This window comes from Hoeflea algicola (assembly GCF_026619415.1).
GTDB lineage: Bacteria > Pseudomonadota > Alphaproteobacteria > Rhizobiales > Rhizobiaceae > Hoeflea > Hoeflea algicola.
The window spans coordinates 1-113,998 of record NZ_JAOVZR010000001.1 but is presented as its reverse complement, the minus strand read 5'-3'; the positions used below and the strand labels follow the sequence as shown (position 1 = coordinate 113,998).

110 protein-coding genes, 1 other RNA gene and 3 pseudogenes (1 of these 114 cut by a window edge) are annotated in these 113,998 nt (G+C 59.6%); 52 read left to right on the top strand and 62 right to left on the bottom strand.

All coding sequences use genetic code 11. The features are described 5' to 3' along the window. From OEG84_RS00565 to OEG84_RS00555, 4 genes are all read right to left on the bottom strand, one after another. Positions 1–14, bottom strand: partial view of a thymidylate synthase gene (locus OEG84_RS00565; protein ID WP_267651927.1) — the beginning only. 781 nt of this gene lie to the left of the window's left edge; the window shows 14 of its 795 coding nt (coding positions 1–14); the start codon lies at positions 12–14; its stop codon lies beyond the left edge, outside the window. A 72-nt stretch (positions 15–86) separates the two neighbouring features. Continuing rightward, positions 87–572 carry a WD40/YVTN/BNR-like repeat-containing protein gene (locus OEG84_RS25320; RefSeq protein ID WP_324288161.1) on the bottom strand — a complete coding sequence of 162 codons (486 nt, stop codon included), beginning with the start codon at positions 570–572 and terminating at the stop codon, positions 87–89. Positions 573–594: 22 nt separating this feature from the next. Then, positions 595–1,266 (bottom strand): WD40/YVTN/BNR-like repeat-containing protein, encoded by a 672-nt coding sequence (locus OEG84_RS25315; protein ID WP_324288160.1) that lies wholly within the window; start codon positions 1,264–1,266, stop codon positions 595–597. Between the two features lie 167 nt (positions 1,267–1,433). Beyond that, positions 1,434–1,742: a DUF2853 family protein gene (locus tag OEG84_RS00555; RefSeq protein ID WP_267651926.1), complete on the bottom strand. Its 309-nt coding sequence runs from the start codon at positions 1,740–1,742 to the stop codon at positions 1,434–1,436. Positions 1,743–1,855: 113 nt separating this feature from the next. On the opposite strand from OEG84_RS00555, the gene ssrA reads away from it, so the two are divergent. The 4 genes from ssrA (at position 1,856) to OEG84_RS00535 (ending at position 3,430) form a co-directional block, all read left to right on the top strand. Further along, positions 1,856–2,226, top strand: a transfer-messenger RNA (tmRNA) gene (gene ssrA, locus OEG84_RS00550). Positions 2,227–2,389: 163 nt separating this feature from the next. Further along, entirely contained in the window at positions 2,390–2,956 is a 567-nt protein-coding gene (locus tag OEG84_RS00545; RefSeq protein ID WP_267656040.1) for an SspB family protein, read from the top strand. Positions 2,957–2,968: 12 nt separating this feature from the next. After that, positions 2,969–3,163 (top strand): DUF4169 family protein, encoded by a 195-nt coding sequence (locus OEG84_RS00540; RefSeq protein WP_267651925.1) that lies wholly within the window; start codon positions 2,969–2,971, stop codon positions 3,161–3,163. Between the two features lie 3 nt (positions 3,164–3,166). Further along, a complete protein-coding gene (locus tag OEG84_RS00535; RefSeq protein WP_324288159.1) occupies positions 3,167–3,430 on the top strand; it encodes a ribbon-helix-helix domain-containing protein in 264 nt (87 codons plus the stop codon). On the opposite strand, the gene OEG84_RS00530 is transcribed toward OEG84_RS00535, so the two are convergent. Further along, on the bottom strand, positions 3,427–7,338 hold the full coding sequence (locus tag OEG84_RS00530; protein ID WP_324288248.1) for an AsmA family protein: 3,912 nt from the start codon (positions 7,336–7,338) through the stop codon (positions 3,427–3,429). The genes OEG84_RS00535 and OEG84_RS00530 overlap by 4 nt on opposite strands. 79 nt (positions 7,339–7,417) lie before the next feature. Continuing rightward, the gene (locus OEG84_RS00525; protein WP_267651924.1) at positions 7,418–8,833 is read right to left on the bottom strand and encodes an FAD-binding oxidoreductase; all 1,416 of its coding nucleotides are present in this window, start codon (positions 8,831–8,833) and stop codon (positions 7,418–7,420) included. 139 nt (positions 8,834–8,972) lie between these two features. Between OEG84_RS00525 and OEG84_RS00520 the strand changes: the two genes are divergently transcribed. Then, a complete protein-coding gene (locus OEG84_RS00520) occupies positions 8,973–9,509 on the top strand; it encodes a thioesterase family protein (RefSeq protein ID WP_267651923.1) in 537 nt (178 codons plus the stop codon). Continuing rightward, complete coding sequence (locus tag OEG84_RS00515) at positions 9,499–11,136, top strand: chloride channel protein (RefSeq protein WP_267651922.1); 1,638 nt, start codon at positions 9,499–9,501, stop codon at positions 11,134–11,136. The genes OEG84_RS00520 and OEG84_RS00515 overlap by 11 nt, the downstream gene beginning before the upstream one ends. Positions 11,137–11,401: 265 nt before the next feature. On the opposite strand, the gene OEG84_RS00510 is transcribed toward OEG84_RS00515, so the two are convergent. Then, positions 11,402–12,085: an outer membrane protein gene (locus OEG84_RS00510; RefSeq protein ID WP_267651921.1), complete on the bottom strand. Its 684-nt coding sequence runs from the start codon at positions 12,083–12,085 to the stop codon at positions 11,402–11,404. Between the two features lie 347 nt (positions 12,086–12,432). On the opposite strand from OEG84_RS00510, the gene OEG84_RS00505 reads away from it, so the two are divergent. Next, entirely contained in the window at positions 12,433–12,687 is a 255-nt protein-coding gene (locus tag OEG84_RS00505) for a DUF2164 domain-containing protein (protein WP_267651920.1), read from the top strand. 216 nt (positions 12,688–12,903) lie between these two features. Next, a complete protein-coding gene (locus tag OEG84_RS00500; protein WP_267651919.1) occupies positions 12,904–13,323 on the top strand; it encodes an MAPEG family protein in 420 nt (139 codons plus the stop codon). Between the two features lie 31 nt (positions 13,324–13,354). Here OEG84_RS00500 and OEG84_RS00495 read toward each other — a convergent pair whose 3' ends face one another. Beyond that, entirely contained in the window at positions 13,355–14,047 is a 693-nt protein-coding gene (locus OEG84_RS00495) for a Kazal-type serine protease inhibitor domain-containing protein (RefSeq protein WP_267651918.1), read from the bottom strand. Positions 14,048–14,625: 578 nt separating this feature from the next. On the opposite strand from OEG84_RS00495, the gene OEG84_RS00490 reads away from it, so the two are divergent. Further along, positions 14,626–14,946 (top strand): hypothetical protein, encoded by a 321-nt coding sequence (locus OEG84_RS00490; protein ID WP_267651917.1) that lies wholly within the window; start codon positions 14,626–14,628, stop codon positions 14,944–14,946. A gap of 222 nt (positions 14,947–15,168) precedes the next feature. Here OEG84_RS00490 and OEG84_RS00485 read toward each other — a convergent pair whose 3' ends face one another. Further along, positions 15,169–17,667, bottom strand: a complete 2,499-nt coding sequence (locus OEG84_RS00485; RefSeq protein WP_267651916.1) for an ATP-dependent helicase — start codon at positions 17,665–17,667, stop codon at positions 15,169–15,171. Positions 17,668–17,822: 155 nt separating this feature from the next. Between OEG84_RS00485 and OEG84_RS00480 the strand changes: the two genes are divergently transcribed. After that, the gene (locus OEG84_RS00480) at positions 17,823–18,734 is read left to right on the top strand and encodes a fatty acid desaturase family protein (protein ID WP_267651915.1); all 912 of its coding nucleotides are present in this window, start codon (positions 17,823–17,825) and stop codon (positions 18,732–18,734) included. 35 nt (positions 18,735–18,769) lie between these two features. Here OEG84_RS00480 and OEG84_RS00475 read toward each other — a convergent pair whose 3' ends face one another. The 4 genes from OEG84_RS00475 to OEG84_RS00460 all read right to left on the bottom strand — a co-directional run bounded on the left by OEG84_RS00475 (position 18,770) and on the right by OEG84_RS00460 (position 23,182). Beyond that, complete coding sequence (locus OEG84_RS00475; protein ID WP_267651914.1) at positions 18,770–19,648, bottom strand: polysaccharide deacetylase family protein; 879 nt, start codon at positions 19,646–19,648, stop codon at positions 18,770–18,772. A gap of 218 nt (positions 19,649–19,866) precedes the next feature. Further along, positions 19,867–20,352 carry a YchJ family protein gene (locus OEG84_RS00470; RefSeq protein WP_267651913.1) on the bottom strand — a complete coding sequence of 162 codons (486 nt, stop codon included), beginning with the start codon at positions 20,350–20,352 and terminating at the stop codon, positions 19,867–19,869. A gap of 156 nt (positions 20,353–20,508) precedes the next feature. Further along, positions 20,509–21,606 carry an aminomethyl transferase family protein gene (locus tag OEG84_RS00465; RefSeq protein ID WP_267651912.1) on the bottom strand — a complete coding sequence of 366 codons (1,098 nt, stop codon included), beginning with the start codon at positions 21,604–21,606 and terminating at the stop codon, positions 20,509–20,511. A gap of 19 nt (positions 21,607–21,625) precedes the next feature. Beyond that, positions 21,626–23,182, bottom strand: coding sequence for a trimethylamine methyltransferase family protein (locus OEG84_RS00460; protein WP_267651911.1), 1,557 nt, complete (start codon positions 23,180–23,182; stop codon positions 21,626–21,628). A 123-nt stretch (positions 23,183–23,305) separates the two neighbouring features. Here OEG84_RS00460 and OEG84_RS00455 point away from each other — a divergent pair, with 123 nt between their 5' ends. Beyond that, positions 23,306–24,172: a LysR substrate-binding domain-containing protein gene (locus OEG84_RS00455; protein WP_267651910.1), complete on the top strand. Its 867-nt coding sequence runs from the start codon at positions 23,306–23,308 to the stop codon at positions 24,170–24,172. Positions 24,173–24,203: 31 nt separating this feature from the next. Here OEG84_RS00455 and OEG84_RS00450 read toward each other — a convergent pair whose 3' ends face one another. After that, entirely contained in the window at positions 24,204–25,178 is a 975-nt protein-coding gene (locus OEG84_RS00450) for a magnesium transporter CorA family protein (RefSeq protein ID WP_267651909.1), read from the bottom strand. A 5-nt stretch (positions 25,179–25,183) separates the two neighbouring features. Continuing rightward, positions 25,184–25,597 carry a carboxymuconolactone decarboxylase family protein gene (locus tag OEG84_RS00445; RefSeq protein ID WP_267651908.1) on the bottom strand — a complete coding sequence of 138 codons (414 nt, stop codon included), beginning with the start codon at positions 25,595–25,597 and terminating at the stop codon, positions 25,184–25,186. Between the two features lie 301 nt (positions 25,598–25,898). Here OEG84_RS00445 and OEG84_RS00440 point away from each other — a divergent pair, with 301 nt between their 5' ends. Both OEG84_RS00440 and OEG84_RS00435 read left to right on the top strand, forming a co-directional pair. Next, positions 25,899–26,780: a dienelactone hydrolase family protein gene (locus tag OEG84_RS00440; protein WP_267651907.1), complete on the top strand. Its 882-nt coding sequence runs from the start codon at positions 25,899–25,901 to the stop codon at positions 26,778–26,780. 168 nt (positions 26,781–26,948) lie between these two features. Continuing rightward, positions 26,949–27,305, top strand: coding sequence for a DUF2267 domain-containing protein (locus OEG84_RS00435; RefSeq protein WP_267651906.1), 357 nt, complete (start codon positions 26,949–26,951; stop codon positions 27,303–27,305). A gap of 197 nt (positions 27,306–27,502) precedes the next feature. On the opposite strand, the gene OEG84_RS00430 is transcribed toward OEG84_RS00435, so the two are convergent. Then, entirely contained in the window at positions 27,503–29,011 is a 1,509-nt protein-coding gene (locus OEG84_RS00430) for a sensor domain-containing diguanylate cyclase (protein WP_267651905.1), read from the bottom strand. Positions 29,012–29,227: 216 nt separating this feature from the next. Here OEG84_RS00430 and OEG84_RS00425 point away from each other — a divergent pair, with 216 nt between their 5' ends. Beyond that, positions 29,228–30,604, top strand: coding sequence for a flavin monoamine oxidase family protein (locus tag OEG84_RS00425; RefSeq protein ID WP_267651904.1), 1,377 nt, complete (start codon positions 29,228–29,230; stop codon positions 30,602–30,604). Between the two features lie 197 nt (positions 30,605–30,801). Here the strand turns inward: OEG84_RS00425 and OEG84_RS00420 are convergent, their stop codons facing one another. Next, entirely contained in the window at positions 30,802–30,996 is a 195-nt protein-coding gene (locus OEG84_RS00420; RefSeq protein WP_267651903.1) for a hypothetical protein, read from the bottom strand. Positions 30,997–31,204: 208 nt separating this feature from the next. Here OEG84_RS00420 and OEG84_RS00415 point away from each other — a divergent pair, with 208 nt between their 5' ends. The 7 genes from OEG84_RS00415 to OEG84_RS00385 all read left to right on the top strand — a co-directional run bounded on the left by OEG84_RS00415 (position 31,205) and on the right by OEG84_RS00385 (position 37,607). After that, the gene (locus OEG84_RS00415; RefSeq protein ID WP_267651902.1) at positions 31,205–32,608 is read left to right on the top strand and encodes a TIGR03808 family TAT-translocated repetitive protein; all 1,404 of its coding nucleotides are present in this window, start codon (positions 31,205–31,207) and stop codon (positions 32,606–32,608) included. Between the two features lie 912 nt (positions 32,609–33,520). Beyond that, complete coding sequence (locus OEG84_RS00410; protein WP_267656308.1) at positions 33,521–33,643, top strand: hypothetical protein; 123 nt, start codon at positions 33,521–33,523, stop codon at positions 33,641–33,643. 387 nt (positions 33,644–34,030) lie between these two features. After that, on the top strand, positions 34,031–34,378 hold the full coding sequence (locus tag OEG84_RS00405; RefSeq protein WP_267651901.1) for a pentapeptide repeat-containing protein: 348 nt from the start codon (positions 34,031–34,033) through the stop codon (positions 34,376–34,378). Between the two features lie 233 nt (positions 34,379–34,611). Further along, on the top strand, positions 34,612–35,031 hold the full coding sequence (locus OEG84_RS00400) for a pentapeptide repeat-containing protein (RefSeq protein WP_052766509.1): 420 nt from the start codon (positions 34,612–34,614) through the stop codon (positions 35,029–35,031). 195 nt (positions 35,032–35,226) lie between these two features. Continuing rightward, positions 35,227–35,430: a hypothetical protein gene (locus OEG84_RS00395; RefSeq protein ID WP_267651900.1), complete on the top strand. Its 204-nt coding sequence runs from the start codon at positions 35,227–35,229 to the stop codon at positions 35,428–35,430. 58 nt (positions 35,431–35,488) lie between these two features. After that, the gene (locus tag OEG84_RS00390; protein ID WP_267656037.1) at positions 35,489–36,478 is read left to right on the top strand and encodes an IS1595 family transposase; all 990 of its coding nucleotides are present in this window, start codon (positions 35,489–35,491) and stop codon (positions 36,476–36,478) included. Between the two features lie 271 nt (positions 36,479–36,749). Next, positions 36,750–37,607 (top strand): hypothetical protein, encoded by an 858-nt coding sequence (locus tag OEG84_RS00385; RefSeq protein ID WP_267651899.1) that lies wholly within the window; start codon positions 36,750–36,752, stop codon positions 37,605–37,607. Here OEG84_RS00385 and OEG84_RS00380 read toward each other — a convergent pair. From OEG84_RS00380 to OEG84_RS00370, 3 genes and pseudogenes are all read right to left on the bottom strand, one after another. Then, the gene (locus OEG84_RS00380; RefSeq protein WP_267651898.1) at positions 37,561–37,740 is read right to left on the bottom strand and encodes a hypothetical protein; all 180 of its coding nucleotides are present in this window, start codon (positions 37,738–37,740) and stop codon (positions 37,561–37,563) included. The two genes, OEG84_RS00385 and OEG84_RS00380, sit on opposite strands and share 47 nt — an antisense overlap. A 570-nt stretch (positions 37,741–38,310) precedes the next feature. Beyond that, positions 38,311–38,415: pseudogene (locus tag OEG84_RS00375) on the bottom strand (transposase domain-containing protein); the annotation flags it as partial. Positions 38,416–38,447: 32 nt separating this feature from the next. Next, positions 38,448–38,534: pseudogene (locus OEG84_RS00370) on the bottom strand (transposase); the annotation flags it as partial. 206 nt (positions 38,535–38,740) lie between these two features. Here OEG84_RS00370 and OEG84_RS00365 point away from each other — a divergent pair. The 5 genes from OEG84_RS00365 (at position 38,741) to OEG84_RS00345 (ending at position 42,980) form a co-directional block, all read left to right on the top strand. Continuing rightward, positions 38,741–39,211 carry a pentapeptide repeat-containing protein gene (locus tag OEG84_RS00365; protein WP_267651897.1) on the top strand — a complete coding sequence of 157 codons (471 nt, stop codon included), beginning with the start codon at positions 38,741–38,743 and terminating at the stop codon, positions 39,209–39,211. Between the two features lie 157 nt (positions 39,212–39,368). Further along, positions 39,369–39,851, top strand: a complete 483-nt coding sequence (locus OEG84_RS00360) for a hypothetical protein (protein ID WP_267651896.1) — start codon at positions 39,369–39,371, stop codon at positions 39,849–39,851. An 892-nt stretch (positions 39,852–40,743) separates the two neighbouring features. Then, positions 40,744–41,346 carry a superoxide dismutase gene (locus tag OEG84_RS00355; RefSeq protein WP_267651895.1) on the top strand — a complete coding sequence of 201 codons (603 nt, stop codon included), beginning with the start codon at positions 40,744–40,746 and terminating at the stop codon, positions 41,344–41,346. Between the two features lie 214 nt (positions 41,347–41,560). Then, positions 41,561–42,007 (top strand): c-type cytochrome, encoded by a 447-nt coding sequence (locus OEG84_RS00350; RefSeq protein ID WP_267651894.1) that lies wholly within the window; start codon positions 41,561–41,563, stop codon positions 42,005–42,007. A gap of 43 nt (positions 42,008–42,050) precedes the next feature. Further along, a complete protein-coding gene (locus OEG84_RS00345) occupies positions 42,051–42,980 on the top strand; it encodes a cytochrome c (RefSeq protein WP_267651893.1) in 930 nt (309 codons plus the stop codon). Positions 42,981–43,026: 46 nt separating this feature from the next. Here OEG84_RS00345 and OEG84_RS00340 read toward each other — a convergent pair whose 3' ends face one another. After that, positions 43,027–43,836 carry a vWA domain-containing protein gene (locus tag OEG84_RS00340; RefSeq protein ID WP_267651892.1) on the bottom strand — a complete coding sequence of 270 codons (810 nt, stop codon included), beginning with the start codon at positions 43,834–43,836 and terminating at the stop codon, positions 43,027–43,029. A 28-nt stretch (positions 43,837–43,864) separates the two neighbouring features. On the opposite strand from OEG84_RS00340, the gene tnpC (OEG84_RS00335) reads away from it, so the two are divergent. Further along, a complete protein-coding gene (gene tnpC / locus OEG84_RS00335) occupies positions 43,865–45,142 on the top strand; it encodes an IS66 family transposase (protein WP_267651873.1) in 1,278 nt (425 codons plus the stop codon). Positions 45,143–45,162: 20 nt separating this feature from the next. Here the strand turns inward: tnpC (OEG84_RS00335) and OEG84_RS00330 are convergent, their stop codons facing one another. From OEG84_RS00330 to OEG84_RS00310, 5 genes are all read right to left on the bottom strand, one after another. Beyond that, positions 45,163–45,504: a TadE/TadG family type IV pilus assembly protein gene (locus OEG84_RS00330; RefSeq protein WP_267651891.1), complete on the bottom strand. Its 342-nt coding sequence runs from the start codon at positions 45,502–45,504 to the stop codon at positions 45,163–45,165. Between the two features lie 295 nt (positions 45,505–45,799). Then, complete coding sequence (locus OEG84_RS00325; protein ID WP_267651890.1) at positions 45,800–46,894, bottom strand: vWA domain-containing protein; 1,095 nt, start codon at positions 46,892–46,894, stop codon at positions 45,800–45,802. A 293-nt stretch (positions 46,895–47,187) separates the two neighbouring features. Then, entirely contained in the window at positions 47,188–48,282 is a 1,095-nt protein-coding gene (locus OEG84_RS00320) for a vWA domain-containing protein (RefSeq protein ID WP_267651889.1), read from the bottom strand. Positions 48,283–48,425: 143 nt separating this feature from the next. Beyond that, positions 48,426–50,519 carry a S9 family peptidase gene (locus OEG84_RS00315; RefSeq protein ID WP_267651888.1) on the bottom strand — a complete coding sequence of 698 codons (2,094 nt, stop codon included), beginning with the start codon at positions 50,517–50,519 and terminating at the stop codon, positions 48,426–48,428. A gap of 118 nt (positions 50,520–50,637) precedes the next feature. After that, complete coding sequence (locus OEG84_RS00310) at positions 50,638–51,642, bottom strand: asparaginase (RefSeq protein ID WP_267651887.1); 1,005 nt, start codon at positions 51,640–51,642, stop codon at positions 50,638–50,640. Between the two features lie 267 nt (positions 51,643–51,909). Here OEG84_RS00310 and OEG84_RS00305 point away from each other — a divergent pair, with 267 nt between their 5' ends. Continuing rightward, the gene (locus tag OEG84_RS00305; RefSeq protein ID WP_267651886.1) at positions 51,910–52,659 is read left to right on the top strand and encodes a CHAP domain-containing protein; all 750 of its coding nucleotides are present in this window, start codon (positions 51,910–51,912) and stop codon (positions 52,657–52,659) included. A gap of 62 nt (positions 52,660–52,721) precedes the next feature. Here OEG84_RS00305 and OEG84_RS00300 read toward each other — a convergent pair whose 3' ends face one another. Further along, entirely contained in the window at positions 52,722–53,246 is a 525-nt protein-coding gene (locus OEG84_RS00300) for a MarR family winged helix-turn-helix transcriptional regulator (protein WP_267651885.1), read from the bottom strand. Positions 53,247–53,338: 92 nt separating this feature from the next. Between OEG84_RS00300 and OEG84_RS00295 the strand changes: the two genes are divergently transcribed. Beyond that, entirely contained in the window at positions 53,339–54,229 is an 891-nt protein-coding gene (locus OEG84_RS00295) for a DMT family transporter (protein WP_267651884.1), read from the top strand. 45 nt (positions 54,230–54,274) lie between these two features. On the opposite strand, the gene OEG84_RS00290 is transcribed toward OEG84_RS00295, so the two are convergent. From OEG84_RS00290 to OEG84_RS00270, 5 genes are all read right to left on the bottom strand, one after another. Further along, a complete protein-coding gene (locus tag OEG84_RS00290) occupies positions 54,275–55,732 on the bottom strand; it encodes a pyridoxal phosphate-dependent decarboxylase family protein (RefSeq protein WP_267651883.1) in 1,458 nt (485 codons plus the stop codon). 217 nt (positions 55,733–55,949) lie between these two features. Continuing rightward, positions 55,950–56,705, bottom strand: a complete 756-nt coding sequence (locus OEG84_RS00285) for an SDR family NAD(P)-dependent oxidoreductase (protein WP_267651882.1) — start codon at positions 56,703–56,705, stop codon at positions 55,950–55,952. Further along, positions 56,702–57,868: an acetyl-CoA acetyltransferase gene (locus OEG84_RS00280; RefSeq protein ID WP_267651881.1), complete on the bottom strand. Its 1,167-nt coding sequence runs from the start codon at positions 57,866–57,868 to the stop codon at positions 56,702–56,704. Before OEG84_RS00280 ends, OEG84_RS00285 begins: the two co-directional genes overlap by 4 nt. Positions 57,869–58,062: 194 nt before the next feature. Beyond that, positions 58,063–58,485: a hypothetical protein gene (locus tag OEG84_RS00275; protein ID WP_267651880.1), complete on the bottom strand. Its 423-nt coding sequence runs from the start codon at positions 58,483–58,485 to the stop codon at positions 58,063–58,065. 354 nt (positions 58,486–58,839) lie between these two features. Beyond that, positions 58,840–59,448 carry a glutathione S-transferase family protein gene (locus OEG84_RS00270; RefSeq protein WP_267651879.1) on the bottom strand — a complete coding sequence of 203 codons (609 nt, stop codon included), beginning with the start codon at positions 59,446–59,448 and terminating at the stop codon, positions 58,840–58,842. Between the two features lie 613 nt (positions 59,449–60,061). On the opposite strand from OEG84_RS00270, the gene OEG84_RS00265 reads away from it, so the two are divergent. Then, the gene (locus OEG84_RS00265) at positions 60,062–60,751 is read left to right on the top strand and encodes a L,D-transpeptidase (protein ID WP_324288158.1); all 690 of its coding nucleotides are present in this window, start codon (positions 60,062–60,064) and stop codon (positions 60,749–60,751) included. Positions 60,752–60,845: 94 nt separating this feature from the next. Here OEG84_RS00265 and OEG84_RS00260 read toward each other — a convergent pair whose 3' ends face one another. Beyond that, positions 60,846–61,661 carry a class I SAM-dependent methyltransferase gene (locus OEG84_RS00260; protein ID WP_267651878.1) on the bottom strand — a complete coding sequence of 272 codons (816 nt, stop codon included), beginning with the start codon at positions 61,659–61,661 and terminating at the stop codon, positions 60,846–60,848. Beyond that, positions 61,658–63,046, bottom strand: a complete 1,389-nt coding sequence (locus OEG84_RS00255) for a cytochrome P450 (protein WP_267651877.1) — start codon at positions 63,044–63,046, stop codon at positions 61,658–61,660. Before OEG84_RS00255 ends, OEG84_RS00260 begins: the two co-directional genes overlap by 4 nt. A 217-nt stretch (positions 63,047–63,263) precedes the next feature. Between OEG84_RS00255 and betI the strand changes: the two genes are divergently transcribed. From betI to OEG84_RS00220, 7 genes are all read left to right on the top strand, one after another. Next, a complete protein-coding gene (betI, locus tag OEG84_RS00250; protein WP_267651876.1) occupies positions 63,264–63,857 on the top strand; it encodes a transcriptional regulator BetI in 594 nt (197 codons plus the stop codon). Further along, positions 63,854–65,392, top strand: coding sequence for a choline-sulfatase (gene betC, locus OEG84_RS00245; protein WP_267651875.1), 1,539 nt, complete (start codon positions 63,854–63,856; stop codon positions 65,390–65,392). The genes betI and betC overlap by 4 nt, the downstream gene beginning before the upstream one ends. Positions 65,393–65,422: 30 nt before the next feature. Continuing rightward, positions 65,423–66,886 carry a betaine-aldehyde dehydrogenase gene (gene betB, locus OEG84_RS00240; protein ID WP_267651874.1) on the top strand — a complete coding sequence of 488 codons (1,464 nt, stop codon included), beginning with the start codon at positions 65,423–65,425 and terminating at the stop codon, positions 66,884–66,886. Between the two features lie 22 nt (positions 66,887–66,908). After that, positions 66,909–68,585, top strand: a complete 1,677-nt coding sequence (betA, locus tag OEG84_RS00235; protein WP_425602804.1) for a choline dehydrogenase — start codon at positions 66,909–66,911, stop codon at positions 68,583–68,585. A 572-nt stretch (positions 68,586–69,157) separates the two neighbouring features. After that, on the top strand, positions 69,158–70,435 hold the full coding sequence (gene tnpC / locus OEG84_RS00230; RefSeq protein WP_267651873.1) for an IS66 family transposase: 1,278 nt from the start codon (positions 69,158–69,160) through the stop codon (positions 70,433–70,435). A 350-nt stretch (positions 70,436–70,785) separates the two neighbouring features. After that, positions 70,786–72,150, top strand: a complete 1,365-nt coding sequence (locus tag OEG84_RS00225; protein WP_267651872.1) for a hypothetical protein — start codon at positions 70,786–70,788, stop codon at positions 72,148–72,150. A gap of 374 nt (positions 72,151–72,524) precedes the next feature. Beyond that, entirely contained in the window at positions 72,525–72,929 is a 405-nt protein-coding gene (locus OEG84_RS00220; RefSeq protein ID WP_267651871.1) for a DUF930 domain-containing protein, read from the top strand. Positions 72,930–73,610: 681 nt separating this feature from the next. Here the strand turns inward: OEG84_RS00220 and cysQ are convergent. Then, positions 73,611–74,384, bottom strand: a complete 774-nt coding sequence (gene cysQ / locus OEG84_RS00215; RefSeq protein WP_425602883.1) for a 3'(2'),5'-bisphosphate nucleotidase CysQ — start codon at positions 74,382–74,384, stop codon at positions 73,611–73,613. 274 nt (positions 74,385–74,658) lie between these two features. Here cysQ and OEG84_RS00210 point away from each other — a divergent pair, with 274 nt between their 5' ends. The 3 genes from OEG84_RS00210 to cysN are packed head-to-tail and all read left to right on the top strand — an operon-like array spanning position 74,659 to position 77,909. After that, positions 74,659–75,489: a phosphoadenylyl-sulfate reductase gene (locus OEG84_RS00210; protein WP_267651869.1), complete on the top strand. Its 831-nt coding sequence runs from the start codon at positions 74,659–74,661 to the stop codon at positions 75,487–75,489. Positions 75,490–75,510: 21 nt separating this feature from the next. Further along, a complete protein-coding gene (cysD, locus tag OEG84_RS00205) occupies positions 75,511–76,443 on the top strand; it encodes a sulfate adenylyltransferase subunit CysD (RefSeq protein WP_267651868.1) in 933 nt (310 codons plus the stop codon). Next, a complete protein-coding gene (gene cysN / locus OEG84_RS00200) occupies positions 76,443–77,909 on the top strand; it encodes a sulfate adenylyltransferase subunit CysN (RefSeq protein ID WP_267651867.1) in 1,467 nt (488 codons plus the stop codon). Before cysD ends, cysN begins: the two co-directional genes overlap by 1 nt. 161 nt (positions 77,910–78,070) lie before the next feature. Here cysN and OEG84_RS00195 read toward each other — a convergent pair whose 3' ends face one another. The 5 genes from OEG84_RS00195 to OEG84_RS00175 form a co-directional block, all read right to left on the bottom strand. Further along, positions 78,071–79,504, bottom strand: coding sequence for a catalase (locus OEG84_RS00195; RefSeq protein ID WP_324288157.1), 1,434 nt, complete (start codon positions 79,502–79,504; stop codon positions 78,071–78,073). 375 nt (positions 79,505–79,879) lie between these two features. Then, positions 79,880–80,557, bottom strand: a complete 678-nt coding sequence (locus OEG84_RS00190) for a class I SAM-dependent methyltransferase (protein WP_267651866.1) — start codon at positions 80,555–80,557, stop codon at positions 79,880–79,882. A 93-nt stretch (positions 80,558–80,650) separates the two neighbouring features. Further along, positions 80,651–81,088 carry a Fur family transcriptional regulator gene (locus OEG84_RS00185; RefSeq protein WP_267651865.1) on the bottom strand — a complete coding sequence of 146 codons (438 nt, stop codon included), beginning with the start codon at positions 81,086–81,088 and terminating at the stop codon, positions 80,651–80,653. Then, entirely contained in the window at positions 81,085–81,930 is an 846-nt protein-coding gene (locus tag OEG84_RS00180; RefSeq protein WP_267651864.1) for a metal ABC transporter permease, read from the bottom strand. The genes OEG84_RS00185 and OEG84_RS00180 overlap by 4 nt, the downstream gene beginning before the upstream one ends. Next, on the bottom strand, positions 81,923–82,882 hold the full coding sequence (locus tag OEG84_RS00175; RefSeq protein ID WP_267651863.1) for an ATP-binding cassette domain-containing protein: 960 nt from the start codon (positions 82,880–82,882) through the stop codon (positions 81,923–81,925). The genes OEG84_RS00180 and OEG84_RS00175 overlap by 8 nt, the downstream gene beginning before the upstream one ends. A gap of 117 nt (positions 82,883–82,999) precedes the next feature. Here OEG84_RS00175 and OEG84_RS00170 point away from each other — a divergent pair, with 117 nt between their 5' ends. The 3 genes from OEG84_RS00170 (at position 83,000) to OEG84_RS00160 (ending at position 86,446) form a co-directional block, all read left to right on the top strand. Continuing rightward, on the top strand, positions 83,000–84,064 hold the full coding sequence (locus OEG84_RS00170; RefSeq protein ID WP_267651862.1) for a zinc ABC transporter substrate-binding protein: 1,065 nt from the start codon (positions 83,000–83,002) through the stop codon (positions 84,062–84,064). 175 nt (positions 84,065–84,239) lie between these two features. Next, the gene (locus OEG84_RS00165; RefSeq protein WP_267651861.1) at positions 84,240–85,187 is read left to right on the top strand and encodes a DUF808 domain-containing protein; all 948 of its coding nucleotides are present in this window, start codon (positions 84,240–84,242) and stop codon (positions 85,185–85,187) included. A gap of 335 nt (positions 85,188–85,522) precedes the next feature. Next, entirely contained in the window at positions 85,523–86,446 is a 924-nt protein-coding gene (locus OEG84_RS00160; RefSeq protein ID WP_267651860.1) for an NADP-dependent oxidoreductase, read from the top strand. 76 nt (positions 86,447–86,522) lie between these two features. On the opposite strand, the gene OEG84_RS00155 is transcribed toward OEG84_RS00160, so the two are convergent. From OEG84_RS00155 to OEG84_RS00145, 3 genes are all read right to left on the bottom strand, one after another. After that, positions 86,523–89,645: an efflux RND transporter permease subunit gene (locus tag OEG84_RS00155; protein WP_267656033.1), complete on the bottom strand. Its 3,123-nt coding sequence runs from the start codon at positions 89,643–89,645 to the stop codon at positions 86,523–86,525. 104 nt (positions 89,646–89,749) lie between these two features. After that, the gene (locus tag OEG84_RS00150) at positions 89,750–90,967 is read right to left on the bottom strand and encodes an efflux RND transporter periplasmic adaptor subunit (RefSeq protein ID WP_267651859.1); all 1,218 of its coding nucleotides are present in this window, start codon (positions 90,965–90,967) and stop codon (positions 89,750–89,752) included. A gap of 193 nt (positions 90,968–91,160) precedes the next feature. Then, entirely contained in the window at positions 91,161–92,366 is a 1,206-nt protein-coding gene (locus tag OEG84_RS00145) for an MFS transporter (RefSeq protein WP_267651858.1), read from the bottom strand. Positions 92,367–92,619: 253 nt separating this feature from the next. On the opposite strand from OEG84_RS00145, the gene OEG84_RS00140 reads away from it, so the two are divergent. Further along, positions 92,620–93,144 carry an isopentenyl-diphosphate Delta-isomerase gene (locus OEG84_RS00140; protein ID WP_267651857.1) on the top strand — a complete coding sequence of 175 codons (525 nt, stop codon included), beginning with the start codon at positions 92,620–92,622 and terminating at the stop codon, positions 93,142–93,144. A gap of 133 nt (positions 93,145–93,277) precedes the next feature. Here the strand turns inward: OEG84_RS00140 and OEG84_RS00135 are convergent, their stop codons facing one another. The 5 genes from OEG84_RS00135 to OEG84_RS00115 form a co-directional block, all read right to left on the bottom strand. Beyond that, entirely contained in the window at positions 93,278–94,216 is a 939-nt protein-coding gene (locus OEG84_RS00135; RefSeq protein ID WP_267656032.1) for a branched-chain amino acid ABC transporter permease, read from the bottom strand. A 71-nt stretch (positions 94,217–94,287) separates the two neighbouring features. Next, positions 94,288–95,181, bottom strand: coding sequence for a branched-chain amino acid ABC transporter permease (locus tag OEG84_RS00130; RefSeq protein WP_267656031.1), 894 nt, complete (start codon positions 95,179–95,181; stop codon positions 94,288–94,290). Positions 95,182–95,254: 73 nt separating this feature from the next. Continuing rightward, positions 95,255–95,998: an ABC transporter ATP-binding protein gene (locus OEG84_RS00125; protein WP_267651856.1), complete on the bottom strand. Its 744-nt coding sequence runs from the start codon at positions 95,996–95,998 to the stop codon at positions 95,255–95,257. Then, complete coding sequence (locus tag OEG84_RS00120) at positions 95,995–96,759, bottom strand: ABC transporter ATP-binding protein (RefSeq protein WP_267651855.1); 765 nt, start codon at positions 96,757–96,759, stop codon at positions 95,995–95,997. The genes OEG84_RS00125 and OEG84_RS00120 overlap by 4 nt, the downstream gene beginning before the upstream one ends. 74 nt (positions 96,760–96,833) lie before the next feature. After that, on the bottom strand, positions 96,834–98,048 hold the full coding sequence (locus OEG84_RS00115; protein WP_267651854.1) for an ABC transporter substrate-binding protein: 1,215 nt from the start codon (positions 98,046–98,048) through the stop codon (positions 96,834–96,836). Positions 98,049–98,404: 356 nt separating this feature from the next. Between OEG84_RS00115 and OEG84_RS00110 the strand changes: the two genes are divergently transcribed. Next, positions 98,405–99,328: a LysR family transcriptional regulator gene (locus OEG84_RS00110; protein ID WP_267651853.1), complete on the top strand. Its 924-nt coding sequence runs from the start codon at positions 98,405–98,407 to the stop codon at positions 99,326–99,328. A gap of 332 nt (positions 99,329–99,660) precedes the next feature. Here OEG84_RS00110 and OEG84_RS00105 read toward each other — a convergent pair whose 3' ends face one another. Both OEG84_RS00105 and OEG84_RS00100 read right to left on the bottom strand, forming a co-directional pair. Beyond that, complete coding sequence (locus OEG84_RS00105; protein ID WP_267651852.1) at positions 99,661–100,080, bottom strand: hypothetical protein; 420 nt, start codon at positions 100,078–100,080, stop codon at positions 99,661–99,663. A gap of 10 nt (positions 100,081–100,090) precedes the next feature. Beyond that, positions 100,091–100,300, bottom strand: coding sequence for a hypothetical protein (locus OEG84_RS00100; RefSeq protein WP_267651851.1), 210 nt, complete (start codon positions 100,298–100,300; stop codon positions 100,091–100,093). A 158-nt stretch (positions 100,301–100,458) separates the two neighbouring features. On the opposite strand from OEG84_RS00100, the gene OEG84_RS00095 reads away from it, so the two are divergent. The 6 genes from OEG84_RS00095 to OEG84_RS00070 all read left to right on the top strand — a co-directional run bounded on the left by OEG84_RS00095 (position 100,459) and on the right by OEG84_RS00070 (position 102,034). Further along, a complete protein-coding gene (locus OEG84_RS00095; RefSeq protein WP_267651850.1) occupies positions 100,459–100,611 on the top strand; it encodes a hypothetical protein in 153 nt (50 codons plus the stop codon). A 5-nt stretch (positions 100,612–100,616) separates the two neighbouring features. After that, on the top strand, positions 100,617–100,922 hold the full coding sequence (locus tag OEG84_RS00090) for a hypothetical protein (RefSeq protein ID WP_267651849.1): 306 nt from the start codon (positions 100,617–100,619) through the stop codon (positions 100,920–100,922). Between the two features lie 12 nt (positions 100,923–100,934). Further along, entirely contained in the window at positions 100,935–101,141 is a 207-nt protein-coding gene (locus OEG84_RS00085; RefSeq protein ID WP_267651848.1) for a hypothetical protein, read from the top strand. A gap of 12 nt (positions 101,142–101,153) precedes the next feature. Beyond that, positions 101,154–101,456 carry a hypothetical protein gene (locus OEG84_RS00080; protein ID WP_267651847.1) on the top strand — a complete coding sequence of 101 codons (303 nt, stop codon included), beginning with the start codon at positions 101,154–101,156 and terminating at the stop codon, positions 101,454–101,456. Between the two features lie 161 nt (positions 101,457–101,617). Then, positions 101,618–101,872, top strand: coding sequence for a hypothetical protein (locus tag OEG84_RS00075; protein WP_267651846.1), 255 nt, complete (start codon positions 101,618–101,620; stop codon positions 101,870–101,872). A gap of 15 nt (positions 101,873–101,887) precedes the next feature. Further along, positions 101,888–102,034 (top strand): hypothetical protein, encoded by a 147-nt coding sequence (locus OEG84_RS00070; protein ID WP_267651845.1) that lies wholly within the window; start codon positions 101,888–101,890, stop codon positions 102,032–102,034. A 146-nt stretch (positions 102,035–102,180) separates the two neighbouring features. Here OEG84_RS00070 and OEG84_RS00065 read toward each other — a convergent pair whose 3' ends face one another. The 3 genes from OEG84_RS00065 to OEG84_RS00055 all read right to left on the bottom strand — a co-directional run bounded on the left by OEG84_RS00065 (position 102,181) and on the right by OEG84_RS00055 (position 103,913). Further along, entirely contained in the window at positions 102,181–102,519 is a 339-nt protein-coding gene (locus OEG84_RS00065) for a hypothetical protein (RefSeq protein WP_267651844.1), read from the bottom strand. A 297-nt stretch (positions 102,520–102,816) separates the two neighbouring features. Further along, a complete protein-coding gene (locus OEG84_RS00060) occupies positions 102,817–103,107 on the bottom strand; it encodes a hypothetical protein (protein WP_267651843.1) in 291 nt (96 codons plus the stop codon). Next, complete coding sequence (locus tag OEG84_RS00055) at positions 103,107–103,913, bottom strand: lysozyme family protein (RefSeq protein ID WP_267656030.1); 807 nt, start codon at positions 103,911–103,913, stop codon at positions 103,107–103,109. The genes OEG84_RS00060 and OEG84_RS00055 overlap by 1 nt, the downstream gene beginning before the upstream one ends. 226 nt (positions 103,914–104,139) lie before the next feature. On the opposite strand from OEG84_RS00055, the gene OEG84_RS00050 reads away from it, so the two are divergent. Next, positions 104,140–105,030: a class I SAM-dependent methyltransferase gene (locus OEG84_RS00050; protein WP_267651842.1), complete on the top strand. Its 891-nt coding sequence runs from the start codon at positions 104,140–104,142 to the stop codon at positions 105,028–105,030. Here OEG84_RS00050 and OEG84_RS00045 read toward each other — a convergent pair. From OEG84_RS00045 to OEG84_RS00005, 9 genes and pseudogenes are all read right to left on the bottom strand, one after another. Further along, positions 105,011–107,359 carry a hypothetical protein gene (locus OEG84_RS00045; protein WP_267651841.1) on the bottom strand — a complete coding sequence of 783 codons (2,349 nt, stop codon included), beginning with the start codon at positions 107,357–107,359 and terminating at the stop codon, positions 105,011–105,013. The two genes, OEG84_RS00050 and OEG84_RS00045, sit on opposite strands and share 20 nt — an antisense overlap. 80 nt (positions 107,360–107,439) lie before the next feature. Beyond that, positions 107,440–107,817: a hypothetical protein gene (locus OEG84_RS00040; RefSeq protein ID WP_267651840.1), complete on the bottom strand. Its 378-nt coding sequence runs from the start codon at positions 107,815–107,817 to the stop codon at positions 107,440–107,442. Then, on the bottom strand, positions 107,814–108,329 hold the full coding sequence (locus OEG84_RS00035; RefSeq protein WP_267651839.1) for a hypothetical protein: 516 nt from the start codon (positions 108,327–108,329) through the stop codon (positions 107,814–107,816). Before OEG84_RS00035 ends, OEG84_RS00040 begins: the two co-directional genes overlap by 4 nt. After that, complete coding sequence (locus OEG84_RS00030) at positions 108,326–108,754, bottom strand: hypothetical protein (protein WP_267651838.1); 429 nt, start codon at positions 108,752–108,754, stop codon at positions 108,326–108,328. The genes OEG84_RS00035 and OEG84_RS00030 overlap by 4 nt, the downstream gene beginning before the upstream one ends. Before the next feature lie 27 nt (positions 108,755–108,781). Further along, the gene (locus OEG84_RS00025; protein WP_267651837.1) at positions 108,782–111,241 is read right to left on the bottom strand and encodes a phage tail protein; all 2,460 of its coding nucleotides are present in this window, start codon (positions 111,239–111,241) and stop codon (positions 108,782–108,784) included. A gap of 3 nt (positions 111,242–111,244) precedes the next feature. Continuing rightward, positions 111,245–111,637, bottom strand: coding sequence for a DUF6950 family protein (locus OEG84_RS00020; RefSeq protein WP_267651836.1), 393 nt, complete (start codon positions 111,635–111,637; stop codon positions 111,245–111,247). Then, positions 111,634–112,242 (bottom strand): DUF2163 domain-containing protein, encoded by a 609-nt coding sequence (locus OEG84_RS00015; RefSeq protein ID WP_267651835.1) that lies wholly within the window; start codon positions 112,240–112,242, stop codon positions 111,634–111,636. The genes OEG84_RS00020 and OEG84_RS00015 overlap by 4 nt, the downstream gene beginning before the upstream one ends. Beyond that, positions 112,242–112,886, bottom strand: a complete 645-nt coding sequence (locus tag OEG84_RS00010) for a hypothetical protein (protein ID WP_267651834.1) — start codon at positions 112,884–112,886, stop codon at positions 112,242–112,244. Before OEG84_RS00010 ends, OEG84_RS00015 begins: the two co-directional genes overlap by 1 nt. Next, positions 112,886–113,998 (bottom strand): annotated as a pseudogene (locus OEG84_RS00005) (hypothetical protein); the annotation flags it as partial. The gene OEG84_RS00010 and the pseudogene OEG84_RS00005, both read right to left, overlap by 1 nt.

The window sequence follows — 113,998 nt, the reverse complement described above, 5'->3', positions numbered from 1 at the left end:
TGATATTGCCGCATGACCGCCGCTTTGTGATTCGAGATGGCCCGACCTTAGCGGAGATGGCGCGCCATCGAAACGCTGCCCGCAGGTTATCCCCGCCCTACCCGACTATATTGCCTGTCGACAACTTCCACCGACAGGATGGTCGGCAGGTGGCGGGCGATTTCCTGCCAGCTGTCGCCCTCATTGGTGCTGGCAAACAATGAGCCGCTGTTGGTGCCGAAATAGACCCCGGCCGGATCGCGCGCGTCACCCGCCATGGCCTGGCGCAGAACCGTGAAATAGCAGCTTTGCTGCGGCAGTCCTTCGCGCATGCCCTTCCAGGACTTGCCACCATCGCGGGAGCGCCAGACCGCCGCCGCTGCATCGGGTGGATAGCGGCCCTGGCTGTCGCCGTTGAGCGGCAACGTCCAGATCGTATCCGGGTCGCGCGGATGCACGCGGATCGGAAAACCGAATGTCGAAGGCAGTCCTACGGTGATGTCATCCCAGTTGCGGCCGCCATCGACCGAGCGCCAGACCCCGTGATGGTTTTGTTGGTAGAGCAGATCGGAAGAGCCAGGCGCGCGCATCATGTTGTGCACGCAATGGCCGATTTCACCGTCGCGCGGGCCGGCCGGGTGATCGTGGCCGACGCAGGCTTTGGCGTTCGACAACCGGTTGCGCCGCTCCCAGGAAGCCCCCGTCTTCGGTGGCGAACACGCCGGCGGCCGAGATGCCAACCCAGAGCTTTTGCGGGTTAGCCGGGTCGGAGGCGATCGTGTGCAACACCAGCCCGGCGGCGCCCGGGTTCCAATCGGCAGCAGAGGGATGGTCGGTCAGCCCCTGCACCTTCTCCCAACTCTCGCCGCCGTCGCCGCTTTTCAGCAAACCCGCGGGCTTGGTGCCGGCATAGAGCGTGCCGTGAGCGTGACTGAGCGACCAGATCTGCGAGAAATCATCCGAGAATGGCAGGGCTTTATCTGTCCAGTTGACCATAGCGGCGAAATCAGGGTCGTTGGCGGCCCAATCGTCGAGCGTGCCTTTGGTCAGCCGGGCAACCTCCCAGCTCTCGCCGCCGTCGGTCGAGCGCCAGACACCGGCGCCGTGCCAGTCACCACCGCCGGCGGCCCAGAGCGTGCCGCTGGCCGGATCGCCGATCATGTGGTTGATCGGCCAACCGTCGCAGAACGGGCCCTTGACGGTCCATCCGGTGCGGTCGGCATCCGAGGAGACCATAAAGGCACCTTTGGTGGTGCCGATCAGGATCGAGAAGTCATCTGCTGGCATCGCATTCCACCTCCAACAAACTGGCCTCAAAATACCACCGAAGAAAAAATCTGCCTAGAGGTCAGCGCATGTTGCGCCCGCAACCGCTGACATGGGCAGATTCCAGGCAACAAAAAGCCCCGCCCCGGCGTGGTTGCCGGAGCGGGGCCTGAAAACGAACCTGAAGTTTACAGCGTGTCGAGTTTGCCCAGATGCTTGGCGACCAGGTAATAGAAGGTGACGCGCGCCTTGGAACGGTCGGCCTTCATGGTTTCGCAAACGGCGGCAACGGCATCTTCTGCGGCAGCGCCGGTAACGCCAAGCTTCTTGCCACACCATTTTTCGACAACGCGGGCCAGTTCCGACGGATCAGAACAAGAAACCAGCGAGGCATCGCGGCTGCGCAAGGCGATGCCAAGATGCTTGACAATCTTGCCGATGGTTTCATCGGATGCACCGGCATCATACTTCTTCACATCGGCTGCATAGTCAGTCATGAATAATCCCCTTTGTTGGAAAAGCCCGCGCTGGGCGCCTTTTCCCGTGGCAATGCAATAACCGCATGTTTGGCAATCGAACTGTCACTGTCAATAGCCGCTTGAAGGGATTACCCCTTTTCAAGTGGCTTTACGCACCCTATATTGAGGATGCTGTGCAAGCAGCTATGACAATAAACGAGCGTTGAAATAAACCATTCGGACCCGGGGGCGGTACCCGGCGCCTCCACCATGATCCGGCCCAGATGCCGACAGGCCACGCGGCCGGATGATGATGGGGGCGAAACAGGATCGACGAGGGTGTAAAGAGCGGCTTTTTGTTCGGTATTGTACCACCGTTATCGGGCTAAACTTGTAGTTGCAAATGACAACTATGCGGAAGCTCGTCTCGCTGCTTAATTGCGGTGTGACACTTCAAATTAAGTCCTAGAGGGTCGCACTTCTGGGCGGGGTTCGGAGGTACCTGGCAACAGAAACCTCCACTTATTTCTCTTCCCTTGATACTGCCGGATTTGTTCGGCTTTCCGCAGGGGCCAGTTTGCGCTTATAAAGGGGCTTGCTGACTCGGCAATGGTGTAACCACCGTCCGAGTTGACCCTAAGCGATACGTAGCCCGGACGGGCAAGGTGACAGGAAAGAACGCGCTGATGCCGCAGGACCATATTCGATACGACATACTTGCCCAGGACGCGCTTCGCGGCGTCATCCGCAAGGTTCTGTCCGAAGTTGCTGCGACCGGCTATCTGCCCGGCGACCATCATTTTTTCATTACCTTCCTGACCGAAGCGCCGGGCGTGCGGATTTCGACCGCGCTCAAGGAGCGCTACCCGGAACAGATGACCATCGTGGTCCAGCATCAATTCTGGGAAATGAAGGTGACGGAATCGCTGTTCGAGATCGGCCTCTCCTTCTCCGACAAGCCGGAAAAACTGGTCATTCCGTTTGCCGCCGTGCGCGGGTTCTACGATCCGTCGGTCAATTTCGAGCTGGAGTTCGACACGGTTCTGGAAAACGCGGCCAATGACGGCGGCGACGGCGAAGACGACGAACGCGCCGAACTGGCCGGCACGATCGAGCGGCTGGTCGAGCTCGAGAGCGACGACGCATCCGAGACCAAGGAAGCCGCCGCCAAAGAGGCCGGCACGGAATCGGACGGCGACAAAAAGCCTGGCGCCGATGTGGTTTCGCTCGATTCCTTCCGCAAGAAAAGCTGACAGGCTGGTGCCATGAGCGGCGATATCGTCAATCTGCGCACCGCCCGCAAGCGCCGCGACCGGGCTGACAAGGAAGCCGCTACCGAACGCAACCGTTTCGAACACGGACGCAGCAAGGCCGAACGCGAACTGGCCAAAGCCCGCAATGACAAGGCCACGCGCGATCACCAGGCTTCACGGCGCGATCCCGGCAAGCCAGAAAGCTGACTGATGTCCGACGCGCGGATCCGCAAGCAGTCAGTCAACATTCGCGGGCACCGCACCAGCATCACGCTTGAAGACACTTTCATGAATGCGCTGAGAACGATGGCTGCACAGCGCCACCTCTCGGTGGCGGCGCTGATTGCCGAAATCGACGGCAATCAGTCAACGCCGGGCAATTTGTCATCGGCTATTCGCGTGGCGGTGCTGGAATGGGCGATCGAGGGCGGCGCCAACCGCCCTTCTCCCCAGAAACAATCAGACGAAACCTAACCGTCCGGCGCTATCAGGCTGCGGATCGGGTCGTTGACGCCGGGAAGATCCTCGAACTGAAGCTCGGGAAGGCCCTGCGGGGGCGGTTCGTTGGCAAGGGCTGAAGGCGGATCGGCCACCGGATCAGGCAAGGTCCGGCGCTCAACCGCAGGAGCCTGCCGGGCTTTTTCACGGGCCGCTTCTTCCGCGGCGCGCTGCGCCTCGGTCTTGGCCGCGGCTGCGGCTTCTGCCTCCCTCGCTTTTTGAACATTTTCCTCAGCCAGCCGCGCAGCCTGTTCTGCAGCCTCGCGCCTGGCCTGTTCGTCTGCTATTGCCTGTTGCTCTGCGCGGACCTTTTCGGCCGCCTTGGCCGCAGCTTCGGCTTCGGCGGCCTGGCGGGCTTGCTCCTCGGCCAGTTGCGCAGCTTCCGCCTGCGCTTGACGATTGATTTCCTCGATCGCCCGCTGAGCAGCCTGCTCGGCCTCAGCGCGGGCTTTACGCTGCGCCGCGCGCTCCTTGAGCAATGCCACCTCGCGGCGCAGTCGCTGCTTCTCGACCACGCCTGCCTGCAACAATTCGACCTTGCGCCGTTCACGCTCGAAAGCCCGCATCGACAGATAATTGGTCATCTGAGTGGCATCGATCGACAACGCCGGATCGACCAGCAACCCGGCGAGCGCAAACACCACCGAAGGATCACCGCCGGCGATCGCTTCGACGCCCGGTTCAAAACTCAGCCGCCAGTCGGATTCGAGTTTGAGCCCCAGCAGATCAACCCGGGCATCGCCCGCCAGCCGCGCCCGTTCGCCGTCAATCTCTGCGGTTGAAAAGCGCATCACTCCGCCGGTCAGCGTGAACGGCAGGGCCAAGCTCTTGGCGCGCATTTCGCCTCCGGTCATGAAGCCTGCAACCATGTCGCCAACTGTGTCGGTCTCGATCTTGAAGCCTTCCCGGTCGGCGGCGCCAAGAATGCGGGCAAAGGCCCCTGGGTCGATTTCGTTGATGACGAGATCATTCGCCGCCAGTTCTCCGCCTCCGGCCAGTGAAGCAGCAACCTCGCCCATCGATTTGCCAGTACCCTCGACGCTGGCGCTGATATCAATTCCGCCACTCAGCACAGCCGAGCCACGGATGGCACGCTCGACCGCTGCAAGATCGACCCCAGTGGATGACACCCTGCCCGACAGAAACACCGAGCCATTGGCATTGGTCAGCGAGAGATTGCCGCCAAGACGACCGCCGAACCAATCGGCCTCGGCGTTCGCCAAAATCATCACACCCGCACCGGTCGTCAGCTCTGAAGTGAAGTTGCGGGCGGAACCGGCGCGTCCAAGCTCGATCAGGTCGGCTTTCAGTACTATTTGCATATCCGGCTGATCGAGTGCCGGCGGCAGAAACGGCTCCGAGCTCCAGGTGGCGCCGTCGGAACCGGTCAAGGATGGCCCAAGAGAGAGAGCCGACAACCATTCCAGATCGGCGCGCTCGACGTGAAGCGCGCCGGTCCCCGCCAGCGGACTTGCGCTCCGGTCAAAACTCAACTGGCCCGAAAATCCGTTGCCGCCCGCTGCACCATCGATTTCGCTAAGAACGGACTGCTCGCCATTCATCGCCAGACGGGCGGTCAGCGATGCTGGTAGCCCGACGCCGACCTGGGGCAGCGACAACCCGAACATAACGGCAAAGGGTTCGATGTCACCAGACTCAACGCCCAAGCTGAACAGACCGGTAAGCGGCCCGGCGGCGGGCATGGCGCCATTGCCATCAAGCGACAATACCGTCGAGCCCGACGTGAATGTGGCGTCGATGGCCAGATCACCATTGTCGGCGCCGCCGGAGACATTAAGCTTGAGCGCTGCGGGACCTTCGCCTTCATAGGGCAGCACCGCAAAGCCCGCCTGCTCCAGGATCCGGTAGGCTTCGGGGTTGTCGATATCGAGGCTCACGGTGCGCGGACCATCACCGCCCGGCCTCAGGCCGGTGCCACTGGCGCGCAGGCTGAAGCCGCTGCCGCCAGATTGCCCCTCCAGCGTCAGTTCCGGCCCGGAATCCGGCGCCAGGTCCAGTTTCAGCTTTGCCGAAAGGTCATCAAAGGCAAAACTGTTGGCCGCCAGACGGCGCACCAGCGCATGGCCACCACTGAGGCGGTCGGCAAGTTCGAACAGGCCTGCAGCACTTTCCGCACTCACCTGCCCGTCAACCGTACCGCTGGGTGCTTCCAGAGGGCCGGCGAGCGCTGCGGTAAATGCACCCGACGCACCAGCAAGATCGGCAAATGCCATATTTTCGACGGTCAGGCGCTGGTCACGCCAGAAAAACGAGGTGTCGACGCCGCCGATCTGATAATCGCCCACGGTCAGGATATCGGCCTTGAGACGGGCGGCCACATTGTAGTCTGTGAGCGGGCCAACTGCGCCACCATCGGCATCAACAAGCAGTGCCAGTGCGCGCACGGCATCGACATCAAAAGTGTCGCCAGCCAGCTCGATTGACAGCGACGGTGCGCCCTCAGCCGGCAAATGTCGCTCCATCCGCCCCTTGAGAATGGCCGGTCCGACGGCAATCTCCAGCGCCTCGAAACGCTGCAATTGTGCCGACAGGCTGACATTGGCGGAAAAGCCGGCAGCGTTCAGCCGCCGGATCACCGGATCGACATCGCCGACCAGCCAGTTGGCAAGACCCGAGGGCTGGGTCGAGGCCACGGTGAGCGTGCCGTCAAAGCTTGCCGATGCGCCGGACATGAGCCGCCCACGCGCCTCTACCGTGGTGCGGCCGGGAAGATTGGCAGAGAACTTGTCGATCAACCAGGCGTTGCCATCGGGACGGGCGTTGAGCCGTATTTCCCGCAAGGTGGTGTCGCCGGCGACGATGGCCGGCAGGATGAGCGATATCCGTCCGGGCAGCGGCGGCGGCGGCAGCCGATTAATCAGGGTGTTGAGCAGCGCCAACCGCTGTTCCAGCGGCACCGGCGCGGAGTTTTCACCGGCGTCTGCCTGCTCTTCGCCGAGCCTGTCCATATCGATCTGCTGGCCATCGGCGATCAACAGAAAATCGGGGTCCGGGCCGGTGTCGATGGTGGCCTGGCCGGTAACCACATAAGGATCATCGGACAGGCCGATTTCCGCGCGCCATTCTTCGATTGCGAGCCGCTCGTCGGTGGCAGCAAAATCGCCCTTGGCAACAATCAATGGCCGCGCCGGATTGGCGCCCTCACCTGTGCCACTCGATAGCGCGGTGAAGGTGAACAGCCCGTCATAGAGCGGCTTGTTGTCTTTGATCCGCGCCTCACCCTCGGCTTCCAGCAGCACCGGCCATTCATCCGGCGCGAGTTTCATGCGCATGCGGATCGATCCGTCGGCGAGCGCCGACCCGGTGCTGATCGACACGCCACCACGGTGGCCCTCGATCTCGCCCTCGGCCTCGATCGACCACGGCCCGGACAGCGACCCGGCCGATACCTGGGCGTTGATGCCGCGCAGACGGTGGGTGCGGCCGTTCTGCTCGTCGACGACCGTTATATCGGCATTCTTTATCGAAACATTCTCCAGCACCACGAGATCGCCGGGCCTCGCCGGCTTGCGCTTGAGCGCCCAGTCCAGTGTTCCGTCTTCGAGGATTCGCACCACCGCCTTCGGCGCCTCGATGCGCATGTCGAAAATCAGCACCTCACCACTCAGGAATGGCGCCAGTTCGGCATCCATCGAGAATCGGCTGATGGTCATCGCCGGCTGCGCATCGCCGCCCACAGTCACATCGGAAAAGGTGACCGAGGGGAATGGCAGCAACCGCGCATCAGCGTCGCCATGCACCTTGACCGGTTGACCGATGATGCGGCTGGCTTCCGCCTCAAACGCGGTACGATAGCTGGTCCAGTCGATAAAATACGGGGCGATCAGCGCCGCAAACAGCGCCAACACCAACAGGCCACCGATGGTGACAAATATCCGGACCAGTTTTCAATCCTCCATGGCGGTTGCTTGGACCGCTGTTGCCTTCGTCAATCGTCTTCGCTCAGTCTTCGAATGCGAACACCTTGCCCGGGTTCATGATGTTCATCGGGTCAAGCGCCTGCTTGATCTGCCGCATCACAGAGACGCCCTCTCCCATTTCCTGGGTCAGATAGGCACGCTTGCCCTGGCCAATGCCATGCTCGCCGGTACACGTGCCATCCATGGCCAGCGCCCGGGCGTTGAGCCGTTCGACAAACGCCTCCGCAGCGTCAACTTCAGCGGCAATCTCGGGATCGAGTAACACCAGTACATGGAAATTGCCATCGCCAGCGTGACCAACGATCGGCGCGATCAACCCGGCGGACGCAATGTCGGCCTGGGTTTGACTGACACATTCGGCCAGCCGAGAAATCGGCACGCAGACATCGGTGGAAATACCCTTGGCGCCAGGCCGCAATTGCAGCGCCGCCCAATAGGCATTGTGGCGCGCCTTCCACAGCTCGGTGCGGCGTTCCGGATTGGTGGTCCACAAGAACTCGCCGCCATCGCATTCGGCGGCGATCTCGGCAAACATCGCCGCCTGTTCGGCGACGCCTGCGTCGGTACCATGAAATTCCAGAAACAGCGCCGGGGTTTCGGAATTGGACAGTTTCGAATAGGCGTTGCAAGCCTTCATCTGCAGTGCGTCGAGCAATTCGATGCGCGCAACCGGGATCCCCATCTGGATGGTCATGATCACCGCGTTGCAGGCCGCTTCGACGCTCGGAAACGGACAAACGCCGCCGGAGATTGCCTGCGGGATGCCCTGCAGCCGGAGCGTGACCGAAGTAATGACGCCGAGCGTGCCCTCTGATCCGACAAACAGGCGAGTGAGATCGTAACCGGCCGATGATTTGCGGGCGCGGCGGGCGGTACGGATTTCCGCACCGCTAGCGGTCACTGCCGTGACGGCGATGACATTGTCGCGCATGGTGCCGTAGCGCACCGCGTTGGTGCCCGAGGCACGGGTCGCGGTCATGCCGCCGATGGTCGCATTGGCGCCCGGATCAATCGGAAAGAACAGGCCAGTATCGCGCAGGTCGGAATTGAGCTGCTCGCGGGTAACGCCCGGCTCGACTGTGCAATCGAGATCCTCGGCGTTGACTTTCAGCACCCTGTTCATCCGTCCCATGTCGATCGAGATGCCGCCATGGGGTGCATTGACGTGGCCTTCGAGCGAAGTTCCAACGCCAAAGGCAATGACCGGCACCTGGTGATCGGCGCAGGCGCGGACGATCATTTTCACTTCTTCGGCTGATTCGGGAAACACCACGGCGTCTGGCAATTGGCCGGGAATATAGGTCGTGCTATGGGCGTGCTGGGCGCGCAACGCTTCGCCGGTTTGCAGCTGATCGCCAAGCCGCTGCCGGAGCACCCCGATAACGGTGGCAATGCCGGCCTCGTTGCGATGGCCAGCCTCCACATCCTTCAGTCCCATAATCTTACTCCTCGCACCGGCGATGACCCCGGTGAGCCCGCAATTGTTGCCGTATCGGCTTGTTCAGGTAATGTGCAAACTGTGGCGCGCTTGTCCAGTGCGAGCGACGCCGCAGGCGTCGGTTAATGAAGGAAACTGCATGCTAATTGATTCTCCGGTGGTTGCCCCCGCACGTGGACTCGATCCGGCCTGGCTCGATTACAATGGCCATCTGAACATGGCCTACTACCATGTTCTGTTTGATCAAGCGGTTGACCATGCATTCGAGCTGATCGGTTGTGGCCCGGACTATCGCAGCATGCGCAATCTGAGCTTCTTCGTCGCCGAGACCCATGTGAGCTATCTGCGCGAACTCAAGCCGGACGCGATCGTCACCGCGAACGTGCAATTGCTCGATTTCGACGCCAAGCGGGTGCATCTGTTCCAGGAGGTCCGACACACTGAAGGCTGGCTGTCGGCAACCTGCGAAGCGCTGTTGCTGCATGTCGACTTGAACGGCCCGCGCAGCACACCGATGCCCGACGATGTGCAGGCAAGGGTAGCTGAAATGGCCAAGGCACATGCCGGACTGCCACGACCCGAACGAGTCGGACGGACGATCTCGATTCCCCGCCCTGCCAATTCACGCTCCAGTCAATGCGACAGCCCGGGGGACCGTCTGACCCATGTTTCCTGACATCCTCAGGACGATGCCGGAGCGCATTCGCCAATGGGTGATGCCCAATATCCGTGCTTTCATCGAAAACCGGCAGCCGGCAATCTGGCTTCTGTCGCTGCTGATCGGGCTGTCGGTCGCCTGTGCGGCGATCCTTTTCCGCAGGCTGATCGGCTTCGTGCAACTCTACTGGCTCGGCGACACCAGCGAACAGGTCCTGACGGTGGCCAGTCGCACGCCGTGGTACATGATCGTCGCCGGGCCGACGCTGGGCGGCATCGTCGTCGGCATTCTGATCACAAAATTTATCCCCTCGCGGCGTACCAGTGCGGTGGCTGACGTGATCGAGGCGCGGGCGCTGTCGGGGCGACGATTGAGCCTGCGCGAAGGGCTGGTGAGTGCGCTGACCACGGCGATATCGCTGGGCGCAGGCGGCAGCGCCGGTCGCGAAGGCCCGGTGATCCATCTCGGCGCAACACTGGCAAGCGCCGTGGGCGACCGGCTGCATTTGCCAGACTACGCACGGCGCACATTGCTGGCAGCCGGCGTCGCCTCGGCAATTTCAGCAAGCTTCAATGCCCCGATCGCGGGTGTGCTGTTCGCGCATGAAGTGATTCTGGGCCATTACGCGCCGCGTTCATTCGTGCCGGTGGTGATCTCGTCTGCGGCAGGCGCAATTGTCTCGCGGCTGTGGTTTGGCGATTCCGCGGCGTTTATCGTCCCGTCCTACCAGATCACCTCCTATTGGGAATTTCCGGCATTTGCGCTCCTGGGCGTAGTCTGCGCGCTGGTCGCGGTGGCGTTCCAGTTCGCGCTGTTTTCCGCCGAATATCTGGCGCGGCTGTCGCCGGTTCCGGTATGGGCATTGCCAATTTGCGGCGGCGTGATTGTCGGGCTGATGGGCGTGGCTTTCCCGCATGTTCTGGGCGTTGGTTATGAGACCACCGACCTGGCGTTGTGGGGGCAATTGCCGCTGATGCTGATGTTGATGCTGATCGTCATGAAAACCCTGGCCACCGCGGCCACGCTGGCGGCGCGGTTTGGCGGCGGGGTGTTTTCCCCATCGCTCTATCTCGGGGCAATGACCGGCGGCGCCTTCGGCATCATCGCCGCCAGCCTGTTTCCCGACCTCGCCTCAAGCCAGGCGCTGTATTCGATCCTCGGCATGGGTGCTGTGGCCGGCGCGGTGCTGGGCGCACCGATCTCGACCACCGTGATCGTGTTCGAGCTGACCGGCGGCTACGCGTTGTCGATAGCGCTGTTGCTCACGGTGGCCATTGCCCACGGCGTCAATCTGGCGCTGCACGGCCATTCCTATTTCCAGTGGCAGCTGGAGATGCGCGGGCTGTTCGTGCAGGACGGGCCACACCGGGCGGTGTTGCGCAACGTAAGGGTGATGGATTTCATGACCCTGCCGGAAAAGGACGCCGAACCCGAAATCCTCGACCGCGAGCGCCATCCGACGACGCTCAAACCCGCCGACACGCTGGAAACGGCATTGCGATTGTTTGACTCCAGCGGCCACACCCGGCTGCCGGTGGTCGCCGAAGGCAAGAACCAGACGATCATCGCCTGGGCCGAGCAGGTCACCGCGATCAGCCATTTCAACCGCCGCCTGATCGCCGCCAGCGAGGAAGAGCACCGCTAGGGAGGGAGAATCCGATTAATGCAGGGATGTATGGCGGGTTCGAGCCACATTTGTTGACGAACGGACATCGAAACAGCAACGGTGCTTGCTGATAGATCGGAAGTACCGATAGCGCCGAGCATTCAATTGGATGCGGCATGCATTGGTCCCTGATTGAAACCGCCAGGCTCGCCGGGCGCACTCCCGGCAGTCAATCACACCCTAATAGGAAAAACGCGCCAGCAGATCACCTGCCAGCGCGCTTTCTGTATTCTTCCGCACGAACTTAGAAATGATAGTTCAGACCGAACTTGATCGTGTGGAAATCTGCATCCTGACGAAAATTAATCGCCGGCGCCGCAGCATTGGAGAATTTGGCAGTGCCAAAGTCCGTGTAGGCATATTCTGCAAACATGCTGATATTCTGGGTAAACTTGTGCTCGAAACCTGCACCCAATGTCCATCCAGCCTGTGTGCTGGAACCGGTACCGCTGAAGGGACCGCCGAGCCAGCTTCCCTTCAGGCCACCAACTGCCAGGCCGCCATGGGCATAGACCAGCGTCTCAGGCATAACGAGATAACCTGCGCGAAGCCGCGCGGTGCCCATCCAGTCCAGATCAGCAGTTGCCGTAAAAGGAGGACCGGGCGGTGGCACATTTACAGTGGCACCGCTCATGCCACCAAAGGAAAGATCGCCGACAACGCCGAACACCATGCTGTTCATTTGCCAATTGTAACCTGCCTGAACGCCTCCGATGAAGCTATCCTGGTCTACACCGACCGTTCGTGCCGGAGGTCCTGGAGGACTGGAATTCCTAAGCTCTGACTGGCCCCATGCATACCCGGCATGCACACCGACAAAAACCCCGTTCCAATCGGAGCCAGGAACAGTATCGACGCTGACATCGGCAGCAGAAACACTACTTGTCGACGCAACGAGCATAATTGCAGCTGCCAATTTATATTTCATTTTTGTCTCCCCGGGAACACATAGTTCATATGATATATATGCGATGCAATAAGTATGAAAGCAAGCAATATAGCACCCGCGAACGGAAGAGGCCTAACAATCGTCTCTATATTGCAACACGACCAAAGTGTAACATCCGCCATTCGGAAATATTTCCTGGCAATTCAACCGGTAGCGCGCCAGATCAGCGACGACGCGAAAGAGCCACACGGGTGCCAATCACCAAAGGTGGATTGATGGGGCGCGCCCCGTGAAACATGTTGCCAAGTATTCGTAAATCGGCGGTGCGGTCTCGTTCAATTTCAGATAATGGATTGCCCCTCGATTGCCATAACAAGGAGACAAGGATGAAACCTGTCACATTCAGTCCGGAAGAAACCAAGGCGGTGGTGCGTGAAATCCAGGTATATTTTGAAGAGGAACTGGATCAGCAGATCGGGGCAATTCCGGCGGAAATGCTGATGAAATTCTTCACCGACAAGATGGGCGCCTATTTCTACAATCGCGGTGTTTATGATGCGCAGGCGCTGGTCCGCGACCGGATGGAGGTGCTGGTCGACGACATGTTTGCCCTCGAGCAACCAACCAGGCATCTGCGCTGAGCACCACCTGAACACCCGGCGCATTAAAAAGGCAGACCTCAACGCTTGCAGCGCGATGGCGTCGTCTGCGCCGTGGCGCGCGGCAGCAAGAGTGTGTTGAAAACACACGGCCGGCAGCGGTAAGACTATGAATCAGCATGCAGCTGCAACATACTGCAGCATAACCCTTTTTGGTATGCACGGTTTCAAGCGTGCAGCGTGCATGGAGACAATCAGATGGAAATTTTGACACCGGTTTTTTCGGCGGTGGGGCTGTATGCGGCGCTCAACATGATGATCCTCATCTGGCTCGCCAGTGAGACCGGAAAATTGCGGCGCACGCACAAGGTGGCGGTCGGCGACGGCGGCATCAAACACTTGACCAGGATCATTCGCGGCCACGCCAACGCCATCGAGAACATGCCGATGTTCTTCATTCTGCTGATCATCGCGGCACTGCTCGGCATGCCGGTGATCGCCGTGCACGTTCTCGGCATCGTCTTCACCATCGGCCGCGGCCTGCATGCCTGGCACTTCATCCAGGAAGACGCCTCGTTCAAGACCCGTTTTGTCGGCTTCGGTCTGTCGCTGCTGGCGCAACTGGTGCTGCTGGTCGGGCTTCTGGGCCACGGCCTGTGGGTGATGATGGGCGGCTAGGCCTTGATGCTTTGCCGCCCCTGCATGTCGATCAGTTGTTACTGCCCATGCACTGGCCGGCAGCCACGGCAACGGCGCCGGCGCTGTTCAGTACGCAGCTGTTCATGAACATCTGGGTACGGCCGTTGAGCTGACCGCAAACTTGTTGGAACACCTGCGGGCAGGTTCCGCCTGCTACCGCGGGTGCCGCAGGTGCCGCTGGCCGTATCGATCTGTCCGGCCGGTTGGAACTGTCGCGCCGGGCCGGTCGGGCTGGACGGTTCGGCGTTACCGCCTGTGTTTCCGGGGTTCGTTCGCGCGGACGGCGTGTGGCGTCGGCATCACGGTTGCGATCACGACGGCTGGAATCACGGCTGTCGCGGCGCTGATAATCGCGGTCTCTGCGGCTGTTGCGACTATCGCGGTCGTCGCGGCGATCACTATCGCGGTAATCGCGACCGCGATTGCCACGCGCATCGCTGCGGCCGCATTGGCCTTCGGCGACAACCTGCCAGCCCTCGGCACGAGCTTCGCAGGCGTTCGGGAAGCCTTGCCGGTCACCGCGCCGCTCGGCGCAGACCGGTTGATAGACCGCGGCGCAGACCGGCCCCGAACGATAGGTGGTGGTGGTTTCGGTAACTTCGCAGGCACTGAGCAACAAGCCGGCCGCGGCCACGGCGAAAAGCCGCCACCCGGCCGATGTCAGAATGCGCGTGGGGTCAAACATGGCAAGACCAGAGGACATGAACGTTTCTCCGTTAAGCGCCGACAAGACCACCGCTGCCACCGGCGGTCAAGCGGGCAAGCACAAACACCATGCCTGTGGTCCCACATTCCATAAGACCGGTGATTGCGGTGGGCTGCCGCCCGGCTGCCCCCGGGCCGTATAGCCGCATGAAATCACAGGCTGACCCACGGCCACCTTCTGGGAATGCCCCTGCTCAGAACATAAGAATATCGTTCGCATAACTGGCGCCATTGTATTGGCTCCAGCCTGCTGCCGGCTGTGTCGGGCGGCTTGAAAGATAGATCCGCATCGCTCTCGGGCACTCTGAATCGGGCATGGTTATTCATTCAAGATGTCAATATAAAAAATCCACCCCATTTTGAATGTGTAATTATTGATGCAGATCTATTTTGTTTTCATTAATTCATTCCGCGACATACAGTAACTATTGATGGAATACAATTCTATATATTCGGGGAGCTAACCCTCTCACCCGCGAGGTTATATTTATGCCAGGAAGATCTGCCCCCAATAATTACCTGACAAAAATTGCACTCGACCAAGCTGTACGGCAATGGGAACGGCGCAGATGTTCCGTGTTGGTTAATATATTTTTCACGATCAAAGGCGTGCGCGGGGTCAGCAATGCACAATTGCGGGTGCTCAACATCTCCGAGGGCGGCCTGATGGCGACGTCACGACGGCTCGACATCCCGGATCATTTCTATGTCTCGATCGGCGCGGCGCAGTACATTATCGGATGCGCGGTTGTGAACCGGGAAGACGGACGCATTAATGCGCGTTTCATCAAGGAACAGCCAACCGTATTCATAGATGTGCTGGCATCGCTGACGGATCCCTTCGCCTTGCTCGAAGAAATTCGCCCTGTACTTTACGGTCTGGAAGGCCACGCCTGACGCCATCCGCCTCTAAATCGGATCCGTTTGCTGGACCGGGTTTCCGCTTCAGCCAGGAAAACATGGCAAGCACATTGGACGCCAACCCGCGGGCTCTCTGACATCGCGAGCGCCACAAGGCAACGCCTTCGCCAAGGCCTCATTCACGCAGCAAGAGCGACGCTGACTGTAACGCGTGCTGAACCCGCCCGGTTATCTCCGGCATTACATACGGGGTTGGCGCTACACCCGGCTGACAAACCCGTCGAGCACGCGCTTCTGGCCGGCCTTGTCGAAATCGATTGTCAGCTTGTTGCCGTCGATGGCGGCGATGTTGCCGTTGCCGAACTTCATATGGAAGACACGGTCGCCGACGGAATAGGTCGAGGTGGTGCCGGTGGATTTGGCGACCAGCTCGCCCTCGATGGTGGAGCCGCGCGGACCGGATTCGCCATAGGCGATGCGTTCGACGGCATGGCCCGAGCGGGTGCCCCAATTGTCGCGTGCGGCGTCGGTCTTATTGGCCTGTGCGCGCTTCCAACCGGGCGTGTTGTAATTGCCCGAAAACGGTTCGGCCTTGTCAAACCGCGAGGCGCCATAGGGGCCGCCGGACTGGCCGCCGCCGCCAAAACGCCCGCCCCGGCCATAGCCGCCATAACCGGTGTCAATCTCGGCAACCTCGACATGGGCCTCGGGCAGTTCATCGAGAAAGCGCGACGGCAGAGTCGATTGCCAGAGCCCGTGAATGCGGCGGTTGGAAACAAACCAGATGTGGCAATAGAGTTTGGCGCGGGTGAGCCCGACATAGGCAAGCCGGCGCTCTTCCTCGAGGCCCGAGCGGCCGCCCTCATCGAGCGCGCGCTGGTGCGGAAACAGCCCCTCTTCCCAGCCGGGCAGGAAGATGGTTTCGAATTCCAGCCCCTTGGCCGAATGCAGCGTCATGATCGAGACGGCGTCGAGATCGGGGTTGTTGTCGGTGTCCATCACCAGCGAGACATGTTCGAGAAAGGCGCGCAGCGATTCAAAGCCGGAGATGGTCTCGACCAGTTCTTTCAGGTTTTCGAGCCGCGTCGGCGCATCGGCAGCACGGTCGTTCTGCCACATCTCGGTGTAGCCGGATTCCTCCAAAATGGTTTCGGCCAGTTCATGGCCCGGCGTGTTCTCGAGCATGCCCTGCCAGCGATTGAACATCTCGACCACGTCGGTCAGCGACTTGCGCGGCCGGGCCTTGAGTTCGTCGGTGAGCACCAGTTCGCGCGCCGCCGCCAGCATCGGAATGCCCTTGGCGCGGGCGTAATCATGGACCTGGCGCACCGCCGCCTCGCCCAGCCCGCGCTTGGGGACGTTGATGATGCGCTCGAAGGCGAGATCGTCGGCGGGCTGGCTGACAACGCGGAAAAACGCCATGGCATCACGGATTTCCAGCCGCTCGTAAAAGCGCGGACCGCCAATCACCCGATAGTTCAAGCCAAGCGTGACGAAGCGTTCCTCGAACTCGCGCATCTGGAACGAAGCGCGCACCAAGATCGCCATGTTGTTGAGTTTGCGGCCCTTGTGCTGCGCCTGCTCGATTTCCTCGCCGACGGCGCGGGCCTCTTCCTCCGAATCCCAGGCGGCATGGACCTGCACGCGCTCGTGGTCGGGATCGGATTGCTCGGTGAACAGGGTTTTGCCGAGCCGGCCCTCATTATGGGCGATAAGGTGGCCGGCGGCGCCGAGGATGTGCTCGGTGGAGCGGTAGTTGCGCTCGAGCCGGATCACCTTGGCGCCAGGGAAATCCTTCTCAAACCGCAGGATGTTTTCAACTTCGGCGCCACGCCAGCCATAGATCGACTGGTCGTCATCGCCGACGCAGCAGATGTTGGGGCGCTCGCCCGTAGGCCGCTGGGCCAGCAGGCGTAGCCACATATATTGCGCGGTGTTGGTGTCCTGATACTCGTCGACCAGGATAAAGCGGAATTTCTGCTGATACTCTTTCAGCACGTCCGGATGAGCACGGAACAGCCGGATCGGCAGACAGAGAAGATCGCCGAAATCGACTGCGTTCAATGTTTGCAGTCGCTCCTGATAGGCGGTGTAGAGCGCCCTGCCCTTGCCGTTGGCAAAGCCGCGGCTGTCGCCTTCGGGAATCTCCGAGGGGCCAAGCCCCTTGTTCTTCCAACCGTCGATCATCTGCGCGAACTGCCGCGCCGGCCAACGCTTGTCGTCGATACCCTCGGCCTGAATAAGCTGCTTGCACAGCCGAACCACGTCATCGGTGTCCAGAATGGTGAAATCGGAGCGCAGGCCTGCCAGTTCCGCATGACGGCGCAACAGCTTCACGCCGATCGAGTGGAAGGTACCCAGCCAGGGCATGCCCTCGACCGCGCCGCCGACCAGCACACCAACGCGCTCCTTCATCTCGCGCGCCGCCTTGTTGGTGAAGGTGACGGAGAGGATCTGCGAGGGATAGGCCAGCCCGAGATTGAGAATATGGGCGATACGGGTGGTCAGGACCCTGGTCTTGCCGGTACCGGCACCGGCCAGAACCAGCACAGGGCCTTCGATCGATTCGACCGCATCGGCCTGTTCGGGATTGAGGCCCGATAGATAGTTGGGCCTGGGCTGTGCGGCAGCGCGTGCGGACTGGCTGGCCGCCAGCGCACGGGCAGCAATCGACCCACCAGATGCAGCGGCGGGCGCAGTGGCTGGTGACGGTTCGCCGTCGTCAAAAAACGGAATGTCGTCGTCTGGTGAGCTCATACCCCGTGAATGTAGTGATTCGGAGCCGAAAGACCAGCGTTCGCGGTTTATTCCCGTGGACGTATGCCGCAAACCGCTGGCTTGGGAAGGCATAAAGCCGGTTTCACCAGCCATCCGCTTTGACTAGAGTGCGCGCTTGTGCACGGGAGACCCGCATGGATCACAAGAGCTTTCTCGCCAGCCTGTCGGCCGAGCAATGCCGCTCGCTCAACGAGAAATCGGACCGGCGCGGGCTGACGCAACTGGCGCTGCACTTGGGCGCCATCGTGCTGGTTGGCGGGCTGATTGTCGTGCGTGTGCCTTTCTGGCCGTTGCTGATGGTAGTTCAAGGCATCCTGCTGGTGTTTTTGTTCACGCTGCTGCACGAGGCCAGCCACGCCACCCCGTTCCGCTCGGCCTGGCTCAACACCGCCGCCGCGCATATCAGCGGCTTCCTGATCCTCCTGCCGCCGCGCTGGTTTCGCTATTTCCATTTCGCCCACCACCGCTACACCCAGCTGCCGGGCAAGGACCCGGAACTGGCTGCGCCCAAGCCCGAAACATGGACCGAATATATTCGCCACGTGTCCGGCATTCCGCTGTGGACCAGCCAGTTGCACACGCTCTTCCGCAATGCGGCGGGGCGCTGCGAGGATGCGTTCGTGCCAGCAGGCAAGCGAAACGCGGTGCGCAACGAGGCACGGGTCATGCTTTTCGCCTACGCGGCGCTGTTTGCGGGCAGCATCGCGCTCGACACCCCGGTGCTCCTCTATGTCTGGTTGATTCCGCTGCTTTTGGGCCAGCCGTTTCTGCGGCTTTATCTGCTGGCCGAGCACGGCCGTTGCGCCTATGTCGCCAACATGCTGGAGAATTCTCGCACCACCTATACCAACGCGATCGTGCGGCGGCTTGCGTGGAACATGCCCTATCACGCCGAACATCATTCCTACCCGACGGTGCCGTTTCACCGGCTGCCGGATCTGCACAAGCTGACCCAGCCGCATCTGGCAGTGACCGAGCAAAGCTATGGCCGTTTCCACGCCAGATATGCACCGCACATCAATGGAACGGCTGACGCGTCGGAGTGAGTTCCGACCCGCCCTTCTCCGCCACTCGCAAGGGCTTACATCTGGCGCGATTTGGTCCCGGCATTTCCGGCGGATACCAGTACTTCGGGCATCCGCGAGCGACGGTATTGCAGAGCCACAACCTTGTAGCCGCCATCCTTCAACTGCTTCAGCAGCGAGGGAAGCATCGCTGCGGTGCGCTTATGGATATCATGCATCAGAATGATGCCTTTGCGCTTGGCTCGGACCCTGGCCATGGTGCGCGCTGCAATCGTCGCCGGGCTCGATGTGAAATAGTCCTTGGAGTCGATATCGACATCCAGAATGACCTGGCCGCGTTCGGCAACAGCACGGCGCAGCGCGCCTGTGTGCGCTAGATAGGGGAACCGGAAGAAGCCGACTTCAGTGCCTGTTGCCTTGGCAATCGCCGCATTTCCGGCGGCAATGTCAGTCAGCGCACGTGAGTTGCCGGCATTTGCCAAATTGGCATGGTTATAGGTATGCCCGCCAATGGAGTGGCCATGATTGACCACCCTTGCCGCTACTGCCGGATAGCTGCGGGCCATCTGGCCGACCATCAGGAAGGTTGCGTTGACGCCGTATTGATCGAGGATATCCAGCACTTTATCGGTCTTGCCAGGCATCGGCCCGTCGTCAAAGGTCAGGATGACCTCCTTGTCGCGCAACCTGATCTCGGAAATCGAAGACACCTTCAAGGTCCGCCCAGCCAAAGCGCCGGAGCTCCTCTTGCCGGGCGCATTGCGGAAGGTGGAAAAAGGCGGTTCATCCGCCTGATCGCGTCCACGCAATGACTGTCCGTCGGCAACAGGCACATAGGCGGTTCTGCTGGCTTCCAGACCGGAAGGAGGTTTTGAGGCACAACCAGCCATGGCAAGACACGACAGGACGCAAACGAAGGCAAGACGCGGAACCATGGCTACTCAACTCACACCAGTGACGATGCCGGATTTTCGCGGTTTATGGTTAACCAAGCGTTGACGCCCGCTCGATCTGCACTTCCGAAGAGAGGATGGGTGTCATTTTTTAGAGCAGACGCGGTGAGATCGCACGCCCGCGCATACGTGCCTCAATGCACTGAAGAGAAGAGCATGTACGCAAAGCGATCCAGGTAAAACGGGGCCGAAAGGTGGCATCAGCCGCAGCACTTCTTGAACTTCTTTCCCGAACCGCAGGGGCACGGATCGTTGCGGCCAACCCGGTCCGAGCCCGCACTGTGCGAAGAGGCGCCAGCCACCGAATCACGGTCCCAATAGAACCATCGGCCTTCGATCTTGCGGAACAGCGAGGTTTCGGTGAGTGCTGCCTCCGTGCCCTGCTGACGGTAGCGGGCGACGAAGCTAACAGTGCCCTCGCTGTCACCTTCCCTGCCCTTTCTTGTGGCGACGATCTCGAGCCCCAGCCACTCTGTGCCGAGCTGCAAAACGCCGGCCTCGGCGCGATCGAACGCAACGGCCGCCGGTCCGGCGCAAGTGGCCTCGATGTAATCGAGCTTACCGGTCGCATAGGCCGCATAGCGCGAGCGCATCAGCTTTTCGGCAGTCGGCGCGGGCTCATCCGCATGGTAACGGCCGCAGCAGCCAGAAAGATCAATATTGGAGCCGCAGGGGCATGGGGACATTGAGTGGGGTCCTCAAAGGAGCGTTATGGCACCTTGCGGGGAACACTCATTCTCCCGCAACGGCAATCCATTCCGAGATAGCCCGCTGTTGGCCTGTCAGCAAGCGGACAAAGCTCGGCTTCCAATCAGCGCCGGTCCCGGCCAGCTTGAGGAGGTTCATGCCTGATGCGTCCTGTTCTTGCCGGGATCATAGATCGGCATCGGCGCCACGGTCGCGGTGGTATTGATGTCGCCGCCGGAAAGGTCGAGTTTGGTGCCCAGGGCTGCCATGTCCCGACTCACATGGGCGAGCGCAAGAGACTTGTTGAGGCGGTGCGAAAAACACGGGCTGTTGACGACACCGGCAGGTTTGCCTTCATGGAAGAGTTGCTCTCCGCCGGCAACCATGCCCGGGTGGTCGATGACAAGACAGACATTGCTGATCTTCTCCTTGCCTTTGGCCTGCATCAACGCCTGATGGCCGCGATAGCCGGTCTTTGAACGGGCGACGGTAAAGCCGAGCCCGACTTCAAACGGCGTATGCTCGGTTGTCATGTCATAGCCGTAAAACAGCAAACCCGCCTCGATGCGCAGCTTGTCCAGTGCCGTAAACGAGCATGGCATCACACCCGCTGCCACCAGTTGGTCCCAGATATCGCCAACCACCGCGGCATCGGCAAAGATTTCGTAGCCGCGCTCACCGGAATAGCCGGTACGTGAAATGCGACAGGGATGTCCGAACAAGCTCGCGGCAACATGATGGAAATAGGCGAGCGGCGCCAGATCCAGATCGCAATGGGCATTGAGAATTGCGAGCGATTCCGGCCCCTGAACCGACACATCGTGCAGATCATCGGTGAAGGCAATCTCAACCGATTTGCCGGCAGCGGAGGCTTGCAGCAGCGCCATCGTGTCACCCGATCCGTGAACTATCATCCAGCCGTCACGGCCCAGATTGTAGACGATGGCGTCGTCGGCCATCGTCCCTTGATCGGTCAGCACGGAAAGATAGGCCGCCTGCCCTTCGGCGATCCGGCCGATATCCCGAGTGGTCAGATGATCCAGCACCTCAAGCGCGTCGCCACCGCTCAGATAGATCTTCTTTAACGGCGACATGTCGAACATTCCCACGGCTTCGCGCACAGCATCATGCTCGTCCTCGGGGTTTGTCGTGTAACTCCAGGCGGTGCCCATGCCATTCCAGTCTTCCAGGCCGGAGCCGAGTGCTGTGTGGCGTGATGCGAGCGCGGAGGTTCTGCTAAGTTCGGCGGCCATGATTGTCTCTCCAAAATATTCAGTACCATTCGTCATGCATCGAGGCCTTCCGTTGCGCCACGAACTCGGCCAGCGCCTGTTGCGTTGCCTGCTCCATTGGCGGCTGCACATAGCTCGCCAGCATTTCCTTCCAGCGACCATTGGCGCGCTGCGCCGCGGTCTTGCTGCCATTGTCCTTCCAGGTTTCATAAGGACCGGCATCGGGCAGAAGCGATTCATAATTTGCGGCCGCGAAATGACGCATGGTGTGAGCGGTGGAGAGGAAATTCTGCCCCGGCCCGGCTTCCAGATAGGAGTCCCGCGACAGCGTTTCGTCATTGACGATCATGCTCTGGAACAGCCGCAAAAACGCGCCGCAATTTTCGAGATCCATGATGAATTTCTCGTAAGACATGGTCAGCCCGCCCTCGAGCCAACCGGCGGCATGCCAGACCTGGTGGCACCCCGACAGCATCGTCGCCCACATGGCGTTGGTGCTGTCCTGCATCGCCTGACCATCGGGGGCATTTGACGATGTAATCTGGCCACCGCCAGATCGCACCGGAACGCCGAGACGGCGGCCCAGTTGCGATAATGCCATGGTCACCAGATTGGCTTCGGGCATGCCGAAGGTGAGCGCCCCGGTGCGCAGGTTCATGGTTGAATGAAACGAGCCGAACACCACTGGACAACCGGGACGCACCAGTTGCGTCAAGGCGATGCCGACCATGGCTTCGGCCAGGGTTTGGGCCGCCATGGCGGCGGGGGTGACCGGCCCCATCGCGCCGCCGAAAATGGCTGGAGAGACACAGACGCACTGGTTGGCTTCGGCATAGACCCGCAGGGCGCCGGACATCGTGTCATCGAACACCATCGGCGAATTGACATTGATGTTGCCCTGCATCACCGCATTGTTGGCAACGAAGTCTGAGCCAAACACGATGCGGGCCATATCGATGGAATCGCGTGCCCGTTGCGGGGATGTGACGCCGCCCATGAACGGTTTGGTGGACAGGGTGAGATGGGCGGAAACCATGTCGAGATGGCGTTTGATGACCGGTACGTCCGTAGGTTCGCACACCGTGCCACCGGAATGATGCAAGTGCGGCGACATGTAGGCGAGCTTCACAAAATTCTCGAAATCCTCCAGCGTCGCATAGCGGCGACCCCGATCGAGATCGCTGACAAAGGGGGAGCCATAGCCCGGCATCAGGACAATGTGATCGCCGCCAAGCGTCACCGTATTGAGCGGATCGCGGGCATGCAGCGCAAATTGTTCGGGGGCCGTGGCGCAAAGCTGGCGTGCCAGGCCGCGCTCGAACCGCACCCGCTGGCCCTCAACCTTGGCGCCGGCCTGCGCGAACAGATCCAGCGCAACATCATCGCCGCGAAACTCCATGCCGACATGCTCGAGAATCCAGTCAGCCTGATCTTCCAGTGCAGTCAGCGCCACCTCGCCGAGCAGGTGATAGGCGGGGATCGCCCTGGTGTGAAACCGCAACGGGGTGACATTGGCGCGGTCCATGGCACGCTGGGCCCTGCCGCGACGCTTGACCGGGGCTGGATGCCTGTCAATCTCGATGATTTGTGCGTTCAAGATACTTACCCCCTTCAAGTGCCGATTTGATCACATTGAACTGTCGGTCAGGATCTACGGGGAATCACGCGTTGAAAATCGAAATGTTTTGCACTCTGCGTATAAAATTATTATACGCTCCAAATGCGCTTCAAACATTACGACAATTTGCGGACATTCAGCCTTGTTGCCCGACACGACAGTTTCGCGTCGGCGGCCGATGAGTTGCATCTGACCAAGGGCGCGATCAGCCACCAGATGCGGCAATTGGAGAATGAACTCGGGTTTGCGGTATTCCGGCGATTGCCGCGCGGCATAGTCCTGACCCAAAGAGGCCAGGAGCTGCTGGCCGCCAGCCAGTCGGCGTTCGAAGCAGTCGAGCAGCAAATCGACGATCTGCGCCGTCGGCAAACGCGGGCACTGACCATCGGCGTGACCACCTATTTTGCCTCGCGCTGGCTGTCGCCGAGGCTGATGGAGTTCATGCAACTGCACCCCGACATCAGATTGCGCATCCAGCCGATGATCGATCTTGCCGATTTGCGTGGTGAAGGCGTCGATCTGGCCATCCGATGGGGCGATGGCGCCTGGAAGGACGTGGTGATCGAGCCGCTTTTTGCCTGCCCATCATGGCCGAGCGGCAACCGTGCGGCGCTCAAGGCAGTTGAAGACCATGGATTCGAAGCGGCATTTGAGAGCTTTACGCTGCTGCACGACCGCGACGATAGTCAGGCCTGGCCCAACTGGTTTTCAGTTGCCGGTCTCGCTTTCAAGAAGCGAACTGACACGCTCATCATTCCCGATCCGAATGTGCGGGTGCAGGCGGTGATCGATGGGCAGGGAGTGGCGCTGAACGACGCGCTGGTCGGCTCTGAACTCGCCTCGGGCGCGCTCTATCGACTGAGCCCGATCGAACTCTCGGACTATGGCTATTTCCTCGCCTATGGCGTTCGCGGCGAAACCAATCCGGACATCGAAGTATTTGCGACGTGGCTGAAGAGCTGCAGCTAGCAGGACGTAACAGCTTCGCGTTCTTGCTTCCTCAAAACCATCCCTTGCGCTTGAACCAGAGATAGGGGCCGAGCGCGGAGGCTGCCATGACGGCCAGCGCCACCGGGTAGGCCCAGGGTTGGCTGAGTTCGGGCATGTTCTGGAAATTCATGCCGTAGACGGTGCCGATCAAGGTTGGCGGCAGGAACACCATGGCGGCAACCGAGAGCACCTTCATCACCTGGTTCTGCTGCACCGAGATCAGCCCCAGCGAGGCGTCGAGCAAAAAGATGATGTTTTCGGAGATGAAATCGGCGTGTTCGGACAATGACTGGATGTCCCCGGCAATTGCCCGGCAGCGCTGCTTGAGCAGCTTGTCGGCGGCAATCTCCGGCAGGGTCTGCAAAAAGCCCGCGACACGGGCCATCGACATCAGGCTTTCGCGCACCTTGGCGATGGTGCGCTGGTGGCTGGCAATCACCCCGAGGGTGGCTTCGAGATCGCGGGTGGCGGCCTCAGGATTGCTGACGGAACCGCGCGAGAACACCTCGCTCGACAGCGTATCGATTTTCCGAGACCGGTTTTCCAGCACCTCGGCGCAGCGATCAACCATGGCTTCCACCAGCCGGGTCAGCACGTCGCGGCCGTCAAGCCCGCAGAACTCGCGCGCGGTGTTGGCGGCAAATATCGCAAATGCCTTGGGTTCGGCATAGCGGATGGTGACCAGGCGCGCGCCCGAGAGCACAAAGCCGATATCGGTGATCTCGGCGAAATCGGTTTCGGATTTCCAGACCACGCTGGCGGTCAGATAGGCCGCGCCGTTTTCGATATAAAGCCTGCTCGAAGGCTCGAGATCGCGCAACTCGTCGCGGCTCGGAACCTCGACGCCGATCAGCCGCTCGACCCGGGTCTCGTCGTCGGCGCTCGGGTGGATCAGATCAATCCAGCAGGCGTCATCGGGCAAAGGTTGATCTGCGGCCGGCGGGATATCGAGGCTGCGGCCGTGGCAATCGTAGAGCCGGATCATGCCCGCTATGCGCCCTGCTGGCTGGCGTCGAATACGGGATCGACCGGCACCTGCAGGGCGGTGGCCAACTGATTGGTCTTGCCGGCCAGGCCGATGATTGCCAGCAATTCGCCATATTGCGCTTCGGTCATGCCCTTGGCGCGGGCAGCGGCGGTGTGGGAGTGGACGCAATAGGTACAATTGTTGGCGACCGAGACGGCGACATAGATCATCTCCTTGGTCAGCGGATCGATCGATGACGGCTTGCCCACGACTTCCTTGACCTCGGTCCAGGTGCGCTCAAGCAGCGCCGGATCAAAGGCCAGCCAGCGCCACATGTTGTTGATGAAATCGGTTTTGCGGGTGGCGCGGATATCGTCAAATACCGCCTTGACGCGGGCGTCGGATTCAAGATCAGGGCCGGGCAATTGTGTGGTCACGTGAAGGTCTCCGGGTTCAGTGTCAAACCGGAGCCATCTTACCCCGGTTTGACAGGTTGCCCATAGAAGATGGTGTAAATCAATCGACCACCGGGTCCGCCCACAGCGTGGTAATGTCTCAATCCGGAGAGGTATCAACAGACTGGTCAGGTGCGCACCCTTCCGGGACAATGGACAGTAGAGTGTGCGCAGTAATAATTGGTCCCCGCCCTTTCCTGGTCATGGGATCGAGCTAGACGAGAATGTGCACAACAGCGCACCAGCTCAACAGCAATGCACCAGCTATTTCGGGAGACTGTACATGGCAGACAAACCCACCATCACCCAGGCCATGATCAAGGCCTATGACGACTACACCCATCTGACCCTTGATCGACGCGGTTTCATGGAGAAATTGACGAAGCTTGCGGGCTCGGGTGCTGCTGCCGCGGCGATTGCGCCGATGCTTGCCGCCAACAGCGCCCACGCAGCCGTCGTCGCAGCGGATGATGCCCGGCTTGATACATCAGACGTGACCTTCCCCGGCGCCGGCGTGCAGGAGATGAAGGGTTATCTGGTGACACCTGCAGAGAATTCCGGGCCATGGCCCGCGGTGATCGTCATCCACGAGAACCGCGGTCTCAACGACCACATACGCGATATCGCACGGCGGTTGGCGATCGACGGCTTCGCAGCGCTTGCTGTCGACTTCCTCTCACCACTCGGCGGCACACCCGCGGACGAAGACAAGGCGCGCGAGATGATCGGTCAGCTTGAGAGCGACGAGACCACCGCCAATGCCGCCGCTGCCCGGGCATGGCTCGCCGGGCACGACAAGACCAACGGCAATATCGGCGCGATCGGCTTTTGTTGGGGCGGAGGACTGGTCAACCAACTGGCCGTCAACGATGCCGAACTGGGCGCCGGTGTCGCCTATTACGGCCGCCAGCCGGAGACCGCAGCTGTGGCATCGATCAAGGCACCGCTGCTGTTGCATTACGCCGGACTCGACGAGCGCATCAATTCCGGGATCGACGCCTATCGCGCAGCACTGGAAGCCGGAGGAAAAAACTTCGAGATCCATGTCTACGAAGGCGTCAACCATGCCTTCAACAACGATACCTCGGCGGCGCGCTACGACAAGACGGCCGCCGATCTGGCGTGGTCGCGGACGCTTGCGTTTTTCAAACACAATCTGGCCTGAAACAGCACCGGCCTCGTCATCTCCTCCCGACAAGGACGGCTCACCCGGGCATTGCAGCTCGACCCTTGACCTCACCGGTTTTCATCCGCAAAACCCTTGCTTGCAGCTTGAAAACCGCCTAGTTCACACTTACCTTTACGTTAACGTCATACACTCGGAGGAAGACCCTTGGACGAACTGATCAACCGCATCGCCGCCAATGTTGGCATTGACGCCGAAACCGCCAAGAAGGCCGTCGGCGCGATTCTGGCTTTCCTCGAGAAGGAAGGTCCTGCCGACAAGGTCAAGGACATGCTGGCCGCGGTGCCGGGCTCACAGGACCTGATCGGCCAGGCGCCGAGCGGCGGTATGCTGAGCATGGGCGGCGTGATGGGCCTCGGCTCTCAGCTGATGGGCATGGGCATGGGCATGGGCGAGATTTCCGGCGTCGCCAAGGAAACCATGGGCTTTGCCCGCGAGAATGGTGCGGGCGACGCGATCGACGAGATCGTCGCCTCGATCCCGGGCCTGTCGCAGTTCGTCTAGAACGTCGAACGCCAACACTGTGAATTATGACCCCGGCGGTGCACACTGTCGGGGTTTTTTCTTGCATGGGCATCAATTTTCGAACGACCATGGCCCCCATCCGGTCTGTCCGAATCGTCTGGTCGTGATCTCTCTCCGCAGACGGACTACCAAAGCCAATCACCGCGAGCGGCTGGAGCCTTTCGCGGCTCAAAACGTCAGGCGGCAACTGTGACCTTGGTGGTCACCCCGTTTTCCGGCTTGCGACGCTCGGTGGCTCCTGCCCCAAGATCACCGCTGTCGCCGGCAAACCAGGTCTGGCCACGACCATTGTCCTTGGCGCGGTAGAGCGCTTCATCGGCGCTGCGGATGATGTTCTTGGCCGAAAGCGCATCGTCGGGCCACCAGGCAACTCCGACGCTGGCGCCGATGCGAGCCACGCCACCCTCAAAAGCGATGTCCTGGCACACACTGGTGATGATCGTATCGCACAGGTCGAGCACATTTGCGCGTTCGAGATTGTCCCACAGCAGGATGATGAATTCGTCGCCACCAACCCGTGCGGTCATGCCGGTCTCGCCGACCGCATCGGCAACCCGCCGGGCCGCGGTTTTAAGCACCACATCGCCGGCCTGATGACCATGTGTGTCGTTGACCGCCTTGAACTTATCGAGATCGAGACACAGGATGGCGCACCGGTTCTGGCGGCGTTCGGCGATGATTGCATCAAGCGCTTGGTCGAACTGGAGACGATTGGGCAGTCCGGTCAGATTGTCGTGAGTGGCGCGGTGGCGGTTGCGCGCTTCGCTTTGCTGCAGCGCCTGAATCGCGCGACCGTAACGCAGCGCGACCATCAACAGCGCCACCGTGACCACGACGAAGGAGGCGACAAGGGGGCCAATCGCGCGGTTCCAGATGATGCTGGATGGAAGCTCCACTTTCCAGCTGGCAGCCAGCGGCGGCTGGCCGGCAAGCTGACTGACAACCATACTGCTGCGGCCTTCGACCGGTGCGGCAACCGGCGCCACGCTCAGATCTTCAAGACCAAGACTTTCTCCGATGCCCGCAAGCATCTCCTTGCTCAGCGGCTTGAACGTGAGCAATACTTGCGGCATCCCGTCTGGCAGAACCTCCTCATCATCAGGGATGATGGCTTGCGCTGTGACCACTCCGAACTGGCCATCAACGATGCGAACATCTGAGGCGTGAAAAGGCGGAGAAAAACGTGCCGGCGTGCCGGTGACCACGAAACCACCATTGCGCGGGGTGCGGTGGGCAAGATATTTTTGACGGGCAGCTTCGACAAGGTCGCGATTGCGAGCGACATAGGGCAAGCCGGCTGCGGGGTCCATCACCAGGGACCGGAACACGCTCAGCAACGGCGTGCCGTCGGGCTGGATCACGACAGAAGACTCAATGCCGAAATCCTCCCACAGCCAGTCAGCGATTTCATCCTGAACAAACTTCTGATCAACCCCGCCGCCCAAGGCCGTGACCGTCTTGTCCCAATAGGAAATCTGCGATTGATCGCGGAAGAGCACGTCGATCTGGCGGTCGATTTCGGCCTGCATCAGGTGCTGTTCGACCTCGCTGCGAACATCATCGGCAACCCCGCCGGCAAAGGACAAAATCTGCAAATTGGAGACCGCAAAGGCCGTCAGCACAGCGAGGCAGAGCGCGTAGACAGCGATCGTGATGTTGGGCCGGGCAGTGTGATTGAACATCATTTTCATTGCGATCTCTTGAAATTTCCTGCCTCGTTGTAATTGAAACCGCTGAAAGTTGGCCTAACCGGTATGGTTCCTGCCGCGTTAACACCAATTGCCCAGCCGGTGCACATGCCATTCCGAACCCCGCCCGATTGCGGCATGGCAAGAGATGTCGCAGGTTGGCGCTACGCGTGATTCCTCGCAGTCCGGGGAGAAACCAGAGCGAGACGCCTGATGCGAAAGCCTGCCCATGCATTGCCGTTTGACCGCCGCCGTTTTCTGCGGTTGACCGCGGCTTCCGCGCTGACTGCGCCACTGAGCGGGGCAGGATTGGCACGGGCCGCTGCCGCAGATGTCGATGTCATCGTCATTGGCGCAGGCGTGGCCGGGCTGACGGCGGCGCGTCAACTCACCGATCTCGGGTATGAAGTGCTGGTGCTTGAAGCGGCGAACCGAATCGGCGGCAGACTGCAGACAGACTGGTCGCTGGACGCGCCATTCGAGCTCGGCGCAGGCTGGATACACGGTCCGAAGGGCAATCCTGTCACTGAATTGGTTTCCGCTGCCGGGGGCGAGACCTTCGTCACCCAGGACGACAGCCTGCTGGTGATTTCGGGAGACGGAAACCCGCTGAAGGATGAGCTGATCGAGCGCAAGGAAAAGCAACTTGCCGCGCTCTATCAACGCATTGATGCGACCTTTGACACCGACCAACCGCTGACATCGGCCATCACCCAGCTGGCGCCGAAAGCACTCGCTGATCCGGTGACGGCCTGGATGATGTCGGCGTATACCGAGTTTGACGCCGGCGGCCCGCTGGAATCACTGTCGGCGTACTATTTCGACGAGGACGCTGCTTTCGATGGCGCCAACGTCATCGTCTCCAACGGCTATGACCGGCTCCTGGGGCCGCTTGCTGCCGGTCTCGATATCCGGCTCGGCCATCCGGTCGACAGCGTTTCCTATGAAAAGGGCGACGGCGCCACGGTGCGCGCCAACGGCCTCGATTTCGAGGCTGATTTTGTCGTCTGCACCTGTCCGCTTGGGGTATTGCAGACTGGCGGTATCCGTTTTGACCCGCCGCTGCCAAAAAAATATCGCAGCGCTATCAGCCGGATCGGCATGGGCAATGTCACCAAGCTGGCGTTGAAATTCGCAATCCCGTTCTGGCCAATCGAGACGCAATATTTTGGCCTCACCGGCGGACCGATGGGGCGCTGGGCTTCGTTCATGAATTACCGGACATTTTCGAACCAGAACATTCTGGTTGGCATCAGTGTCGGCGCCTATGCGCCACGCGCCGAGGCAATGAGTGATGCGGAGATGACTGCGGACGCCATGCGCGCGCTGCGGACCATGTTCGGTGAGAGTGCACCGGACCCGGTGGCCGCGATTCCCACCCGTTGGTCAAAAAATCCCTGGAGCCATGGCGCCTATTCCTACGCCAAGGTCGGATCAAAGCCGGCGGATTTTGACATGCTGGCTGAACCGGTGGCGGGCACGTTGCTGCTGGCGGGCGAACACACCCTGTTTGACTATCACGCCACGGTGCATGGGGCGCATCTGAGCGGACTTGAAGCCGCGCGCCGCATCGACAACGATCTGGCTTGAACTGCGGCGTTTCGCCAGCGTCTCTGCGGCCAGACAAAATGCGGCGGGGCCGGCCCTCCCCCAGACCGGCCCCACGCTCCTTCCTGCCACAAGGCGGCGCGCGATCCAGCGAACGGATGGGCGACGCCTTGTTGGATTGAAACCGATACCTGTTGCCGAGCTCTCTCCCAGCTTACGGATGGCAACAGGCCTTGATTTCAGGCAGGTCGGATGACCTTATTTACCTTGCTTGCAACCAGCCACGACAGCGGCAGTCCGGCCAGCGCGCCGACCAGTGCGGCAATGCTGATGGAGGCCGCATCGACCCGGCCCAGGGTCAGGGCGGCGATGACGCAACTACCCGCCAGCATTCCGCCGGCGATAATGTAGATCAAGGCTGTCAGTCTGAGCATGATCGTCTCCCGCATGGTTTGCCCCGAAGGTCTGTTGAAAACCACGCTAAACCGGATGCATGGCCATCCTCTTGATCTGGCTCAACACAACTGCCGAAATTTTGCCGGCGGCACGCTTTTTCAATCATAGCCGCCGTGCCGTTGCAGGAGCGATCTGTCTCGATATGGCACAGGTCCGGTCTGGCATGGTTCCTGCACCATGTGTGGCATGAGCAACAAACGTCCTGATATGAACCGTCATCTGAGCCGCCGGGCATTGCTTGCGGGGCTTTCTGGCCTCGGCGCTGCAAGCCTGATGGCCCCTGCGGCGCTCGCCGGCGAGTTGTCGTTCTCGCTTGTCGATCTGCGCGGCGGCCATGATGGCGATCTGGCCGGGTTGCTGCCCGATGCCGTCGACGACCAGAGCCGGCGGTTTCAGCGCGCGATTGACGAGGCGGCGGGCGCCGGGCGGATCCTGCGGCTGCCGCCGGGGACTTTCGTGGTGTCCAATATCGACCTGCCCGACGGCGCGCGGATTCTGGGCGTGGCCGGGGCGACACGGCTGATCTATGGCGGGCGCGGCCATTTTCTGCTGGCCGAAGGCGCGCGCCGGATTGAACTCTCCGGGCTGACGCTTGATGGCGCCAACCAGCGGCTTGGCGACCATGTCAGCGGGCTGGTGCATCTGCGCGCCGTAACCGAAGCGATCATCGAGGATGTCGAGATTGCCGGCGCCTCGGGCCACGGGCTGACGCTTGAAGCCTGCGGCGGGCGGGTCAGCCGCTCGGAGATTTCGGGCGCGCAACTGGCCGGGCTCTACGCGGTGGAAAGCCGCGGGCTTTCGATCACCGACAATAGTGTCCGCGACTGCGGCAATGGCGGCATTCTGGTGCACCGCTGGAGCATTGGCGAGGACGCCACGGTGGTCTCGCGCAACCGGGTGATGCGGATTTCGGCGCAGGCCGGCGGCACCGGCCAGAACGGCAACGGCATCAATATTTTTCGCGCCGGCAATGTGATGGTGACCGGCAACCATGTGTCGGACTGCGCGTTTTCGGCGATCCGCGCCAACCAGGCCAGCAACATCCAGATCGTCTCCAACCAGGCGATCCGTTCGGGCGAAACCGCGATCTATGCGGAATTTTCGTTCGAGGGCGCGGTGATTGCGTCGAACTTGGTCGATGGCGGCACGGTGGGGATATCGGTGGCCAATTTCAACGAAGGCGGACGGCTGGCCAGCGTTACCGGCAACATCATCCGCAACCTCTCGACGGTTGGCCCCTACCCGGCCGAATATGCCGGTTTCGGCATCGGCATGGCGATCGAGGCGGATGCGGCGGTGAGCGGCAACGTGATCGAAGGCGCGCCGAAATGGGGCGTGCTGATGGGCTGGGGGCCGTTCCTCAGGGCGGTCAATTTCTCCGGCAACACGCTGCGCGAATGCGGCGCGGGCGTCGCCGTCTCGGTGGTCGAGGGCGCAGGCTCGGCGCTGATCTCGGGCAACATGTTTGACGCCACCCCTGGCGGCGCGATTATCGGCTGCCGCTGGAACGAGGTGGTAACCGGGGATCTGGCCAAGGCCGGCGCGGGGCAATTTCCGCATCTGACGATTGACCGCAACGCGATGGCCTGAGGGGTTTTGGGCGGCGCGCGGAGAGCGGGCGCAGGCAATCGCTCCGCGCGTCAAAGCCGCCGGAGGGATGGAGATGGGACCGGATCCGGAGGGCCGCGCGCGGGCTGCACCTTCTGAATTTGGTAATAGGGGTGGCGCATTCCGCGCGCGGGCCCGAAGTTTGCCGGATGATGCCCGCATCCGACAGGCAATCACGGCTTCGCTTTTCCGCTTGAGGGCGCTTGGCCCGACGCGGGGTTTTTCGGGTTTCCCCGAGCCGCGCAGCCTGGACGAGGGCGCGGCGGAAGCGTTTCCACGTGGGTTCTGGCACGAAGCATCTGCCCGCGATTGCGGTGCATGCGCTGCTTGCCGAGGTGAAGCCACCTCGGCCCGCCACATGCATCAACGGGGCAGACCTCCGCCACAGGCCCGTTTCAGCGCCCCCACCCGATCAGCCGAAGCCAAGGGACGGAACGCTGAACCGGTGGCCGGCTGTGCGCTTATCTTCCATAAGAAGTTCAGGCACGCCGACGGAGCCACGCTGGTTCCTGCCTCCCCCGGCACCCGCCGCACGTTACGGCAAGATCCGGGAGCCTTCCTCCCACCTGAACCGAAGCGTTCGCGATCCATCCGGCAGCGGGAGCGCACACAGTGTGGCACGGGCAGGTAATCCGGGGACAAGATCTCGGGATTTTTGGGTTAAGCTGTTGGGATTGCTGGGGCGTGGGTGGGGATTTTTGCACGGTGTAAACACACCGTCAGGGCTGACATTCGTTAGCGCCGGACCACTAGGCGTTTTCGGCCCTTTGCTGCCGTTCACCAAGTTGATCAGATGCTGCAGCGCGGCCGTCGAAGCTGCCGTTCGTGCACCGCGCAGCATTCCCGGCGCATGAATGACGTCAGCGCAGGACAAAGTTGGTCTTGCCGAACTCCATGGCTGACTGGTCTCTCACCCGCCTACAGGATCGCTTGATCAAGATTGGCGCGAAGGCAAACCGCCATGCCCGCTCGATCACCCTGCAACTGGCCGAAGTGGCCGTTCCTCGCGATCCATAGGCTCAGATGCTGGCAACGATCGCAGACCTGAAGGCATGGGCTCAAGCGCCGTGACAACCGGTGTAATCCGCCATCAATTGGTTATGGCGTGTCGCACGCAGACGCCGAGCTATGCCCAAATCCGTGGCCAGTACGCGAAACCCCACCCAAATTGCTTCAAATCCAGGGAAGATAGGCCGTATGCCGCGCCAAACCGAAAGAAATTAACAAAAAGGGAGCCGCCTATGCCACTGTCTCGCTAAGAAGCGCCCCATCTGGGGATGTCGGAAAAAGGAGCCTCGCATCAATCGACACAAATAGGCCTAAAGTTTTGCCATCAATTGCTGGTTCAGCGCATCTGCTCAATACTGAAACTTGCAGCACCCAAACCCCCGAAAGACCCTCGTCATGACGAAACTCATCCAAGCAAGCATTGCTGCTATTATTTCGCTAAGCTTTTCCAATGCAGCTATGGCCGCGTGCTCTGATCCGTTGGGTCCAAAGGTTGACTGGAGTGGATGTGACAAGAACCACGCGTACCTGACCAGCGCGGACCTGACCGGCGCTGACCTGACCGGCGCAAACCTGTATGCCGCGAACCTGTACAATGCGGACTTGGGCGGCGCGGACCTAAGAAGGGCGGACCTGACCTACGCGAACCTGATGGACGCGTACCTGTACGGCGCGGACCTGACCGACGCGATTTGGACGGACGGACGGCTCTGTGCAGCTAATTCCATTGGTGTCTGCAATTAGAGCTTTCGGCAATACCTTGGCGAAATCGTTGTTGCACTGAAGCTAAGCGACTTTCGTTAGTCAAAAAATGATTGCCTTCGGAGCCGCCGTAACAAGTGAAAGACGGGGCGTGGTGCTTGGTAAACATGGCTGAGATGTTCTGGCACCGTGACCGTCCGGCGGACCCGCACTGGCGACAAGCTGTGTTATCGGCAGCATCCAGTATCAATAACAGCTAAATTTGGAGTTCTACTATGAGAATACGTTCATTTCTGGTTTTCGTGGCGCTGTTCGCAACTGCGTCACCTTCAATGGCTTGGGATCAAGTCGACATCGATCGATTGAACAACCGTGAAGGTTGCCCGGATTGCGATTTGGCCGGCGCAAACCTGAGTGGGATGGATCTCTCCAGTCAGGATTTGAGCGGTGCGAACCTCTCCAATGCAGACATGACAGGAGTAGGGCTTTACAACAGCAATTTCAGTGGTGCCAACCTCTTCAACGCAAACTTGAGATCCGCGAATCTGACCGGCACAAATTTTTCAGGCGCCGATCTGACAGGTGCCATTTTTACGGGTGTGCATGAATTGAATATCGAGAACCTCAACCTGACCAACGCCAAAATGTGCAGCACGACCTGGATCGACGGTACTGTCGACAACACCAATTGTTAGCTCGCCGGCGGCGGCCGCCACCGCCCACGCGGTCCAGGAGTTTGACCACATGAAACCCATTTATGCGGATCGTGGCATCTTATGTGACCTCCTCTAAGCCTCTCGATGGGGGGGCCACTAGTAGGAAAAAGTTCCCAATTATATACTTGACAAAAGTAGCTCCATGGACGATAAAGAATCCAAGGAGTTACGAACATGATTGATCAGATTGGGATGCGTTACGAATTACCTTGCCCCCGGTGCGGGGAAATGGACCAGCAATTGATCAGCGACCTTGTAGGTAAAGATGAGATCGCCTGCCGCTTCTGTGGCCACATCATCGATCTCACAGACGAGAAGTGGCAGTCCGGTTTTCGCGAATTTCTCGAAGCCCTGCCCGATCTCTACAGAACCAAATGATTTGTTGATCCAGCGCATTTTCTCAATCGCTGGCCCAAAATCAGGAATGAGTTTAGACATGACAAATCTCACAGATCCGATGTTTCACGACGAAGACAAAGCCCGCGCTCATCTTGAGGCTATCCGCTGGCCGCATGGTCCGAATTGCCCGCATTGCGGCAATATCGACCCGGACAAGATCGCCAAGGTCGAAGGCAAGAAGCAGACGCACCGCAAGGGCCTGTACTATTGCAATGAATGCGGCGGTCAGTTCACCGTGACCGTGGGTTCTGTTATGGAGCGGTCCAAGGTTCCGCTGTCGAAGTGGGTGTTTGCGTTCCACCTGTTTGCTGCGTCCAAGAAGGGTATGTCCGCGCACCAGTTGCACCGTATGCTTGGCGTCACATACAAAACAGCTTGGTTTATGGCCCATCGCATCCGCGAAGCCATGAAGGAAGACGTTAAGTCCTCCGGTCCTCTCGGTGGTGAAGGCAAGACCGTGGAAGCCGATGAAACTTACATCGGCAAGCGTGAGACACCCCGCGTGTCTGCACAGCGCAAGGGCCGCCCCTTCACAAAGAAGGGCAAGTCCGGCGGCGCACAGAAGCGTATAGTTGTTGGTCTGGTCGAGCGTGGCGGTAAAGCCCGCATGTTCCATTTGAACGACGCCACAAAGGACACCGTCCGCGACGTTCTGGTCCGCAATGCAGACCGCAAGTCCACCCTCTACACCGATGAAAGCCGCCTCTATACCGAGACAGGTAAGGAATATGCAGCCCACGGCACCGTGAAGCATTCCGCCAAGGAATACGTCCGATACGAGGGCGAAAAGGTCGTTCACTCCAATACGATTGAGAACGTCTTTTCAGTGTTCAAACGCGGCATGATCGGTGTTTACCAGCATTGCGGCGAAGCCCATCTGCACCGCTACCTTGCTGAATTCGATTTCCGTTATAACCGCCGCACCGCGCTCAAGGTGTCAGACCGTGAACGCGCCGAAGATGCAATTCGTGGCGCATCCGGCAAGCGGCTGACCTATAATCAAACTGGTGAAGCCGGTCACGCCTAAGCAGAAGGCAAAGCGACTCCTACTTTTGAGGAAAACACGCTATAAGCGCTGCAAGTAAGAAGTGCCGCCCGATTCAGTATCAGGGAAATCGGACGGCACGAGCAAGGCAAGTTAGCTTAAATCGCTGAAACGTTTCGGTTCCGGATAACCTGTCCGTGGCCACGGGCCTTTTCATGGGGAAACAGCCATGATTAAGCTCACTGTTGAGGTCACGGTAAGCTGGCAGACGGTCTTTCGGGCCGTGATGCTTGTCTTGCTCATGATCTTGTAAATGGAAGCCCGTCACTTGTTGGCGGGCTTTTCCTTTTTCTTCTCGGCTTTCGCCTTGTCCGATTCCCGTTTAGGTTTCGGAGGTGTCGATAATGCGCGGCGCAATGCGGCATCGCGTTTATCTTCGGTGCTCTTGTCATCATCTTTCATGGAATTGGATACCAATATGGAAGAACCTCTATTCCCTATGCTCGTATGGGGGGATCTTAACAGAGAGCAAATCGAAGAACGAGCGAAACTCGATAGGCTTATATCTTCCGCATATCGCGAGGTGGATTCATTCCGCTCCGCAATAGCCCTTGCTGACCATTCATTTAGCGGGATTTCAGAACTCTCGAATAAACTTAGAAACACAATCGAAAACCAAACGTCCAAGCAGATCATGGCTCAGATGAGAGTTGTGAACATGTGGCCGGTCATGGCTGCCCATTCAGCTATTAACTCTCTGTACCATTTTAGCGATGTCCTGGATGGGTTAGCCCAATGGGCAGATGGCAGCTCTTTTACTCGCCATTTCGCAAACCCCGACAAACCATTCACGCCAGCAACGATACTGTTTGAATCAAATTTCCCAAAATGGAAACAAACCCGCCATGCGGTAGCTCACAAGGGGGAAATAACACGAAAGATGGGCGCAAACCTCCATAAGGCCCCAATCAACAAGGGCAGCCTCAAAAAGGCTAAGGGGGCAACGGCACTCATCCAAGATTTCTTTGACGACCGTACGTTCATAACCACTAGGCGTGGGGAGCTATTACGGTTTGATGTGACCGCAGAGAACTACGAAAAACTTCTCTCAGTTTATAAGCTTGTTATTCAATGCGCTCAGCCAAAAAACGAGCAGCGACCAAAAGATTGACCTTACCGTCAATCGTTACAGGGTAAGCCGTGTCAAAATCACCCATGTACGCCTCCGGATCAGATTCCTCTAACGCCTTATAAATCAATAGTGCCAGAGCCTCCATTTTCTCCGTCTTCTTGTCTTCCGTCATAGGAACTATCCCTAGCCCCGTGACGGAAGTGCCGAATCGGTCACTTTTGTCACGTATATAATTGTGAAAAAGTTCTCATCGGAAGAGGGGTAAAGGGGAAAATCTGAGGGAACCAACGGTTGGGTATTAGCAAATATAAATCCAACATAACGACCGGGACCTAGGCTCAGGCGGTGGGAAGTCAGTACAACAAAGACATCCAGTAGCAATATTTAATTAATTAGCAAAAGAGGTATACAATGAAGAGTTCCATAAAATGCAGCCCGATGATGCTAATATCATCGGCGTGCCTGTTTGTGTTAGTTGGCGGATCGGGAGTTCAGGCGAGGTCGGACGAACCACAAGGCGATAATGAAAACAAAAGGATAAATGACAAAATCGAAAGTATTGCTAAAGCCAAGAAGATGCAGAAATATACAATATGCATTGAGGGTTGCAGATATGTAGATTCAAGTATTGAATACATTAGTGAGGCAGAGGACGAATTAACCTTGGCTATTTGTCGGGCAAAATGCTGACGGAAAGCGCCCGTTATGCGAATTCTCTCTAGAGAGGTGAAGGATTTTCGAGTTACGCTGCTTGAGAAGCGTAACTCCAGTGCAGCAGCTCGTCGATACGAGTGATCTTATGATCGGCGATACGGCCGAGGACCCAGGTGAGCCATGCCTGTGGATCGCCACGCCAGAGAAACACCGTGTGGCGTTTAGCCCATGTCGCCTCGCGACCTCCGCGACCGACGCACCCGGCTCCATCGTCTCGGCCACGACCCGACGCTTGAAGGCTGTCGTATAACTGCGCCGCTTGCGTTTGGTAAGCGCCGCTGAACCTGCCCTGCCATGAGTTGATAGCGGGAGCTAATGTCCATTAGCGATTAGGACGTTTCCGCTTCATGGTGAGCGTGCCGTGTCTGATTTGCTATCTGCGGGGGTTTGTGCGCAGTGTGCGCCATCGGCTTTTGAAAAGATGTCGACTACGACCAACATTGAATAGGGAGAAGTCGATGAAATATTTGAATTTTATTGCTACAGTTATTGTTTCGCTCGGGACCACGTCCAGTGCTGTTATGGCCTGTGGTTTTCCGGTCGTGGACGCTAATGATTTTCATGAATGCGATTGGAGCGGTAAGGTACTGAAGTCGCGGGACCTGTCGGGAACGAACCTGTCCGGAGCAAACCTCTCCAACTCCGACCTACGAGATGCGAACCTGTCCGGGGCCAATCTCTCCGGGACCAAACTAGGGGATGCAGACTTGGAAAGCGCAAACCTGTCCGGGGCGAAGCTGAATGGGGCGACCCTGGAAGGGGCGACGCTGGATGGGGCGACCCTGGAAGGGGCAAACCTGACCGAGGCGAACCTCTACGGGGCAAGTCTGCAACAGGTGCGGATGGCCGGGGCAAACCTGTCCCGGGCTGTATGGATGGATGGCTCGGTGTGCGCTGATGTGTCCATCGGCGAGTGCACGCCGCGATAATCCGGCAGCCGGTGTCATTGGGGAAGCCTGTGACCTGAACCAGAATCCGGTTTTCGCTCTGAAATGTACCTGTTCGGCGTTACTGGGCACCTGAAGTTGTGCGGAAATATATATTCTCACGTGCAAATATTTTTATATCAATCATGAGGTATACGACATGTTTTCCACAATTCATAATTCTCCGACGGTTCTAAAACACTTGCCAACCGCTGGGCTTCCCGCATTTATGGCCGCGTTTGCCATCGCGATGGTTGCAGGTTCTGCGTCAGCTTATGCCCATTGCGAGCGGCATGTTTATAATAATTCGCAGTATGTTTGGCGTATGCAGATTCAAAATCAGCCGAGCAATAACTTGGTAGATTATACTCTCCAGCCGGGCGAGAGCAAAGGATATTGGATCATCACCGATGGGACCTCGCGTGTGGTCAAACTGACGTCCCGCCAGGGTGGCGACTATGAAAGGTCCTGGGTTGCCTCCTCAGGGGGCCATAGGTGTTACTTTAACCACGATATGACGGAGTTTAATGCTGAAGGTAGAGGTTTACATAAGCCACAGGCCTCAGAAAATAATTTAAACCCCCTCAGCTGGAACGAGCCAGCGGATGGCGACGTTACTATTTGTGCGTACGGGTTATGTTAAACAGCATCCCCATTTGGATCGCCTTCTGACACAGCAAGATCATCCAAGGTGGAAAGCCAAGTCCTTTTCGACTTTGGTTCGCTCTGACTGTGGCACAATTGGCGCGTGAGGCCGCCAAATCGATCGTCTTGGCGGCCGGAGTCGTGATTTGACCATGCGCCGTCAGTTACGCTGCTCGAGCAGCGTAACGCCAGGGAGAAGTCCGTCGAACTGGTGATCATTCGAAGCCACTCACGCAGATCGCTGGCCCACCAAGGCCTGGCTTGGTTCATCCCACGCTTGCCATAAAGCCGAGATGCTTTTCCTTTCTTCAGGTCTGCAAAGGACTCGGAGCGAGTCATGCGCCACGCAACATCACAGAGTGAATTTCCGTCGCACGGATGTCCGCTTTCGTAAACTGACATAACCTCTGCGCAGTTGCGGCGAATTCACACTTCCCGCCCTGTCGCGACCTTCCTGCGGAGTGCGCGAACGGCGGCTTTCAGTAGTTCGGCCCAAAATCAGGAACGTCCGTTAAGAGGGCACAAAGCGGTCGTTCGTGAAGGACCAATCGAACGGCGGCAAGAGGCGCAAAACCACCCCTGCCAAACCTTATCCGCTCAAGCTGGTTACACAGTCTGTTCTGACGCTTGAGCCGAACGGGGCGTTTTCCCTCTCCCTTGAAAGGAAAGGCAAAGCGTTGGACGGAAGCGCGGCGAACAGCACAACACCCCACCGACCGTGTTCAGGCCTTGCGCCCGACAGCTTCCGCACGCCACCAAAACACCACTTGCCCCGAATCCGGAACCTTTTTGGAGCCACCCCGTTGCCTGCGTGGAAGCGCGCGCCTATGTTCGGGCGACGACGCGGGAACACCCCGCCGCCACTTCAATTTTCTAGAGGAGAGACCCCCATGGCCCTCGAACTGCCAAACCTGCCCTATGACTACGACGCACTGGCGCCTTACATGTCGCGCGAGACGCTCGAGTTTCACCATGACAAGCACCACCAGGCCTATGTCACCAACGGCAACAAGGCGCTGGAAGGCTCGGCCCTTGCCGGCAAGTCGCTGGAAGAAATCTGCAAGGCCGCTTATGACGAGAAGAACGCCGCGCTGATCAACAATGTCGGCCAGCACTACAACCACCTGCATTTCTGGCAGTGGATGAAGAAGGGCGGCGGCGGCAAGTCGCTTCCGGGCGCGCTTGCCAAGGCGGTTGAGTCCGACCTCGGCGGTTACGACAAGTTCCGCGCCGATTTCATCAATGCCGGCGCCACCCAGTTCGGCTCGGGCTGGGCCTGGCTCGCGGTCAAGAATGGCAAGCTGGAAGTGATGAAGACGCCAAACGGCGAAAACCCGCTGATGCATGGCGCCAAGCCAATCCTGGGCTGCGACGTGTGGGAGCACAGCTACTACATCGACTACCGCAACGCCCGGCCGAAATATCTCGAAGCCTTCGTCGACAATCTGATCAATTGGGATCATGTCGCCGAAATGTACGAGGCGGCAGTCTGAACAGTTTGCGTTGATGACGACTGACAACATCAAACCCGGCAAATTTGCCGGGTTTTTTGTGCTGTAGATGCCTGCCGGGGGCCTTTGGCCCCGGCCACGATGTTTGAAGCGAGTGACACAGTGTTCACTAACTTGTGACTTTCATTCGGCCCGAACCATGCAATCATCGCATAAGGGGCCAACCATCCATGGATTACCAAACGGGAGTAACCGCATGAATTTCAAGACCCTTTTTGCCGCTGCGCTGATCGGCTCGGCCGCATTTTCACCAGCCATCGCCGCCGACGAACCGCAGGTCGTCCGCCAGGAACTGATGAAGAAGAACGGCGGCGCCGTGGGCGCCATGGCCAAGATGGTCAAGGGTGAAGCCGATTTCAATGCCGATGCCGTGCTGGCAGCGCTGACCTCGATCAGCGAAGTGGCAGGAAGCTTTGGCGAATATTTCCCCGAAGGCTCGGAAACCGGGTTTGAAACCGAGGCCGCGCCGGCCATCTGGAGCGATCGTGCCGGTTTTGACGCGGCCCTTGCCAAATACAAGACCGACGCCGACGCCGCGCTGGCCGCAGCTCCGGCCGATCTGGATGCGCTGAAGGCCGTTTTCGGTCCGCTGACCAAGAATTGCGGCGCCTGCCACGAGACCTATCGCCTGAAGAAGAGCTGATGCCGGCAAACCGATATCTGGCATTGACGACAGGACGCCGCCCGTGAACCGGGCGGCGCTTGCCATTGGGGTCGGGGTTGCCGCTGTGGCAGCCGCCACAATCGGTCTGGTGCTGACCCAGCCAAAACCGCTCAAGGCCGAACGGCTGGAGGCGATTGCCGCGCTTGAAGGCAATGCGGAAGCCGGGGAAACGCTGTTCTGGGCGGGCGGTTGCGCCTCGTGCCATGCCGCCCCCGGCGCCAAGGACGAGGCCCGGCTGGTGCTGTCGGGCGGGGTTCGGCTGACGAGCGATTTCGGCACCTTTATCGGCCCGAACATCTCGCCGCATCCGCAGGCGGGCATCGGCTCCTGGTCGGTGGCTGATTTTGCCAACGCACTGCTGGCCGGGGTTTCGCCCGAAGGCGGGCACTATTATCCCACCTTCCCCTATGGTTCCTACACACGGATGAGCGACCGCGACGTGGCCGACCTGTTTGCGTTTATGGGCACGTTGCCCGAGAGCGATGTCGCCTCGTTGCCGCACGAAGTCGGATTTCCGTTCAATATCCGCCGGTTATTGGGCGGCTGGAAGCTGTTGTTCGTCACCGATGCGCCACGCGAAAGCGTTGACCAGACCAACGCGCAACTGGTGCGCGGGCAATATCTGGTCGAGGGGCCGGGCCATTGCGGCGAATGCCACACGCCGCGCAACCTGATCGGCGGGTTTGTCGTTGGCGCCTGGCTATCGGGGGCGCCCAACCCCGAGGGCAAGGGCATCATTCCCAACCTGACGCCGGGCGGCAAGTCGATCAAGGACTGGAGCGCGTCCGATATCGCCTATTACCTGGAAAGCGGCTTTACGCCGGATTTCGACAGTGTCGGCGGCTCGATGGTCGAGGTTCAGGCCAACATGGCGAAACTGGAAAGCAGCGACCGGGATGCGATCGCCGCCTATCTCAAGGCCCTGCCGGCGCGGCCCAATGGCTGGGAGTGACGCGGGCGGGTAGTGGTCGGGTGATCTGGCGATCGCCTGGCAGGCCCTATTGGGTCAGGCGCGAGACGACTTCCGCGGTTTGCTGACCGATGTTTTCGAAGGCCGAGATCAGATCGGAACTGTTCTGCGCGTCGAAAAACTTGTCGCTCGATGAGGCGCAATAGGACAACAGGGCCTTGCCACGGGTGGGCGCGGCAAAGGCAACGCTGTAGATCTCGACGCCCTTCTGTTTGGCGGCATCGCACAGTTTCATGGTCGAGGTGTCGGCCGAGGTGTAGTTGTTATCGCCATCGGTCATGAAGACGATGAATTTCGTCGGAGTCTGGCCGCTCATCTGTTCATGCAATTGGTCTTCGCTCAGCGCTGTCACGCTTTGAAATGCCCAGTTGAAGGCGTCGGTTGAATCGGTTCCGCCATCGGCCGTGACACCATTGACGAAGCCCATGAGCTTGTTGGGGTTCCAGTTCAGTTTCTGTTTTCCCTTGAGGGAGGAGGCATAGCTGGCACCGCCGATCCGGGTATACTTCCGCTTCGGGTCTGCGGCCTTGATCTGATCGACGAGGCCGCGAACCGCGCTTTTGAGCACGCTGATCTTCTGCACGCCGCCCAGTGTCCAGCCCATTGATCCGGACTGGTCAAGAACCAGCGCCATCGAGAACGAGCCCTGGGAGCCAGCCTGGCCGCTTTCCGCCTTGCCGACGACATTGACCGCCTGCTCCGTTTTGCCGAGCATCCGCGCCATCGGCGTCAGCGTCTGGGTGCCGACCATGGAGATCGAGACTTTCCAGACGATACCATTGTTCACCGTCACCGGAAGCACGGTTACTGTCGGTGTAATTACCCACCCCCTTGCCATGCACCACAATGTCTGAATCCATGATGATATGGATCGGACTGATTTGCAGCAGCTGAGCAAGGACGAATTGATCGAGATGGTGCTTCGGCTCCAACGGCCTTCCAAGGATTCTCGGACGTCTTCCAAGCCGCCCTCGACGGACAAGAAAGAGAAACGCGTCAACTCACGACCGGGTGGAGCCAAGCCCGGGCATGAACCCCACAATAGGGTGCTGGCGGATTTTGCCGACATGTTTCGCGATCATGAACCGACCGCCTGCAAGAGATGCGGCCATGCGTTTTCCGGTGATGATACGATGGTGCTGGCCGGGGCCTATGACGAGATCGATATTCCTGCGATCCGTCCTCATGTCACCCGGCATCGGCGTTTTTCCTGTCATTGCCCGCAATGCGGCACGACAACAAAAGCCACCGCACCTGCCGTGGCAACCGCAACGCCGTTCGGGCCAGGCATTCACGCGCTGGCGATCTACCTCAAGAGTTTCCATGCATTGTCTTACGAACGCCTGAGCGGTGTGTTCATGGATATCTTCGGCCTTAATGTGAGCGAGGGCGCGATCATGAACATGTTTTCCCGCTCCCGTCCGAGCTTCCAGGCCACAGCACAGGCCGCCAAGGCCAGCCTTCGAGCCGCCCGCGTTGTCGCCAGCGACGAAACCGGTGTGCGTATCGAGGGCACAAATGCCCAACACTGGGTTTTTCATTGCAAGGATGCTGTTGTCCACCAGCCCGATTACTCCCGTGCAGCACGGGTCGTTCACGAGACCATGGGCGGCCATGTCCCCGAGGTATGGATATCTGATCGGTATTCAGCCCAGCAATCTCACGGCCATCGACATCAAACCTGCCTTGCACATTTGGCGCGTGATACAGCCTTTGCGCTGGAACATGGCGAGGATGATCTCCCTCTTCGCTTCCAGCTTTGGTTTGGCCGTGTGTTTGATTTCGCCAGAGCCATAAGCACATTCGCTGCGTCTACCGTCGCAAGCAAGAAGCGCAAATTCGATAAACAGCTTGCCGGGCTTCTATGCGCCCCGACTTCGTGCGACCTGGCCCAAAAGCTCCAGGCCAAGATCGGGCGGGCCCGCGATCAGCTGCTGACGTTTTGCGACTATCCCGGAGAAGTCGATGTCACCAACAACACATCTGAGCGAAAGCTCCGTCCATGGGTCATTCAGCGAAAGGTGACAAACGGATATCGCGCCATGTGGGCCGCCCAAGCCGAGGCGGATGTACGCACGACCATCGACACCGCCCGCCTCAAAGGCGCAAACCCCTTCCAGGTCATCGCATCCGTCCTGGCATAGGCCGGTAGAAGAACCGGAAATCACGAATTCGGGGGTGGGTAATTACCTGTCGGTTTTACCGACATACCGGCAAAGACGGACATGTCCTCCTCGATCTGGCCGTCGAGAAACTTTTCCGCGAAGGCCTTGGCCTGCACAGGGGTCAGGTTCTCTTCCTGCAGCAACCGAGTTGCGGTTGCCAGAGCAGCGCTGTCGACGGCGTTTTGCAGCCGGGTCTTCATCGACAGCACATTGGTGGTATCGACCGCGAGGCTTCCAGCCATGAACATCACCGGCAGGGTGAGCGCAGCTATCATGGCAAAATTGCCATTCTTCTTGCGAAGCAGATCGCAGAATTTCGATTTCATCATCGACCTGGTCATGGCTGTTCCCCAATTCCGGTTTGAAATTTACTGATGAACAATACCCCGAGACCCATGAGCTTCGTTGTAATTGCTTCACTCACCTTTTAACGATTGTCCGATTTCCGGCGGCAATCACCGGGGGCGAATACACAGGCTGGCATGGGCGCAGAGATTGGACCGTGTGTGGGCCGCCTGGAACGGCGCTGCCCCCGGCCATCAGATCACGCTCGATGGAGATCCGGAGGCCGGGCGCATTGCGGAGGATACCAAAATCGCCGGCGAGAGGTTCGCCCGCCATGTCAATCCAGTCAGGCTATTGGGTCAGGCGCGAGACGACTTCCGAGGTCTGCTGACCGATGTTCTTGAAGGCCGCGACCAATTCGACGCTGTTCTTGGCATCAAAGAAATGCGCGCTGGAGGTGGCGCAGTAGGAAAGCAGTTCCTTGCCGCGTGTTGGCGCCGCAAAGGCGACCGTGTAGACAATTACGCCATTCTTTTTGGCTGTGTTGCACAGCAATTTCGTCGATGTATCCGCCGAATTGTAATTATTGTCACCATCGGTCATGAAGACAATATATTTTGTTGGCACCTGCCCGCTTTCCTTCAGGTGTTCCTTGTCTTCATTATTGTCCGTGACCTGTTCATAGGCCCATTCAAAGGCATCCGACGAGTCGGTCCCTCCCTCGGCGCTCAGCTTGGCGACAAATTTTCCGGTAGATTTCGTGCCCCATTTGAGCTTCTGCTTCGAGTCTACCTGAGTGTCGTAGCTGACCCCGCCCAGGCGGACAAATTTCATGTCCGGATCGGCCAGATCGAACTGCGTGAGAAGACCGGTGACGGCGGTCTTGAGCACGGTCATCTTGATCAGCCCGTCCATGGTCCAGCCCATCGAACCGGATTTATCGAGCACCAGAGCCATCGACAGCGATCCCTTGGAGGATTCGGAGCCGCTTTCGGCCATGCCAACCACGTTGACCGACATCTCGTCCTTGCCGAGCATGCGGGCCATCGGCGTCAGCGACTGGGTGCCTACCAATGATATCGACACTTTCCAGACGACACCGTTTTTCAAGGTTACCGGAAGCACGGTGACGATGGGTTTGACCGACATGTTGGAAAAGGCAGACAGATCTTCCTCGATCTGGCCGTCAAGGAACTTTTCGGCAAAGGCCTTGGCCTCAACCGCGGTCAGGTCCTTTTCCTGCAGCAGCCGCGTCGCTGTGGCCAGCGCGGCGCTGTCGACCGCATCCTGCAGACGGGTCTTCATCGACATGACGTTGGTGGTGTCGACCGCGAGGCTTCCAGCCATGAACAGAACCGGAAGCGTGATCGCCGCCATCATGGCAAAATTGCCGTTCCTGTTGCGAAGAAATTTCCTGAAACTCGACTTCACAATTGACCTGGCCATGGTGGACCTCAATCCGGTTACAGTTGACTGCTTTCCAGATACACTCAGGTCCATGAGCAACGGCTTAATCGCTTTGCTCGCATTTTATCGTTTATCCGATTTCGGGACGCAATCTGCGAGCGTTAAAGCAGAGGCGGCATGGGCGCAGAAAGTGGATCGTGAGGGCGATCTAAAACGGACGATGCCCTCGGCCTTCAGATCACGCTCGATAGTGATCCGGAGGTCGAGGGCATAGCGGAGCATACGAAAATCGCGGGGCGAGCGACCGGCTCTGCCACGTCAACCCAGTCGGGTTACTGGGTCAGACGCGAAACCACTTCCGAAGTCTGCAGACCGATATTCTCAAAGGCCGATATCAATTCGGCACTATTCTTGGCGTCGAAGAAATGCGAGCTCGAGGAAGCGCAATACTCCAGCAACTCCTTGCCTCGTTTGGGCGCTGCAAACGCAACACTGTATATAACCACACCATCATTCTTGGCATCGTTGCACAATTTCATTGTAGATGTATCAGCGGATTTGTAGTTGTTATCGCCATCTGTCATAAATACGATAAATTTCTTCGGTACTTGACCACTTTTCCTCTCGTGCCGCCTGATTTCCTTGTTTGCCGTAACGCTGTCATAGGCCCAACTGAACGCATCAGTCGAATCGGTACCGCCATCGGCCCACAGCCCATTGGCAAAATCGCTCAGCTTGGTGGGATTCCAGCTCAATTTTTGGGTGCTCTTCAAGTAGGAACTGTAGCTTGCAGCCCCTACCCGCACATATTTTCTATCCGGGTCGGCTGTGGCAAACTGTGTCGTCAGACTGTTGACAGCAGTCTTGAGCACGATGATCTTCATCAGACCGCCCAAATTCCAACCCATCGATCCGGACTGGTCAAGAACCAGGGCCATAGAGAACGATCCCTGAGAGCCGGCCGAGCCGCTTTCGGCTTTGCCGACGACGTTGACCGACAGGTTCTCCTTGCCCATCATGCGCGCCATCGGCGTCAGTGATTGGGTTCCTACCAATGAAATCGAGACCTTCCAGACAACGCCGTTGTCGATCGTTACAGGAAGCACGGTCACCGTGGGCTTGACCGACATGTTGGAAAAGGCGGACAGATCCTCCTCGATCTGACCATCAAGGAACTTTTCGGCAAATTCCTTGGCCTGAACAGCGGTCAGATTATCTTCCTGCAGCAGCCGCGTCGCTGTGGCCAGCGCCGCACTGTCGACCGCGTTCTGCAGACGGGTCTTCATCGACAGCACGTTGGTGGTGTCGACCGCGAGGCTTCCAGCCATGAACATGACTGGAAGGGTGAGCGCCGCCATCATGGCAAAGTTGCCATTCTTTTTGCGGAGCAAATCCCTGAATTTCGACTTCAATATCGACTTGGCCATGGTTGGCCCCCAATTCGGATAAAAGATCATTGGAGATCAAATACACCGAGGTCCATAAGCATCCGCTTAATCGTTTCGCTCAAATTTTAACGATCGTCGATTTTGTCCAGTTCCGGGGCAGTTTCACCGAGGGTGATCGCGGTTCACGCCTTGCCCACCACCTTGAGCGCGAATGCATATTCAAAGGCGATTTCCTCGAGCCGCTGAAACCGGCCCGAGGCGCCGGCGTGGCCGGCGGCCAGGTTGACCTTGAACAGCACCGGCGCCTTGCTGGTCGACATCTCACGCAATCGGGCAACCCATTTGGCGGGTTCCCAGTAGGTCACGCGCGGATCGGTAAGGCCTGCCACGGCAAGGATCGGCGGATAGGCTTGCGCCGTGACATTGTCATAGGGCGAATAGCTGGCGATCACCTTGTAATCCTCATGCGAGAGGATCGGATTGCCCCATTCGGGCCATTCGGGCGGGGTCAGCGGTAGAGTGTCGTCGAGCATGGTGTTGAGCACATCGACAAACGGTACCGCGGCGATGATCGCACCAAACGCTTCGGGCGCCATGTTGGCAACCGCCCCCATCAGCATGCCGCCGGCGGAACCGCCCTGGGCAACGATACGGTCGTGTGATGTGAAGCCTTCGCCGACCAGGCAGCGGGCGGCGGCGATGAAATCGTGGAAGGTATTGGCCTTCTTTTCGCGCTTGCCCTCTTCATACCAGCCAAAGCCCTTTTCCTTGCCGCCCCTGATATGGGCAATGGCATAGACAAAGCCGCGATCGACCAGCGACAGACAATTGGTGTTGAAGCTCGCGGGAATGGCAATGCCGTAGGACCCATAGCCATAGAGCAGGCAAGGTGCGGTGCCATCAAGCGGCGTGTCGCGGCGGTAGAGCAGCGTCACCGGCACCTCGGCCCCGCCCAACGAGGGCGCCATGATGCGGCGGGTGATGTAATCGTCCGGATTGTGGCCCGAGGGAACTTCATCGCGCTTGAGCAATGTGCGCTCGCGCGTGGTCATGTTGTAATCGTAAAGTTCGGACGGCGTGGTCATCGAGGAATAGCTGAAGCGCACCACCTCGGTGTCGTATTCCATGGCGCCGTGAAAGCCGAGCGAATAGGCCTCCTCGTCAAACGCAATGGCGTGCTCCTGACCGGTTGTGCGATCCTGAATGACAATGCGCGGCAGCCCGTTTTCGCGCTCCATCCAGACCAGATGATTGCGGTAGGCGCTGACCGAGAGGATCAGCCGGCCCGGCTTGTGCGGCACCACTTCGCGCCAGTTGGCCTGCTCCGGCGCCTCCACCGGCGCGGCCATGATCTTGAAATCCTTGGCGCCGTCGGCATTGGTGAGGATGAAGAACACGTCGCCGCCTTCGCTGAGCGAATATTCAACGCCGGTTTGCCGTTCGGCCACCAGTTTCGGTTTTGCGGTCGGGTCGCCAGCCGGCATCACCCAGCATTCCGAGGTCTCGTGATCATTGATGTCGATGAAGACGAAATCATCGAGCCGCGAGCCGGAAACGCCCATGAAGAACCCGGAATCGGTTTCCTCGTGGATCAGTACGTCTTCCGACTGGGCAGTTCCCAGGCGGTGGTGAAAGATCTTGTTGGGGCGGTGGTTGTCATCAACGGCGGTGTAGAAGAAACCATTGCTCGATGCATTCCAGGCGCCGCCACCGCCGGTGTTTTCGACCAGATCGGGATGGTCCTCGCCGGTTTTCAGATCACGCACCTTGAGGGTGTAGAATTCCGAGCCCTTGTCGTCATAGCCCCAGATCATTGCAGCGTGATCGGGCGCGTGGCCGGTGCCGGCCAGCCGGAAATAGGCCTTGTCCTTGGCCTCCAGATCGCCATCGAGCATGATCTGTTCGTCGCCGCCATCGCGGGGGATGCGAAAATATTTGGGTTGCTCACCGCCGGTGATGAAGCGGACGCCGTAAAGCCATGGCCCATCGGGTGCGGGCACCGAACTGTCATCTTCCTTGATGCGGCCGCGCATTTCGGCAAACAGGGTCTTCTGCAAGGCCTCGGTGTCGGCCATGGCTGCCTGGTTATAGGCATTTTCGGCTTCCAGATGAGTCCGTATCGCCGGATCGAGCAAAGACGGGTCCTTGAACATGACCTGCCAGTTGTCATCGCGCATCCAGGCATAGTCGTCGCTACGGGTGACGCCATGACGGGTATCGGTGACCGGGCGCTTTTCAGCAACCGGGGCTGCAGGCAGATTCTTGAATACGGACAAGGAGAACTCCAGGGTCGGAATGCACGGGGCTCGCAACGAGCCAGTCACCCGACATAGAGGCCGCGCACCAATGGTTCAAGGCCAAGCGGCACGCCGCCCCTTGCCTGGAGCAACCGGATCAGGCCAGGTCGCCTGCCGGGCGGATGTGGCCTACTTCGATGCCGTTCCAGTTTTTCATCGTCTTGCGCGACCAATCGGCAAGCCTGGATGACAACTCTTCATCATCGGCAAACAGTTTGGCCAGCACCGCGCCGATCATGGCTTCGGCACCGCGGGTGGCGCCATCCTCGCATTTGAGCGCGATTCCATAGCCCTTCTCCGGAAGCGTCGCGCAGAACACGCCTTCGGCACCGGTCTTGGCAAAGATCCGACCCGGCGCCATTTGCATCAGCTCGGTGCAGGCGCGCCCGGTGCCCGCGACATAAAACGGTTCGGCCATGCAGGACGCCATCAGACGTTTGGCGGCCTTGGCACGTTCGGGGCCGAGACCCGTGCCCGAGACCATGCGGGCAAAGCCATGGGCAATGCTGGCAAGCGGGGACGCATAGGTGGGGATCGAGCAGCCATCCGTGCCGCAATTGTCATGGCCCAACGGTGTGCCGGTGAGATCGGCCATGACATCGCGGATCGACGACTGGACGAAATGATCATAGCCGACATAGCCGTGGTGATCGACGCCGGCGTGGCAGGACAGGCACAGGAAACCGGCGTGCTTGCCCGAGCAATTGTTGCCGAGCTGATTTGGCTTGGGACCGGCGCGAACCTGGTCGATCAATACCTTGGGCTCGAAGCTCCAGTGTGACCCGCATTCAAAATCGGCCTCCGACAGGCCTGCGCGCGCCACCATCTGGCCGGCAAGCGCGATGTGTTCCGGTTCGCCGGAATGCGATGAACAGGCAAGTGCGAGTTCCTTGTCGCCAAAGCCATAGGCGTCCGCCGCGCCGGATTCGACCAGCAGCAACGCCTGCATCGACTTGACCGCCGAGCGGGGAAATACCGGGCTTTCGACATCGCCAAGCGCCATCACCGTGGCGCCATCACTGTCGACGACCGACACCATGCCGCGGTGACGGCTTTCCACCATCTGGCCACGGGTAACTTCAACAAGAACGGGATTTTGCATGGCGAGACTTCCTGGCGCGGCTGTGATGGGGCGACCGTAAGCGCGATCGCTTGATTGAGAGAGTGATCGCAGAAACTCGGAATCTGCGCAACCGGTGCGGGCCGGTTTCATCCACACCCGTCAGACGCCGCTTATCCTTGACAAGGGAGACCCGACAAGCGGGCCGATCGTGATGCCGCGGGCGGACTTCCCGGCAGTTCTCAGCAGGTGCCCGGGCTTCGCCTTTGGCGCGCCGCGGCCTGTTGAATTGGATGAAAGGAGAAGCAGATGTTTCTGAAAAGGAAATTCTCAGGCGAGCCAGTGCGCAAGCTCTGCCGTGATCTTGAGACACTGGGCTACTATCTCGCCGGAGAAACGGCGGATTTCGACAACGAGGTCTACAAGGCCGTCAAAGCGTTCCAGATGCAGAATGTCGATTCCTCCGGCAGGCCTTTGGTTGTCGACGGTATAGCCGGCCCGCTCACGCTCGCGGCAATCGCCCGGCGCATGGCGGGCGACCCACCCAAATACGCAGGCAATGCCGACAATCATGCTTTGTCGCCATCGGGTGGCCGATCGGCAACCGCGCGCGGCGCATTGGCAGCGGCACTTGGCGAGATCGCAGCCGGTGCCTGCGAAGTCGGCGGCAACAATCGCGGGCCGTTCGTCAAGAAATACCTCAATGGGCTTGCGCCGGAAGGATCATCCTGGTGCGCAGGCTTTGTCAGCTGGTGCTTCAGCCAATCGGGGCAACCGATGCCGTTCAAATACACGGTTGGCGCCCGCGACGTGCTTGCTCAACTGAAGAAAAAAGGCTGGGTGGTGAAACCGACGCTGGCAGACCCGCCGCTGCCCGGCGATGTGATCGTCTGGTGGCGCGGTTCGCCATCCGGTTGGCAAGGCCATGTTGGGCTGGTGCTCGATTACAAGGATGGCGTGTTGCGGACGGTCGAGGGCAACAAGTCATCGCGTGTCGACGTGTTTTCCTACACGTTCGACAAGATCACCCGTCTTCTCGGCTTTGCCCGCATTCCCTGAGAACCCATCCCTCTCGGGAACAACCCGCGGTCTCGATGACTATCGGGGTACAGGCAGAGTGGCTACTGGCCGGCCCGCTGCAGCAGTGCGACGAGCTGATTGCGCTCATCCTGGGAGAGGCCCTCGAGCAGGCTTTCCTCGAGGGCCACATGGGTTTCGACCACCTGATCGGCCATCGCCCGGCCGGCCTCGGTGAGCGCCACCCGCAGCGCGCGGCGGTCATCGGGGTCGGCATGGCGTTCGACCAGACCATGGGCCGAGAGCCGGTCGATGCGATTGGTCATCGCCGGCGGCGAGAGCATCATGTCGCGGGCGAGTTCGCCGGGCGTCATCGCTTTGCCATCGGCCTGTCGGCGCAATGTCAGCAAGACGTCAAAGCCCGCCATGTCGAGATCATACTGCTTGAGATTGGCCTCGACGGCGCGTGTCGCCAGATGGCCTGTGCGCCAGATCTGGCCGATCACCACCATCGGCCGGCAATCGAGATCAGGCCGAGCTGCGCGCCATTGGGTGAGGATGCCATCCAGCGTGGAGCCGGCCGGGGTAGATCCGGTTCGTACCGGTTTATCTGCATGTCGTTTCGTCATTTTCGCCAAACTTGATATTGGTCTTGCATTTGGTTTTCACTCGATTATATTTCGACATCGAAATATTCTTCGTCAAATGATAGCGAATTGCGATGTTACGCACAATCCTGATTACCATTTTGGGGCCGATGCTGTGGGGCACCACCTATGTCGTGTTCACCGAAACCCTGCCGCTGGACCATCCGCTGCTGATCGGCGCGCTTCGGGCGCTGCCCGCCGGCCTTATTCTGCTGGCGCTCAATCCGCGCATTCCCCCCATCGCTGCGCTGAAACGCCATGCCGCCATTGGCGCGAGCAATATCGCCGTTTTTTTCGCGTTGCTGTTTATCGCCGCAGCCAGAATGCCGGGCGGATTGGCGGCAACGCTGGGGGCGATCCAGCCGCTGGTGGTGATCCTGATCGCGGCATGGCTTGCGCGGCGCGCGCCGCACCCGGTGCAGATTCTTGCCGGTGTCGCCGGGGTGGTCGGGGTCGGGCTGCTGGTGCTGTCGCCGGAAACGCGACCCGACCCGATCGGCGCGGCCGCAGCCATCGGCGGGGCGCTGTCGATGGCGGTCGGCACAGTGCTGATCGACCGCTGGGGACGGATGGGCACGCCGCTGGAGACGACCACCTGGCAACTGATCTTTGGCGGGGCGATGCTGCTTCCGGTGGCGCTGTTTTTTGAAGGCTTGCCACCAGTGCCGGGGCTTAAGGAAGTCATGGGCTATGGCTGGCTGATGCTGCTGGGTACCGCGTTTGCCTATTTCGTCTGGACCCGCGGCATTGGCCGGCTTGGCCCGAGCGCGGTCTATCTGGCGCTGGCAAGTCCGGTGGTGGCGACCGCCGTCGGGGCAATCGCGCTGAATGAATGGTTCGCGCCCGTGCAATGGGCGGGCATCGTGCTGGTGATTGGCGCGACGGCGGTCGGCGTGTCGTTCGGGCGGCGCAATTTGGTTCCTTTGCAGCCATCAAGGCCATTGCCTGACAGCACGCAACCCTGATCACCACAGCGGCGCCCCCTTACCGCTCAGCAATCCCGGCGCGCATCAGTTATTGCCGGCTTCTCCCAGAACAGCCTTGGCAAGGTTCTGCACCTCGCGAACCAGCAATTCGAGATCGTCGTTGCGTGTCCGGTGATTGTTGATCGCGGCACGCAGGCAATGTTGGCCATTCACCGTCGTATCCGACAGCACGGCAATTCCGTTTTCCTGCAGGCGCAGCATGATTTCTATGTTGAGCGATTTGAGCGCCGCTTCATCCAGGCCCCCCGGATCGCAACGAAAGCAGACGATGTTGATGTTGGTCGGGAACATCAAATGCAGATTGTCTGCCTGCTCCACCAAGCCTGACAGGTAAGCGCCCTTGGCAATGTCCTGATCGATCATCCGCCCGAATTTCCTGACCCCATGCTCGCGCAACGACATCCACACCTTGAGCGCGCGAAACCCACGCGATGTCTGGATCCCGAAATCATGAAGCCATTGCGCAGCAGCCACTCCACGTTTTGTAACTTCCAGATACTCCGATGTTGCCGAGAACGTTGCCAAATGCGCGCTTCTGGAGCGGATCAGCGCACAGCCGACCTCAAAGGGCGCATGCAGCCATTTGTGCGGATCAAGCGCCACTGAATCCGCACGGTCGATCCCTTCCACCCGCCAGCGATTTTCCGGGGCAATGGCGACCAACGCGCCAATGCAGCCGTCGACATGAAACCAGATGTCCTGATCGTGGCAAAAATCGGCAATCGCCGCAAGATTGTCGAAAGCGCCGGTGTTGACGGTTCCGGCAGTGGCTATGACGCAGGCTGGTACAAAGCCTTTTGCACGATCGTCTGCGACGGCGGCTTTCAGCGCATCCAGATCCATGGCCAGATCGCTGCCGGTGCGGATCCGGCGCAGCGCCCGGTTTCCCAATCCGAGCGTCTCGATCGCCTGACGGTGACAGCCGTGCATCTGGTCGGAGCCATAAAACCGCAGGGGCTTGGGCAAGGCCATCAGGCCTTCCTCACGAACATCAATGCCGGCCTTTGTGTTCCTGGCAATCGTCAACCCGATCAGATTGGCGACCGAGCCGCCGCTGACCAGAGTACCGCTCGAGCCCTCAGGCATGCCAACCATTTCACGAAGCCATTGAACAACCTGATGGTCCATCAGTGCCGCCGCATGGTTGCCGCCGCCAAGATTGGAGCCCTGGATGGCAGCCATGAAATCGGCCATGGCCCCGGTGAAATTGCTGGTTCCCATATACCAGGCCCAAAAGCGTGGATGGATGTTGCCCATCGGATAGGCCATCACCGTCTCGTCGACATCGCGCAGGATGTCCTCCAAGGGCGTGGCGGTCTGCGGTGCTGCGGTAAGAAACCGATCACGGATGTCCCCGGGCATGTCGCGCCAGACCGGCCGGTCTCTTACCTTGGAGGTATAATCGACGGCGCGATCAACCAGGGCATGGGCCAATTGCTGGATGTTGGCCCAGTCTTCGGGATCGAGTGTCTCGTAATCCATGTGCCCTCCTTGCAAGGGCACCGCGCATCAGGTCGTGCGCATCAAGATCACCCTTTTGGACAGTCGCGTCACGCCTCTTGCACAATCCCGCCCGGCTTTTCGGACCGACGCCGCAGGATCATGGAGGATAGGTGGGATTTTCCGAAACTGTCAAATTTTCGGGCTTGTCCGGTATTGCCATGAATTGACAGAAAACCGCTTTCGCGGGCTGTCTCGCTTACCGCCCGGCAATGATTCCCGAGGAGGAAAAGCCGCCATCGACGGTGAGCACATGGCCGTTGATGTAGCTTGCGGCGGGCGAAAGCAGGAACAGGATCGCGGCGGCGACTTCTTCGGGGCGACCATAGCGGCCCAGCGGGATCTTGGGGGCCCAGGCCTTGCGGTCGTCGGCGGTGTGCAGTTTCGAGATCAGCGGCGTATCGATCGGTCCGGGCGCCACCACATTGACGCGGACGCCGCTGGCGCCCCATTCATTGGCGAGCACCTGGCTCATCATGATGACGCCGGCCTTTGAGGCGCCATAGGCGACGCGACCCACATTGGCGCGTATGCCCGACACCGAGGCCAGATTGACGATAGACAGCGTGTCGCCCATCTGGTCGAGGCACGCACGGCACAATATGAAACTGCCGGTCAGGTTGACGTCGAGGATCTGGCGGAACAACTCCGCACTGGTCTTCTCGGCGGCCATATCGCGGGCGATACCGGCGCAATTGACCAGCCCGGTGACGGGGCCGAAGGTGTCCACGCCCTGCGACAGGCACTCGGCCACTTCCTCCTCGTCGGTGACATCACAGACCAGCGCCAGCACATCCTCGCCCGAGAGCCGGTCTTCGGCGCGGGCGACAGCGTCAGCGCTGGCGTCGAGAATGGTGACGGCGGCGCCGTCATCGATCAATGCCAGAACGGCGGCCTCGCCGATGCCGGATGCACCGCCAGTGACGATGATGTGGCCGGCGAGGCCAGAACTCACCGGATCCGCTCGAGGATGGAGACGTAATTGGCGACCGCGGCGCCGCCCATGTTGAAGATGCCCGCGAGCGTCGGATCCTTGACCTGGATGCCGCCGGCCTCGCCGGTCAGTTGCATCGAAGAAAGCACGTGCATGGAGACGCCGGTGGCGCCGATCGGGTGGCCCTTGGCTTTGAGACCGCCGGACGGATTGACCGGCAGGCGGCCGTCCTTCTGGGTTTCGCCGCTCATGGCAAAATCACCACCCTGCCCCGGCTTGGCCAGACCCATCGCCTCATACTCGATCAGTTCGGCAATGGTGAAGCAATCATGGGTCTCGACAAAGGAGAGATCGTCGAGCGAGATTTTCGAATTGGCGAAAGCCCGCTTCCAGCCCAGCGCGCAGCCTTCAAAGGAAAGAATGTCGCGCTTGGACATCGGCAGAAAGTCCTGCACGTGCTCGGCGGCGCGGAACAGGACCGCGCGCGGCGCCTGCATGGCGGTGTTGACATCAGACAGCACCACCGCTGCGGCGCCATCGGAAACCAGCGAACAGTCGGTGCGCTTGAGCGGACCGGCGACATAGGGGTTCTTGTCGCTTTCGGTGCGGCAGAACTCGAAGCCCAGATCCTTGCGCATCTGCGCCCAGGGATTATCGACGCCATTCTTGTGGTTCTTGGCAGCAATCGCCGCCAGACCATCGGACTGGTCGCCATATTTCTGGAAATAGCCGTCGGCGATCTTGCCGAACACGCCGGCAAAGCCGGCCGGCGTTTCGCCGTCTTCGGGCAGGTACGAGGCCTTGAGCAGATTGGCGCCAATCTGCGGGCCCGGCGTCGTCGTCATCTGCTCGACACCGACCACCAGCACCCGGCGGGCAGCACCGGCGCGAATGGCCTTGATGCCCTGATGGACGGCAGCGGAACCGGTGGCGCAGGCGTTTTCAACGCGGGTGGCGGGCTTGAAGCGGAAATCATCATCGGCCTGCAGCACCAGGCTGGCGGTGAAATCCTGGGCCGAGAAGCCGGCATTGAAATGGCCAAGGTAAATCTCGTCGATGTCGGAGGCTTCGAGCCCGGCATGTTCGATGGCTTCACGCGCCACTTTGGTGACAAGACTTTCAACAGTCTCGTCAGCGTGTTTGCCAAAGGGCGTGTGGGCCCAGCCGATGATGCAAGCGGTCATATTGATACTCTCCGGGAATCTCGAAATGGTGCCGCGCATTTTGAGCGTGCGCGCCGCATTGTAAAGAGCCGCAGAGATTTCAAGCGATTTGAAAAAGATTTTATATCGCACACGGACCGTCGCGCACCACAGCAGCCTTACCAGCGGCCGTACGTCAAACTGACCGGTAACCGGAGATCAGGCGCCCGATCAGGTCAATCAACGTATCCTTCCAGACCATACAATGCCGGCCGAATTTCCTCGAGAAGCGCGAAGGGATCCTGCAGGGACGCGACAACATCGACGAAAACGGTCGGCAGGTCGTTAAGGAAACGGATATGCAGCATGTCATCTTTCCGCGCGACGACAGCGCAAGCGATGCGCAACTGCTTGTCACCGATGCTGATGTAGAAATGATCCGGAATATCGCGGCGACGTGATGTGGCGAGTAACCCGCCCTCGGAGATATTGAAGACACGCAATTGTGCCTTGTCGATCTGGCGCACTCCCTTGAGCATGAAAAGGATGTTGATCAGGACGTTGCAGTCACGCCGTTCCCATTTCCGATCCTGCTGTTCAAGAGCCATTCTGGTCAGGTAATTGGATGCATTTTTCTGTGCGGCATTCTGAATAGGCATCGAAAAGTCCTTCAACCAGTCCCGCCAATATCTCATGGCGCGAGAGCAAGCAGCATTGTGCAGGCACATCGCCTGTTTGAGCTGCCAAGATCTGAAATCGTTGCGGCCCCCCGCACGGCTTCAGCTTCAGGACCCAACGCCGCAGCGTGCATAAGGTTGCGTTCACGCCTGGCGAACTGGTTGAAACATCGGTCAATCGAAGGGTGGGCCGAGCATGCCCACCCTAACAAATTGTTTTATCGAGGCTTTCCTTGTTAAGCATCACTTAACCATCCAGGTTGGTTAGAGCGGCCAGAAGCCTCGGGAACAGGCCACCGAGGTCCGGCAGATCACGTGGTCCGTGACATATGCAGGCTATGCAGTCATATGGGCCGCATCAAAATCCATGATCCGCTGATCTGCCGGCCGCGCCTGGCAGCGGGCGATCCAGTCCTTGATCGATGCCACGTCGGGCGTGGCTTCGGGGAACCAGACATAGGGCGAGACCAGCAGCAAATCGGCCGCCGAGAATGCCTCGCCCAGCAGATAGGGCGTTTTCGACAGTTGCGCCGAGAGCCGGGCGACAACTTCGGGAACGCCGCGAAAGGTGGCGTCGAGAAAGGGATGGGAGATGCCTGCTGCAGCACAAACGATCACCGGTTCGACAACGTCGCCATACCAGGCGAGCCAACTCAAATAAGTGCCGCGGTCGGCCGCACCGACAACACGACCAAGACCGGCATCAGGAAACAGGTCAGTCAAGTAGAGGATGATGGCGCTGGTTTCCCAGATCGCCACTCCATCATGGACCAGAAGCGGCACCTTGCCTTCGGGATGCGGATTGGCCGGGTCGGCACCGCCGGAACCATCGTTGCGCGCAATACTGACGATGCGGATCTCGACCTGATCGAGAACACCGAGTTCGTCGAGCAAGCGGACGATGCGGGAGGAACGCGAACGAGGGGAATGGTAAAGCGTGAGCATGGCGGATCTCCTGATTGGATTGTTGGCGATGAGCGCCATGTAGCAAAGACATGCTGTCAGCATTCGTCAGCAATGACTCAGCCCAGTCGCCGGTTGTTGGCAAAGGGCGGGGGCAATAGTCGGCAGGCACGCACGGCTGCATCTTCTCACCAATTATTGATTGGACTGCGGCAAACGTGTCTGGAATTAGCCACAGTTGCCGGTAAGTAGTCCGGCATGTCCATGTACCGCCTTCTTTTTCTGTGTTTGCTTGCCGTCACGCTTGGCTTGACGGGGCCCTTGACGCGTGGGCTTTCGTCCCAGGCTGTGGCTTCGTCGAACGCGGTAGAAGCAGCGCGGACTGCGGGCACGTCTGATGCCAAAACCAATACATCCAGCCGCTGCCAGCGTGGCGCCATCGCCTGGTCAGGCTGCTGGTTTCATGCACTGCCGCTGCCGGCAGTGGGCCAATTGGCACATCTCTCCTCCGGCAGAACGCTTGACGTTGCCTCGGACGGCACCCGCGGTGAATTGCGGGCAAGCCGAATTTTCAGGCCTCCGCGCCTGAGCTGACCTAAAACCCGCGCCTGTCCGCCGACAGGCCCGCTTGCTTCAGCTTCAAAGGACCAATTCCATGATTACCCGACGCCTATTCCTCGGCGCAGCCTCGCTGGCCGCGCTTTCGGGCTGCACCACGATTTCCAGCCGCGAGACCTCCAACGCCGAACCGATCAAACCGCGCGCGCGCGTCATGCCAGCCGCCTATGGTCCGGTTCTGGACGAACCCTTCCCGATCGAAGCCGTGCCGGCAGGCGTGGTGCCGGAACGCTTCTGGCGCCAGCGCGTGGACAATCCGTTCCGCAATGAAAAGCCGGGCACGCTGATTGTCGACCCGGGTACGTTTTACCTGCACCTGGTTGAAGAAGGCGGCACCGCCATGCGCTACGGCATCGGCGTTGGCCGGCAGGGCTTTTCCTGGTCCGGTGACGCGGTGGTGCAGTACAAACGCAAATGGCCACGCTGGAAGGCGCCCGACGACATGGTCGCGCGCAATCCATCGTTGATCCCTTATTCGGTCGCCAATGGCGGAATGGATCCGGGGCCGCTCAACCCGCTCGGCGCCCGGGCCCTCTATCTGTTCCAGAATGGCGAAGATACGCTCTACCGGATTCACGGCAACCCCGAAGCCGATTCAATCGGCAAAGCGGTCTCCTCAGGCTGCATCCGGCTGCTCAATCAGGACATCATCGATCTTCATGGCCGGGTCAAAAACCGCGCCAAGGTGATTGTCGTTCCCGCCAGCGGCCCGGCATCCGTGGCCTGACAGGGTCGTACGGTTCGGGCGGCCCGTCGCCGTGCGCCAAATCGAGCGCACGGCACGGCGGTCTTTCTGGCCGGGCGCGTCCGGGATCGGGCGATCAGGAAGGTTTGCGCGCCGAAACCAGCAGGTATTTCTTGCAGGTCAGCCCGAAATAGCCGGCGATCAGTTTTCCGACGAGCCCCGTTCCGATTGCGCGTGACAACTTCATCCGTCCGGCACGGTATTCGGACCCCGCCCAGCGGGAGAGATTGCGGCGAAACCCGCCAAGACAATCACTGGTAGCGTCAACCACCTCGTTGTCGATAAATCCGGCGGCCGCAATGCGGGCCCGATAGGCCATGATGTTGGGGACGAGATTGGCGCGCGGGACCTGGGCGGCATTCGACACAAAAGCGGGGATCGGGCGAAACAGGATATCCGACAGCATCAACGCCCCACCCGGCTTGAGCACCCGGTAAGCTTCCCGGAGAAACTTCTCCCGGGTGTCGAAGTGGAAGGCTGCCTCGACACAGATGATGGCATCGAAATGATTATCTGGAAAACCGAGTTCGGTGGCGTTCATGACGCGGAGATCGCACTCCGGCACACGGACACGGGCATCGGCGATCTGTGCGTCTGAAATATTGATCGCTGTGATCGTGTCGGGCGAAAAACTCAACGTCAGCCGTTTGGTTGACGCGCCAAGGCCGCAGGCGACATCGAGAAGTCGAGCCGGTTTGCCGACGATTCCGGCTGCCAGCCGGTCAACAAGCGCTTCGCTTGCTTCGCGCTGCGAGGTCGCCCCCAATGCCCAATAACCAAAATTGAAAAAACCGCTATTGTCATAATAACGGCGCTGATAGCTGCCGCGCATGGTGCGGTCATAGACCCGGACCATGCGTTCGCGTGGTGTCATCCTGCTGTTGTTGCTCATGCGGGCGTTTCCAGTTGAACAAGGTGCCGGGCCGGACCGGACAGCGGTGTGAAGCTGCGCGGCGCAGATTTCTCACGCAGCACGATCGGCAACGCGGGGTGCGGCGTCAAGGTGATGGTGGTTCGGTAACCAATGGCGGCCTGCGGCGCGAGTTCAATCCGGTAGGAAGAGAGGATTGCGGCAAGCGCGATCTTGGTCATCTGGTTGCCGAAGGCGACACCGGGGCACATCCGCACGCCGGCGCCGAAAACGGGGTACTGAAACGGTGCGGGATCGAGTGCTTGCCAGCGCTCCGGCATGAACCGCTCGGGCTCGCTGTAAAGTTCGGGAGTACGGTTGATCAACCAGGCGCTGATCATCACGCGCGTGCCGGCGGGGATCTGCGCACCGCCAAGCCGGGTATCGACAAGCGAACGGCGGAATTGCAACGGCACCGGCGGAAACAGCCGCATCCCTTCTCTTACGACACCTTCGAGAAGCGGGAGACTGTCGATCTTGTCCATCGTCGGCAGCGAACCTGCCAACGCCCCGTCGATTTCATCTGTAAGTCGGGCCGCAATTTCGGGATGTTGGGTGAGCAGCAGAAGCGTCCAGGCAAGTGCATTCTGGGCGGTATCGTAGGCTGCACCAAAGGTGAAATTCAGAATACCGCCGATAATTCTCTTGTCGGGCGGGTTGCCGTTTTCATCCATGTTGTTGACGAGAACCGAGAATATATCCTTGGGATTGAGCTCGCCGCGCTTGTGCTCAGCCCATTCATTGATCGCGCGTTCCAGCCTGGGGGCTGTGCGCAGCCATTTGATGTAGGCGCGACCGGGAAGCGGCCAGGCGGCGGCCACGCAGTCTCCGATCATGGCGGCGACCGGAAGCGCACGCTCGCGATCGCCGCCAAACAGCAACCCAATGGCCTGATCCTGCATCAACGCGCTGATTGCGGGCATAAGGTCGACAGCCAAATTGCGCGGCCAGGAGGCCACGCGGCTCATTGCCAGCGCCGCCATTTTCGGGCTCATGCTGCTGACTGCCGGCTTGCTTACAGTGAGCGCGACCAGACGGCGATAATGGGCGTGCTGAGGACCGCGCAAGCGTGTGAAACCCGTGGCGAGGCGGGAAGCGGCAGTGTTTTTAAAGCTGCGCATGCTGACATTGACGGCGCGCCAGACTTCCGCATTTGACGCGATGGTCCGGTACAGGCCAGAGTCGGCAACAAGCGGCAGAAGCTGCGGTTCGGCACTGCGCGAATGCGGGTACTGCAGGATGACATAGGGACCATTTTCGCCATGCAGCCGCCGCGTGGCAGCGAGCGGGTCGGCGAGAATGCCGGCGAAAGCCGACAGCGAGCGCAAGCGTCCAAAACGAAACGGAATTGTTGCGACATTGTTCATGATGCCAGGCACCCCCCGATTGCCCGTGCCGATCCAATGCGACCATTCCAACGTATCGCGGGTTTGGGGCGTTTTGCAAGACGGCCTGCCGGGAAGAACAGGGACCGAGGATCGAGGGTCACCAGATTTTTATTGATTGATCAGTCAATCAAAATTACACTGCCGCCTCACCGCCTGCCGAAAAAATCTACCCAACCAGTCCGCCGGAGCCCCTTTGATGCCCAAAATCGGTATGGAACCCATCCGCCGCAAGGCGCTGACAAATGCCGCGATCGAGGCCATCGGCGCGCGCGGCTCGATGGATGTGACGATGTCGGAGATTGCCGGGCGGGCGGGGGTTTCGCCGGCTTTGGCGCATCATTATTTCGGCTCCAAGGAACGGCTGATCAGCGATTCAGTCCGGGCGCTGCTCAGCGATCTGCGGGGCGACGCCATCAACGCGCTCAAGGCTGCGAAAAGTGACCGCGCACGGGTATCGGCGCTTATCGCGGTGAGCTTTTCAGACAAGCAGTTTTCCGCCGAGGTGGTGGCGGCATGGCTGGCGTTTTACGTTGACGCCCAGCGCGCGCCGGAAATCCGGCGACTGCTGTCGGTCTACGCCCGACGGCTGCATTCCAACCTGATGAGCGGGCTGGCGCCACTTGCCGGCGCGTATGAAGCCGAACGCATTGCCGAAGGGGCAGCAGCGATGATCGACGGGCTTTACATCCGCAAGGCGCTTGGCACCGGCCCTGCCCGCCATGACGCGGTGGCGCTGGTCGAAGACCACATCGAAACGCATTTGCTGGAAATTCGCGGAAGAACGCTATGACGGAGACCGAGACCCGGCGTCCCAACATCCTGATCCTGATGGTCGACCAGCTCAACGGGACGCTGTTTCCGGATGGCCCGGCAGATTTCCTGCACACGCCCAACCTGAAAAAGCTGGCCGAGCGCTCGGTGCGGTTTTCCCAAAATTACACCGCCTCGCCTTTGTGCGCGCCGGGCCGGGCATCGTTCATGTCGGGGCAATTGCCGCGCCGGACACGGGTCTATGACAACGCCGCCGAATTTGCGTCCGACATTCCCACTTACGCGCATCACCTCAGGCGCGCCGGCTATTACACCTGCCTGTCGGGCAAGATGCATTTCGTCGGACCTGACCAGATGCACGGGTTTGAAGAACGGCTGACCACCGACATCTATCCGGCCGATTTCGGCTGGACGCCGGATTACCGCAAGCCCGGCGAGCGGATCGACTGGTGGTATCACAATCTCGGCTCGGTCACCGGCGCAGGCGTGGCGGAAACCTCCAACCAGATGGAATATGATGACGAGGTGGCATTCTTCGCCACCCAGAAGCTGCACCAGCTGGCGCGGACCAGCGACGACCCCGCCTCGTCGCCCTGGGCGCTGACGGTGTCGTTCACGCATCCGCATGATCCCTATGTGGCGCGGAAGCAATTCTGGGATCTTTACGAGGATTGCCCCGAGCTCACGCCGCGCGTGCCTCCGATCCCCTATTCAGAGATGGATCAGCATTCGCAGCGTCTCTACAACGCCAATGACTCCGAGCGCTTCGACATCACCGAGGACAATGTTAGGCGCTCGCGCCAGGCCTATTTCGCCAATATCTCTTATCTCGACGACAAGATCGGCGGGATTCTGGCCACGCTTGAAGCCACCCGCATGACGGACAACACCATCGTGGTGTTCTGCTCCGACCATGGCGACATGCTGGGCGAACGCGGCATGTGGTTCAAGATGAGCTTTTTCGAAGGCTCGGCACGGGTGCCGCTGATGATCGCGGTGCCGGGCGAGAATGGGCGGCTGGTCAGCGAGCCTACTTCCAATCTCGACATCAACCCGACACTGGCCGATCTCGCCGGCGTATCGCTTGCCGAGGTCGCACCATGGACCGATGGCGAAAGCCTGACGCCCGCCATGGCTGGCGAGACGCGCACAGCGCCAGTGCTGATGGAATATGCGGCCGAAGGCTCGGAAGCGCCGCTGGTGGCGATCCGTGACGGTAAATTCAAGTTCATCCATTGCGAGCTCGATCAGCCACAATTGTTCGATCTCGACGCCGATCCCGATGAGCGCATCAACCTGGCAAACAACCCGGCGCATACCGAGTTGGTTGCCCGCTTCATGGCGCAGGTGCGGGCCAAATGGGACATGGCGCGCTACGACGCCGAAGTGCGCGAAAGCCAGGCGCGGCGCTGGGTGGTCTACGAGGCGCTGAGGAACGGCGACTACTATCCGTGGGATTTCCAGCCGCTGCAAAAGGCCTCCGAGCGCTACATGCGCAACCACATGGACCTCAACATTTTAGAAGAATCGAAAAGATTTCCGCGCGGCGAATAGGCCCGGCCCGGACACCAATGGAGACATGACATGAAAGCACAACCAGCTGCCTCCCATCACATTGCCGGCACCTATGTCGAAGACGATGCCGGTGCGGTGATCGAAAGCATCTATCCTGCCACCGGTGAACTCAACGCCCGACTTTATTCGGCAACGCCAGCCATCGTCGAGCAGGCCGTGGCCGCCGCCAAAGCCGCGCAACCGGCCTGGGCGGCGCTGAAGGGCGTCGAACGCGGCCGCATCCTGCTGCGCACCGCCGAGATCCTGCGTGCCCGCAACGAAGAAATCTCGCGGGTGGAAACGCTCGACACCGGCAAGGCCATCCAGGAAACGCTTGTGGCCGACGCCGCATCGGCTGCCGATGCGCTTGAATATTTCGGCGGACTGGCGGGTGCAATTACCGGCGAGCATGTCGATCTGGGCGGTGACTTTGTCTACACCCGCCGGGAAGCGTTGGGCGTCTGTGCAGGCATCGGCGCCTGGAACTATCCAATCCAGATTGCGGCCTGGAAATCCGCGCCGGCGCTTGCCTGCGGCAATGCCTTCATCTTCAAGCCCTCCGAGATGACGCCGCTGACAGCACTGCTGCTTGCCGAAGCCTTCAAGGATGCGGGCCTGCCAGCCGGCATTTTCAATGTGGTTCAGGGCTATGGCGATGTCGGCGCGGCACTCGCCAGCCATCCCGATATCGCCAAGGTGTCGCTGACCGGCTCGGTGCCGACCGGCGCCAAGGTGCTGGCGGCGGCAGCGCCGACCATCAAGTCGGTGACCATGGAACTGGGCGGCAAATCGCCGATCCTGGTGTTTGACGACGCCAACATGGAAGACGCCATCGGCGGGGCGATGCTCGGCAATTTCTATTCCACCGGGCAGATCTGCTCGAACGGCACACGGGTATTCGTGCAACGCGGCATGCATGACCGGTTCCTCGAGCGGTTGAGAGAGCGCACCGAGGCGATCCGCATCGGCGATCCGCTCGATCCCGAGACCCATCTGGGGCCGATGGTCTCGATCGCGCAGCGCGACAAGGTGCTTGGCTATATCGAGAGCGGCAAACGCGAAGGCGCGCGGCTAGTCACCGGCGGTGGCGTGCCGGAGCTCCAGGGCTTCGAGAATGGCGCCTGGATTCAGCCCACAGTGTTTGCCGATGTCAGCGACGATATGGCCATTGCTCGGGAAGAAATATTCGGTCCGGTGATGAGCGTGCTCGCCTTTGACGACGAGGAAGAGGCGCTCAGCCGCGCCAACGACACGCAGTTCGGTCTGGCCGCCGGCGTGTTCACCGCCGATCTGACGCGGGCACATCGTGTTGTCGCCAAACTCGAGGCCGGCACCACCTGGATCAACACCTATAACCTGACCCCGGTTGAGGCGCCGTTCGGCGGCGTCAAGCAATCGGGCATCGGGCGCGAGAATTCGCGCGCAGCGATCGAGCATTACACCCGCCTCAAGAGCGTCTACGTGGCCACCGGGCCTGTCGACAGCCCCTATTGAGCACGGACCGAGGATAACCATCATGCAAGCAGATTTCGTCATCATCGGCGCCGGTTCGGCAGGCTCCGCCATGGCTGCGCGGTTAAGCGAGGACGGCAAGCACTCGGTGATTGTCATCGAGCATGGCGGCTCGGATTTCGGCCCCTTCATCCAGATGCCGGCGGCGCTTTCCTATCCAATGAACATGGGGCTCTACGACTGGGGTTACACCACCGAACCGGAACCCAATCTGGGTAACCGCCGACTCGCAGCACCACGTGGCAAGGTGATCGGCGGCTCGTCCTCGATCAACGGCATGGTGTTCGTCCGCGGCCACGCCGGCGATTTCAACCATTGGGCCGACCAGGGAGCCACAGGCTGGTCGTTTGCCGATGTGCTGCCCTATTTCAAACGCATGGAAACCTCGCACCAGAACGGCGGCATCGGCGGCGAAGAGGGCTGGCGCGGTACCGACGGGCCGCTGCATGTGCAGCGTGGACCGGCCGAAAATCCGCTGTTTGCGGCGTTCATCGAAGCCGGCCGCCAGGCAGGATACGGAGTGACCGACGACTATAACGGTTCCCGTCAGGAAGGCTTCGGGCTGATGGAGCAGACCATCCACAAGGGTCAGCGCTGGTCGACGGCCGAAGCCTATCTCAAGCCCGCGCTGAAACGCAAAAACGTCAGCCTCGTCAGGGCTCTGGCGCGGCGGGTTGTCATCAAGAATCAACGCGCCACCGGGGTCGAGATCGAGCGCGGCGGCACGATGGAGACCATCAGCGCCAAGCGCGAGGTGATCATCGCCGCTTCCGCCTTCAACTCGCCCAAGCTGTTGATGCTGTCGGGCATCGGCCCGGGGGCCCATCTGGCGGAACATGGTATCGACGTGATTGCCGACCGGCCCGGCGTGGGTGCCAATCTGCAGGACCATCTGGAAGTCTATATCCAGCAGGAATGCATCCAGCCGATCACGCTCTATTCCAAGCTCAACCTGTTCTCCAAGGCGATCATCGGCGCGCAATGGCTGTTCCTCAGGCGCGGGCTCGGCACCTCCAACCAGTTCGAGGCCTGCGGTTTCATTCGCTCTGAAGCGGGTGTGCCCTACCCCGATATCCAGTTCCATTTTCTGCCCGGCGCGATCCGCTATGACGGCAAGGCAGCCGCACCGATGCACGGTTTTCAGGCCCATGTCGGGCCGATGCGCTCGGCCTCGCGCGGCGATGTTCGGCTGCGCTCGGGCGACGCCAAGGCGGCCCCGGTGATCCGCTTCAACTACATGAGCCATGCCGAAGACTGGCAGGAGTTTCGCAGAGCTGTGCGGATTACCCGCGAGGTGTTCGCGCAAGCGGCGTTCGATCCCTATCGCGGAATGGAAATCCAGCCGGGCGCAGATGTCCAGAGCGATGACGAACTCGACGGCTTCATCCGCGAGCACGCCGAAAGCGCCTACCATCCCTGCGGTACCTGCCGGATGGGTCGGGCCGACGACGCCACCGCCGTGGTCGATCCGGAAACCCGGGTGATCGGCGTCGACGGGTTGAGGGTGGCCGACTCGTCGATCTTCCCGCGGGTGACCAATGGCAATCTCAACGGTCCGTCGATCATGACCGGCGAGAAGGCTGCCGACCACATTCTCGGCCGCACGCCGTTGCCGCCGAGCAATCTCGAGCCCTGGACCAATCCGGACTGGCGCGAGACCGACCGGCTGCAACCGGCCTGAGACAAGGCTTCCCCGCGGCGGCAGCACCTGAACGGGCGGGCCTTCCGAGGCCTACCGGTCGCGGAATTTACATGGTGTCGCCGGCGCGACCTGACAATGGCGACCGGGCACGCGCGATGACGCGGGGTGCGGCTGCCATTTCCGGGTCCCGCGGCCGAATCCGCGAGCCCACCGCGCGGGCTCCATCCGGCCTGATTGCGGTCAGAGATTCGTCCGGAGGACGGCAGATCGGGCTCACGCCGCGCGCCTCCGGTAGCCGCGCGCACCCCAAACTCGCCATTTAGTTGTGTTTTTATATGTAGCACCCATAAGGCGATTTTTACAAACAATTTCAATATACTTAGCTATAAGTATAGACCGCTTAAACAACAAAATCTGGCGTGTATGTGATTGAATACGCAGTGCTTATCGTCAATTTTTATTTGACTTTAACCGTTTTCGGATGATTTAATATAAACATCGAAACCAGAGTATCGAAACTTCTATTCGTATTCACCGCGCAATATCGGTGGACTGTTTGTGTAATTACCCACCCCCTTGCCATGCACCACAATGTCTGAATCCATGATGATATGGATCGGACTGATTTGCAGCAGCTGAGCAAGGACGAATTGATCGAGATGGTGCTTCGGCTCCAACGGCCTTCCAAGGATTCTCGGACGTCTTCCAAGCCGCCCTCGACGGACAAGAAAGAGAAACGCGTCAACTCACGACCGGGTGGAGCCAAGCCCGGGCATGAACCCCACAATAGGGTGCTGGCGGATTTTGCCGACATGTTTCGCGATCATGAACCGACCGCCTGCAAGAGATGCGGCCATGCGTTTTCCGGTGATGATACGATGGTGCTGGCCGGGGCCTATGACGAGATCGATATTCCTGCGATCCGTCCTCATGTCACCCGGCATCGGCGTTTTTCCTGTCATTGCCCGCAATGCGGCACGACAACAAAAGCCACCGCACCTGCCGTGGCAACCGCAACGCCGTTCGGGCCAGGCATTCACGCGCTGGCGATCTACCTCAAGAGTTTCCATGCATTGTCTTACGAACGCCTGAGCGGTGTGTTCATGGATATCTTCGGCCTTAATGTGAGCGAGGGCGCGATCATGAACATGTTTTCCCGCTCCCGTCCGAGCTTCCAGGCCACAGCACAGGCCGCCAAGGCCAGCCTTCGAGCCGCCCGCGTTGTCGCCAGCGACGAAACCGGTGTGCGTATCGAGGGCACAAATGCCCAACACTGGGTTTTTCATTGCAAGGATGCTGTTGTCCACCAGCCCGATTACTCCCGTGCAGCACGGGTCGTTCACGAGACCATGGGCGGCCATGTCCCCGAGGTATGGATATCTGATCGGTATTCAGCCCAGCAATCTCACGGCCATCGACATCAAACCTGCCTTGCACATTTGGCGCGTGATACAGCCTTTGCGCTGGAACATGGCGAGGATGATCTCCCTCTTCGCTTCCAGCTTTGGTTTGGCCGTGTGTTTGATTTCGCCAGAGCCATAAGCACATTCGCTGCGTCTACCGTCGCAAGCAAGAAGCGCAAATTCGATAAACAGCTTGCCGGGCTTCTATGCGCCCCGACTTCGTGCGACCTGGCCCAAAAGCTCCAGGCCAAGATCGGGCGGGCCCGCGATCAGCTGCTGACGTTTTGCGACTATCCCGGAGAAGTCGATGTCACCAACAACACATCTGAGCGAAAGCTCCGTCCATGGGTCATTCAGCGAAAGGTGACAAACGGATATCGCGCCATGTGGGCCGCCCAAGCCGAGGCGGATGTACGCACGACCATCGACACCGCCCGCCTCAAAGGCGCAAACCCCTTCCAGGTCATCGCATCCGTCCTGGCATAGGCCGGTAGAAGAACCGGAAATCACGAATTCGGGGGTGGGTAATTACCTGTTTGTCCGCGTGTATTTGCTCGATCTGCAAATACCAGACGCATCCAATCGGATGCGATGGATACTTCGTGACCTATACGCGAAAATGAACGTCTCAATACCAGAATAATATTTGACTACTCCTTCCAAGGCTCCCATTCCCTCTCTGAATCTCTGATTCAGGGCAATGCAACTCTGTGTTCAATTTCACATGAAAGGAGTCATTACCGAGAACATCTCCAGTCTGAATCATATCTTCCGCCGATCTTCGGTTCGGCTGTCTTGCAATGTGAATATTCAACTTCAACAGGTGAGGACTCGTTATGCGCAAAGTACTGATCAACACCCCTGAACTCGAAAAAGCGGCAAGGGAATACGAAAACATCCATCCGATGGCCTTGTCGAGTGAACACCCGCTGACAACGGCCAAGCTTGCCGATGTCAACGACAAGTCGTGGAACCATCTGTATGGCGCTATGGTTGACGGGTTGAACATCTCGCCCGACAATTTCCAGCTGATCTATCCCTTCACCACTTGGGATTGGCCGATTGTGCCCGCCGGCTATACCAGTGCCGCGCAATGGGACTTCTGCTCCGCGGTGCCGCAATACAGCGCAACCGGGCAATACACCTCGGCCGGCACCGCATTCAACGATACCTATGGCCAGATGCTCAATGTGGTGAGTGCTGCGACAACCGACCCGAAGCTGAAAGCCGACATCGAACAGGCCCGCAACATGTTGCAGCTTGCTGCCAACAATTACGATACGATCTACAGGCAGGCGACTGATGCCTACAAGACCGAGACCGGCGGAACCAACACACCGCCCTTTACCGAATGGCTGGGAAGCATGGGCGGCCGCTCTTGGCAGGCGCAGCTGGATTCGGCCTGGCAGAACGTGCAGGCACAACAAAACGTCTACAATCAACTGCTGTCGGAAACCACGACGCCGGGGCTGAAGGACGCCCAGGACCGCAACGGCAACAAGGACTATTACACCAAACTGCAGGACCCTACCCTGTCGGCCTTTCCGCCGGTGCCCGGATACGCGCTCTCGATGGATGCAACGACCTGGCTCAACAAGGTCCAATCCGGCACCGGCGGCAGCACCGGATCGATCGGGTTTTCGAATTCGCAAGCGCAGTATGACTACAAGAAGACCTGGGCCGGCGGCAGCGCCTCGATCGACAAGTTCTTCTGGAGCGTCAATGTCGGCGGCTCCTGGGAGCGGGTCGACGAGTTCGCCTCCGACGCTTCCCTGAAGGTCGATGTCAGCTTCAAGGCGTGGGACCAGGTCTCGATCCAGGCGGCTCCCTGGTACAATGGCGGGTTTGTCAGAAGCGTTCAGAACGGTCCGTTCATTCGCGGCTTCTCGCCCTATGGCGACAGCGGCTCGAAGGCTGTCTGGGGGCCGGACGGCATCATGTCGGTGCAGAAGGTAGGTATGCTGGTCTGCTACAAGCCTTCGTTCACGATTACTGTCAGCCAGTCGACCTTCCAGGCCTTTTCCAGGAAGTGGGAGGTCTCGGCCGGCCTGCGCATCGGCCCATTCAACTTCAGCGGCGGTGGCGGCAGTTCGTCGTCGGGCTGGAAGGCGGATTCGGCGACCAAGACATTCTCCGGGGAATCCACCGCTGAAACAGCGCTGATCATGGGCGCCAATATCAACCTGATCAATCCGAAATAGCCGGTCCCGAATGGCCGGGGAAGCACGACCGCCTCCCCGGCCTCAGTATTTCGCGTCCCGATCGGGGCCGCGCGACTCCCCAAAACAAACAGGTGTCAAACCAAGATCGTTGTTGTCAGCAAGACGGGGCAGCGGTTACCGGTTTCAGCTTTACCTCAAACTCAGCTGGGTATTTTTCGCCTACCTTTTACGGCAGCCATATGATTGAAATTGCGAGCGCCAAGCACGTCACCTCCGAATCCTGGCACAAGCGCACCAGAATCGCCACATTTTCGAAAGAAAGAGGCGGAGACACCCGGGCAGTAACAAGTGCCAAATCGCAGGTTATGTCAGGCACAGACAGAAAGCTTCGAGCGTATTGAGGAGAGTTGTAATTGCGCCTTTTCTATTCGGCAATTGCCATATTTATCATGTTGATGGGGTTCGGGATTCCGACTGCTTCAGCTCTCGACAATGGTCGGATTGATCAGCAGCTTCTCAAGCTTGACCCCAAGACAAGGCTGGAACAAACCTGCGACACGGAAGTGATGTTTGCGATCAATCGCTCGGAGAATGCCTACAACGTCGACAAGGTTATCGCCTACACGTTTGAAGATACCATCATGGGCAAGAACCAGATCAAGGCGCCAGGCGCTGCGTTTCGAAGCCGTGGCAAATGGTCTCGACTGTCTTATAGCTGCGCGACCGGACCGCGACACCTCAACGCGCGCACGCTCCATTACAAGATCGGCTCTGAAATTCCGCGCGATCAATGGCGTGACTACAATCTTTACGACTGAGCCGACAAACGAACAGGCCATGCTCCGGGGAGCACCAGCCCCCTTGCTGCACCTGAGACAACAATCACGCCTTTGCCTGACAATCAGCATCTAGGTTTGAGTTAGCGGAATAATCCGGTTGTATTTACGGTTGTCACTGGGTTTGAAATGTCGATCCGGGTTCGGTTCCATCTTTGCGATCAACTTGACCATGTCTTCCTTGAGAGGCTTGTCAAATTCGACACCAATGATGAAAGATCTGACGCGGCGAACCTTGCCGGCGCGGTGCGTGTTGACCCAGGGTATGTAGACCCGGCACTTCTCATCTATAATTTCATTTAGGGAACTTTCGGAATCACTTGTCTTCATAGTGCTCCAAGGAGTTCTTTCATTTGAAAAAAGACAACCTGTCGTAGATATGTTTACGATTGAACCTGTCAGGGCAATGTACAATTTTCTTCCATTGAATGTTAACTCAATGATTCCCGGACAATTGGCGTCATATCGAACATTTGAACTTCGATTGTATTCGCTCTTTGATCTTTTATCCAGGACGTCAACATTCGAATTCACATCAACTCTCCGACCCCAATACAAAGGAGAGTTTCAACTTAGGTTATGCGCATGAAAAAAGCATGAATTGCGCAAGGGCGTGAATCTTCTTCAGTCATTCGCACAGAGCCCCTCGTTTGCAGTGAGGGCTCAGGCGCCGGGGGCGCGCCCCCAACCGACGAAGCGCGAGCAGCCGAAATCGGCGCCCTCGACGCCATAACGCAGCGGCGCTCCATCAAGCGACAGTGTCGAACCACCGGCCGCCCTGAGCACGGCGTCGCCGGCGGCGATGTCCCATTGCTTGAGGCAGACCAGCCGCGGATAGACATCGGCGCGACCTTCGGCCAGCAGGCAGAATTTGAGCGAGGAGCCAACATGGGCGGTCTCGTGCTCGGGCAAGTGCTTGAGCCAATCCTCGGTTTCGGGTTCCTTGTGGGTAACGCTGACCAGCGCTACCGGCATCTTCGGGCTCGCCCTTGTGTAAATTCTCCGACGGCCGCTGATCTCGCCATCTAGGGATACGTCAGCCACTTCGGCCTGACCGGTAAAGCCGCTCCAGATCCGGCCCAGTGCCGGTGCATAGACCACGCCTGCCACCGGAGCGTGATCGCTCACCAGGGCTATGTTGACGGTGAACTCATTGCGTCCGGCGATAAAATCGCCAGTGCCATCGAGTGCGTCGACCAGAAAGAACATCTCCTGGGCGTAGCTCGGGCATTGGCCGGCCTCGGCCAGTTCCTCAGCAACCACCGGCACATGCGGATAGGTTCTGGCGAGAAAATCGAGGATCAGCTGTTCGGCGCGACGGTCGGCTTCTGTAACCGGGGTGCGATCGGATTTGACCATCACCGTGGCGCCCTTGGCGCGTACCGAGAGTATCTCCTTGCCGGCGGCGATGGCTGCCATTTCCAGCGCCGCGATCAACGCTCGGCCAGGATCAGATAAGGGGTCGGCAGGATCAGGCGCGCCCATCGGCGTGCTCCGCTATGCTTGTTGATCTTCCCTTCTGGCGTTGCATGTTTGGCAGGTCCGGTCAATGGACACTACGACGCAGCCAGCGCGACATTCGGTCAGATTTTGTCACAACACCCCGCTGACGCAGAACAGCAGACCTGAACCACGCCGACAAACAGACGATGATGCCTCGTCTTGACCGGCGCGGTGGGCAAAGATTGCAGTCACAATCGGAGCCTGCATCATGACCCTGCATCAATCGCCGCCTACTCCCCACCCGGCTGATAGTACGACCAGAGGTTCGGCTGCGGGCGCGGAATTCGGTCCCGCGCTCGCCGCTCAGCTTGACCGGGAACTTGCCGCGCTGACGCTGTCGCAACGGATCTCGCGCATTGCCGCCTCGGGCCGCGCGGTGTTTACCACCTCGCTCGGGCTCGAGGATCAGGTGCTGACCTCGGTGATTGCCGCGACCGATGCCGCGGTGCGGATTGTCACGCTTGATACCGGGCGGCTGTTTGCCGAGACGGTGGCGCTGATTAGCGAGACCGAGGCGCGCTACGGGCTGAGCATCGAGGTGTTTCACCCCTGGAAGGAAGACATCGCCGGCTTCGTCGCGCTTTACGGGATGAACGGCTTTTACGACAGCGTCGAGGCGCGGCATGCATGCTGCCATGCCCGCAAGATCGTGCCGCTGGGCCGAGCGCTGGAAAATGCCGATATCTGGGTCACCGGCCTGAGACGAGGCCAGTCGGGCAACCGCGCCAATGCGCCGCTGGCCGAATGGGACGCCGACCGCTCGCTGATCAAAGTCAACCCTTTGGCCGACCAGACGCTGGAGATGCTGAAAGCGCAGGCCGCCGCCGACGCTGTGCCGGTCAACCCGCTGCATGCGAAAGGCTTTCCCTCGATCGGCTGCGAGCCCTGCACCCGCGCCATCAAGCCGGGCGAGCCGGAACGCGCCGGGCGCTGGTGGTGGGAACAGGACGAGCGCCGCGAATGCGGGCTGCACCTGTCGGCTTCCGTTTCCGGCTCGCGCGCCAAGGGCCAGCCCAAACTCTCGGCCTCGGCCTCGTAAGACCATTTGAAGGAAATTTTGATGAACGTGATTGAACACGGGCGCGGCAAGCCGCCGCTGGACCCGCATCTCAAGGCGCTGGAAAACGAGGCGATCCACATCTTTCGCGAGGTGGCGGCAGAGTTCGAGCGCCCGGTGATGCTCTACTCGATCGGCAAGGATTCCTCGGTGCTGTTGCACCTGGCGCTGAAGGCCTTCCACCCCGGCAAGCTGCCGTTTCCGCTGGTCCATATCGATACCGGCTGGAAATTTCCGGAAATGATCACCTTTCGCGATCAGGTGGCGGCCAAGTACGGGCTGGATCTGATCACTCACACCAATCCCGATGGATTGCGCGAAAAGGTTACCCCTTTCAGCCACGGTTCGGCGCGCTACACCGACATCATGAAGACCCAGGCGTTGAAACAGGCGCTCGACATGGGCCGCTATGATGCGGCCTTTGGCGGTGCGCGGCGCGACGAGGAAGCCTCCCGCGCCAAGGAGCGGATCTACTCGTTCCGCACCCCCGATCATGCCTGGGACCCGCGCAACCAGCGGCCCGAACTCTGGTCGATCTACAACGGCATGGTTCACTCGGGCGAAAGCGTGCGGGCGTTTCCGCTGTCGAACTGGACCGAGGTCGACATCTGGCGCTACATCCAGGCCGAGCAGATCGAGCTGGTGCCGCTCTATTTCGCCGAGCGCCGCAAGGTGGTTGAGCGCGACGGCATGCTGATCCTGGCCGAGGACAAGCGGCTGGAACTTTTACCCGAAGAACAGGTGCGCGAGGAACTGGTGCGGTTCCGCACATTGGGCTGCTTTCCGCTGACCGGCGCGGTGCGTTCCGCGGCAACAACGCTTGACGAGGTGATTGCCGAACTGGAGATCGCCACGGTGTCGGAACGACAGGGCAGAGCCATTGACCGCGACCAGTCCGGATCAATGGAAAAGAAAAAGCGCGAAGGATATTTCTGATGAGTTCTCAATTGCTTCCGCGGCTTGCCCAAGAAGATGAATCAACTGACGCCCTGTCCGGCCCTCAAACCGTCACGCGACAGGCGCGGCCCTTGCGCTTCATCACATGCGGCTCGGTCGACGACGGCAAATCGACGTTGATCGGCCGGCTGCTGTGGGACACCAAGGCGGTCAAGGAAGACCAGGCGGCAACGCTCAGGCGCGATTCCACCGGCCAGCACAACGAACTCGGCCTGCCCGATTTCGCACGGCTGCTCGATGGCCTCCAGGCCGAGCGCGAACAGGGCATCACCATCGATGTCGCCTACCGCTATTTTGCCACCGACCGGCGCTCATTCATCGTCGCCGACACGCCCGGGCATGTGCAGTACACCCGCAACATGGCGACCGGTGCCTCGACCGCCGATCTGGCGGTACTGCTGGTCGATGCCCGCGCCGGCATTCTGGAACAGACAAGGCGTCACGCCACCATTGCCGCGCTGATGGGGATCCGGCAATTCGTGCTGGCGGTCAACAAGATCGATCTCGCGCATTACGACGAGGCCGGGTTCCAGGCGATCGCCCGCGAGTTCCGCGAGATCGCGTTGTCGCTCGGCGTGCGCCAGATCACGGCAATTCCGGTGTCTGCGCTGAAGGGCGAAAACATCGTGCTGCGCGGCGATGACGTGATGCCCTGGTATTCAGGCCCGACGCTGGTGGAAACGCTGGAGAAGGCCACCCAGCGCACCGGACAGAGCACCGGGTTCCGGCTGCCGGTGCAGCGGGTATCGCGGCCTGGCGAAGGCTTTCGCGGCTATCAGGGCACGGTCGCCGGTGGCTCGATCAAGCCCGGCGACAGCGTCGTGGTGCTGCCCTCGGGCGTCGAGGCCAATGTCAAGGCGATCGTTACCTATGATCTGGTGCGCAACGCGGCGGTGAGCGGCGACGCCATCACCCTGGTGCTCGACCGCCCGGTCGACATTTCGCGCGGCGACATGATCGCGGCAATCGACCAGCGGCCGCAGACCGGCCGAGCGTTCACCGCCCGACTGGTGGCGCTGTCACCCGACGGCATCGTACCCGGCAAGCGCTACTGGCTGAAGGCCGGGTCGCGACGTCAGCGGGTGATGGTGCGGCCAGTCTCCGCGCTCGATCTGGCAACCGGCAACTGGGATGACGCGGCAGTACTGGCGCTCAACGGGATCGGCGTGGTGGAGCTCGATTTCGAGGAAGACGCGATCTTCGATGCCTATGAAACCAACCGCGAAACCGGCGCCTTCATTCTGATCGATCCCGATACGCTCAATACGGTGGCTGGCGGCATGATCGACAGCAGGCGCAGCCGCTCTGGCCGTTTCGACGCCCTGCCCGACGCCGACCGCGCCAGTATCACCCTGCCCGCACGGCTGATCGAGGCATTTCTGAAAACCGAATTCGCCCGCGCGCATGTCGGCGAAATCCGGGTGACAAGGGGCGAGAAGGAGTAAGCTCGGCGTTCGATTGGTGTGCTGGCGATCGGATCGCCGACAATCGCGGTTACGGTTACGACTGCGCCGCGCAACCAAGTGATTGCGCGGCGCGGTATTGGTCTGATTCATTAAATGCAGACGGTCGTTCAAATGAACTCATTTGAACGACCGTGCATATATCAGGCGGCGGAACCGGCCCGGACACGTTCCTCGATCCGGCGACCGACATCCGCATCGACACTCTTCCAGTAATCGAACGCCCGCTCAAGCACCGGAGACCGCACGCCGCCAAGCAGGGCACCGCTTACCGTTTCAACCAGTTTTGAACGCTGATCGTCATTAAAGACTTCGCGGACCAGAATACCCGGCTGGGTGAAATCATCATCCTCGGCACGCAGCGTGTAGGCGCTGCGAACCATTTCGCCGTCCGTTTCCCACCCATCTTCAACCGGGCCGGTCTCGTCCGCCCAACTGCGGCCGCCGCTGTTGGGCGCATAGACCGGTGCATTGCCGCTATGCTCATAGGCCATCTGGCCGTCGAACATGTAGGTGTTGACCGCCACCTTCGGGCGGTTGACCGGCAACTGGTGGAAGTTGGTGCCGATCCGGTTGCGCTGCGCATCATTATAGGCAAAGGCGCGGCCAAGCAGCATCTTGTCGGGCGACAGGCCAATTCCCGGCACGGTATTGCCCGGCGAGAAAGCAGCCTGTTCGATTTGCGCGAAGAAATTCTCCGGGTTGCGGTTGAGTGTCATGGTGCCGACTTCGATCAAAGGATAGTCGGCATGAGGCCAGGTCTTGGTCAGATCGAACGGGTTGATGCGATAGGTCTTGGCCTCGGCATAGGGCATGACCTGGACCGACATAGTCCAGACGGGATGTTCACCGCGCGCGATCGCATCAAACAAGTCGCGGCGATGGAAATCGGCGTCAGCACCGGCCATTGCAGCGGCTTCCGCATTGGAGAAAAACTCCATGCCCTGATGGGTGTGGAAATGGTACTTCACCCAGAATTTTTCGCCCTTGGCATTGATCCACATATAGGTGTGGGAGCCGTAGCCATTCATGTTGCGCCAAGTCCGCGGCAGGCCGCGCTGCCCCATCAGATAGGTCACCTGGTGCGCCGATTCCGGGTTGTTGGTCCAGAAGTCCCATTGCATGTGGTTGTCGCGCAGGCCTGAGTCAGGAAGGCGCTTCTGGCTGCGGATGAAGTGCGGAAACTTCATCGCGTCGCGAATGAAAAAGATCGGCGTGTTGTTTCCGACCAGATCATAGTTGCCTTCGTCGGTATAAAACTTGAGCGAGAAACCACGAACATCCCGCCAGGTGTCGGGGCTGCCGGATTCCCCAGCCACGGTGGAAAACCGCGCCAGCATATCCGTGGATGCACCCTTCTGGAACAAGGCAGCCTTGGTGTAGGCAGAAACGTCCGCAGTCGTCTTGAACACGCCGAAGGCACCCGAACCCTTGGCATGAGGTTGACGCTCCGGAACCTTTTCGCGGTTGAAATGCGCCATCTGTTCAAGAAAATGTACGTCGTGCAGCACGATCGGACCATCGGGGCCGATGGTGAGCGAATTGCGATCGCTCGCCGCCGGAGCGCCGGTGCTCATCGTTGATCCAGTGCCGTGCTTCTTGTCCATATCAGTCATGTCTCTTCTCTCGCTGGGCTTTACAGTCCGCATCGTCCACCGGGTATCTCCAGTTGCAATGCTCCTTTCTCAGGATAGGCCTTCCTTCAGCGGTTGCCAAGGCAACCGCCTACCAAGTTAGGGGCGCTCCCGAGGAAACGGAGACATTCCACATCATTGCGACCGGAGTGCTGGTCCTGGCCGAGACTTTCCGTCCACGACGGTGCTCGACACATGAAAAACAACGCACGGACCGGAGCAAAGACGACCAGCGTTTCCTCTGGATTTCCTGCGACAGGCAGCGCGACCCTTCAGGAGGATGCAAGCCGACTGTGGCTTTCCAGAAGAGGGTTGCTTCTATTCGGCGTAGGCAATCCAGCCCTTGATGCTGAGGCCTGCGTAAAACAGGCTGGCATTTGAAAATCCGGCCTGATGCAACATCGCCACCTCGTCCTCGGGAGACAGGATAGTCAGCCTGCTGCCGATGGCCTGACGCGCGCTCTCGGCATGAGCCGGGTCGGTGCCGTTCGATAAGCTATAGGCGACATGGCGGGCGATCCAGATAGACCGTTCCGGTTCAGTCTGCGGAAAGCTGAGATGAACCAGAATGAAGGGCGCGCCGGATTTCAGACGGCTGCGGATCTGACTCAAGGTATCAAGGCGCTGGTCATGCGCAATGAAATGGAATGTCAGAATGGATGTGGCCGCATCGTATGGCCCGTAGGGGGCGTCGCTGATCAAGCCCTGATGCAGACGTATACGCTCTGCGTGGGAACCGGTCACCTGCCGGGCCAACTCGAGCATCTCGGCTGAGGGGTCGACGCCATCGAACCACCATCCCGGATGCGCGTCGGCCAGCGCCCTGATTTCCTGACCGCCGCCTGCACCGAGAACCAGCACCCAGCCATCTGGTGGTGTGCGCTCGGCAAGCAACAGCGACACCATCCGGTGCAGGCTTTCGTAACCGGGAACCTGCCGTGGCGGGCCTTCCGCGTAGGAACTGGCTGCACTCGCATCAAAGACCGGCGGTTTCATGCTTCGTCTCCATGAATAGTCTCGGATCAAGCGTCGGATGGCCGTGCGGGTTTGGCGCGAACGTCAGTGCCTCGATATAGGCACGTCACCAGACTAGCGGCATGCGGCGCATAGCCCGCGCAATTCCACCACCGCCCGCTTGACCGTAAAGCCGTCCTCACGCGCCAGTTCGCGCAACCGGCTCTCAAGGGCCTCGTCGGAGATTTCGGCAACCTTGCCGCAGGTTTCGCAGATGGCGAAGGCGATGGTCTGGTGGCTGTCGCAGCCGGGATGACTGCAGGCCACGAAGGCATTGAGGCTTTCAAGCCGGTGAACCATGCCGGTTTCAACCAGCTTATCGAGCGCGCGGTAGACCTGCAGCGGCGCGCGGAAGCCATCGTCGCGCAACTGGTCGAGAATGGTGTAGGCCGACAGCGGCCCCTCGGCTCGGCTCAACGCGCCAAACACCAGCGACTGGTTCTTGGTCAGATCGGTTTTTTCGCGCGGGTTTGAATGGCTGTGGCCAGCGCCGGAGGTGACATTCTGGTTCATGACGGTGCCCCTTTGCGTCTGCCTCTTGCGCCAATGAAGCTGGCGATGCGGACAATCGCGCTGCCCACCGGCGACATCGCCAGCACGAACAGCACCAGTGCCGCTACGACAATGGTCGGCCCCGACGGCGTATCCCAGGCAAGCGACGCCTCAAGGCCCAGCACGACCGCGGCCATGCCGGCAAAAGAGGCCAGAATTGCCATCTGCTCAGGCCCCGTGGCAAACCGCCGGGCGGTGGCTGCCGGGATGATCAGCATGGCAGTAATCAGCAGCACACCGACGATCTTCATGGAAATGGCAATCACCGTGGCCATCAGGATCATGAAGACGAGATTGACGCGGTCAGGGTGCATGCCCTCGGCCTCAGCCAGCTCGGTGTTGACGGTGGCGGCAAACAACGGCCGCCAGATTACCGCCAGCACCGCCAGCACCAACAGGCCGCCGGTCCAGATCACGGCGATGTCGGTTTTCGAGACGGCGAGAATATCGCCGAACAGCAGCCCCATCAGGTCAACCCGAACCCAGGTCATGAAGGCCAGCGCCACCAGACCGATCGCCAGCGAGGCGTGCGACAGCAACCCCAGCAGCGCATCCGATGACAACGTCGCCCGCTTCTGCAAGGCCAGCAACGCCAGCGAGATCAGCGCCGACACCACAAACACGGCCAGCGTGACATTGATTTCGAGCAGCAAGGCGAGCGCTACGCCGAGCAGTGCTGCATGGGCCTGTGTGTCGCCGAAATAAGCGAGCCTGCGCCAGACGATGAAGCAGCCGAGCGGCCCCGCCACCAATGCCACGCCAAGGCCTGCGAGGATTGCGCGAAAGAAGAAATCGTCAAGCATCTCGGCTGCCTTTCGGGTTTGGCGCCGTTGGTGCGGCCGCTGCTGCTACCGGCGCGGGATGGACAGAGCCACCGCCCTGCCCCTTCTGGTGATCATGATTGTGGTGGTGCGGACCATCGCCCAGATGTTCAGCATGGTGGCCATCGTCGGGATGGCATTTATGGTGGCCATCGTCGGGATGGCAGTGCGCCGTCACCGCGCCATCGGCATGCTGCACCCGACCATCGGCGAGATGAGTATGGTCGTGGTTGTGCTGGTAGACAGCCAGCGCCGCATCGGTGTAGCCGCCAAACAGCCGGCGGTAGGCGTCGCTGGAGGCCACGGTGACAGGTGATCCCTGGCAGCAGACATGGCCATTGAGACAGATCACCCGGTCGGTGGCGGCCATCACCACATGCAGATCATGCGAGATCAGCAGGATGCCGCAGCCATTGTCATCGCGGATCTTGCGGATGAGGTCATAGAGCGCGATCTCGCCGGAATAATCGACGCCCTGCACCGGCTCGTCGAGCACCAGCAGATCGGGCTTGCGGGCAATGGCGCGGGCCAGCATGGCGCGCTGGAATTCGCCTCCTGACAGGTTGCGGATTTCGGCGCCGGTCAGATGGGCGATGCCGGTGGCGGCCAGAGCCTTCTCAGCCTCCGCAGCGTCCGGTTTGCCGGTCAGGCGCATGAAACGCGCCACCGTCAGCGGCAGCGTCCAGTCGACCGAGAGTTTTTGCGGCACGTAGCCCACGCGCAGGCCGGGCATGCGCTGGGCGGTTCCCTCATCGGGCTTGATCACGCCCAGCGCCATCTTGGCGGTGGAAGACTTGCCCGATCCGTTGGGGCCGATCAGGGTGACGATCTCGCCTCTGGCGACGGTGAGATCGACGCCGCGCACCAGCCAACGGCCGCCGCGCTCAATGCCGGCCTTTTCGAGCGATATCAGGGGTGGTTCAATTTTCGGCACTGGGGATCCTGAAAAAAATCTGCTGCACGCTTGTCGAGTTCTATCGCACACGTTATACCGTTACACAACGATGTAATTTTATAACATCACAAACTCGAAAATGACAGGACCCTGTTGATGATCTTTCATGGCCGGACCGTTGCCGCCGTCGCAACTGCATTCTCGCTTTCGCTGCTCTGCCTTACCCCCGCTTCCGCCGAACCGCGGGTGGTCGCCTCGATCAAACCGGTTCATTCGTTGGTGGCCGCGGTGATGGAAGGCGTGGGCACGCCCGCGCTGATCGTCGGCGGCGCCGCCTCGCCGCACTCCTATGCGCTCAAACCGAGCCAGGCGCAGGCGCTGGAAAACGCCGAACTGATCTTCTGGGTGGGTCCGAATTTCGAAACATTTCTGGAAAAGCCGATCGAGACCATCGCCAAAAATGCCCGCACGATCACGCTGATGGAGGCCGAAGGCCTGCATAAATTGCCGTTCAGGGCCGGCGGCGCCTTCGAAGCACACGTCCATGCCGACGGCGACACCGATGGTCATGACGCCCACGATCATGACAGCGATGGCCACGAAGATCACGCCGATCACACGCAAGCGGACGCCGACACTGATCATGATCACGCCGATGCCAGCCATGATGCTGACGGGCATGACGATGACCACGACCATGGAGGCTATGACGCGCATGTCTGGCTTGACCCGGCGAACGCCAAGGTCTTTGTGGCGGCGATCAGCGCGGCACTGGCGAATGCCGATACGGCCAATGCCGCCGCCTATGCCGCCAATGCACACGCGACGAATGCAAAACTCGACGCGCTCGGCGACGAGGTCGAGGATATCCTCGCGCCGGTGCACGACAAGCATTTCATTGTCTTTCACGATGCCTACCAGTATTTCGAAAAGCGTTTCAATATCGAGGCGGCGGGTTCGATCACCGTCAATCCGGACGTCCGGCCGAGCGCCGAGCGGCTGACCGGGATCCGCGACAAGGTGCGCGAACTCGACGCCGTCTGCGCCTTCTCCGAACCGCAATTTGAAAGCCGGCTGGTGGACGTGGCGGTAGAGGGCTCAAATGCGCGCCCGGCGGTACTCGATCCGCTCGGCGCAGCGCTTACAGACGGCCCCGAGCTCTATTTCGACCTGATCCGCGAGCTCGCCACCTCGATGCGCGATTGCCTGGCAGGCGACTGAAACCCACGCAAGCGGGGTTGCGGAACCAATTGCAATTTAGGAAGTTGTCTGGTGACAGCCGACCGGAATTGGGGCACATGTCGGCCGCCCGGCTTGCCCGGGTAGCCGCGTCAACGCCCTAGACCGAACCGTTCCACGGCGATCGAACCAGCCAGCCTGCATTGGAAAAGACACTATGAGCGGACTGCTTGCCCTTCTGGACGACGTCGCAGCCCTTACCAAGATCGCCGCCGCCCAGCTTGACGATGTCAGCGCCCAAGCCGCCAAGGTGGGAGTTAAGACCGCCGGCGTGCTAATCGACGACACCGCGGTGACGCCGAAATACGTACATGGTCTTCCGGCAACCCGCGAATTGCCGATCGCCTGGAAGATCGCCCGTGGCTCGTTGTTCAACAAGCTCGTCATCCTGTTGCCTATCGCGATGCTGCTCAACATATTTGCACCCTGGTTGCTGGGGCCGCTTTTGATGCTCGGTGGCGGCTACCTGTGTTTTGAGGGGGCGGAGAAGATATGGCACATATTCCAACCGGAGCCGGCACATATCGACAAGTCCGCAGGCCTTGATGCAGCGCATCTGGAGCAGACACGGGTAAGCGGTGCGATCAAGACAGATTTTATTCTCTCGGCGGAAATCATGACCATCGCGCTCTCTTCGATCGAGGCTGACTCGCTGTGGACCGAAGGCATGATCCTGGCGATGGTGGCCGTCGGCATCACTGCGTTTGTCTATGGCAGCGTTGCGGTGCTGGTGAAGGCCGACGACGTCGGGCTGAAGATGGCCCAGGGCGCCTATTTCGAGTGGACCCGCTCGCTCGGCCGCGCCATCGTCCGCGGCATGCCCGGCTTCATGGAAACGGTAGCCAGCATTGGCACCGCCGCCATGCTCTGGGTCGGCGGCTCGATCATCATCCATGGTCTTGAAGGATTTGGGATGTCGACGCTCGGCCATGCGGTGCAAGATTTTGCCGAGATGGTGCGCAGCACTGTCACGGTTGCATCAGGTTTTGCCGGTTGGGTGGCGGAAGCGACGCTGAGCGGCATATTCGGGCTGGTCGTCGGTATGGTTCTGCTGCTGATCCTGTCGCTCGCCAAACCATTGCTGCCGAGCCGCTGGACCGCCTGAGCGCAGGCCTGCGCGAAAACCCGGAACCAATCGCCAATCACCGCGTTGCCTGCCTGCAAGCAACCATGGCTTGACCTGAACCACAGGCCAAGACGCGGTGGTCATTACCTTGCCGAAGCGCTGATCACGAAGTCGTCATGGACGTTGAACGGGCCAGGAAAACCACCACTTGCCCTTCAGTACCGGGGCAATTTCCTCGGCGCTGCATTCTTTCACGGGGGCACTCCCGCCAACTTGAAATCGCATTTACTGCCCTGTTCCCGCCCCATCAAGACCATCTGCCCCTAAGCCATTGCTGGCACGCGGCTGCCTCACTAACGCCAAGGATCACCACCATGAAAGCCGCCATCATCAATGCCTATGCCGCCGGGATCGAAATCGGTGATATCGACGCGCCGCGCATCGCCGAAGATTCTGTTCTGATCGATGTTTACGCCGCCAGCCTCAACCCGATCGACAACATACTCCGCGCCGGCCACATGCAGGACTACATCCCGCTGAGCTTTCCCCATGTCATGGGCTATGACGTGTCGGGCGTGGTGCGCGAAGTCGGCGCTAATGTGACCCGTTTCAAGCCCGGCGATGCCGTCTATGCCCGCCCCAATCAGGACGACGCGGGTTCGTTGGCTGAAGTCGCCCGCATCAAGGAAAGCGAGCTGGCGCTTAAGCCCATCAATATCAGCCATGCGGAGGCAGCCTCGATCCCGCTGGCGGGGCTGACCGCCTGGCAGGCGATAGTTGACAAGGCCGGCTTGAAGAAGGGTCAGAAGATCCTGATCCATGCAGGCTCTGGCGGCGTCGGAACACTGGCGATACAGATTGCCAAGCATCTGGGCGCCTATGTCGCCACCACCACCAGCGACAAGAACGCCGACCTGGTGCGCTCGCTGGGCGCCGACAAAGTGATCGACTACAAAACCGAGAAATTCGACGAGCTGCTCTCGGACTATGATGTGGTGTTCGACATGATGGGTGGCGAGACCATGAACCGCTCGTTCAAGGTTCTGAAAAAAGGTGGCGTCCTGGTTTCCATCAAAGGACAGGACAGCGAAGGCAACGCGGAAAAGCATGGCGTCCGATTCGAGGCGTTCTTCATGTCGCCCGATGGCGCGCAACTGGCCGAACTCAGCGCGCTGATCGAGGCCGGCACGGTCAAGCCGGTGATCGACAGCAGCTACGAACTGAGCGCCGTCTCCGAGGCCTATGACCACCTCGCCGACGGCCACGCCGCCGGCAAGATCGTCGTCACCATCAGGTAGATCGACTGCAAACACGCAAACGCCGCGCAGATATCAGCCTGCGCGGCGCTTCAACCCACAGGATCAGTCGGCTACTTCATTCGCCGGGAGAAAGTTCCCGTGTCGCCTGGCGGCGTCCTGCCTCGTGCAATTCCGCATGCAGCCGCTGTTCCTCTTGCGCCGAGGGCGTGGCGAAACGGGCCAGCATCAGATAGACCACCGGGGTTAACAGCAGCGTTGCGATCATCGCCAGGCCGAGGCCGCCGACGATCACCCATCCGAGCGCCACCCGTGCCTCCGCGCCGGCGCCGAATGCCAGAAGCAGCGGCACCGATCCCAGCACCGTGGAAATCATGGTCATCATCACCGGACGCAGGCGAATATTGGAGGCCTCTTCGATGGCGCGTCGAACATCCATGCCCTGGTTGCGTAACTGGTTGGCGAATTCGACGATCAGAATGCCGTTCTTGGCCATCACGCCGACCAGCAGCACCAGGCCGATCTGGCTGTAGACATTGAGCGAGCCCCCGGTCATGGCCATGGCGAAGACCGCGCAGGCAAGCCCAAGCGGCACTGTCGAGATGATGATGAAGGCGCTGACGAAGCTTTCAAACTGCGCGGCCAGCACCAGCAGCACCACCACAATGGCAATACCAAAGGTAATCAGCATATCGCGCGAGGATTGATCCAACGTCGCGGCTTCGGCCAGCGGAATGATGCGCACGCCTGCAGGCATCAGTGGCTCTGCCAATTGCACGGCTTCATCCCAGGCTGCGCCAAGCGCGAAACCGGGTGTCAGGCCGGCGGTGATTGACACCGAACGCATCTGGCCCTCGCGCCGGAGGTCGGGCGCAACGGCTTTTTCCTCGAGTGTGGCGATCGCCGACATCGGCACGATGCGGCCATCGCCCGCCTTGAGATAGATCGATTCCAGATCGGTCGGATCGTTGATCGGGTTGTTGGTCGACATCAGCTTGACCGGATAGGACCGGTCCTCGATGAACACTTGTGCTACTTCGCGGCCATCGAGCAGCGCCTGTAGCGCTTCGGCCAGGCCGTCGATGTTGACACCGAGATCGGACGCGCGCTCGCGGTCGATGCGCACCGATATCTGCGGCTGGGTGGTCTCGTAAGAGAGCCGGATCTGGCTGAAGCGTGGATCCTGCTCGAGCTTTTCGACCGTTTGTTCAGCTATGTCGGCCAGCACATCGTAATTGTTGCCGACAAAAGCAAATTGCAGCCCGTTGCCGGCGCCGCGGATCCCCAGACTGTTGGGCTGGATGGCAAAAGCGCGGACACCCGGCACAGTGGCAACCGCGCGGTTGATGTCTGACACGATCTCGGCTTGCGAGCGCTCACGATCCCCCCAGGATGCCAGTGTCAGCACCATGAAGCCGCTGTTGGAAGCACCACGGGAGCCGCTGATAGCGAAGATGTTCTCGACCTCGCCGCTTTCGCGCAGCGGTTCGACCAGGCGCTCGATGTCGGTCATGCGGGCCTGGGTGTAATCGAGGCTGACGCCTTGCGGTGCGGAAACCCGCATCAACGCCACGGCACGATCCTCAGGCGGGGTCAATTCCTGCGGGATTGAGCCAGCCAGAGCCAGCGCCGCACCGGCGGTGACCAAGGCAATGATGATGACGACCAGCGGCGCATCCAGCGCGCGGTGCAGCAGCCTGGCATAAAGTCGGGTAAAATAGCTGCCAATACTGACCATCACGCCGCTGTCGGGCGCCGCATCGAGATTACGGCGCTTGATCAGCCGCGAGGCCAGCATCGGACACAGGGTCAGCGCCACGACGCTGGAGATCATCACCGTAAACGCCAGTACGAAACCGAACTCGGTAAACAGTCCACCGGCCTGGCCTGGCAGAAACGAAATCGGAATGAACACGGCAGCCAACGTCGCGGTGGTGGTGATGACCGCAAAAAACACCTCACGGGTGCCGATGACGGCGGCCGCGCGTACGCCCATGCCCTCGTTGCGTTTGCGGACAATGTTCTCGAGCACGACGATGGCGTCATCAACCACCATGCCGGTGGCCAGCACCAGCGCCAGCAGGGTCAGGATGTTGACGGAGAAACCGGCGAGCCAGATCGCCGCGAAGGCGCCGATCAGCGACACCGGCAGGGTGATCGCCGGGATGATGGTGGCGCGCCAGTCGCGCAGAAACACGAAGATGATGGCAATCACGATCGCCACCGCGAGAATCAGCGTGGAGCGCACTTCCTCGATGGAGCCGCGAATGAAGGTGGCGTCATCGCTGGTGACGCGGATATCGACGCCTTCGGGCAGGATATCGGCGATCGCCAAGGTGGCAGCGCGGACACCGTCGGAGATTTCCAGCGTGTTGGACGCGGCCTGACGGATGATGCCGATGCCTATGCCGGTACGGCCATTGGCGCGCAGCACGGTTTCGCCCGGATTGGGGCCAAGCGTGATGTTGGCGACATCGCGGAACCGCACCCGGTCGTTGATGTAGATGTTCTCAAAGCCTTCCGGGGTGGTGACGTCGGCAGTGGCGCGAACGACGATGTCGGACGTGCGCGCGGTCAGTGACCCCGCAGGTACGTCGAGCGCGACATTGCTGAGTGCTGCGCGCAGATCGGCCAGTGTCAGGCCGAAGGCTGCCAGCCGGGACTGGTCGACATCGACACGGAAAATCTTCTCTCGGTCACCATAGACCGCTACATCGGCAACGCCGGTGACGGCGGCGAGACGGTCGACCACCACGTCCTCGACCAGCACGGTCATGTCCTGAACATTGAGCCGGTCGGAGGTGACGGCCAGACGCATCACTGCGTCGGCATCGGCATCGGCCTTGACGATGCGCGGCTCGTCGGCGCCATCGGGCATGTTGTTGGTGACGCGGCCAAGCGCATCGCGAACATCGGAAGCGGCGACGCTGAGATCGGCACTGTCCTTGAATTCGATGGTGACGCGGCTGCGGCCCAAGGTCGAGGTCGAGGAAATCGAGGCAACGCCGGTGACGCGCGCCACAGCGCCTTCGACCACGGCGGTAAGTTCACGGTCGACTGTTTCGGGCGCTGCACCGGTGAAGCTGGTTGTAACGGTAATCACCGGCCGGTCGACATTCGGCAGCTCCCGAATTTCAGCGCCGTAAAGACCGGCAAGTCCGGCCACCACGATCAACAGCGAGATCACCATCGCCAGCACCGGGCGGCGCACCATCAACGCGGTACCGCCACCGGTTTCCATCTTGTCGGCGCCCTCTCCGACCGTTACCGGCGCACTGGCGGCATCGACCGGGGCGTGTTCTTGTTCGCCGTCACCCGAACCATTGTGGTCTTCGCCGCTGGTGCTCATGCGTCGCTGCCCGCCTTGGAGTTTTCGACCACGCCATTGGCGCCAGACTTGCCACCGCCGCTCCGCCCTGCGCCGCCGAGCACCCTGACGGCCGCGCCCTCACGGACGCTTTGAACACCCTCGGTGACGACCACCTCACCGACCGCAAGATCGGCCTTGACCAGCACGCTGTCGGAATTGCGCTGAATGATGGCGACATCGACCCGCTCGGCCTTGTCATCAACAATGCGCCAGACATAGGCACCGGCTGAATCCCACTGGATTGCCAGCGGATCGACCGCAGGCCAGCGCTCGCCTTCAAAACCGACCATCACCTCAAACGACATGCCTGCGCGCAAGGAATCGTCGGCATTGGGTATCCGGGCACGAATGCGCAGGGTGCGGCTTGCCTCGTCGACCCTGTTGTCGACCGCCGAGATGGTACCGCTGAAGGTTTCTCCGGGGCGTGAAATCGCCCTTGCGGTAACCGTCTTGCCGACTTGCATGCCGGATGTGAAGCGCTCGGGCACATAGAACTCGATCAGGATTTCACTGCGGTCGTCGATGCTGGCGATTTCCGTCTGGCTGGTGACATAATCGCCGGCGTTGACCGCGAGGATGCCGAGCGAGCCGCTGATCGGTGCGGTCACGGTTCGCCGCGAAAGTTCCAATTCGGCTTCGCGCAGCGCTACCTCTGCCGTGCCGAGCGCATTGCGGGCCTGATCGGCCTCGACGCTGGAGACAGCCCGGCTCGCGACCAGACTGTCGAGACGATCGGCGCGCGCCTTGGCGTCGTTGACCGCCAGCCGGGCACGCTCGACTGCAAGTTCTTCTTCTGCCGCATCGAGCTGGATGAGCACATCGCCATGCGTCACCCGACCACCCGGTTGCACAGGAATATCGGCGATCTGGCCGGAGACCAAAGTCCTGACCGAGACCGAACGCACCGCCTGGCCGGTGCCAATCGCGGTGAGCTTGTCATTGACCACGCCTTCACTGGTGGGGGCCACGACAACAATCGCCTCGCGCGGGCCGCGCCTGCCGGCTCTGCCGCCTGCTTTCCGCCCCGCAGCGCCTTTCCCGCTCGGCTCGGCCACGTCGGGCACAAACAGCGCGACGCGTTCAAGCCCGTTGCGCGTCAACACATCACGGGCGCCGGGGTAGAATGCCGACCAGACCACGAAAACCGCCGCAAGCAAGATCAGCGACACCAGCAATTGTTTCCAGAGTTTCAAATTCGCATCTTTCGTAAATTTCCGGCATGCCGGCGCCAGAGCCAACAAGACAATGTTTCTGTGCGGTCACAAATCGTCCCACCCGCCCGGCGTCGCAACATAGCGTTCTATTGCGCGCAGGCACATTAAATTTCGTTAATAATACTACAGCCCCCGTCAAGAACCAGGCGCGCAATTGCGCCTGACAGCTGGCTCAATCGGCGGCGTCAGGGCGGTGAATTTTCAGCGAAATCTGTACCATGATCAGCGCAAGCAGCGAGAGCACGACACAAATCCAGAACGCCTTGACGCCGATAAAGCCGAAAACCACGCCAAAACCAGTCACAATCAGGATCGAGAACCCCTGCGTCATCACCCCGAACAGGCTTTGTGCCTCGGCAGAGATGTTCTCGTTGGTGCGCTTGGAGATGAAATACAGGCAACCGAGATAGGCGAATGTGAAGGTAATGGCCTGGCCGAGCTGCATGATGATCAGATAGCCGAGCGGGGCCGAGAGCGTCATCGCCGCCCAGCGCAGTATCGATGCGATGGCGGCGAACATGATCAGCACCCGAGCAGGAAAACGGGTATTGATGCGGCTCCAGGCAAACATGGTCGCGGCTTCCGCGGCAGCGCCCAGTGCAATCAGCATGCCGATCACCGGCTCTGACAGACCCTGCTCCTTCCAGGCCAGCGACGAAAAGGCGTTCATCACCATATGGTTGGCAAACAGGATCGCGCCCGCCACCACGGGCAGCAGGACCCAGGGTTTGAACGCGGCCATGACATCGTGTGACAAAAATCTGCCGCGTGTGCCGGTATGACGGGGCTGAGTGTCGCGCAGCCTCGGCAAGCCGGCAGCGGCAAAAAACCGGATCGCACAGGTGGCCGCGAACAGCCAGACGAAGGCGCTGGCGCCAAACCAGAGGATCAGGTAGCCGGTCAGGAAACACATCGCCAGATAGCCGAGCGTTCCCCAGGCGCGGGTCGATCCGAAGGAAAATCCGAGCCGCATCGATAGCCTGAGGGTGGCGGCGTCGGCGACCGGACCGACCAGGCTTGCAGGCATGATGGCAAGCGTCCAGATCAGCAGAATGAACCAGAATCCGTCGGCTAGTCCAAGCAGCAGCGAGAAAACCGCGGCAAGCCCGGTGCCGAACATGATCGCCTGTTTCCAGTCGGATGCCCGGTCGGCGAGCCGTCCGACGAAAATGCTGAACAGCAGCGTGCCCAGCATCGGCACTGTGTTGATAAGCCCGATTTCGGCATCGCTGATTCCGCGCTCATTGAGCCAGATCGGCAAATAGGTGACGACCACCGCCGGTGCCAGAAATGCCGTGGCATAGTAGCGGGTTGCCGCAAATTCCGGTTTTGCCATCGGCAGACAGGCCTCGTTGAGTGGACGGGAAGCACACGCCATGGAGCTGTATTCCATCCCTCGGGTTTGCGCCATCCTCTATGCGGCCAGCTTCCAAGGGGCGGGTGTCCGACGTGAGGCCAACCGCCGCGGATCGGCACGGCACCATTGGCAACAGCGCGCCATCATGCAAGGAGAGCAGCGAACCGCACCCTGCGCGGGTATTGCGCGCTACCGGCGGGCACGCGACTGGCCTGAATGATCTCAGAAAAACCGCGCGAAAACGACAACGAAGACACGCAGATTGGACGACGCCATGACGCTTCCCACCATCCTGATACCGGCGATTGCCGAAGACGGCTCACTGTATCCGGTCGAAAAGCTCGCAGCCCATCGCGACGGGCTGTATCATCTGGCGGTTTCGATCTTCGTTTTCGACGGGGAGCATCTGCTGATCCAGAAGCGAGCGAGCTCGAAATACCACAGCGGTGGATTATGGGCCAACAGCTGCTGCACACACCCCAATTGGGAGGAGCAACTGGATCAGTGCGCCGGGCGACGACTCGAGGAAGAACTCGGGTTTTCGGTTCCGCTGACCCGCCGCAGGGTGGTGGAATATTCGGCCGATGTCGGCAATGGCCTTCACGAGCACGAACGGGTGACGATGTATGTCGGCCAGGCCGATCGTACGCAAACCACGCTTTCGCTGGGGCCACAAGAGGTCGAGGCCGCACGCTGGGTTCAGCGCGACGCCCTGCGGGCGGAGATGAAAGCCCAGCCCGAGCTGTTCACACCGTGGTTCCGGATCTATGTCGACCGCTACCCCGAACTTCAGTTCTAGAACATCGGTGGATGGATAGGACAGTGCCCAATCCGCGCTGAAACCGGTCGCGCGCCGGTACCCGCGCGACCGGCAATGGCGTCCGGCCGGAACTAGATGGCCTGGATGCCAAACCGACAGATCATCGCCCGGTTCAGAGCGACGATATTCTCAACAAGCGCGCCAGTTCGCCGACGATGCCGCGGCGGAACAAGAGCACGCAGGCGATAAAAGTACCGCCGATGACCACCTGAACCCAGGACCCGATACCGCTGAGCACATGTTGGAGCGCAACCACGATGAAGGCGCCGACGACCGGGCCGAATATCGTGCCCATGCCGCCCAGCAGCGTCATCAGGATCACCTCGCCCGACATCTGCCAGTGCGCATCGGTAAGCGAGGCGAACTGGAACACCAGCGCCTTGGTTGAACCGGCAAGCCCCGACAGTCCTGCCGACAGCACGAAAGCCAGCAGCTTGAAGCGGTCGACATTGTAGCCTAGCGACAGCGCCCGTGGCTCGTTCTCGCGGATTGCCTGCAGGACCTGGCCGAACGGCGAGTGGATGATCCGGTAGATCAGCAGAAAGCCGACGAGGAAAACCGCGGCGACGAAATAATACATCGCCAGCGGCTGGTTGAGATCAATGAAGCCAAGCAGATAGCCGCGCGGGATGCCCTGCAATCCGTCTTCACCACCGGTGAAAGGCATCTGCAGCACGAAGAAGAACACGATTTGCGCCAACGCCAACGTGATCATGGCGAAATAGATGCCCTGGCGGCGGATCGCCAGCGAGCCCACCACCCAGCCAAGCGCAGCTGCAAACAACGCGCCAGTGATGATGCCCAGGAGCGGCGGGAAACCCCACATCTTGATCACATGACCGGCGATATAGGCGGCGCCGCCAAAAAAGGCCGCGTGGCCGAAAGACAAAAGCCCGGTGAAACCGATCAGCAGGTTGAAGGCGCAGGCAAACAGCGCAAAACACAACAGCTGCATCACGAAGACGGGGTAGAGGAAGGCCGGTGCGATCAGCACGAAACCGAGCATCAAGGCCCACAAGGCCAGAGGCGCCAGCCGCGCGCGGCTCAGCATCCTCTTGTTGCCCAAATTTTCGTCGAACTCGCCGATCTGGCTCTCGGTCTGTGTCATATCACCAACTTTCATCAGCTTTGCCGCCCGAAAAGACCGGAGGGGCGTACCAGCAGGACAATGACCATCAACAGGAAGATCATCGTGTTGGCGGCGGGGGCGTAGAACACCTTCGTCACCCCTTCGACCAACCCGAGCGCGAAGCCGGTGACCACCGCGCCCATGATCGAACCCATGCCGCCGATCACCACGACCGCAAAGATGACGATGATCAGGTTGGCCCCCATCAGCGGGCTGACCGAATAGATCGGCGCGGCAAGAACACCGGCAAGCCCGGCAAGTCCGGTGCCGAAACCGAAGGTCAGCATCACCATCAGCGGCACGTTGATGCCAAACGCCTTGACCAGTTCAGGATTTTCGGTGCCCGCCCGCAATTGTGCGCCGATCCGGGTGCGTTCGATGATGAACCAGACCACCCCGCAAACCGCGACCGAGAAGACGATCACGAAAAGCCGGTATTTCGGGAACTTCATGAAGCCGAGATCGACCACGCCCTTGAGCATTTCCGGCATTGCCGGATAGGGGGTGCCCGATGCATTGAAGAAATTGATGAACACGCCCTGCAACACCAGCGTCACGCCGAAGGTCAGCAGCAGGCTGTAGATCGGGTCGAATTTGTAGAGCCAGCGCAGCATGAACCGCTCGATCAGCATGCCGAAACCGGCGATCAGCAACGGCACCAGAATCAGCGACGGCCAGAAGCCGATCTGCAGCCATTCCAGCCCGAGCCACGGGCCCAGATAGGAATAGAGGATCAACGCCAGAAACGCCCCGGTCATGTACAGTGCGCCATGGGCAAAATTGACAACGTTGAGCAGACCGAAAATCACGGCCAGACCGAGACTAAGCATTGCGTAGAACACGCCGTTGTTGAGCCCGAGCATCCCTTGCGCGAGTATCAGACGGATCAATTGATCCAATTCCATCTAGTCATCCTCCCTGCCGCTTAGTGCAGCCGCGGCGGCGCGCGCCGCCAACTTGTCAAACGCTCAAATAATGGTTGAGCCGTCCCATGCTCGATTCGACATCGGCTGCCTCGATCCGGTCGATCACCTTGCCATGTTCGATGACGTAGTGACGGTCGGCCAGCGTTGTCGCGAAGCGGAAATTCTGCTCGACGAGGACAATCGTGTAGCCCCGTTTCTTCAGGTCGCGGATCACGGTGCCCAGCGTCTTCACGATAACCGGCGCAAGCCCCTCGGTGATCTCGTCGAGAAGCAGCAGCCGCGCGCCGGTGCGCAGGATGCGGGCGATTGCCAGCATTTGCTGCTCGCCGCCCGATAGCCGGGTGCCCATCCGCTTGCGGACATCGGCAAGATTGGGGAACATCGAAAAGATCTCTTCGAGCGGCATGCCGTCTGCGCCCACCTTGGGCGGCAGCATCAGGTTTTCCTCGACATTGAGCGAGCCAAAGATGCCACGCTCTTCCGGACAATAGCCTATCCGACCATCCGGCGAAATCCGATGCGCCGGCTTGTTGATGAACTCTTCGTCGTTGATTCTGATCGAGCCAGTGCGGCGGTCGACCATGCCCATGATGGCACGAAGCGTGGTGGTGCGCCCTGCCCCGTTGCGGCCGAGCAGCGTGATCAACTGCCCCTCACCCAGTTCCATCTCAATGCCATGGAGAATGTGAGATTCGCCATACCAGGCGTGCAGATCCTTGATCTGCAGCATCGGCTTGACGGGCGCATCGGCGCCGGTTTTAAGCACTGCGATCGTCATGCCTCCACCTCCTCAGCGGACACGCCCATATAGGCTTCCATCACCAGCGGATTGCGCGAGACTTCTTCATACGGCCCTTCGGCCAGCACCTCGCCGCGCGCAAGCACGGTGATCGTATCGGCAAGCTCGGCGACGACGCCCAGATTGTGCTCAACCATGACAATGGTGCGGCCTTCGCGTACGCGGCCGATCAGACCGGTGACGGCGCCAACATCCTCGGTTCCCATTCCCTGGGTGGGTTCGTCGAGCAGCATCAATTCGGGTTCAAGGCCAAGGGTGGTGGCAATTTCGAGCGCGCGCTTGCGGCCATAGGGAAGCTCGACAGCGCGTAGATGGGCGTATTCCTTGAGCCCTACCTGGTCGAGCCGCGCAACCGCTTCGGCGTCGAGTTCGGACAGCAACGCCTTCGAGCGCCAGAAATGATAGCTGACCCCGAGACGGGTCTGAAGCGACAGACGCACGTTCTCAAGCGCAGTGAGATGCGGAAAGACCGCTGAAATCTGGAAAGACCGGACAATCCCCTTGGTGGCGATCTCGGATGCCTTCCAGTTGGTGATGTCCTTGCCGTTGAACATGATCTTGCCGGAAGTGGGCGTGATGAATTTGGTCAACAGGTTGAACATCGTCGTCTTGCCGGCCCCGTTCGGGCCGATGATCGCATGTATCGATCCGCGCTTGATCCGCAGATTGACGCCGTTGACGGCGACGAAACCGCCGAAGCTCTTGGTGAGATCGTTGGCTTCGAGAATGTAGTCGGTCATGTCATGCCCCGCACTTGGTGTGTCACGGAGGCGAACTCGACGCGCCGCCTCCGTGACTATGTCAGTAGCTGTTACTACTTCACAAGCGGGCAGCCGCTGTCGGCCAGCGCAGGATAGGCTTCATTGCCCGGGATGGTGCGCGCAACTTCGGCGACATCCCACGGATCGGTTCCGCCATCCTTGACCTTGAGCAGGTACATGTCATGCACCAGCAGGCCGTCTTCGCGGATCTGGCCGCCCTTGGCGAAGAAATCATCGATCTTCATCTTGCCAAGCTCGGCGCGGACCTTGTCCGAATCGTCGGTACCAGCAGCTTCAACGGCCTTCAGATAGGCCATGGTCAGCGAGTAATCAGCGGCGTGAACGAAGGTCGGTGCGGCGCCGTTCGAGTATTTCTCGTAGCGTTCCTTCCAGGCCTTCGATTCATCGTCGGAATTCCAGTACCAGCCGGTGGTGAACTGCAGACCCTTGGCGACATCGGTGCCGAGGCTCTTGACGTCGGAGATCAGCACGAGCATGCCGGCGAGCTGCTGGCCGCCTTCGACGATGCCGAATTCATGCGCCTGCTTGATCGAGTTGACGGTATCCTGACCGGCATTGGCCAGGCCGATCACCTTGGCGCCCGAGCTCTGCGCCTGCAGCAAGTAGGACGAGAAGTCGGTCGATGCCAGAGGCACGTCCGAGCTGCCCAGCACCGAGCCGCCCAGCTTCTTGACGACGTCGCCGGTATTCTGTTCCAGCGCATGGCCGAAAGCATAGTCGGCGGTGATGAAGTACCAGCTGTCGCCGCCATTCTTGACGACTGCGGTTGCGGTGCCGACCGGCAGGGCATGGGTGTCGTAGCCGTAGTGGATGCCGTAGGCGGTGCAGCTTTCGCCGGTCAGGGCGCTCGATGCAGCGCCGGTCGCAATGGTGATGACCTTCTTCTCAGAGGCCAGCTGCTGAACCGCAAGTGCGACCGCGGAGTTGGTCAGGTCAGTGATCATGTCGACCTTGTCTTCATCGATCCACTGACGCGCGGTGGCCGAGGCCACGTCTGCCTTGTTCTGGTGATCAGCCGAGATCACTTCGATCGGCTTGCCAAGTACGGTGCCGCCGAAATCCTCGACTGCCATCTTGACGGCGGAAACGGCGCCGTCGCCGCTGAACCCGGTGGAATAGACGCCGGACATATCGCCCAAGACTCCGATCTTCACGGTGTCATCGGAAACGCCGTCCGCTGCGATCGCAGCGTGTGCCGTCAACATCAGTGCGGCGGCGCCGACGCTGGCATATAAAAACTGTCTCATGTTTAATCCTCCCGGGTTGATCAAAATCTAGGTGCCGCGCCTCATGTTCGCAGTACGTCCGTCGTTTCGGGGATAGAAAGGCCATCGGCCTGGACCGAACTGCAGATCGGTATCGTTCATGAGAACTGCGATCTTCGTCCTCCTCCGTCCCGGTTTGTTGCGAGACAGACCTTCCCCCCACGAGAACCCGCACGTTGAATTTCAAACGGCAAGTCCGACAGGGCCATAGCCGGCGAACGGCATTTTTGCGCCTGATGATGTAATCATGCGCATACGACCCTGATCAACCATGAGAATAGGTGGTAATTTGCGCGAGCATATGCCACGATTTGCAGAACCAATGTGCGAATATGCCCATGCCCACACCGATGACCTTTGACTGGAATGACCTGCGATACTTTCTCGCAGTCGCCCGAACCGGGCGATTGACGGCTGCCGCCCGCACCATGGGCACGGACCATGCCACTGTCAGTCGCCGGGTGGCTTCGCTTGAACTACGACTAAAGGCCAAGCTGTTTGAGCGGTCGCCGCGCGGCTACGCCTTGTCGGATACCGGCGAAAAGCTGCTTCGCCATGCCGAACGCATGGAAATGGAGGCCGCCAAGATCCATGACGACATCGCCGGTGAGCTTTTCACTCTCAGCGGCTCGGTAAGAATCGGAACGCCCGACGGGTTCGGCTCCTATTTTCTGATGCCGCGCCTGACGGAACTCACACTGGCCAATCCGGAGCTTCACATCCAGCTGGTAGCTACGCCGCGGCTTTTCAGCCTTTCCAAGCGCGAGGCCGACATTGCCATTGTTCTCTCACGGCCTGAAAAGGGCCGTCTTTTCTCGCGCAAGCTGACCGACTACACGCTGCATCTCTACGCGACGGCCGATTATCTGGACAACGCGCCACCAATCACCTGCACGGAAGATCTCGCCGCACATCTGCTGGTCGGCTACATTCCGGATCTGATCTACACGCCGGAACTCGATTATCTCTCCTCTGTTGTCGGTGATCTTGCGCCACGGCTGTCGAGCACCAATCTGTTTGCCCAGCTCAGAACTGCCGATACCGGCAAAGGACTGGCCTTTCTGCCCGATTTCATAGCCCGCCACTCGCCAAGGCTGATTCCCATTCACCCCGCCCTGTTCGAGATCCGCCGCACGCTGTGGCTGGTGGCGCATCAGGATTTGCGCGACTCGGTGCGGGTGCGCACTGTCATGAGCTTCATCGCCGATCAGGTGGCCGCCGCGCGCGAGGATTTCTTGCCCGAGTTTTCAAACAGCGACTGATGCACGGTGCCGTTTCAGCAAGGGGCAACATTGGATTGATGCGCCGCAGAATGCTCCAAAAGGTCGATCCGACCTGGCAGATATCAGCCGATGCAACAGCGGCATGCTGACGGCCGCCAAAAGCAGGATTCATCAATAATATCAGGGAAAAGACTGGTCGGAGTGAGAGGATTCGAACCTCCGACCCCGTCGTCCCGAACGGGGTAGGCTTCGCAAAAACTCAATGAAATCAGTCGAGCTCGACGGGTTTGAACTCAGTATGTTCACGTCTGTTCAGGTGAAACGGTCCGGTATCGGTCCGCAGGTAGAGGCCGGGTGTTCCCCGGCCTCCCTTATGTGTCGGAGCTTTCGAGGCGGTCCAGCCGTTCGATTTCAGCGACGATCAGAGCTCCGGCTTTGACCAAATCGCGGCGAGCATTTGTTGGCTTCCACCAAGCCCGCGACCAGGGCCACGCGACCGGAGAAGCCCGCCCCATCTTGCCGGGGTTATGCGCGTAACATGCAGCCGCTCGCGCCATCTCGCCGTCGCTATGCGTGTCGTCATGTTCGGGCGTCCAGCCTTCAACATTCATTTGGCGCTGGCGCTCGGCGGATATGTCTTGCAATGCGGTGGCCATTCGTTCGATTTCCGTTGTTGCGTCGGGCCGGTAGCCAACCCGAAGCAGGGACTGGCTCTCAAGTCCGAGCGTGCGCTCTTTGGTTTCTCGAGCGTCCTGCGCGTGAGCGCTTTCCTTTGGGTGGCTGTATGGCATCTGACTTCCTTTAGATTTCGCAGTTTTGCGAGCGCATCGCTTCATCGGTATCGGTGCCGGATCTGGTCATAGAGAGCGCCGCCCGGAGGCTCTGCACTTCACGCCAAAGGTCTTGCACCAAATACGATGTGCCCATGTGCATCATCATGGGCTGACCGGGCAGTTCAAGCATTTGAAATTTCAGCACCCGATCTTTCAGTTTTTCTTTTGCATCAGCCATCAGTTTGGTCCCTTGCGTGATTTTCAATCTGTCCACAATGTGCTCGCAATTTTTCACATATGCAAGCATTTTTGCACACATATATAGTGCATAAAGTTCATTTATGTGGACAAATCAGAGATATTGTGAAACCGTGTGCAAATAGCGTATGAAAGGCCATGACCTTTGATGACAAAATTGCCTACGGCTTCAAGCGAAGCGACCGCGACTTCAAGGAATTCGACATTCCTCAGGGGCGGGCCTTCATCGACAACGCAGCGACAGAGCGTGAGGAACTGCGCGCACTGCTCGCCGCCGTGCGATCGGGGTGACTGTCGTGGTGCTGCAAATCGGTGATTTTGGCCCCGGCGCGAAGGCCGCGCAGATCCGCAAGGAAATCGAAAGCCGCGGCGGAAAGGTCGAGGTTGCTGAAAAGGTTATCGGCACCCGTGGTCGCAAGCCGCGCGGCACAATGACAGAGAAGGACGAGAAGTGGGCACGCGGCCTATGGCTCGATCCGGCACTGACTAAATCGCACGTGCTGGCCCGCATCAACGAGCGGACCGGCCAGGAGTTCACCCGCGACCAGCTGAATTACCGGTTCATCGGTAAGAAGCGGCGCGCGGCAAAGAAGTCAAAATAACAGGAGTTTCCGATGGCCTGCCAAGCATGTGAACTCAGAGCAGAGAACGACCGGCTCAAAGCTAAGAGCGAAGCTGAGTGGTTGGCGCTTGGAACATCTCTGATGACCGACGACGAGGGGCCGCTACCCATAAGGGTGACGTTGAACACTCGACCGACAAAAGAACAATTCAGGCGGCTTCTGGATCTGACAATCGAGATTGAAAACAACCCCAAATAACAGGAGTTTGCCATGTCTGATCCAAAAACTGCTGAATACCGCCTTGGCGAAAGCGTCTTTGTGCACGACCCGCAACGGTTCAATCCGGATGCAAAATCAATCATTGGCGACGTTGCCGAGTTCGAATTGCGCGAAGATGGATACTGGTATCACCTCGCCAACAACGGCTTCCCTGCCACGGGTGAATGGGCGTGGTACGCGGAGCGTGATATCGGCCACCGTCTTGGCACACCGATCAGCCAATTGAGCGGCCGTCCTGGTCATGTTGGCTATGAACAGTTCCGCGCCATCGCCCAATCATGGGGCTACGATTAAACCGCAAATAACAGGAGGCATGAGCCATGTTGCTAATGGACGAATACCCCGCCCCCTAGCGTCGTGGTGTGACACCTATATCGTCCAATGGGCTCGCTGCCGAGGCCATAGGAAAAGGCCGGTTGAAAAGTTCAGATTTGCCGAGGTTGTCTCACCAGAGCATGACGACACTGTTGAGATTGATTTCACTTATCGCCCCGCCGTGGTGCGACGTTTCAACAGCAAAACAGGAGCGGCCAGTGCTTTTGACTGATGTGAAGCGAGAGCAACGGATTGAAGGCATGGCCGGTATAATCCGCCGCATGTGCAGGCTCTCCGCTGGCGGCTTGTTGGTGCTGGCCGACTATGACGAGCGCGAATTGTCAATCAAGCTTCTCGCGTACCTTGAGGGCCGCGATGTTGAAATTGAGAAATAATCGAAGGAGTTCCCGATGACAGAGGCCGAAAAATTGAAGCGTGTCATTGCAGCGATGAAAGACGAGCTTATGAAAATCGAGACGGAAGGTGGATTGCTTGGGCGCGCTGTGGTCGAACCAATAGACAAGGCAATCAAGCTCGCTCAGTCTGTTGAAAATTAACCCCATCATCGAAGGAGCCTCCCCCAACGCACAAAAAAGCCCCGCAGCCGGTTAAGGCCACGGGGCAGTTTGACTACGTTGAGACCGGCGATCCGGAGGCTGTTGGAGCGCCGGCGGGTATTCACCGCACGATTGCGGCAAATTGGTTATGGAGAGGCGCGGCCAGTAAGCAGGGTGATGATGCTCTTCTGATCCGCCTTGATCTCGTCCAGGGTCTTGTCGATGCGATTCATGTGGTCGTCCATTTCCCGGCGCGGCACATATTCGTCTCTTACCCGGTTGAGCCGGTCGTGCAGCCGATCGCCTTCCATCTTCATGGCGTGGGCCAGCTTTTCGTTCCCTTTCGCTATCGCGGTGCTCAATTTGTCCGTTTCCTTTTCAAGCCTGGCGGCGATGACCCGGAACGATCCGATCACCAAACCGGCCAATGACAAAACCACGGTGGCAGAGATGCCCACCAGCCATTGCAATTCGATAACCGTCATCGGATTCCCCCTGACTCCGGCCGGCGCGGCGGTAACGAACGCTTTACCCCTCGCCCGGTAGATATATTCTCAGCCATTACGGCCCCCTTGTGGTCGTTGTGGTCAGGGTCGGCCCGAGGTCGCATCTCAGGTCGGCCCGCTTGTTATTTGGCGTGTCTTGAGCACTCAGAGGGGGTCCAGACGCCCGCGCCGCACAATCCCGCAGCGGTGTCGTCTATCTTGTCTTGATCGACTGGAGTGGCCCCCTTGACCCCTATTAGCGTAGTGCCGACAATAGGGCGGATGGTCTTGCGGATATCAGTCTTGTCCGCAGTTGCCGGTCTCAAAGTCGAACATCCGGCCAGCAGCACGGCAAGCAATACGATTGGCACGGAATTTCTCCGCATCAGATGCAAGTTCATTGGAAACCTCATGGAATTTTGTGAGCATTTCGGCGGTGGCAATCTTTGCCGCTTCATGCTTTGCCGCAGGGACAGTGAAAAGCGTCGTGTAGGTGAAGGTCAGCGATGTAGCGAGGAAAGCCCCCGCCACCGCAGCCCCTATAAGCTTTGCAGTCGATACGACGGGGATAAGGTCAGACCAGCCCATCACAAGCCCGCCTTTATCTCGCGGTAGATCTTCGCCAGCCGGTGCCGCGCATAGATGCCGTAAATGGCAAAGCCCACGATCACGGCGACGAGGGCCAACTGCACCCGCCAATCCATGCCGGAAAAGGCAGCAAGCGGCGTGCCGATAGCAGTTGAAAGCCACATCCAGAATGTCTTGGATTTGGCGATGGGCTTATCCAGGTTCTCGGGATCGGCAGGTGGCGCAATGTCCGGCTTGGGAGCAGGTGTAGGAATGCGCTTGTTAGTGGCAGTCTTGACCCGCGCCAATACCCGCTCGATTTCAGCAGGATCAACCAGAGCCTTATTCAGCCCGTCACCGGCATAAAAGGACTGCCCGCGCTTGACTGTGCGGTGCGCGCCCTTGGTGTCTTGCAGGACCGGGAATGATGCCCATTCCATGGCCAGACGCTTGGCAAATTCCACGGCGTCAATTCGCCCATCCATGTAAGCCAGATAGCCACGCCGCTTGAGCAGATGATACCCTAGACGGTCTTGCAAATCGGCGGTAAGTTTGAGTTTCACCGAGATTTTCAGTTCTTCAATCAGACCACCGAGCGTCTTGTACATGAACTGATATCCACCGGTAGCAGACGACCCGAAACGCTTAGACCACCCCATTTGCGCCCGCTGGATTTCAAGCAGCGTCATATCGGTGATCGGCTTTTTCAGATGCTTCTGATTGTGACCGTAGATGGTGCGGTAGGATTCGGAACCCGCCGTTCCGGTTTCAGTGTTTCGGATGAAGTCGAGTAGGATCGCAGCCCCTGTAGGGATGTTGATATCCATCATTTATCCTTTCCGCACAGCAAAGCGCCGCGCGTTTGCTGGGTGTTTGCTTATGTCGATGTTTTTATGTGTTGATCCGCGCCCGACAGGCACGGCGAAGCCCCCCGCCAGTTGGCGATGGGTTTCATGGGAATGTACTTCCGGTCAGTTATGTTTCAGATTGCGATGGCGGGAATGACGCGAGAAGGTTGTTTCGCGTCCGCGCCGTGTCGGATATGCTGGGTAGATGAAGACGTTCTTGCAGGGAATTGAGACAACTAGGGCCGCCCCGCATTTGCCGTGGCAGGCAAAGGCCATGGTTCAGGCAGGCCTCGCCTGCCTGCCTTACGGTGAAGCCATCAATCACCAGTTCCAACGGGTGAACGCCAAACGCCGAGGACACACCGCACAAGAACAGCGCGCAGCCGAAATCACCGCTTGTATTCGGAGCCTAAATCGCATCAAGCCTATATCAGGTGCGACGATAGTGGAGGTCGGGACAGGCTGGGATGCCATGCCGACGCTTGCTCTTTCCTCATTAGGAGCGAATTACATCCACACATTCGATCATCGCCGTCACCTTCGACCCACTCTGATGGAAGAGGCATCAGCAACGCTTCTCCAGTGGCTCCCACCCGCCAACCCTGATGCAATTAGATACACGGCTCCGGGTGATGCAGCGAACACCGGTTTGCCAGCAGCGTCAGTGGATATTTTTTTCTCCTACGCCGTACTGGAGCACGTGCCGGAAGCAAAAATACTATCGTTGATACGGGAAGCGCGGCGTGTCCTTAAGTCTGGGGGCATCTTTTATGCCTTGATCGGGCTGCATGATCATTTTCATAACTTTGACAAACGGGTGAGCAAAGTAAATTTTCTTCGCTACCCGGAGTGGCAATGGGCACTTATAGGAAAAAACCGGATCAGTTATCACAACCGTCTGCGCGAGTGCGACTTCCTAAACGCGCTATCTCAAAACGGAGCCGAGAATCTGGTCGTCAATAACGTCATCGACCCACCGGACCTCGATCGCGTTCGATCAATGAGAGTTGCCAACCGCTTCCGAAGATACACCTCATCCCAACTGGCCGTCACGCGAAGTGAAATCGCAGCAAAATTTACCAATCGCCCTGCGTGACAGTATCTGTGCCGTTATCAATCAGCTTCGAACCCGACACCGAGGTCGCTCCCCCACCCAAGATAGACGTCACATCGACGCCCGCGTCGATGACAATGGCGTCGGTCACATCTTCGATGCGAGGTGCCGTGATCGTGTTGTAGTAGGCGCTATCTGCCGTCGTTTCTGTAAGATAAATGCCAGTCTCGGCGTAATCAACGATGGGGGTGTCTAAGTGACAGCCGTTTGAGTTCCGCACTGTAAACCCGAACACGTTGACGCCGCCAGCATCCGCCAACCCGGTTGTCGCATTGATCTTTTTCGCAGCGCCATTGTGCCTACAACCACACAGTTTCTGTGCGTTGGACTGTGATCCATCGATCCAGAAGCCATAGCGGCACACGTTTGCGAAGAGTTGCTCCCAGACATTGTAGACACTGAAACCAGAGACGGCGCTTTCGAGCATGAAGCCGTATTCAAAAAAGTCCGCGTGTACTCGCTCCATCCGTCCCAGAACAAAGCTATCAAGATCGAAGCCCTTCGATCCAGAAAAGGCTCCCTTTCGGAATATTGAAAAGTCTTTTGCCTCGAAATAATATCTCCGGTGTGCCTCCAGACTTGGTGTTGCCTCTGAATTCTTCAGGAACGTCGTTCCATAGAACCAGATGCTTGATGAACCCATACTATGCCCGACGAGGTTGATTCCGTCTCCGGCAACCGTGAGGTCGTTGTCAACTCTCCCCGTTCCTACCGGCAGAAGGTACTTGCCCGGCCCAAAATCGAGACATGCCTGCACAGCCTCACTGTCGTCCGTGGTCGCGTCCCACTTCGCGCCCGCCCATTTGATCGGCAGACCGGATGCAGGACGCGAGGCGACGAACCATTTGCCGTCCGCGCTCTGCACCTTCAGCCGCGCATGGCACGTCGGCTCCGAAGCCTCGCGGGTATAGGTGATGATGTCGCCATCGGTGTCGCCCGCCGCCGCATAGCCGAGGCAGCCCAGCCGATCGATGTCATCGCCCACCGTTGCGGCCTGGATTTCCGAGCGATCGGGGAACGCCCCGAAGGCAGCGTAGGAAACGCGGGCGGTCGGCGAGAGCTTCGCATCCGTGAGGGTTTCGTCACCAACCACCGTCGTGCCGTCGAAGCCGAACAGAACCCAGCTGCTGGTGATCGTGCCACCCGACATGAAGAACTGAAGAGCGTTGAGGTCCGCGACGGCGAGCCGCCCTTGCGCACGCATGAGGATAACCGCGCCGGTGTCCGACTTGAGAAGGGTCCGCGCCTCCATGGTGCCGCGTGTGGCGGTGAGGTCTATATCAATCGTGATCTCGGCGAACTCGCCAGCATCAGTGCCGATAGCAGTCGTCACCCGCATGTAACTGTCCGACGCGCTGCCGCCAGAATCGGGAGAACCGCCAACTATCCCACGTTCGTAGGCATGGACATAACCTGCACCCTCGTAGGAGGAACCGCCATTTGCCGAGAACTGCGCACCCATGAACGCGCCGTCAACGCTGGGCGTCAAGCCCCGCAGCACGACCCGAAACCGGTCGTATCCAGCCGCCACATAGGTACTCAGATCGAGTTCAAGCGCGCCCGCGCCCGTCGCCGTGCCGCTGTCGAGCAGCGCCTCGGTCCCGACCTGGCCGGTGTCACCCTTGTCGCCCTTCACTCCCTGGATGCCTTGGTCGCCTTTGATACTCCCCGTTGGCGCTCCCCATGTGCCGGCGGCCTTCACATAGGTGTCGCCATTGACCGTGTTGAGATAGGTCTCGCCGTTCGACCCGTCGCCATCATCAGGTGCACCAGCGCCCTTGCGGTCGAATGCCTGCCCATCCTCACCAGCCGGACCTGTTGCACCGGTATCGCCCTTGTCGCCTCGGATCGTGACGCCATCCGTCCAGTCGGCGGAACTGGCCGAGGCTTTGACATAGAGCACCGCATCGCCATCCGAGATCAACGCGAACTTGAAGCCCTTGGCCTCATCATCAAACGCATCCCGGTCGGCCAGCGCCTCGCCGAAGGCATCGTAATTGAAGAACACCTGCCCTTCGAGCTGGGCAATCAGATCGGACAGCTTGTCCTGGGCATTGGTCAGCCGGGCCGCCTCTGCGGTCGAGCGCATGATGACGTAATCGGCATCAGTGGCATTCTCGCCGGCCCAGTTCTGTTCGAGCGTGGCCGCTGTATCGCTTTCAACACTGGCAATGGCTGCCGATACGCCGTCAACGATCAGCATTCCGCCAGAGACGGCGGCAGCAGAGAACGCAGTCAGCGTTCCAGACAGGACTTTGCTTCCGGCTGTCAGGCTGACCGTGCCGGTTTTCTCAACTATCAGGGATGTCATGGGGTGTCCTTATGCAGGCATAGCAAAGGGACCGCTGCGGGCGTTAGCGGTCGGTATCTGGTCAGGTTTTGCGGGATGACCTATGGCGAAATGAAAATCGCGTAGGTGATGGTCAGCGACGTGGCGTACTCGTTGTAAAGTGTGCAGACGCCTGTCGTAGGAATGACGCGGAGGTAGTAGGTGCCGCGATAGAAGTTGAGATATGGCGCGACCGGCAGTATGCCATCGGATGATTTCATGACCACAAACGGGTGTTTGCCAATTATTGACGACAGGGTGAAAGACGTACTCGCGCCCGTTGCCAACGTGGTTGTACCTCGCGCAATCGGTATGAGCGTCGAAAAATCCTCATGCAGCGAGAAGTCCGCAAGGTCAGTGCTCGCCACGTCCTTACCGGGCTTCGAAACCCTCGCCACGAACTTCGAACCATTGTTACCGAACATCACCCGGTCGTTCATGTCGTCGGCCTTTTGAACACCGTATAATAAAGGTCTCCCTGCCGGGGAGTCCCGCCGTGCCCCAGGCTGTAGCCCTGCGCGTTCGCAGTCGTTGCTATAATCTGGAATTTGTTGGTGTAGGGGATCATTGCAACCGGCAGGCTTACAAGCTCCGTGCTCGAACTGCCGGTGACTGTGTTGATGTGGTGCGCTGGGAAATCAACAGCCCCGCCAAGCGCGTCACTCGTGATTGACCATTCAATGTGAGGGACGTATCCGAGCGTCGGAAATGAAATCTCCAACATTGGATACCCGGTGTAAGCCCCCGCAAGCTTGATGCATCGGTGTACTTCTGGCGTGCTTAGTCGCTGCCACTGAAAAACATCCGTCACGATCCCTGTTTGATGGACCTGCAACGTCTCAAGCGAACCATCAAACAGATACGGCCCGCCGTCGCTTTCCACATCGTTACCAGCAGTGCTAACGCGCATGACCCAATCTTCGCTCGGGTCGATAACCGTTCTCGTTGTCATAACGCCAGCGCCAACCAATGGAACTCAACGGCGGAATAAGGGTCGGTCCGGTATATCCTTACGGTGGTGTCATTGACGAACTTGTGCGGCGTGATGCTATTTGTTCTGTCATATGTGAATTCGACGCCCGTAAAGACCGAAATATTTGGCCGGTCCGTGGCCAGCGCAAATTGATATTCGACCCCATTATCCTTGTAGTGTGGGCGCGCCTTGGTCCTGATCATAAGTGCGGGCTGAAACCCGTAATCAGGTAGCGTGAAATCCCGATAGGTTGAAACCTCCTTGGGATACGTCCAGACGCCGCTGCCCAACACCTGCAAACCGAACAACCACTTGCTGTCGAAGATCTTGTCAGTGTCGGGCAATGAGGCATTGGTGGCGTCCTTGCCAACCTTGGAGATGACAAGTTCATCAGCGTCAAACATGACTCTTGGAGTGCTCATTTACCCACCTCAATCAGAAAAGGTCATTCGTTCGTTGACGTAATCTGACACCATTTTGCCCGTGGCCCCGGTGATCGTCCCGCCAACGCCGTCACCAAACAATATGTTCTGAATTTTCAAGACACCGTCCTCGAACACCAACGGGAGGTTGGTTTCGGTCCCGTCCGTCACAACAAATTGAGCGGCACTAATAACCACCCTGCCTGACAGTGTGGGAGGGTCTTCACCGTCGCCGACAACTTCGATCACCAAGCCAGCGTCTTCGAATGCGTCTTCAATCGAGGCGCGGGCATACATTGTCAGCCTTGACAGCACATCGCCCGCCCCTGCGGACGCCTCAATCTTGAACAGCCCGCCAGCATTGGCACCTTCCGCCATGGCCTCAACCGCCGTGATATCCTCAGCTAGAGCCGCGTCTCCATCAATCCGCGCCTGCTGTTCGCTGATCACGGTTGCCTTGAGGGCGCCCTGCTGCCTGGTAATCACCCGGCGCTCCAGATAGCGCTCGGTCGTGTCCATGGACGCATCGCCGCCCGAAAGTTCAATACGGTGGTGCAGATCATCAATCTGCGCGCGCATGGTGTCGAGCGTGCCCCGAATATCCCCCGCCACTTCGGCAAGCATTAACTGCACTGTCTGGGTCGGCGCTACGGTCGTAACCCATGAAGTCCATGACTTGAGCCGGTCAGGCTGCGTGGATATCGTCGCCCGCGCGTCGTAGTCCAACACGGACTGAACCCCGCCTGGCATAACGAGGGTTCCAGCCGCCACGTCTGTAGCTGTCGCAGTAAAGACCGGGCTTTCTGTCCCATTCTGCCTATACTGGATTTGCACGGCGGTAACGGTCGGGTCTTCCGGATCATCCCAGCCGAATTGCAAGGCCGGTGTCTGCGCGCCGTTCGTGCCTGTAATCAGCCCCGCCGCAACAGTGAAGTTCGAGACTGTTGAAATCAGCGACGGGTTGGCAGGAGCGGACGGCGCGACGATTACCGGACCGGCTGTGATGCCTTCCTCGTCATAGACATCATCACCGGTCTCAGCCAATTCAAGCGTAAACTGGAATTGACGATCAAAGCCCCACTTGGTGATCAGCCAGTCTGTGTCTTCATACGTCACCCAATCGCCGGGTTGCAGCCGTGTTCCAACCTTGCGCGATACCGGCAGCGAACGCTGCTTTGCCTTCCGGTTCTGACGATACCGAATATTGAGCAGGTATTGCGCAATGTCCGGGTCTGTGACCTGGAGGAAGTCATTCCCGGCAGGACGCTTGCGGCCATCAGCGGCAATGTCTGCATTGGAACTGACCGTTTCGAGACTTTCCGGGTTGTAGTGGGCCTCGATGGAAGTGAACTGGCCTGACAGAATGTTGATGCCGTCGAAGCCGGATCTGCGGTTTTTGCTCTTGCGCGGTGCGTCTGCCCGGATACCGTCTGCGGTAATTTCCAGCACCGGAACTTGCGGGGCTCCAGCGAGAACGCCATCAAGACCAGCGCGGTTGACCGCATAGCCGGCCATTGCGTCTTCCATCATCTGGAGAACGGCAATGTGGTCATCTTCTGCCGAGACAAAGAGATTGCAGTGATATGTGGGGATCGTGCGCCCGCCGATAGTGCGTTCGGTGTCGCACACATTGGCTGCGGCCATGTGCATTGCCACATCAATCTGACTGATGGGCTTGCCAACGCCGACCAGCACGTCACCCGAAAGAGTGCCGCGAAGCCCAAGCTGGAAGTTCAGGCGATGGATCGCCGGGTTGACCGAGTGTTCCCAGGTGTCCGGGTCATCGATGCGGTGTGAACCCGAGCCGCCCGAAACTGTGCTGTCCTTGCGCGGGTCGTATTCGCACCAGCCGCGCAACACGAATTCAAACTCCGGTCTGCCTTTGTCAAACAGGCTTGCGGACCAAGTGCGCTCAACCACAACATAAGCGTGGCCAGCAACCGTGCTGGTGGCTTTCCATGGATTGCCGAGCGCAGACGTTGCAGCGACCAATTCGCTGTCGGCAAGCTGGCCGGGCGATCCATCGTAGAAGCGGATATTGATGGAAGACCCGAAGCCGTCAACCGTGTAACGTGCCGCCTCGTTGTCGACCGGTGTGACGCTGATCAGATCGTGCTTCTCACCATAGAAATAGATGTATTCTTCAAGTCCATCGCAACGGCCATTGGCGAGCACGAACACTTCGGCGTTTTGCGCATTGCCGCCGCCGTACTTGGCGTAATAAATCCGGTGGCCTTTGGTCTTGCCTGTGCCGAATAGAACCTGATCGGCCACATCGCCGCCAAGCTGAACCTGACCCTGGACCGCCGTGCTGAGCGTCTTCTTTGGGCGATTGAGGTAGGACAGTGCCAGATTGGCAGCGAGCGCGAGACCGCCGCCAATGATAGCACCCGCCGACACGCCAAACAGGGTAGCGCTGCCAAGGCCGACCGCCGCAGCGATCGCGCCCCCAATTAGGGAAAATACCATAATTTAGACCTTGAATGCGCACATGGCGAGGTGAAGCGGCCATGAACGCGGGCCTGCTTCGGTGATTGAGTGCCAAGCCTGCCCGCCGTTAACGCCTACGTGTTCGCCATCGTCCAAGAGCACAACCGCGAGATCGCCAATGCGGGATTGACCCCAAGGGATCTCTGACAGCATTTCGTCATAGAGAGTGACCACTGAACCATGACCGCGCTTACGCATTGCTCTATGAGCACCTCGGAGAGTCTTGTAGGAACCCGAGAACGCCTTGACGTGGCTGGTCCCTTGCAGCGCGTCGATCACCTTCAAGCCAAGGAAAAAGCAATCATTGACGCCATAGGCGTAAGGCTCTTTCCGAGCCGTCTTGATGATGTTGGAAACGATCTGTGCGCGGTTCATCGTTGGCCCCATTCTTCCGGCCAGTCTGGCGATGTGGCGACGTATGCAAACGCCGTGTCTGTCGCTGAGTTGTGCCGCTTCTGATCCTCGACAGACCGCTTCGCATAGGTCTGATCCCGGTAGCGCCGGGAGAGTGTTTCAATCGAGATATTCAGCGAGATCGTCGCTTGGCCATCTTCATCGAGCGCGCCAACTTCAAATTCTACATCGTTGATTTCGTAGAACTGCGTGACCAGAACCCCAAGGATTTCATCGGTCGCCGGATCGCCGCAGAGATAGGAGACAGTCACTGCCGCATTGATGTACTGGTAATTCTCAATTGCAGCGATGCCGTCATCTGCGTTGTCGGTTGGCACATCGGAAAATACCAGTGTCGTTTCGGTGATCTGGTTCCCGAGGGCTGCAACAAGCCCGTCATCATTCAGAAAGCGGTTCGGTAGGTACTCTTGCCCGGAATAGGTGAATGGACGCCCACCCGTATGGTAACCAACGGTTTTGTCCGGGGTTTCGCCCTTGCCGGGAAGAACGATCTTGACCAAGGGAAGAACCTTGATCGAGCCGCTATCGACCTGATTTCCGACTTCTGTTGCTAGTGCTGTGGCCATCAGAGAAACACCTCTGTAGCTGAGAACGACGCCACCCGGTCAGACCATGCCTTGGGCATTGACCAGCCCGGATCAAGCATCATCAGGCAGGACGGCTTTTCCAGTTGGATTGTGGAATTGCCAGATGTGAAGACGGTTGTATCCAGCGGGAAATCAATCGTCAGCGTGACAACGCCAGAACCATTGGCCGTAGCATCAGCCATGACCCGGTGAAGCGAGCGAACGCTTGATGATTTGTTGACCTCGACCAAGCACCCGCGATTGAGCGCAAACGAGTCAGGCAGACCCGACACCACAATTGTCCGGCTATCTGTTCCGGTCGAAAGGATCGCTGATCCATCAAATGCCCCGCCTGCGGCTTTCGTACCACCGAGCGGAGTGTCGCCATAGGCTCGCGGGCGCGGCCTGTAATAGTCATAGCAGGCGAATACATTGCCGCCCTTGGATGCCTCGGTAAAGAATGCGTCCGCCTCGTCAATCTTTTCATCGGACAGGAATCCCGTTGCAGCCGAAACCCGCCAATAGGGCGTTCCGAAGTCTGCCGTCTCTGTCTTCCGGCCAAGCATCGTGTTGTTGAGCCGGGTGTTGACCTGGCGCATGTCGAAGTGCTCAAACGAGAGCGCGGGGAATGGAAGCACAGCCATCAGATTTGCCCCGCACGATTGGTCTTGGCGTAGGTCGTGGCGAATTTCGCTTCTGACTTCTGGACCGCAACATTGATAATCGTACCGCTGGCAGTCTTGATTTGCTGATCAGCAATCGACGCCATGCGACCGCTGTCATCCTGGAGAACGATTGTCACGACATCAGACGACCCGCCGCGATTGTTGTTGGCGGCTGACATCATGCCTCGCGTTTGGCCGGCCGTGTTAACCTTTGACCCGCGTGGGAGGTTGACCAGCTCAGGGCCTTGCTCACCGACGATAGCCATGCCGCCCGGCGCAAAGTCTGTGCCGTTGGCATAAAGGCCAATTCCGCCCGCCTTGGCGATGCCCATTTGACCCCCGCCAAACATCCCGCCGAAGATGGAGGACAGGAACCCGCCGATGCCGCCACCGCCGCCGCCCGATGCGGCCTTGTTGACCTTGAAGATGCTATCAAGCACTTCATTCAGCAGTTTGTCGGTGATACGGTCGAGCGCGTTCAACGCTGCTGTTTTGAAACTATCCCAGAAGCTTTCTCCGTTCTTCAACCCGTTTTTCAGGTCGGAGAAAAACCCGCCTGCGATTTCGCGAGCGGCTTTCAATCCATCGTTTGCTGTATCAACGGACTTGCGCAGTCCCTTCCATGGGTCTGTCTTGGCCGCTTCCTTGATTGCCTTACCTGCGCCAGTGGCGGCTGTCTCGGCTTCGGTAAGCGCAGCCGTTGCCGCCTTGATATCGGGTGTGGAACCTTCAAACGCTGTAGAGACGCCACCAAGGTAATCAGCGTTTAGCGCTGCCTGTTGCCGTTCGTTATGGCGAGACAATGCGCTGTGACGCCCGCCACCGGTCAGGTTGTTGGCAAAGCTGTTTTCGATATTGCCAATCGTGGAGCTAGACGTATCCAGCCCATCGATGTTGACGCCGGGGATCAGGTTGATGGTGTTGATCAGATCATTGATCGACCGCTTTGCACCGTTGATCAGCGTGTTGACCGCATCAATGGCGAGATTGACGCCTCCAATAACAGCCGCGCCAATCACGTTGCCGAAGTTGTTCCATAGAAACGTGATATCCTCATAGGCCGCGACGAACGAGCCAATCAGATAATTTGC

Bases quoted from the DNA above. Each gene is read 5' to 3' on its own strand.
- OEG84_RS25320 (WP_324288161.1), bottom strand. From the start codon at position 572: ATGATGCGCGCGCCTGGCTCTTCCGATCTGCTCTACCAACAAAACCAT.
- OEG84_RS25315 (WP_324288160.1), bottom strand. From the start codon at position 1,266: ATGCCAGCAGATGACTTCTCGATCCTGATCGGCACCACCAAAGGTGCC.
- OEG84_RS00555 (WP_267651926.1), bottom strand. From the start codon at position 1,742: ATGACTGACTATGCAGCCGATGTGAAGAAGTATGATGCCGGTGCATCC.
- OEG84_RS00545 (WP_267656040.1), top strand. From the start codon at position 2,390: ATGCCGCAGGACCATATTCGATACGACATACTTGCCCAGGACGCGCTT.
- OEG84_RS00540 (WP_267651925.1), top strand. From the start codon at position 2,969: ATGAGCGGCGATATCGTCAATCTGCGCACCGCCCGCAAGCGCCGCGAC.
- OEG84_RS00535 (WP_324288159.1), top strand. From the start codon at position 3,167: ATGTCCGACGCGCGGATCCGCAAGCAGTCAGTCAACATTCGCGGGCAC.
- OEG84_RS00525 (WP_267651924.1), bottom strand. From the start codon at position 8,833: ATGGGACTGAAGGATGTGGAGGCTGGCCATCGCAACGAGGCCGGCATT.
- OEG84_RS00520 (WP_267651923.1), top strand. From the start codon at position 8,973: ATGCTAATTGATTCTCCGGTGGTTGCCCCCGCACGTGGACTCGATCCG.
- OEG84_RS00515 (WP_267651922.1), top strand. From the start codon at position 9,499: ATGTTTCCTGACATCCTCAGGACGATGCCGGAGCGCATTCGCCAATGG.
- OEG84_RS00510 (WP_267651921.1), bottom strand. From the start codon at position 12,085: ATGAAATATAAATTGGCAGCTGCAATTATGCTCGTTGCGTCGACAAGT.
- OEG84_RS00505 (WP_267651920.1), top strand. From the start codon at position 12,433: ATGAAACCTGTCACATTCAGTCCGGAAGAAACCAAGGCGGTGGTGCGT.
- OEG84_RS00500 (WP_267651919.1), top strand. From the start codon at position 12,904: ATGGAAATTTTGACACCGGTTTTTTCGGCGGTGGGGCTGTATGCGGCG.
- OEG84_RS00495 (WP_267651918.1), bottom strand. From the start codon at position 14,047: ATGTCCTCTGGTCTTGCCATGTTTGACCCCACGCGCATTCTGACATCG.
- OEG84_RS00485 (WP_267651916.1), bottom strand. From the start codon at position 17,667: ATGAGCTCACCAGACGACGACATTCCGTTTTTTGACGACGGCGAACCG.
- OEG84_RS00480 (WP_267651915.1), top strand. From the start codon at position 17,823: ATGGATCACAAGAGCTTTCTCGCCAGCCTGTCGGCCGAGCAATGCCGC.
- OEG84_RS00475 (WP_267651914.1), bottom strand. From the start codon at position 19,648: ATGGTTCCGCGTCTTGCCTTCGTTTGCGTCCTGTCGTGTCTTGCCATG.
- OEG84_RS00470 (WP_267651913.1), bottom strand. From the start codon at position 20,352: ATGTCCCCATGCCCCTGCGGCTCCAATATTGATCTTTCTGGCTGCTGC.
- OEG84_RS00465 (WP_267651912.1), bottom strand. From the start codon at position 21,606: ATGGCCGCCGAACTTAGCAGAACCTCCGCGCTCGCATCACGCCACACA.
- OEG84_RS00455 (WP_267651910.1), top strand. From the start codon at position 23,306: ATGCGCTTCAAACATTACGACAATTTGCGGACATTCAGCCTTGTTGCC.
- OEG84_RS00450 (WP_267651909.1), bottom strand. From the start codon at position 25,178: ATGATCCGGCTCTACGATTGCCACGGCCGCAGCCTCGATATCCCGCCG.
- OEG84_RS00440 (WP_267651907.1), top strand. From the start codon at position 25,899: ATGGCAGACAAACCCACCATCACCCAGGCCATGATCAAGGCCTATGAC.
- OEG84_RS00430 (WP_267651905.1), bottom strand. From the start codon at position 29,011: ATGATGTTCAATCACACTGCCCGGCCCAACATCACGATCGCTGTCTAC.
- OEG84_RS00425 (WP_267651904.1), top strand. From the start codon at position 29,228: ATGCGAAAGCCTGCCCATGCATTGCCGTTTGACCGCCGCCGTTTTCTG.
- OEG84_RS00420 (WP_267651903.1), bottom strand. From the start codon at position 30,996: ATGCTCAGACTGACAGCCTTGATCTACATTATCGCCGGCGGAATGCTG.
- OEG84_RS00415 (WP_267651902.1), top strand. From the start codon at position 31,205: ATGAGCAACAAACGTCCTGATATGAACCGTCATCTGAGCCGCCGGGCA.
- OEG84_RS00410 (WP_267656308.1), top strand. From the start codon at position 33,521: ATGGCTGACTGGTCTCTCACCCGCCTACAGGATCGCTTGATCAAGATT.
- OEG84_RS00405 (WP_267651901.1), top strand. From the start codon at position 34,031: ATGACGAAACTCATCCAAGCAAGCATTGCTGCTATTATTTCGCTAAGC.
- OEG84_RS00400 (WP_052766509.1), top strand. From the start codon at position 34,612: ATGAGAATACGTTCATTTCTGGTTTTCGTGGCGCTGTTCGCAACTGCG.
- OEG84_RS00395 (WP_267651900.1), top strand. From the start codon at position 35,227: ATGATTGATCAGATTGGGATGCGTTACGAATTACCTTGCCCCCGGTGC.
- OEG84_RS00390 (WP_267656037.1), top strand. From the start codon at position 35,489: ATGACAAATCTCACAGATCCGATGTTTCACGACGAAGACAAAGCCCGC.
- OEG84_RS00385 (WP_267651899.1), top strand. From the start codon at position 36,750: ATGGAAGCCCGTCACTTGTTGGCGGGCTTTTCCTTTTTCTTCTCGGCT.
- OEG84_RS00380 (WP_267651898.1), bottom strand. From the start codon at position 37,740: ATGACGGAAGACAAGAAGACGGAGAAAATGGAGGCTCTGGCACTATTG.
- OEG84_RS00365 (WP_267651897.1), top strand. From the start codon at position 38,741: ATGAAATATTTGAATTTTATTGCTACAGTTATTGTTTCGCTCGGGACC.
- OEG84_RS00360 (WP_267651896.1), top strand. From the start codon at position 39,369: ATGTTTTCCACAATTCATAATTCTCCGACGGTTCTAAAACACTTGCCA.
- OEG84_RS00355 (WP_267651895.1), top strand. From the start codon at position 40,744: ATGGCCCTCGAACTGCCAAACCTGCCCTATGACTACGACGCACTGGCG.
- OEG84_RS00350 (WP_267651894.1), top strand. From the start codon at position 41,561: ATGAATTTCAAGACCCTTTTTGCCGCTGCGCTGATCGGCTCGGCCGCA.
- OEG84_RS00340 (WP_267651892.1), bottom strand. From the start codon at position 43,836: ATGGCAAGGGGGTGGGTAATTACACCGACAGTAACCGTGCTTCCGGTG.
- tnpC (WP_267651873.1), top strand. From the start codon at position 43,865: ATGGATCGGACTGATTTGCAGCAGCTGAGCAAGGACGAATTGATCGAG.
- OEG84_RS00330 (WP_267651891.1), bottom strand. From the start codon at position 45,504: ATGACCAGGTCGATGATGAAATCGAAATTCTGCGATCTGCTTCGCAAG.
- OEG84_RS00325 (WP_267651890.1), bottom strand. From the start codon at position 46,894: ATGGCCAGGTCAATTGTGAAGTCGAGTTTCAGGAAATTTCTTCGCAAC.
- OEG84_RS00320 (WP_267651889.1), bottom strand. From the start codon at position 48,282: ATGGCCAAGTCGATATTGAAGTCGAAATTCAGGGATTTGCTCCGCAAA.
- OEG84_RS00310 (WP_267651887.1), bottom strand. From the start codon at position 51,642: ATGCAAAATCCCGTTCTTGTTGAAGTTACCCGTGGCCAGATGGTGGAA.
- OEG84_RS00305 (WP_267651886.1), top strand. From the start codon at position 51,910: ATGTTTCTGAAAAGGAAATTCTCAGGCGAGCCAGTGCGCAAGCTCTGC.
- OEG84_RS00300 (WP_267651885.1), bottom strand. From the start codon at position 53,246: ATGACGAAACGACATGCAGATAAACCGGTACGAACCGGATCTACCCCG.
- OEG84_RS00295 (WP_267651884.1), top strand. From the start codon at position 53,339: ATGTTACGCACAATCCTGATTACCATTTTGGGGCCGATGCTGTGGGGC.
- OEG84_RS00290 (WP_267651883.1), bottom strand. From the start codon at position 55,732: ATGGATTACGAGACACTCGATCCCGAAGACTGGGCCAACATCCAGCAA.
- OEG84_RS00280 (WP_267651881.1), bottom strand. From the start codon at position 57,868: ATGACCGCTTGCATCATCGGCTGGGCCCACACGCCCTTTGGCAAACAC.
- OEG84_RS00275 (WP_267651880.1), bottom strand. From the start codon at position 58,485: ATGCCTATTCAGAATGCCGCACAGAAAAATGCATCCAATTACCTGACC.
- OEG84_RS00270 (WP_267651879.1), bottom strand. From the start codon at position 59,448: ATGCTCACGCTTTACCATTCCCCTCGTTCGCGTTCCTCCCGCATCGTC.
- OEG84_RS00265 (WP_324288158.1), top strand. From the start codon at position 60,062: ATGATTACCCGACGCCTATTCCTCGGCGCAGCCTCGCTGGCCGCGCTT.
- OEG84_RS00260 (WP_267651878.1), bottom strand. From the start codon at position 61,661: ATGAGCAACAACAGCAGGATGACACCACGCGAACGCATGGTCCGGGTC.
- OEG84_RS00255 (WP_267651877.1), bottom strand. From the start codon at position 63,046: ATGAACAATGTCGCAACAATTCCGTTTCGTTTTGGACGCTTGCGCTCG.
- betI (WP_267651876.1), top strand. From the start codon at position 63,264: ATGCCCAAAATCGGTATGGAACCCATCCGCCGCAAGGCGCTGACAAAT.
- betC (WP_267651875.1), top strand. From the start codon at position 63,854: ATGACGGAGACCGAGACCCGGCGTCCCAACATCCTGATCCTGATGGTC.
- betB (WP_267651874.1), top strand. From the start codon at position 65,423: ATGAAAGCACAACCAGCTGCCTCCCATCACATTGCCGGCACCTATGTC.
- betA (WP_425602804.1), top strand. From the start codon at position 66,909: ATGCAAGCAGATTTCGTCATCATCGGCGCCGGTTCGGCAGGCTCCGCC.
- tnpC (WP_267651873.1), top strand. From the start codon at position 69,158: ATGGATCGGACTGATTTGCAGCAGCTGAGCAAGGACGAATTGATCGAG.
- OEG84_RS00225 (WP_267651872.1), top strand. From the start codon at position 70,786: ATGCGCAAAGTACTGATCAACACCCCTGAACTCGAAAAAGCGGCAAGG.
- OEG84_RS00210 (WP_267651869.1), top strand. From the start codon at position 74,659: ATGACCCTGCATCAATCGCCGCCTACTCCCCACCCGGCTGATAGTACG.
- cysD (WP_267651868.1), top strand. From the start codon at position 75,511: ATGAACGTGATTGAACACGGGCGCGGCAAGCCGCCGCTGGACCCGCAT.
- cysN (WP_267651867.1), top strand. From the start codon at position 76,443: ATGAGTTCTCAATTGCTTCCGCGGCTTGCCCAAGAAGATGAATCAACT.
- OEG84_RS00195 (WP_324288157.1), bottom strand. From the start codon at position 79,504: ATGAGCACCGGCGCTCCGGCGGCGAGCGATCGCAATTCGCTCACCATC.
- OEG84_RS00190 (WP_267651866.1), bottom strand. From the start codon at position 80,557: ATGAAACCGCCGGTCTTTGATGCGAGTGCAGCCAGTTCCTACGCGGAA.
- OEG84_RS00185 (WP_267651865.1), bottom strand. From the start codon at position 81,088: ATGAACCAGAATGTCACCTCCGGCGCTGGCCACAGCCATTCAAACCCG.
- OEG84_RS00180 (WP_267651864.1), bottom strand. From the start codon at position 81,930: ATGCTTGACGATTTCTTCTTTCGCGCAATCCTCGCAGGCCTTGGCGTG.
- OEG84_RS00170 (WP_267651862.1), top strand. From the start codon at position 83,000: ATGATCTTTCATGGCCGGACCGTTGCCGCCGTCGCAACTGCATTCTCG.
- OEG84_RS00165 (WP_267651861.1), top strand. From the start codon at position 84,240: ATGAGCGGACTGCTTGCCCTTCTGGACGACGTCGCAGCCCTTACCAAG.
- OEG84_RS00160 (WP_267651860.1), top strand. From the start codon at position 85,523: ATGAAAGCCGCCATCATCAATGCCTATGCCGCCGGGATCGAAATCGGT.
- OEG84_RS00155 (WP_267656033.1), bottom strand. From the start codon at position 89,645: ATGGAAACCGGTGGCGGTACCGCGTTGATGGTGCGCCGCCCGGTGCTG.
- OEG84_RS00145 (WP_267651858.1), bottom strand. From the start codon at position 92,366: ATGGCGTGTGCTTCCCGTCCACTCAACGAGGCCTGTCTGCCGATGGCA.
- OEG84_RS00140 (WP_267651857.1), top strand. From the start codon at position 92,620: ATGACGCTTCCCACCATCCTGATACCGGCGATTGCCGAAGACGGCTCA.
- OEG84_RS00135 (WP_267656032.1), bottom strand. From the start codon at position 94,216: ATGCTGAGCCGCGCGCGGCTGGCGCCTCTGGCCTTGTGGGCCTTGATG.
- OEG84_RS00125 (WP_267651856.1), bottom strand. From the start codon at position 95,998: ATGACGATCGCAGTGCTTAAAACCGGCGCCGATGCGCCCGTCAAGCCG.
- OEG84_RS00120 (WP_267651855.1), bottom strand. From the start codon at position 96,759: ATGACCGACTACATTCTCGAAGCCAACGATCTCACCAAGAGCTTCGGC.
- OEG84_RS00115 (WP_267651854.1), bottom strand. From the start codon at position 98,048: ATGAGACAGTTTTTATATGCCAGCGTCGGCGCCGCCGCACTGATGTTG.
- OEG84_RS00110 (WP_267651853.1), top strand. From the start codon at position 98,405: ATGCCCACACCGATGACCTTTGACTGGAATGACCTGCGATACTTTCTC.
- OEG84_RS00105 (WP_267651852.1), bottom strand. From the start codon at position 100,080: ATGCCATACAGCCACCCAAAGGAAAGCGCTCACGCGCAGGACGCTCGA.
- OEG84_RS00100 (WP_267651851.1), bottom strand. From the start codon at position 100,300: ATGGCTGATGCAAAAGAAAAACTGAAAGATCGGGTGCTGAAATTTCAA.
- OEG84_RS00095 (WP_267651850.1), top strand. From the start codon at position 100,459: ATGACCTTTGATGACAAAATTGCCTACGGCTTCAAGCGAAGCGACCGC.
- OEG84_RS00085 (WP_267651848.1), top strand. From the start codon at position 100,935: ATGGCCTGCCAAGCATGTGAACTCAGAGCAGAGAACGACCGGCTCAAA.
- OEG84_RS00080 (WP_267651847.1), top strand. From the start codon at position 101,154: ATGTCTGATCCAAAAACTGCTGAATACCGCCTTGGCGAAAGCGTCTTT.
- OEG84_RS00075 (WP_267651846.1), top strand. From the start codon at position 101,618: ATGACGACACTGTTGAGATTGATTTCACTTATCGCCCCGCCGTGGTGC.
- OEG84_RS00070 (WP_267651845.1), top strand. From the start codon at position 101,888: ATGACAGAGGCCGAAAAATTGAAGCGTGTCATTGCAGCGATGAAAGAC.
- OEG84_RS00065 (WP_267651844.1), bottom strand. From the start codon at position 102,519: ATGACGGTTATCGAATTGCAATGGCTGGTGGGCATCTCTGCCACCGTG.
- OEG84_RS00060 (WP_267651843.1), bottom strand. From the start codon at position 103,107: ATGGGCTGGTCTGACCTTATCCCCGTCGTATCGACTGCAAAGCTTATA.
- OEG84_RS00055 (WP_267656030.1), bottom strand. From the start codon at position 103,913: ATGGATATCAACATCCCTACAGGGGCTGCGATCCTACTCGACTTCATC.
- OEG84_RS00050 (WP_267651842.1), top strand. From the start codon at position 104,140: ATGAAGACGTTCTTGCAGGGAATTGAGACAACTAGGGCCGCCCCGCAT.
- OEG84_RS00045 (WP_267651841.1), bottom strand. From the start codon at position 107,359: ATGACATCCCTGATAGTTGAGAAAACCGGCACGGTCAGCCTGACAGCC.
- OEG84_RS00040 (WP_267651840.1), bottom strand. From the start codon at position 107,817: ATGAACGACCGGGTGATGTTCGGTAACAATGGTTCGAAGTTCGTGGCG.
- OEG84_RS00035 (WP_267651839.1), bottom strand. From the start codon at position 108,329: ATGACAACGAGAACGGTTATCGACCCGAGCGAAGATTGGGTCATGCGC.
- OEG84_RS00030 (WP_267651838.1), bottom strand. From the start codon at position 108,754: ATGTTTGACGCTGATGAACTTGTCATCTCCAAGGTTGGCAAGGACGCC.
- OEG84_RS00025 (WP_267651837.1), bottom strand. From the start codon at position 111,241: ATGGTATTTTCCCTAATTGGGGGCGCGATCGCTGCGGCGGTCGGCCTT.
- OEG84_RS00020 (WP_267651836.1), bottom strand. From the start codon at position 111,637: ATGAACCGCGCACAGATCGTTTCCAACATCATCAAGACGGCTCGGAAA.
- OEG84_RS00015 (WP_267651835.1), bottom strand. From the start codon at position 112,242: ATGGCCACAGCACTAGCAACAGAAGTCGGAAATCAGGTCGATAGCGGC.
- OEG84_RS00010 (WP_267651834.1), bottom strand. From the start codon at position 112,886: ATGGCTGTGCTTCCATTCCCCGCGCTCTCGTTTGAGCACTTCGACATG.